At 38.4% G+C, this 115,031-nt stretch carries 123 protein-coding genes, 1 other RNA gene and 1 riboswitch (1 of these 125 cut by a window edge); of the genes, 36 read left to right on the forward strand and 88 right to left on the reverse strand.

From position 1 onward, the window contains the following. Together AC2YJL_RS16660 and AC2YJL_RS16665 are read right to left on the reverse strand one after the other, a co-directional pair. A protein-coding gene (locus AC2YJL_RS16660) for an ATP-dependent DNA helicase (RefSeq protein ID WP_013056155.1) crosses the window boundary here: on the reverse strand, positions 1-1,793 show its 5' portion. The gene continues 145 nt to the left of window position 1, outside the view; only the first 1,793 of its 1,938 coding nucleotides appear in the window; the start codon lies at positions 1,791-1,793; its stop codon lies beyond the left edge, outside the window. Between the two features lie 224 nt (positions 1,794-2,017). Further along, positions 2,018-2,197 (reverse strand): hypothetical protein, encoded by a 180-nt coding sequence (locus AC2YJL_RS16665; protein ID WP_013056154.1) that lies wholly within the window; start codon positions 2,195-2,197, stop codon positions 2,018-2,020. A gap of 332 nt (positions 2,198-2,529) precedes the next feature. Here AC2YJL_RS16665 and AC2YJL_RS16670 point away from each other — a divergent pair, with 332 nt between their 5' ends. Genes AC2YJL_RS16670 through AC2YJL_RS16685 form a run of 4 tightly spaced genes read left to right on the forward strand, consistent with a single transcriptional unit; the run spans position 2,530 to position 6,669 of the window. Further along, entirely contained in the window at positions 2,530-3,621 is a 1,092-nt protein-coding gene (locus tag AC2YJL_RS16670; protein WP_230932108.1) for an ABC transporter ATP-binding protein, read from the forward strand. Between the two features lie 36 nt (positions 3,622-3,657). Continuing rightward, positions 3,658-4,905, forward strand: coding sequence for an ABC transporter substrate-binding protein (locus AC2YJL_RS16675; protein WP_251567708.1), 1,248 nt, complete (start codon positions 3,658-3,660; stop codon positions 4,903-4,905). Continuing rightward, the gene (locus AC2YJL_RS16680; protein ID WP_230932106.1) at positions 4,889-5,842 is read left to right on the forward strand and encodes a carbohydrate ABC transporter permease; all 954 of its coding nucleotides are present in this window, start codon (positions 4,889-4,891) and stop codon (positions 5,840-5,842) included. Before AC2YJL_RS16675 ends, AC2YJL_RS16680 begins: the two co-directional genes overlap by 17 nt. Positions 5,843-5,856: 14 nt before the next feature. Next, positions 5,857-6,669 carry a carbohydrate ABC transporter permease gene (locus tag AC2YJL_RS16685; RefSeq protein WP_013056150.1) on the forward strand — a complete coding sequence of 271 codons (813 nt, stop codon included), beginning with the start codon at positions 5,857-5,859 and terminating at the stop codon, positions 6,667-6,669. 34 nt (positions 6,670-6,703) lie between these two features. Here AC2YJL_RS16685 and AC2YJL_RS16690 read toward each other — a convergent pair whose 3' ends face one another. Next, a complete protein-coding gene (locus tag AC2YJL_RS16690; protein WP_230932105.1) occupies positions 6,704-7,198 on the reverse strand; it encodes a hypothetical protein in 495 nt (164 codons plus the stop codon). 159 nt (positions 7,199-7,357) lie between these two features. Between AC2YJL_RS16690 and AC2YJL_RS16695 the strand changes: the two genes are divergently transcribed. Beyond that, entirely contained in the window at positions 7,358-7,486 is a 129-nt protein-coding gene (locus AC2YJL_RS16695; protein ID WP_013056148.1) for a hypothetical protein, read from the forward strand. Between the two features lie 41 nt (positions 7,487-7,527). Here the strand turns inward: AC2YJL_RS16695 and AC2YJL_RS16700 are convergent, their stop codons facing one another. The 13 genes from AC2YJL_RS16700 to AC2YJL_RS16760 all read right to left on the reverse strand — a co-directional run bounded on the left by AC2YJL_RS16700 (position 7,528) and on the right by AC2YJL_RS16760 (position 20,322). Continuing rightward, positions 7,528-8,673, reverse strand: coding sequence for a THUMP domain-containing class I SAM-dependent RNA methyltransferase (locus AC2YJL_RS16700; RefSeq protein ID WP_014460934.1), 1,146 nt, complete (start codon positions 8,671-8,673; stop codon positions 7,528-7,530). 209 nt (positions 8,674-8,882) lie between these two features. After that, positions 8,883-10,550, reverse strand: coding sequence for a glycoside hydrolase family 13 protein (locus tag AC2YJL_RS16705; protein ID WP_251567613.1), 1,668 nt, complete (start codon positions 10,548-10,550; stop codon positions 8,883-8,885). A 132-nt stretch (positions 10,551-10,682) separates the two neighbouring features. Next, on the reverse strand, positions 10,683-11,309 hold the full coding sequence (locus tag AC2YJL_RS16710; protein ID WP_013082360.1) for a response regulator: 627 nt from the start codon (positions 11,307-11,309) through the stop codon (positions 10,683-10,685). Beyond that, positions 11,302-12,348: a sensor histidine kinase gene (locus AC2YJL_RS16715; protein WP_230932103.1), complete on the reverse strand. Its 1,047-nt coding sequence runs from the start codon at positions 12,346-12,348 to the stop codon at positions 11,302-11,304. The genes AC2YJL_RS16710 and AC2YJL_RS16715 overlap by 8 nt, the downstream gene beginning before the upstream one ends. Next, the gene (gene liaF, locus AC2YJL_RS16720; protein WP_195694992.1) at positions 12,345-13,073 is read right to left on the reverse strand and encodes a cell wall-active antibiotics response protein LiaF; all 729 of its coding nucleotides are present in this window, start codon (positions 13,071-13,073) and stop codon (positions 12,345-12,347) included. Before liaF ends, AC2YJL_RS16715 begins: the two co-directional genes overlap by 4 nt. 135 nt (positions 13,074-13,208) lie before the next feature. Continuing rightward, the gene (locus AC2YJL_RS16725) at positions 13,209-13,835 is read right to left on the reverse strand and encodes a PspA/IM30 family protein (protein ID WP_013056142.1); all 627 of its coding nucleotides are present in this window, start codon (positions 13,833-13,835) and stop codon (positions 13,209-13,211) included. A gap of 36 nt (positions 13,836-13,871) precedes the next feature. Then, positions 13,872-14,216 carry a lmo0954 family membrane protein gene (locus AC2YJL_RS16730; protein ID WP_050691199.1) on the reverse strand — a complete coding sequence of 115 codons (345 nt, stop codon included), beginning with the start codon at positions 14,214-14,216 and terminating at the stop codon, positions 13,872-13,874. A gap of 247 nt (positions 14,217-14,463) precedes the next feature. Further along, positions 14,464-14,852: RNase P RNA component class B (rnpB, locus tag AC2YJL_RS16735), an RNA gene on the reverse strand. Positions 14,853-14,915: 63 nt separating this feature from the next. Continuing rightward, positions 14,916-15,248 carry a cell division regulator GpsB gene (gpsB, locus tag AC2YJL_RS16740; RefSeq protein ID WP_013056140.1) on the reverse strand — a complete coding sequence of 111 codons (333 nt, stop codon included), beginning with the start codon at positions 15,246-15,248 and terminating at the stop codon, positions 14,916-14,918. A 104-nt stretch (positions 15,249-15,352) separates the two neighbouring features. Continuing rightward, entirely contained in the window at positions 15,353-15,904 is a 552-nt protein-coding gene (locus AC2YJL_RS16745) for an SLOG family protein (protein WP_025749350.1), read from the reverse strand. A 63-nt stretch (positions 15,905-15,967) separates the two neighbouring features. Beyond that, the gene (locus tag AC2YJL_RS16750; RefSeq protein ID WP_369360897.1) at positions 15,968-16,450 is read right to left on the reverse strand and encodes a CotD family spore coat protein; all 483 of its coding nucleotides are present in this window, start codon (positions 16,448-16,450) and stop codon (positions 15,968-15,970) included. Between the two features lie 346 nt (positions 16,451-16,796). After that, positions 16,797-18,047, reverse strand: coding sequence for a ribonuclease H-like domain-containing protein (locus tag AC2YJL_RS16755; protein WP_369360899.1), 1,251 nt, complete (start codon positions 18,045-18,047; stop codon positions 16,797-16,799). Positions 18,048-18,051: 4 nt separating this feature from the next. Beyond that, complete coding sequence (locus tag AC2YJL_RS16760; protein WP_369360901.1) at positions 18,052-20,322, reverse strand: DEAD/DEAH box helicase; 2,271 nt, start codon at positions 20,320-20,322, stop codon at positions 18,052-18,054. A gap of 121 nt (positions 20,323-20,443) precedes the next feature. Here AC2YJL_RS16760 and AC2YJL_RS16765 point away from each other — a divergent pair, with 121 nt between their 5' ends. From AC2YJL_RS16765 to AC2YJL_RS16775, 3 genes are all read left to right on the forward strand, one after another. Continuing rightward, positions 20,444-20,695 (forward strand): hypothetical protein, encoded by a 252-nt coding sequence (locus AC2YJL_RS16765; RefSeq protein ID WP_013056134.1) that lies wholly within the window; start codon positions 20,444-20,446, stop codon positions 20,693-20,695. 149 nt (positions 20,696-20,844) lie between these two features. Then, positions 20,845-22,359 (forward strand): sensor domain-containing diguanylate cyclase, encoded by a 1,515-nt coding sequence (locus AC2YJL_RS16770; RefSeq protein WP_369360904.1) that lies wholly within the window; start codon positions 20,845-20,847, stop codon positions 22,357-22,359. Positions 22,360-22,519: 160 nt separating this feature from the next. Then, positions 22,520-22,831: a DUF6509 family protein gene (locus tag AC2YJL_RS16775; protein ID WP_050691214.1), complete on the forward strand. Its 312-nt coding sequence runs from the start codon at positions 22,520-22,522 to the stop codon at positions 22,829-22,831. Positions 22,832-23,046: 215 nt separating this feature from the next. On the opposite strand, the gene AC2YJL_RS16780 is transcribed toward AC2YJL_RS16775, so the two are convergent. The 3 genes from AC2YJL_RS16780 to AC2YJL_RS16790 form a co-directional block, all read right to left on the reverse strand. Beyond that, positions 23,047-23,223, reverse strand: a complete 177-nt coding sequence (locus AC2YJL_RS16780; RefSeq protein ID WP_165575379.1) for a hypothetical protein — start codon at positions 23,221-23,223, stop codon at positions 23,047-23,049. A 109-nt stretch (positions 23,224-23,332) separates the two neighbouring features. Next, positions 23,333-23,536, reverse strand: coding sequence for a cold-shock protein (locus AC2YJL_RS16785; RefSeq protein WP_013056130.1), 204 nt, complete (start codon positions 23,534-23,536; stop codon positions 23,333-23,335). Positions 23,537-23,823: 287 nt separating this feature from the next. Further along, a complete protein-coding gene (locus tag AC2YJL_RS16790; RefSeq protein WP_013056129.1) occupies positions 23,824-23,991 on the reverse strand; it encodes a hypothetical protein in 168 nt (55 codons plus the stop codon). A 111-nt stretch (positions 23,992-24,102) separates the two neighbouring features. On the opposite strand from AC2YJL_RS16790, the gene AC2YJL_RS16795 reads away from it, so the two are divergent. The 4 genes from AC2YJL_RS16795 to AC2YJL_RS16810 all read left to right on the forward strand — a co-directional run bounded on the left by AC2YJL_RS16795 (position 24,103) and on the right by AC2YJL_RS16810 (position 27,636). Continuing rightward, a complete protein-coding gene (locus AC2YJL_RS16795) occupies positions 24,103-24,648 on the forward strand; it encodes a YhcN/YlaJ family sporulation lipoprotein (protein ID WP_016763474.1) in 546 nt (181 codons plus the stop codon). Positions 24,649-24,940: 292 nt separating this feature from the next. Further along, positions 24,941-26,419 carry a sodium/proline symporter PutP gene (putP, locus tag AC2YJL_RS16800; protein ID WP_230932098.1) on the forward strand — a complete coding sequence of 493 codons (1,479 nt, stop codon included), beginning with the start codon at positions 24,941-24,943 and terminating at the stop codon, positions 26,417-26,419. Positions 26,420-26,647: 228 nt separating this feature from the next. After that, complete coding sequence (locus AC2YJL_RS16805; protein ID WP_230932097.1) at positions 26,648-27,307, forward strand: SIMPL domain-containing protein; 660 nt, start codon at positions 26,648-26,650, stop codon at positions 27,305-27,307. 62 nt (positions 27,308-27,369) lie between these two features. Continuing rightward, entirely contained in the window at positions 27,370-27,636 is a 267-nt protein-coding gene (locus tag AC2YJL_RS16810) for a hypothetical protein (RefSeq protein WP_230932096.1), read from the forward strand. Between the two features lie 37 nt (positions 27,637-27,673). On the opposite strand, the gene AC2YJL_RS16815 is transcribed toward AC2YJL_RS16810, so the two are convergent. From AC2YJL_RS16815 to AC2YJL_RS16835, 5 genes are all read right to left on the reverse strand, one after another. Continuing rightward, positions 27,674-28,855 (reverse strand): trans-sulfuration enzyme family protein, encoded by a 1,182-nt coding sequence (locus tag AC2YJL_RS16815; RefSeq protein WP_014460952.1) that lies wholly within the window; start codon positions 28,853-28,855, stop codon positions 27,674-27,676. Next, positions 28,839-29,984, reverse strand: coding sequence for a trans-sulfuration enzyme family protein (locus AC2YJL_RS16820; protein WP_034653411.1), 1,146 nt, complete (start codon positions 29,982-29,984; stop codon positions 28,839-28,841). Before AC2YJL_RS16820 ends, AC2YJL_RS16815 begins: the two co-directional genes overlap by 17 nt. Before the next feature lie 71 nt (positions 29,985-30,055). Beyond that, a riboswitch (SAM riboswitch) is annotated at positions 30,056-30,173 on the reverse strand. Between the two features lie 166 nt (positions 30,174-30,339). After that, positions 30,340-31,002: a hypothetical protein gene (locus AC2YJL_RS16825; RefSeq protein WP_028407978.1), complete on the reverse strand. Its 663-nt coding sequence runs from the start codon at positions 31,000-31,002 to the stop codon at positions 30,340-30,342. 69 nt (positions 31,003-31,071) lie between these two features. After that, positions 31,072-32,100 (reverse strand): spore coat protein, encoded by a 1,029-nt coding sequence (locus AC2YJL_RS16830; protein WP_407819228.1) that lies wholly within the window; start codon positions 32,098-32,100, stop codon positions 31,072-31,074. A gap of 229 nt (positions 32,101-32,329) precedes the next feature. Continuing rightward, a complete protein-coding gene (locus AC2YJL_RS16835; protein WP_195695003.1) occupies positions 32,330-33,415 on the reverse strand; it encodes a CotH kinase family protein in 1,086 nt (361 codons plus the stop codon). Between the two features lie 171 nt (positions 33,416-33,586). Here AC2YJL_RS16835 and AC2YJL_RS16840 point away from each other — a divergent pair, with 171 nt between their 5' ends. Beyond that, entirely contained in the window at positions 33,587-34,021 is a 435-nt protein-coding gene (locus tag AC2YJL_RS16840; RefSeq protein ID WP_487374815.1) for a CotG/ExsB N-terminal domain-containing protein, read from the forward strand. 145 nt (positions 34,022-34,166) lie between these two features. Beyond that, the gene (locus AC2YJL_RS16845) at positions 34,167-34,313 is read left to right on the forward strand and encodes a hypothetical protein (protein WP_195695005.1); all 147 of its coding nucleotides are present in this window, start codon (positions 34,167-34,169) and stop codon (positions 34,311-34,313) included. 31 nt (positions 34,314-34,344) lie between these two features. On the opposite strand, the gene AC2YJL_RS16850 is transcribed toward AC2YJL_RS16845, so the two are convergent. Then, the gene (locus AC2YJL_RS16850; protein WP_013056116.1) at positions 34,345-34,758 is read right to left on the reverse strand and encodes a YppG family protein; all 414 of its coding nucleotides are present in this window, start codon (positions 34,756-34,758) and stop codon (positions 34,345-34,347) included. Between the two features lie 229 nt (positions 34,759-34,987). On the opposite strand from AC2YJL_RS16850, the gene AC2YJL_RS16855 reads away from it, so the two are divergent. Together AC2YJL_RS16855 and AC2YJL_RS16860 are read left to right on the forward strand one after the other, a co-directional pair. After that, positions 34,988-35,182 carry a YppF family protein gene (locus tag AC2YJL_RS16855; protein WP_013056115.1) on the forward strand — a complete coding sequence of 65 codons (195 nt, stop codon included), beginning with the start codon at positions 34,988-34,990 and terminating at the stop codon, positions 35,180-35,182. Positions 35,183-35,307: 125 nt separating this feature from the next. Continuing rightward, positions 35,308-35,478 carry a hypothetical protein gene (locus AC2YJL_RS16860; protein ID WP_013056114.1) on the forward strand — a complete coding sequence of 57 codons (171 nt, stop codon included), beginning with the start codon at positions 35,308-35,310 and terminating at the stop codon, positions 35,476-35,478. A 390-nt stretch (positions 35,479-35,868) separates the two neighbouring features. On the opposite strand, the gene AC2YJL_RS16865 is transcribed toward AC2YJL_RS16860, so the two are convergent. Next, complete coding sequence (locus tag AC2YJL_RS16865; RefSeq protein WP_013056113.1) at positions 35,869-36,219, reverse strand: YppE family protein; 351 nt, start codon at positions 36,217-36,219, stop codon at positions 35,869-35,871. 45 nt (positions 36,220-36,264) lie between these two features. Then, positions 36,265-36,519 carry a hypothetical protein gene (locus AC2YJL_RS16870; protein ID WP_050690691.1) on the reverse strand — a complete coding sequence of 85 codons (255 nt, stop codon included), beginning with the start codon at positions 36,517-36,519 and terminating at the stop codon, positions 36,265-36,267. Positions 36,520-36,746: 227 nt separating this feature from the next. Here AC2YJL_RS16870 and AC2YJL_RS16875 point away from each other — a divergent pair, with 227 nt between their 5' ends. Beyond that, entirely contained in the window at positions 36,747-36,848 is a 102-nt protein-coding gene (locus tag AC2YJL_RS16875; protein ID WP_016763465.1) for a hypothetical protein, read from the forward strand. A gap of 11 nt (positions 36,849-36,859) precedes the next feature. Here the strand turns inward: AC2YJL_RS16875 and AC2YJL_RS16880 are convergent, their stop codons facing one another. After that, positions 36,860-37,855, reverse strand: a complete 996-nt coding sequence (locus tag AC2YJL_RS16880) for a DUF2515 family protein (protein ID WP_230932092.1) — start codon at positions 37,853-37,855, stop codon at positions 36,860-36,862. 73 nt (positions 37,856-37,928) lie between these two features. Here AC2YJL_RS16880 and recU point away from each other — a divergent pair, with 73 nt between their 5' ends. Together recU and AC2YJL_RS16890 are read left to right on the forward strand one after the other, a co-directional pair. Further along, positions 37,929-38,528, forward strand: coding sequence for a Holliday junction resolvase RecU (gene recU / locus AC2YJL_RS16885; protein ID WP_014460963.1), 600 nt, complete (start codon positions 37,929-37,931; stop codon positions 38,526-38,528). 63 nt (positions 38,529-38,591) lie between these two features. Continuing rightward, complete coding sequence (locus AC2YJL_RS16890) at positions 38,592-41,420, forward strand: PBP1A family penicillin-binding protein (protein WP_230932091.1); 2,829 nt, start codon at positions 38,592-38,594, stop codon at positions 41,418-41,420. Positions 41,421-41,455: 35 nt separating this feature from the next. On the opposite strand, the gene AC2YJL_RS16895 is transcribed toward AC2YJL_RS16890, so the two are convergent. The 19 genes from AC2YJL_RS16895 to AC2YJL_RS16985 all read right to left on the reverse strand — a co-directional run bounded on the left by AC2YJL_RS16895 (position 41,456) and on the right by AC2YJL_RS16985 (position 59,249). After that, a complete protein-coding gene (locus tag AC2YJL_RS16895) occupies positions 41,456-41,956 on the reverse strand; it encodes a YpoC family protein (RefSeq protein ID WP_230932090.1) in 501 nt (166 codons plus the stop codon). Beyond that, complete coding sequence (gene nth, locus AC2YJL_RS16900) at positions 41,943-42,614, reverse strand: endonuclease III (RefSeq protein ID WP_230932089.1); 672 nt, start codon at positions 42,612-42,614, stop codon at positions 41,943-41,945. Before nth ends, AC2YJL_RS16895 begins: the two co-directional genes overlap by 14 nt. A gap of 140 nt (positions 42,615-42,754) precedes the next feature. Continuing rightward, entirely contained in the window at positions 42,755-43,462 is a 708-nt protein-coding gene (locus AC2YJL_RS16905; protein ID WP_028407970.1) for a DnaD domain-containing protein, read from the reverse strand. 334 nt (positions 43,463-43,796) lie between these two features. Next, complete coding sequence (gene asnS / locus AC2YJL_RS16910) at positions 43,797-45,089, reverse strand: asparagine--tRNA ligase (protein ID WP_028407969.1); 1,293 nt, start codon at positions 45,087-45,089, stop codon at positions 43,797-43,799. Positions 45,090-45,246: 157 nt separating this feature from the next. Continuing rightward, a complete protein-coding gene (locus AC2YJL_RS16915; RefSeq protein WP_013082327.1) occupies positions 45,247-46,431 on the reverse strand; it encodes a pyridoxal phosphate-dependent aminotransferase in 1,185 nt (394 codons plus the stop codon). 133 nt (positions 46,432-46,564) lie between these two features. Then, positions 46,565-47,053 (reverse strand): cell wall elongation regulator TseB-like domain-containing protein, encoded by a 489-nt coding sequence (locus AC2YJL_RS16920; protein ID WP_050690686.1) that lies wholly within the window; start codon positions 47,051-47,053, stop codon positions 46,565-46,567. Positions 47,054-47,064: 11 nt separating this feature from the next. Further along, positions 47,065-47,235 (reverse strand): YpmA family protein, encoded by a 171-nt coding sequence (locus AC2YJL_RS16925; RefSeq protein WP_013056102.1) that lies wholly within the window; start codon positions 47,233-47,235, stop codon positions 47,065-47,067. A 188-nt stretch (positions 47,236-47,423) separates the two neighbouring features. Continuing rightward, positions 47,424-48,221, reverse strand: a complete 798-nt coding sequence (locus tag AC2YJL_RS16930) for a ComEC/Rec2 family competence protein (RefSeq protein ID WP_195695013.1) — start codon at positions 48,219-48,221, stop codon at positions 47,424-47,426. 89 nt (positions 48,222-48,310) lie between these two features. Beyond that, positions 48,311-51,112, reverse strand: coding sequence for an ATP-dependent DNA helicase DinG (gene dinG, locus AC2YJL_RS16935; RefSeq protein WP_230932088.1), 2,802 nt, complete (start codon positions 51,110-51,112; stop codon positions 48,311-48,313). Positions 51,113-51,314: 202 nt separating this feature from the next. Continuing rightward, positions 51,315-51,698, reverse strand: coding sequence for an aspartate 1-decarboxylase (gene panD / locus AC2YJL_RS16940; protein ID WP_050690683.1), 384 nt, complete (start codon positions 51,696-51,698; stop codon positions 51,315-51,317). Further along, on the reverse strand, positions 51,699-52,556 hold the full coding sequence (gene panC / locus AC2YJL_RS16945) for a pantoate--beta-alanine ligase (protein WP_195695014.1): 858 nt from the start codon (positions 52,554-52,556) through the stop codon (positions 51,699-51,701). 1 nt (position 52,557) lies between these two features. After that, entirely contained in the window at positions 52,558-53,391 is an 834-nt protein-coding gene (gene panB, locus AC2YJL_RS16950; RefSeq protein ID WP_028407963.1) for a 3-methyl-2-oxobutanoate hydroxymethyltransferase, read from the reverse strand. A 271-nt stretch (positions 53,392-53,662) separates the two neighbouring features. Further along, on the reverse strand, positions 53,663-54,652 hold the full coding sequence (locus tag AC2YJL_RS16955; RefSeq protein WP_082178525.1) for a biotin--[acetyl-CoA-carboxylase] ligase: 990 nt from the start codon (positions 54,650-54,652) through the stop codon (positions 53,663-53,665). Further along, entirely contained in the window at positions 54,637-55,830 is a 1,194-nt protein-coding gene (locus tag AC2YJL_RS16960; protein WP_028407961.1) for a CCA tRNA nucleotidyltransferase, read from the reverse strand. Before AC2YJL_RS16960 ends, AC2YJL_RS16955 begins: the two co-directional genes overlap by 16 nt. A gap of 15 nt (positions 55,831-55,845) precedes the next feature. Then, positions 55,846-56,973 (reverse strand): N-acetyl-alpha-D-glucosaminyl L-malate synthase BshA, encoded by a 1,128-nt coding sequence (gene bshA, locus AC2YJL_RS16965; protein ID WP_028407960.1) that lies wholly within the window; start codon positions 56,971-56,973, stop codon positions 55,846-55,848. Continuing rightward, complete coding sequence (bshB1, locus tag AC2YJL_RS16970; protein WP_230932086.1) at positions 56,974-57,684, reverse strand: bacillithiol biosynthesis deacetylase BshB1; 711 nt, start codon at positions 57,682-57,684, stop codon at positions 56,974-56,976. It lies immediately after the preceding gene. A gap of 10 nt (positions 57,685-57,694) precedes the next feature. Next, complete coding sequence (gene mgsA / locus AC2YJL_RS16975; protein ID WP_013056092.1) at positions 57,695-58,093, reverse strand: methylglyoxal synthase; 399 nt, start codon at positions 58,091-58,093, stop codon at positions 57,695-57,697. Between the two features lie 12 nt (positions 58,094-58,105). Beyond that, positions 58,106-58,906: a 4-hydroxy-tetrahydrodipicolinate reductase gene (gene dapB / locus AC2YJL_RS16980; RefSeq protein WP_050690680.1), complete on the reverse strand. Its 801-nt coding sequence runs from the start codon at positions 58,904-58,906 to the stop codon at positions 58,106-58,108. Between the two features lie 13 nt (positions 58,907-58,919). After that, positions 58,920-59,249 carry a nucleotide pyrophosphohydrolase gene (locus AC2YJL_RS16985; protein WP_013056090.1) on the reverse strand — a complete coding sequence of 110 codons (330 nt, stop codon included), beginning with the start codon at positions 59,247-59,249 and terminating at the stop codon, positions 58,920-58,922. A gap of 312 nt (positions 59,250-59,561) precedes the next feature. On the opposite strand from AC2YJL_RS16985, the gene AC2YJL_RS16990 reads away from it, so the two are divergent. Continuing rightward, complete coding sequence (locus AC2YJL_RS16990) at positions 59,562-60,428, forward strand: YitT family protein (RefSeq protein WP_013056089.1); 867 nt, start codon at positions 59,562-59,564, stop codon at positions 60,426-60,428. Between the two features lie 29 nt (positions 60,429-60,457). Here AC2YJL_RS16990 and AC2YJL_RS16995 read toward each other — a convergent pair whose 3' ends face one another. The 4 genes from AC2YJL_RS16995 to AC2YJL_RS17010 form a co-directional block, all read right to left on the reverse strand. Then, the gene (locus tag AC2YJL_RS16995; protein ID WP_013056088.1) at positions 60,458-61,135 is read right to left on the reverse strand and encodes a zinc metallopeptidase; all 678 of its coding nucleotides are present in this window, start codon (positions 61,133-61,135) and stop codon (positions 60,458-60,460) included. A gap of 64 nt (positions 61,136-61,199) precedes the next feature. Then, on the reverse strand, positions 61,200-61,976 hold the full coding sequence (locus AC2YJL_RS17000) for a sporulation protein YpjB (RefSeq protein ID WP_050690679.1): 777 nt from the start codon (positions 61,974-61,976) through the stop codon (positions 61,200-61,202). An 84-nt stretch (positions 61,977-62,060) separates the two neighbouring features. After that, positions 62,061-63,077 carry a CAP domain-containing protein gene (locus tag AC2YJL_RS17005; protein WP_230932085.1) on the reverse strand — a complete coding sequence of 339 codons (1,017 nt, stop codon included), beginning with the start codon at positions 63,075-63,077 and terminating at the stop codon, positions 62,061-62,063. 190 nt (positions 63,078-63,267) lie between these two features. After that, entirely contained in the window at positions 63,268-63,687 is a 420-nt protein-coding gene (locus tag AC2YJL_RS17010; protein ID WP_230932084.1) for a CBS domain-containing protein, read from the reverse strand. Between the two features lie 185 nt (positions 63,688-63,872). On the opposite strand from AC2YJL_RS17010, the gene AC2YJL_RS17015 reads away from it, so the two are divergent. Then, a complete protein-coding gene (locus tag AC2YJL_RS17015; RefSeq protein ID WP_230932083.1) occupies positions 63,873-64,232 on the forward strand; it encodes a YugN family protein in 360 nt (119 codons plus the stop codon). A gap of 36 nt (positions 64,233-64,268) precedes the next feature. Here the strand turns inward: AC2YJL_RS17015 and ctaG are convergent, their stop codons facing one another. The 6 genes from ctaG to cyoE form a co-directional block, all read right to left on the reverse strand. After that, positions 64,269-65,207 (reverse strand): cytochrome c oxidase assembly factor CtaG, encoded by a 939-nt coding sequence (ctaG, locus tag AC2YJL_RS17020; protein ID WP_230932082.1) that lies wholly within the window; start codon positions 65,205-65,207, stop codon positions 64,269-64,271. 57 nt (positions 65,208-65,264) lie between these two features. Beyond that, entirely contained in the window at positions 65,265-65,597 is a 333-nt protein-coding gene (gene ctaF, locus AC2YJL_RS17025) for a cytochrome c oxidase subunit IVB (protein ID WP_013082313.1), read from the reverse strand. A gap of 4 nt (positions 65,598-65,601) precedes the next feature. Next, positions 65,602-66,222 carry a cytochrome c oxidase subunit III gene (gene ctaE, locus AC2YJL_RS17030; protein ID WP_013056081.1) on the reverse strand — a complete coding sequence of 207 codons (621 nt, stop codon included), beginning with the start codon at positions 66,220-66,222 and terminating at the stop codon, positions 65,602-65,604. After that, positions 66,222-68,087 carry a cytochrome c oxidase subunit I gene (gene ctaD / locus AC2YJL_RS17035; RefSeq protein ID WP_045293824.1) on the reverse strand — a complete coding sequence of 622 codons (1,866 nt, stop codon included), beginning with the start codon at positions 68,085-68,087 and terminating at the stop codon, positions 66,222-66,224. The genes ctaE and ctaD overlap by 1 nt, the downstream gene beginning before the upstream one ends. Positions 68,088-68,121: 34 nt before the next feature. After that, complete coding sequence (coxB, locus tag AC2YJL_RS17040) at positions 68,122-69,177, reverse strand: cytochrome c oxidase subunit II (RefSeq protein ID WP_013056079.1); 1,056 nt, start codon at positions 69,175-69,177, stop codon at positions 68,122-68,124. A gap of 137 nt (positions 69,178-69,314) precedes the next feature. Next, a complete protein-coding gene (gene cyoE, locus AC2YJL_RS17045; protein WP_230932081.1) occupies positions 69,315-70,253 on the reverse strand; it encodes a heme o synthase in 939 nt (312 codons plus the stop codon). A gap of 504 nt (positions 70,254-70,757) precedes the next feature. Here cyoE and AC2YJL_RS17050 point away from each other — a divergent pair. Beyond that, positions 70,758-71,660, forward strand: coding sequence for a COX15/CtaA family protein (locus tag AC2YJL_RS17050; protein WP_487374816.1), 903 nt, complete (start codon positions 70,758-70,760; stop codon positions 71,658-71,660). A gap of 39 nt (positions 71,661-71,699) precedes the next feature. On the opposite strand, the gene pyc is transcribed toward AC2YJL_RS17050, so the two are convergent. The 3 genes from pyc to AC2YJL_RS17065 form a co-directional block, all read right to left on the reverse strand. Continuing rightward, the gene (pyc, locus tag AC2YJL_RS17055) at positions 71,700-75,149 is read right to left on the reverse strand and encodes a pyruvate carboxylase (RefSeq protein WP_230932079.1); all 3,450 of its coding nucleotides are present in this window, start codon (positions 75,147-75,149) and stop codon (positions 71,700-71,702) included. Between the two features lie 134 nt (positions 75,150-75,283). Next, a complete protein-coding gene (locus tag AC2YJL_RS17060; protein ID WP_014460986.1) occupies positions 75,284-76,474 on the reverse strand; it encodes an FtsW/RodA/SpoVE family cell cycle protein in 1,191 nt (396 codons plus the stop codon). A 143-nt stretch (positions 76,475-76,617) separates the two neighbouring features. Further along, a complete protein-coding gene (locus AC2YJL_RS17065; RefSeq protein WP_370506486.1) occupies positions 76,618-76,884 on the reverse strand; it encodes an Fpa/YlaN family protein in 267 nt (88 codons plus the stop codon). Positions 76,885-77,165: 281 nt separating this feature from the next. Here AC2YJL_RS17065 and AC2YJL_RS17070 point away from each other — a divergent pair, with 281 nt between their 5' ends. Then, complete coding sequence (locus AC2YJL_RS17070; protein WP_013056073.1) at positions 77,166-77,666, forward strand: hypothetical protein; 501 nt, start codon at positions 77,166-77,168, stop codon at positions 77,664-77,666. 37 nt (positions 77,667-77,703) lie between these two features. On the opposite strand, the gene AC2YJL_RS17075 is transcribed toward AC2YJL_RS17070, so the two are convergent. Further along, positions 77,704-79,032: a PhoH family protein gene (locus tag AC2YJL_RS17075; protein ID WP_013056072.1), complete on the reverse strand. Its 1,329-nt coding sequence runs from the start codon at positions 79,030-79,032 to the stop codon at positions 77,704-77,706. A gap of 216 nt (positions 79,033-79,248) precedes the next feature. Here AC2YJL_RS17075 and AC2YJL_RS17080 point away from each other — a divergent pair, with 216 nt between their 5' ends. Beyond that, positions 79,249-79,848: a YhcN/YlaJ family sporulation lipoprotein gene (locus AC2YJL_RS17080; protein ID WP_013056071.1), complete on the forward strand. Its 600-nt coding sequence runs from the start codon at positions 79,249-79,251 to the stop codon at positions 79,846-79,848. A 26-nt stretch (positions 79,849-79,874) separates the two neighbouring features. Here AC2YJL_RS17080 and AC2YJL_RS17085 read toward each other — a convergent pair whose 3' ends face one another. Then, a complete protein-coding gene (locus AC2YJL_RS17085) occupies positions 79,875-80,330 on the reverse strand; it encodes a pyridoxamine 5'-phosphate oxidase family protein (protein ID WP_028407949.1) in 456 nt (151 codons plus the stop codon). Positions 80,331-80,515: 185 nt separating this feature from the next. On the opposite strand from AC2YJL_RS17085, the gene AC2YJL_RS17090 reads away from it, so the two are divergent. Both AC2YJL_RS17090 and AC2YJL_RS17095 read left to right on the forward strand, forming a co-directional pair. Continuing rightward, positions 80,516-80,716 carry a YlaI family protein gene (locus AC2YJL_RS17090; protein ID WP_013056069.1) on the forward strand — a complete coding sequence of 67 codons (201 nt, stop codon included), beginning with the start codon at positions 80,516-80,518 and terminating at the stop codon, positions 80,714-80,716. Between the two features lies 1 nt (position 80,717). Further along, positions 80,718-81,152 (forward strand): hypothetical protein, encoded by a 435-nt coding sequence (locus AC2YJL_RS17095; RefSeq protein ID WP_487374817.1) that lies wholly within the window; start codon positions 80,718-80,720, stop codon positions 81,150-81,152. Positions 81,153-81,176: 24 nt separating this feature from the next. Here the strand turns inward: AC2YJL_RS17095 and AC2YJL_RS17100 are convergent, their stop codons facing one another. Together AC2YJL_RS17100 and typA are read right to left on the reverse strand one after the other, a co-directional pair. Further along, a complete protein-coding gene (locus AC2YJL_RS17100; protein WP_013056067.1) occupies positions 81,177-81,494 on the reverse strand; it encodes a YlaH-like family protein in 318 nt (105 codons plus the stop codon). Positions 81,495-81,654: 160 nt separating this feature from the next. Continuing rightward, positions 81,655-83,493, reverse strand: a complete 1,839-nt coding sequence (typA, locus tag AC2YJL_RS17105) for a translational GTPase TypA (RefSeq protein WP_013056066.1) — start codon at positions 83,491-83,493, stop codon at positions 81,655-81,657. A 113-nt stretch (positions 83,494-83,606) separates the two neighbouring features. Between typA and AC2YJL_RS17110 the strand changes: the two genes are divergently transcribed. After that, a complete protein-coding gene (locus tag AC2YJL_RS17110) occupies positions 83,607-83,792 on the forward strand; it encodes a YlaF family protein (protein ID WP_195695017.1) in 186 nt (61 codons plus the stop codon). Positions 83,793-83,900: 108 nt separating this feature from the next. Here the strand turns inward: AC2YJL_RS17110 and AC2YJL_RS17115 are convergent, their stop codons facing one another. Together AC2YJL_RS17115 and AC2YJL_RS17120 are read right to left on the reverse strand one after the other, a co-directional pair. After that, positions 83,901-84,707, reverse strand: a complete 807-nt coding sequence (locus AC2YJL_RS17115) for an inositol monophosphatase family protein (RefSeq protein ID WP_230932078.1) — start codon at positions 84,705-84,707, stop codon at positions 83,901-83,903. 195 nt (positions 84,708-84,902) lie between these two features. Further along, complete coding sequence (locus AC2YJL_RS17120; RefSeq protein WP_013056063.1) at positions 84,903-85,088, reverse strand: hypothetical protein; 186 nt, start codon at positions 85,086-85,088, stop codon at positions 84,903-84,905. Between the two features lie 267 nt (positions 85,089-85,355). On the opposite strand from AC2YJL_RS17120, the gene AC2YJL_RS17125 reads away from it, so the two are divergent. Continuing rightward, positions 85,356-85,991 (forward strand): YktB family protein, encoded by a 636-nt coding sequence (locus AC2YJL_RS17125; RefSeq protein WP_230932077.1) that lies wholly within the window; start codon positions 85,356-85,358, stop codon positions 85,989-85,991. Positions 85,992-86,040: 49 nt separating this feature from the next. Here AC2YJL_RS17125 and AC2YJL_RS17130 read toward each other — a convergent pair whose 3' ends face one another. Beyond that, positions 86,041-86,310 carry a UPF0223 family protein gene (locus AC2YJL_RS17130; protein WP_487374818.1) on the reverse strand — a complete coding sequence of 90 codons (270 nt, stop codon included), beginning with the start codon at positions 86,308-86,310 and terminating at the stop codon, positions 86,041-86,043. Positions 86,311-86,841: 531 nt separating this feature from the next. Here AC2YJL_RS17130 and AC2YJL_RS17135 point away from each other — a divergent pair. Next, the gene (locus AC2YJL_RS17135) at positions 86,842-88,317 is read left to right on the forward strand and encodes an aminotransferase class I/II-fold pyridoxal phosphate-dependent enzyme (protein ID WP_028414107.1); all 1,476 of its coding nucleotides are present in this window, start codon (positions 86,842-86,844) and stop codon (positions 88,315-88,317) included. Positions 88,318-88,355: 38 nt separating this feature from the next. Here the strand turns inward: AC2YJL_RS17135 and AC2YJL_RS17140 are convergent, their stop codons facing one another. Continuing rightward, a complete protein-coding gene (locus tag AC2YJL_RS17140; RefSeq protein WP_013056059.1) occupies positions 88,356-88,481 on the reverse strand; it encodes a GapA-binding peptide SR1P in 126 nt (41 codons plus the stop codon). Between the two features lie 393 nt (positions 88,482-88,874). Here AC2YJL_RS17140 and AC2YJL_RS17145 point away from each other — a divergent pair, with 393 nt between their 5' ends. Next, positions 88,875-90,395, forward strand: a complete 1,521-nt coding sequence (locus AC2YJL_RS17145) for a glycine betaine uptake BCCT transporter (protein ID WP_193423632.1) — start codon at positions 88,875-88,877, stop codon at positions 90,393-90,395. Between the two features lie 49 nt (positions 90,396-90,444). On the opposite strand, the gene AC2YJL_RS17150 is transcribed toward AC2YJL_RS17145, so the two are convergent. The 6 genes from AC2YJL_RS17150 to AC2YJL_RS17175 form a co-directional block, all read right to left on the reverse strand. Continuing rightward, positions 90,445-90,687 carry a hypothetical protein gene (locus AC2YJL_RS17150; RefSeq protein ID WP_016763437.1) on the reverse strand — a complete coding sequence of 81 codons (243 nt, stop codon included), beginning with the start codon at positions 90,685-90,687 and terminating at the stop codon, positions 90,445-90,447. 249 nt (positions 90,688-90,936) lie between these two features. Beyond that, a complete protein-coding gene (gene lpdA, locus AC2YJL_RS17155; RefSeq protein ID WP_013082295.1) occupies positions 90,937-92,349 on the reverse strand; it encodes a dihydrolipoyl dehydrogenase in 1,413 nt (470 codons plus the stop codon). Between the two features lie 3 nt (positions 92,350-92,352). Then, a complete protein-coding gene (locus tag AC2YJL_RS17160; RefSeq protein ID WP_013082294.1) occupies positions 92,353-93,654 on the reverse strand; it encodes a dihydrolipoamide acetyltransferase family protein in 1,302 nt (433 codons plus the stop codon). 102 nt (positions 93,655-93,756) lie between these two features. Beyond that, the gene (locus AC2YJL_RS17165) at positions 93,757-94,734 is read right to left on the reverse strand and encodes an alpha-ketoacid dehydrogenase subunit beta (protein WP_013056055.1); all 978 of its coding nucleotides are present in this window, start codon (positions 94,732-94,734) and stop codon (positions 93,757-93,759) included. 3 nt (positions 94,735-94,737) lie between these two features. Further along, on the reverse strand, positions 94,738-95,853 hold the full coding sequence (gene pdhA, locus AC2YJL_RS17170; protein WP_013056054.1) for a pyruvate dehydrogenase (acetyl-transferring) E1 component subunit alpha: 1,116 nt from the start codon (positions 95,851-95,853) through the stop codon (positions 94,738-94,740). 583 nt (positions 95,854-96,436) lie between these two features. Further along, positions 96,437-97,102: a YkyA family protein gene (locus tag AC2YJL_RS17175; protein WP_164797425.1), complete on the reverse strand. Its 666-nt coding sequence runs from the start codon at positions 97,100-97,102 to the stop codon at positions 96,437-96,439. A 169-nt stretch (positions 97,103-97,271) separates the two neighbouring features. On the opposite strand from AC2YJL_RS17175, the gene AC2YJL_RS17180 reads away from it, so the two are divergent. Both AC2YJL_RS17180 and def read left to right on the forward strand, forming a co-directional pair. Then, positions 97,272-97,382 carry a YjcZ family sporulation protein gene (locus AC2YJL_RS17180; protein WP_016763434.1) on the forward strand — a complete coding sequence of 37 codons (111 nt, stop codon included), beginning with the start codon at positions 97,272-97,274 and terminating at the stop codon, positions 97,380-97,382. Between the two features lie 174 nt (positions 97,383-97,556). Beyond that, complete coding sequence (def, locus tag AC2YJL_RS17185) at positions 97,557-98,111, forward strand: peptide deformylase (protein ID WP_013056051.1); 555 nt, start codon at positions 97,557-97,559, stop codon at positions 98,109-98,111. Positions 98,112-98,139: 28 nt separating this feature from the next. Here the strand turns inward: def and AC2YJL_RS17190 are convergent, their stop codons facing one another. Continuing rightward, positions 98,140-98,922, reverse strand: a complete 783-nt coding sequence (locus AC2YJL_RS17190) for a Cof-type HAD-IIB family hydrolase (protein ID WP_230932076.1) — start codon at positions 98,920-98,922, stop codon at positions 98,140-98,142. Between the two features lie 550 nt (positions 98,923-99,472). Between AC2YJL_RS17190 and AC2YJL_RS17195 the strand changes: the two genes are divergently transcribed. Together AC2YJL_RS17195 and rnjA are read left to right on the forward strand one after the other, a co-directional pair. Further along, complete coding sequence (locus AC2YJL_RS17195) at positions 99,473-99,682, forward strand: DNA-dependent RNA polymerase subunit epsilon (RefSeq protein WP_116515471.1); 210 nt, start codon at positions 99,473-99,475, stop codon at positions 99,680-99,682. A 5-nt stretch (positions 99,683-99,687) separates the two neighbouring features. Continuing rightward, complete coding sequence (gene rnjA, locus AC2YJL_RS17200) at positions 99,688-101,355, forward strand: ribonuclease J1 (RefSeq protein ID WP_013056048.1); 1,668 nt, start codon at positions 99,688-99,690, stop codon at positions 101,353-101,355. 42 nt (positions 101,356-101,397) lie between these two features. Here rnjA and AC2YJL_RS17205 read toward each other — a convergent pair whose 3' ends face one another. From AC2YJL_RS17205 to AC2YJL_RS17230, 6 genes are all read right to left on the reverse strand, one after another. Further along, a complete protein-coding gene (locus AC2YJL_RS17205) occupies positions 101,398-102,060 on the reverse strand; it encodes a potassium channel family protein (protein ID WP_013056047.1) in 663 nt (220 codons plus the stop codon). A gap of 152 nt (positions 102,061-102,212) precedes the next feature. Next, positions 102,213-104,018, reverse strand: coding sequence for an ABC transporter ATP-binding protein (locus AC2YJL_RS17210; protein WP_230932075.1), 1,806 nt, complete (start codon positions 104,016-104,018; stop codon positions 102,213-102,215). A 15-nt stretch (positions 104,019-104,033) separates the two neighbouring features. Beyond that, complete coding sequence (locus tag AC2YJL_RS17215; protein ID WP_230932074.1) at positions 104,034-105,770, reverse strand: ABC transporter ATP-binding protein; 1,737 nt, start codon at positions 105,768-105,770, stop codon at positions 104,034-104,036. A 306-nt stretch (positions 105,771-106,076) separates the two neighbouring features. Beyond that, positions 106,077-106,973 carry a phosphogluconate dehydrogenase (NAD(+)-dependent, decarboxylating) gene (gene gnd, locus AC2YJL_RS17220; RefSeq protein WP_230932073.1) on the reverse strand — a complete coding sequence of 299 codons (897 nt, stop codon included), beginning with the start codon at positions 106,971-106,973 and terminating at the stop codon, positions 106,077-106,079. Positions 106,974-107,160: 187 nt separating this feature from the next. Then, entirely contained in the window at positions 107,161-107,607 is a 447-nt protein-coding gene (locus AC2YJL_RS17225) for a TlpA family protein disulfide reductase (RefSeq protein WP_230932072.1), read from the reverse strand. A 102-nt stretch (positions 107,608-107,709) separates the two neighbouring features. Beyond that, on the reverse strand, positions 107,710-108,258 hold the full coding sequence (locus AC2YJL_RS17230) for a peroxiredoxin (protein WP_014461006.1): 549 nt from the start codon (positions 108,256-108,258) through the stop codon (positions 107,710-107,712). Positions 108,259-108,614: 356 nt separating this feature from the next. Between AC2YJL_RS17230 and AC2YJL_RS17235 the strand changes: the two genes are divergently transcribed. Then, positions 108,615-109,478 (forward strand): mechanosensitive ion channel family protein, encoded by an 864-nt coding sequence (locus tag AC2YJL_RS17235; RefSeq protein ID WP_050689393.1) that lies wholly within the window; start codon positions 108,615-108,617, stop codon positions 109,476-109,478. 35 nt (positions 109,479-109,513) lie between these two features. Here AC2YJL_RS17235 and AC2YJL_RS17240 read toward each other — a convergent pair whose 3' ends face one another. From AC2YJL_RS17240 to AC2YJL_RS17265, 6 genes are all read right to left on the reverse strand, one after another. Next, positions 109,514-109,759, reverse strand: a complete 246-nt coding sequence (locus AC2YJL_RS17240) for a YkuS family protein (protein WP_013056040.1) — start codon at positions 109,757-109,759, stop codon at positions 109,514-109,516. Positions 109,760-109,815: 56 nt separating this feature from the next. Next, positions 109,816-110,943, reverse strand: a complete 1,128-nt coding sequence (locus AC2YJL_RS17245) for an N-acetyldiaminopimelate deacetylase (RefSeq protein WP_230932071.1) — start codon at positions 110,941-110,943, stop codon at positions 109,816-109,818. A 144-nt stretch (positions 110,944-111,087) separates the two neighbouring features. Continuing rightward, positions 111,088-111,807: a 2,3,4,5-tetrahydropyridine-2,6-dicarboxylate N-acetyltransferase gene (gene dapD, locus AC2YJL_RS17250; protein ID WP_013082280.1), complete on the reverse strand. Its 720-nt coding sequence runs from the start codon at positions 111,805-111,807 to the stop codon at positions 111,088-111,090. Positions 111,808-111,936: 129 nt separating this feature from the next. Further along, a complete protein-coding gene (ccpC, locus tag AC2YJL_RS17255; RefSeq protein ID WP_230932070.1) occupies positions 111,937-112,815 on the reverse strand; it encodes a transcriptional regulator CcpC in 879 nt (292 codons plus the stop codon). Positions 112,816-112,914: 99 nt separating this feature from the next. Continuing rightward, positions 112,915-113,370 (reverse strand): cyclic-di-AMP-binding protein CbpB, encoded by a 456-nt coding sequence (cbpB, locus tag AC2YJL_RS17260; protein WP_013056036.1) that lies wholly within the window; start codon positions 113,368-113,370, stop codon positions 112,915-112,917. 383 nt (positions 113,371-113,753) lie between these two features. Beyond that, entirely contained in the window at positions 113,754-113,990 is a 237-nt protein-coding gene (locus AC2YJL_RS17265; protein ID WP_013056035.1) for a YkuJ family protein, read from the reverse strand. A gap of 280 nt (positions 113,991-114,270) precedes the next feature. On the opposite strand from AC2YJL_RS17265, the gene AC2YJL_RS17270 reads away from it, so the two are divergent. Then, positions 114,271-114,507, forward strand: coding sequence for a glutaredoxin domain-containing protein (locus AC2YJL_RS17270; RefSeq protein WP_013056034.1), 237 nt, complete (start codon positions 114,271-114,273; stop codon positions 114,505-114,507). Positions 114,508-114,536: 29 nt separating this feature from the next. Here AC2YJL_RS17270 and AC2YJL_RS17275 read toward each other — a convergent pair whose 3' ends face one another. Continuing rightward, positions 114,537-115,019 carry a DUF3993 domain-containing protein gene (locus tag AC2YJL_RS17275; RefSeq protein WP_230932069.1) on the reverse strand — a complete coding sequence of 161 codons (483 nt, stop codon included), beginning with the start codon at positions 115,017-115,019 and terminating at the stop codon, positions 114,537-114,539. Positions 115,020-115,031 lie beyond the last annotated feature (12 nt).

A 115,031-nucleotide genomic window follows, 5' to 3' on the forward strand; every position in this document is an offset into this window, starting at 1 on the left:
AGCATATACGGCATATCTGCATCCCAAAATGGATCGACTACTTGATTGCGCTTTGCTTCAAAGACCGGATCATTTGGTGGATACGGCAGAGACCAAATAATTACATTAGATAGCGAAGGTCCAGGAATATCCAATCCTTCCCACAAATGAACAGCGCATAAAATCGTTTCTTCTTCCCTTTGGAACTGAGATACTAATTTACTGATTTCTTGATCGCCTTCAAATAAGAATGTGTACTGATTTAACTCTTTGGAAACTTCTTTGAACATCTCTAGTTCTTCTTTGCTGTTAAACAGTAAAAGTGCTCGTCCGTTCGTTTTTTCGAGCTGCGCAACAGCAAAGGCGAATTTTTCAGCAAACGCTTCTTCTTGATCATCTGAAACATTTTTTACCGCAATTTTCATTTGCTCATCATAATCAAATGGCGATTCAACGGAAAAAGAAAGCGGCTTTGCAATTCCTAAGCTATATGCTAAATAATCGAACGATTGGTTATCTGAAAGAGTGGCAGACGTGAAAATGTATGGTATTTTCTTTGCAAATACTCGTTCTTTTAAGACGTCTTTTACTGCTTGCGGCATAATAACCAACGTCAGCTGCCAGTTGTTTTCTTCCACCCAGTAGATGGCATTTTCATTGTCCATAAATAAGCGCAGCGAATAGTCAATTTGATCTAGGTACTCATCTACAATTCGCAGCGTATATTCGTCTACTGTATAGGTCTCACTCTCAAACACAAGCTCGTTTCCGATATGCTCAAGCAGCGATAAAAGTTCTTTTCCTACACTTTGTAATCCGTTTGTACGGGCTACTTCTTTACGGCTAGAACCAACGATTTCTGTGCTTGCTTCACTTAAACGGTCAAAGAACATTGCGTACACATCGATAGCGTGCTCGATCTTCACAGCAAATTCTTCTCGCACGTCATTTTCTAATAGACGCGTTAACAAGTTTTCTAACGTATCTTCTTGAATGCGATATGTTAAAGCCTTTTGTGCAGCAAATTCCAGCAGGTGACCTTCATCAAATACAACACAGCTGCTTTCAGGAAGAAGGGGAAGCTGTCCTTCACGCTTGCGGGCTTCATATGTCCAAATGTGCTCCATGTAAAAATCGTGAGAGCAAATAATTAAGTCATGTGCTTTTCTATAGTGCTCACGTGAAAGCGTTAAGCCGCATCTATGACGCTGCTCACAGGAAGAGCAGTCTTGAAACGTATCCCAGTTAATTTGATTCCATTCCTCATCCGTTAAATGAGGATATTCTTTACGGTCTCCGTAGTGATAGAACGACTGCATACCGCTATGATCATGAACAAAATCAGGAAGCGTATCGTAAATTTCTTCAATGTTTTCATTATCTGTTCGTGCTGTCACAGCATCTAATTTCTTTAAACACAGATACTGATCTTGAGATTTTGCTAGGCGAACATCCATGTTAATATCTAAAATACCAGAGAGCTTGGCAATGTCTCCTTCGGCTTTTACTAACTGTTCAATTAATGTTTCATCCGCACAGGCAATAATAGCTGGCTTGCCAATATACCTTGCATAACAAATAGCATACAGTAAATACACAATGGTTTTTCCTGTTCCTACACCTGCTTCTGCAAAGATTACATTTTTTTCTTTAAAAGCTCGTTCGATTTGAAAAGCCATAAAAATTTGTTCGTCTCGAAGTTCTAACCCTGCGTCTGGAAGATGATCATAAAAAACATCACCTATCCATTCATTTAATTTGTCAAAAAAGTTTTCATCCCGCTCAATTGTAAAAGGCAACCGCTCTCTCATCATCGATACTGACTCCTTTATTTATGTAAATATCTATCAATAAAAATTAGCTTCACTTCTTTTTATCTAGTAAATTTCTCATGTAAGCAAAACTTAATTATTGACTACTTTATCTAAAATGTCAATAAAAAGAGCTGAACATAAAAAAGTTCTGCCTGTAAGGACAGAACCTTTTTGTATAAAAGCTGAGTGTATAGAACGCAAACGGAATAAGTGCTATTAAAAAATTAATTGCAGCGGAATTTTGAGTCCGTGGACTGAGACAATAAAAAGGCCGCTTCATACTCGGCTTTTGCTTGTTCCAGCTGAGTAAGCGTCTCTCCGCTCACTTCTATTCCCTGCTGCATTAAATGATAGCTGTTTTCCAACGCTTGACGAATCATAGTGAACTGCGTGTTTCTATCCATTTATAAACATCCTCTCTCTGTAGTGCTTACTATAAAAGTGAATACTATCATTCTATACACCAGCTGTTTATTTTATTCTCAAAACCAGCATCTCTGGCTTAATAAATGGCTTCTTTCATTTAAGAAAATAATCGAACTTATTAAAATATTTTAATTCTCACTTGACATATAGGAATAATATATTTTAAAATTACTTACAGATTCAATCACTCAAAACTACATAATACAGGCTTACCGGTCAACCGATAGCCTCTAATTGCCAGATACACGTACCATCCATCTGTGCAATTAGAGGCTTTTATTTTTTTAAAAGCCTGCTGAAAGGAGAAAAAATGGCAGAACTGCAGTTACAGCATGTGTATAAAAAATACGGAAAAGATAGTCTTGCAGTTGATAATTTCAATCTTCATATTCAAGACAAAGAATTTATTGTGTTTGTAGGACCTTCAGGGTGCGGCAAATCCACTACCCTTCGAATGATCGCCGGCCTTGAATCGATAACAGAAGGAGAATTGCTTATTAATGGAGATCGTGCAAACGATTTGCCTTCTAAGGACCGGGATATTGCAATGGTATTTCAAAACTACGCGCTTTACCCTCATTTAACAGTTTACGACAACATGGCATTTGGCTTGCAGCTCCGCAAAGTCCCAAAACAAGAAATTGATGATCGCGTTCGTGAAGCGGCTCGTATTTTGGACTTAGAACCCTATTTAAAACGCAAGCCAAAAGCGTTATCAGGAGGCCAGCGTCAGCGAGTGGCTTTAGGAAGAGCCATTGTACGGAATGCCCAAATTTTTTTAATGGATGAACCTTTATCTAATCTTGATGCGAAGCTTCGCGTACAAATGCGTGCTGAAATCAGTAAGCTTCATCAGAGGCTGCAGACGACCATTATTTATGTAACCCACGACCAAACAGAAGCGATGACGATGGCAAGCAGAATTGTAGTTATGAGAGACGGAAAAATTCAGCAAATAGGTTCACCTATGCAAGTGTATAATGCTCCAGAGAATACGTTTGTAGCCAGTTTTATAGGATCGCCGGGAATGAACTTTTTCACAGGAAAAGTAGTGAACAACATACTGTACATCAGTGAACATGAGTTTCAGCTGACAGAAAATCAAATGCATTCGTTACATGAAAAAGGCTACAACAATCAGTTCATTACTGTAGGAATTCGACCAGAGCATATTACGCGCGCCTATTCTGATGCTTCTCATATTTCATTACCGGTAGAGGTGTCTGAGTTATTAGGAGCAGAGTACATACTATACAGTAGTTTAGGAGACCAGCTCTTTGTAGCTAAAATCCCTGGAGATGAACATATTCAAGTTCATCAGCACTTTCCATTTCATTTTCAAATGAATCATGCTCATTTCTTTGACCAAGCATCTACCAACCGTATCAAAATTGACCAATAACTATCTAAAAAGAATTCTATAAATGGGGGAACTAAAATGAAAAAATTATTAATTCTGTTAGCAATGCTCACCGTGATCATCGCGGGCTGCGGCAAAAACAGTTCAACAAGCGGCGACAGCAGTGACTCTTCTAAAAAAGTAACCATTAACTTTACGCATTGGCGAGGAGAAGATTCGAAAGCTTTTGATTCTATCATTGAGCAATTCGAAAAGAAAAATCCAAATATTCATGTAGAAATGACCGTCTTTCCTTCTGATTCCTATCAATCACAAATTCAAGGATCTCTATTATCTGGAGAAGGTATCGATTTATTTGCTAGTTTTCCAGGAAGTCAATTTGAAACGATTCGCAAAGCAAACGGTTTTGCCAAGCTGGACGACCAAAGCTTACTCAGGAAATTTGACGAAAAGCTAATCCAAGCGGGCAAAGCGGATGATACGCAATATGCTCTTCCTTATCAGCTGGTCTATAACATCCCTGTCTATAACAAAGGCATTTTTGAAAAACTAAATTTAGATGTTCCTAAAGATTGGAATAGCTTTTTAAAAACATCTGAAGCATTAAAGAAAAATGGATACACTCCAATTTTATTTTCAGGAGACGTAAGTCCTTCTCAATTTATTAATCCAATGATTATGAATAACGAACCTACAAACAACGCCCTTCACGAAGTAGAAACGGGCAAGCGCAAGCTAACTGATGAATGGTTTATCAAAACCCTATCTCAAATTAAAGAATTAAATGACAAAGGTTACTTCCAAAAAGATGCTCTTGGTACGAAAAAAGAAAGTGCTGCAGCACTTTTTGCTCAGGAAAAAGGCGCAATGCTTGCTCAAGGTTCTTATATGATGGCTACAGTCAAACAGCAAAATCCGAAGATTGATCAAGGTTTGCTTGCCCCGATTACAGTGGATCAAGATAAAGCAAAATACGAAGGTGTTCATACCACGACATTCTTATTAGGTGTTGCTGAAAAATCAAAACACAAAGAAGCTGCTAAGAAATTTTTGACTTTCCTTGCAGATCCAAAGGTTTCTTCTGAGTACGCAAATGCTACTGGCCAGTTATTAACGGTCAAAGACGTGAAATATGATTCACCTGAACTCAAAGAAAGCGCAAAGTGGAAAGACAAAAAAACGGTCTTCCAACCTCGATTCACCATTTTAAATGAGCGCGTATCAAAAGCTGTTGAAACATCTGTACAGGACGTACTATCCGGTATGTCAGCGAAAAAAGCTGCTGAAAAAGCACAAGGAGAGGTAGAACGTGTCGCTAAAAACTAATACGTCTATTCAAGAAGAAGAAAAGAGAACCCCTTCGTTCTCTTTTCCTCTCTTTTCATTTAAAAGTATCTCTAAAAACAGACATCTATGGTTGTTTTTACTTCCCGGTTTTATCATATATACTGTTTTCTTTGCATTGCCAACGCTTTCTGCTTTATTTTTAAGCACAACTGATTGGAATGGATTGTCTTCTCAGTTCTCATTTGTAGGGTTTCAAAACTTCAAAGAAATTTTAACAAACGATGCTATTTTTACACAGTCTCTTACAAACAACTTAAAGTTTACAATTGGCGTGCTGATCTTTCAAACATTATTGAGCTTAGGCTTTGCACTTTTACTTTATAAAAATTCTGCATGGAATACATTTTATCGTTCACTCTTTTTTGTACCGACGATTATTTCGTCCGTGTCGATTGCCTTCACGTGGAACTTTATGTATGACCCCAACATTGGAGGAGTGAACCTATTTTTAAGTAAAATAGGCCTTGAGCATTGGACCCAGTCTTGGATTGGAAATGGACATATCGCCATTTACAGCTTGGCTTTTGTACAATTTTGGGCACATACTGGTCAAATGCTTATTATTTTTGTAGCTGGAATTCAAGCTATTCCCAGCGAGTTATATGAAGCTGCTAGTATTGATGGAGCAACAAGATGGCAAAAATTCAAGCGCATTACGTGGCCTCTTTTAGCTCCAGCTACGACAATGGTTGTAGCTTATACGACCATACAAAGTTTTAAAGCATTTGATTTAATCATTGCAATGACAAATGGAGGTCCCTCCAACTCAACTGAAATTCTTTCGACACTGCTTTATCACGAAGCTTTTATTAATTTTCGTTTCGGCTATGCCTCTGCCATTTCAGTTATATTTATGATTGTGATTGCTCTTTTAACGTTTCTTCAATTTCGCGTACTTCGCTTAACCAAAATGTAAAAGGAGATTCTTTTATGAAACAAAACCCATTCAGACAACTGATTTTAGGGATATACGGTTTAATCATTCTGTTGCCCTTAAGCTTGGTTTTATTAACAACCTTTAAAACAACGCCTGAACTTTACAGCAACCCAATCGGATTACCAGCAGGCTGGAATATTGAAAATTATAAACAGCTGCTCGTCAATGAACCCATCTTTGGCTATATTAAAAACAGCGTGATTGTTACCGTCTTTAGCACGTTTTTTATTCTATGGTTTTCAAGCATGATTGCTTATGCTATTATTCAGCTACCTCAAAAGCTTGGATGGATTGTATACGGCTTTTTTGTTTGCGGAATGATTGTCCCTACTCAAGTCAATATGATTCCTGTCTTTTTGCTGATGAATAAGCTTGGGCTCGTCAATACGCTAACAGGCGTCATTATTGTCTCCATAAGTTTTTTGCTTCCCATCGGTGTCTTTATTATCACGGGGTTTATGAAAACTTTGCCAAGGGAACTATTCGAAGCTGCTCGCATGGACGGAGCGTCAGAGTGGAAAATATATTCAAAAATCGCTCTTCGACTTTCAATACCATCAATGGCTACAGTAGGAATTTTTTCGTTTGTGATTGTGTGGAATGATCTGTTATTCCCTTTGCTCTTGTTAAAATCTAAAGAAGTAAAAACGCTGCCTATTGCACTATTGGACTTTCAAGGGGAATTTCTGACTAATTATCCTATGCTGTTTTCAGCAGTCGTTCTTTCTTCTATTCCATTATTGATTGCGTACGTGTTTTTGCAAAAGCATTTCATTTCAGGAATGACATCTGGAGCATTAAAATAGCAGGCAAGAAAATCACGCTTCCCTGCCTGCTCCTTTATTCTATAGGATTATTTTTTAAAGCACGCTGAGGTTTTGGTTTCTCTACTACTAGATGTTGGTAAACGTACATTAAAGCAGCTTTCAACAGAAAGATGCCCAGCAAATGGTACTCTTTAAATGTGCCTACCCTAAAAAGCTTTGCACGGCTCATAGCTCGTTGAAAAGGATAAACAAAAAATGTATCTACGATTGCATTTAATAACATATACCTTCCAAAATGGCCATATGTGAACTTTTTAATCCATAAAGAACCTGCTAAAAATGGACCTAAAAGTAAAGCAGCTTCACCTGTTAGATATGGATGAGGAGGATTAGGGAATATCCACCACTTCTTTTTTTCAGCAATATAGCTTTCAACCATAATTAAAAAGGAAATAAACATAGTAGATGATAAATAGCGTTTAATATGCTGTCGTCCTATAAAAGGGATGGTTAACCATGAAAGAAGTATCATCCCGCCAAAAACCCGTGCTGATTGATTTTTTCTCATTTTATCACCTCTTAGGTTTTAGTATGAGATTTCCCTTTCGTAAATATGTTAGAAATAAGCTAATCATTTCTCGTTTTAAGCCGGCTATTGAAAAGAAATGAATACATATATTGCCCTGCTACTCGCCCATACTATAAAAAAACACAATGGGGTGAGTACATGCATGATTATTATGACGGACTATATAAATACCTGCTTAATGCCACGTTTTGGTTTATTTTATTAATTGTCGTGCTCGGTATAGGCATGTTTGGAATGCTAGCTTATCGCGGTTTAAAAAAGAAATAACGTAAAAAAGCCAAGCGGTTTTTACACCGCTCGGCTTTTTATTATTGGTCGTTGCGTGGAGGACGAGGTCCCCAGTACTGATAGTAGTCTGTTTTAATAAATCCGTTAAATAATTTGCGTTTTTTCGTCGCTTTTTTACCGTAGTACTGTTCAAACTGTTCATGAGATGTAAGCATATAAATCGACCACGTATCAAGCTTAGAAAACGCTTCGCCCATTTCAGCATACATTTTTTCAACAGAAGGACGATCGCTTAAACGTTCGCCGTACGGAGGGTTACCAATAATGATTCCATATTCTTTCGGCGTCGTAAAATCGCGCACTTGCATTTGTTTAAATTGAATTAAATCTCCAAGTCCAGCTTCAAATGCATTTTGCTCCGCTACTTTTACCATACGATGGTCAATATCATGACCAGCAATATCTAGCACTTGGTCGTAGTTCGCTAAGTCTTCTGCTTCTTCGCGCGCTTTGTCCCAAATATTTGCTGACATCCATGGCCATTCTTCTGATAAGAAGTCACGATTAAATCCTGGTGCAATATTTTGACCTATAAGCGCTGCTTCGATAGCAATTGTACCAGAACCGCAAAAAACATCGACAAACGGACGATTCGCATTCCACGGCGTTAGCATAATTAGAGCCGCTGCCAGCGTTTCTTTTAAAGGAGCTTCCCCTTGTCCTACGCGGTAACCGCGCTTATGAAGTCCTGCACCGCTTGCGTCAATTGTTAATGTAGCAACATCTTTTAATAGCGCTACTTCAATTTTAAACGTTGAGCCCGTTTCTTCGAGCCAGCCTGTTGTTTTGTTATAATGTTTTTTCATGCTGTCAACAATAGCTTTTTTCACGATGCTTTGACAATCTGATACGCTGAACAATTTAGATTTAACCGATTTTCCCGACACAGGAAACTGTGCATCGACCGGTAAATAATCACCCCAGTTTAATGCTTTTGTTTGTTCAAAAAGCTCATCAAACGTACGAGCTTTGAACTGTCCAACCTGCACTTTAATTCGATCTGCTGTACGAAGCCATAAATTGCAGCGAGCAATTGCGAGCTCGTCTCCTTCAAAGATAACCTTGCCATTGTCTACTTCACATTCATATCCTAAAGCACGCACTTCTTTAGCGACCAGTGCTTCAATTCCCATTGCTGCTGTTGCAATAATTTTATATTTCGCCATTTTTCAACCTCATTTTGTTTCTAATTATCTACACTAAGTGTAAAAGTACCATATACATGCGCCGTAGTCAAAGCTTTCTCCGTCTTTTTATTAAAATGCAAAAACTGCTGGCTCTTGATAGAGCCAGCAGTTTCTTCACCTATGTCGCATATAAATGTGTTTTTAAAAGATTTTCATTTTACAATTGCGCAATCGGTTGCTCAACTTGTTTATGAAAGTAAGTATACACGTGTTTCATATGGATGCAGCGTACATTTTTCAAGCGTTTCGTTTGTATCCAACGGATAATTATGAATCAGCACTTCTCTGTTTGCAAATGCGCTCTCTGAAGGAAACTCGAACGTTTGATTTTTCGGTGACATATTACAAATAACAACAGCGGTTTTACCTTCTAATGTTCGCGTATACGCGTAAATAGCGGGATCTTCTTCTGCCAACAGCTTATAAGTTCCATACACCAGCACATCATGCTGTTTTCTAATTTTAATGAGCTGTTTGTAAAAATTCAGTATCGAATTCTTATCACTTTTCTGCTCTTCTACGTTAATATCTACGTAATTTGGATTCACCTTCATCCAAGGTGTACCAGTAGAAAATCCTGCATTTCTTTCTGTATTCCACTGCATTGGCGTTCTTGAATTATCGCGGCCTGTTTCCCAAATCACTTTCATAATCTCGTCATGTGAATCGCCTTTTTCACGCTGAATACGGTAGTAGTTAATCATACCAACATCATCATAATCGTCAATAGAATCGAACTTAACATTGGTCATTCCAAGTTCTTGTCCTTGATAAATAAACGGTGTTCCTTTCATTAAAAAGTATAGTGCAGCTAAGCACTTTGCACTTTCCACTCGGTAAGCTACGCTGCCGAATTTATTTACAGAACGAATTTGGTCATGATTTTCTAAATATAAAGCGTTCCAGCCGTTGATTTTTTCTAAACCATTTTGCCAATTAGTTAAAATCGTTTTTAACTCGATTAAATCAAGCGGTTTTTCTTCTCCTTTATCCCACAGTCCCATATGCTCGAACTGAAAAATCATATTGAAGTTTCCGCCATCTTCAGCTACCCATTCATCCGCGCTGTTCGATGTTACACCATTTGCCTCTCCAACCGTCATAATATCGTATTTGGCAAACGTATTTTCTTTTAGCTCTTTTAAATGTTCTTGAATTCCCGGTCGATTCATATGGCCTTCAAACGATGGCACATAATCTAGCTTTTCAGGGTTCGGTAGATCTGGGAAGCCGGCCACTTTCTTAATATGCGAAATAGCATCTACACGAAAGCCGTCAATTCCTTTATCTAACCACCAGTTAACCATTTCATAAAGCTCATGACGTACTTTTTCGTTTTCCCAGTTTAAATCGGGCTGTTTTTTAGAAAATACGTGCATGTAATATTCTTTTGTCTTTTCTTCGAACTCCCAAGCTGATCCGCTAAAAATAGATTCCCAGTTGTTTGGCTCTTTGCCATCTTTACCTTCGTGCCAAATATAATAATCACGATATGGATTCTCTTTAGAAGACCTGGATTCTAAAAACCAAGGGTGTTCATCTGAAGTATGATTAATAACTAAATCCATAATCAGCTTCATTCCGCGATGGTGAACTTCATCTAGCAGCTCATCAAAGTCTTCCATTGTTCCGAAATCTTTCATAATATCTTTATAATCACTGATATCGTAGCCATTATCGTCGTTAGGAGACTGATAAATCGGGCAAATCCAAATGACATCAATTCCAAGATCAGATAAATAGTCTAATTTTGAAATAACCCCTTGAATGTCACCAATTCCATCGCCGTTTGAATCCATGAAGCTTCGCGGATAGATTTGATACGCAACAGCTTCTTTCCACCATTTCTTTTCCATGTGCTCAACCCCTCAAAATAGTGCTTTTACGTAAGCGTTCGCCTTTACGCATATCGCTATTTTATAATGAATACATGCAAAAAAATAGGTTTTTCACAAAAAAAATCGTTATTCTGTTTTGAATAACGATTCTCACTGCGCTAATTTGTGTTTAAAGGCATAGATGACGGCTTGAGTCCGGTCCTGTACATCCAGCTTACTTAATAAATTGCTCACATGTGTTTTTACCGTCTTTAGCGCAATAAATAATTCGTCTGCAATTTCTTGATTTGTTTTGCCTTGTGTCATTAGCAGTAAAATTTCCATTTCACGAGCTGTCAGTTCTTCATGAGGTAACGACGGTTTTCTCATTTTAGACATCATTTTACCGGTTACTTCGGGCTCTAATACAGATTGCCCCTCATATGTACGGCGAATAGCAGCTGCAATTTCTCCTGCTTTAGACGTTTTTAATAAGTAGCTTGTTGCCCCTGCCTCTAGAGCGGGATATACTTTTTCGTCATCTAGAAAGCTAGTGACAATGATCACTTTCGCTTCTGGCCACTGCTTAATCAGTTGTTTTGTTGCTTCAATCCCGTCCATTTCTTCCATGACTAAATCCATTAAAATAATATCCGGACGCAGCTGAAGCCCTAATTCAACGGCCTGTTGGCCATTTGCTGCTTCAGCTATCACATGAATGTCTGCTTGAGCAGACAAATACGCTCCTACGCCAATACGAACCATTTCATGATCATCCACTAACAGTACATTAATCATTTTGCTTCTCCTCTCTTTCTACTAACGGTACTTTCACTTCTAGCTTTGTTCCTTTGTCGGGCAAACTAATAATTTTTAACAAGCCTCCAATTTCAACTGCACGTTCGTACATATTTTGCAGGCCGTACGATCCGACTTTTTCCTTTTCTACATCAAAACCGACTCCGTTATCAACGATACGTAAAATAATGGAAAAGTCACGTTTAATCAGCAGCACATCTAAAGCTGTTGCATTGGCATGACGCAGCGTATTTGATACGGATTCTTGCAAAATCCTAAACAAGTGGTCTTCAATGCCTTTATCAAGTTCAAAACCTTCTATTTTCCAATTTAATTCAAGCGGTACTTTTTGAGCAAGCTCATTCATCAGTTCTTTCATTCCAGCCTGCAGCGATTTTCCTTTTAATGCTGCAGGACGAAGATGAAGAAGCAAAGCCCTCATTTCAAGCTGTGATTGATTAATCATTTTTTCAACCATCTTTAATTGCTTAGCTTCAGAATCTTGTAGCGTAAGATTGGATTCCGTAATAGCAGACATAAGCATCGAAGCGGCAAATAGCTGCTGACTAACGGAGTCATGCAGTTCTCTAGCAAGCCGATTTCGTTCCTGAGAAACAATTTCTTGCACTTGCTTTTGCTGATTTTCCACTTTTTCCGTTGCCATCTTTTGGGATTTCTGTGCTTGAAGAATCATTTTATGATCTACTTTATTTAAACGGCTTATAATTCGAGACGTTTCTTGAATAAGCGGTTCATTTGCCGACATATGCCGGTGGCCATTTTCTATTTCATATAATCGGTTTTCAACATATGTCCACTGCTGTCTCCACATAAACCCCATGATTCCTCCAATCACGCTTCCGATCGTCAGGCTCAAACTGAAGGAAAACAGCACAAAAGGCATGCCAAATACGCTTGTTTTCCATAAGTCGCTAAGTTGAAAAACAGGATATGCAAAAAACACGGTAAGGAGCACGGATACAAATACAAAAAAACTTAGGAAAATCCCCCATAATAACTGCCGTTGAAGAATACTCATATCCTTTGCACCTCTATATCTCCAATCACAACAGTTGTAACAATCTTCACCCTATGAGCAGATTGATCAAATTCCTCTGTTTTGATAGACAAATTTTCATTGAACGAAAAGCCGCGCTGATGTCCAAAAACCGTTACGTTTCCTGCTAGTTTAGAATGATTCACAGATACTTCCGTTTCGTAAGGAATGAGCACTTTAATATTTCCAAACACTTGACGAATAAAAATAACCGCATCGCCTTTTGGCAGAACGGTATTGCTTAAATCAACCACAATGTCTCCCCATACGCTTTGAATATTAATATCATCCCATTCGTATACGGAGTCTTCGGTTCTTTGACTGCCAAGAAGTTTATTCGTCAAAACCGGTCGGACCTGCACCAAACTTTGGTTTGGCTGCTGGGTAAATTCGTCAGTTGGTCTGAATTCAATCGGATGCTTTCTTGATTGAATAAATCTAAGTAAAAAATACAGAAAAAGAGCAATAACTAAAAACTTAAAGGCAACCGTATTAAATATATTCAACACAAGCCCAATAACGCCAATCCAAAATAAAATACGCCCTAGTTTTCTTCTCATTTTTTTTCGCCCAATATACATGAACGCACCGGCAATTAATACAGAAAAGATCAAGCCGCTGTGAAAAAACATAATTTCAATAAACAGGACAAATAAACTGCAAATAAAAATGAACATAAGAGATTCTGTTTTGTTTACGCTTTGCACAGCTCTCTCTCCCTTCTCCTCGTAGATGACATAGCGTTCTTTGGATGCTGCAGGTATCTATTCTCTCACCTTAAAAAGACGCAGAAACCTACGCCTTTTTTAGAATACCATGTTTTATGCAGAAACACTGATTTTTTACGATGATTTTACTCTTTTTTCTAATTCAGCAATCTTGCTGTCTACCGTTTGTCTATAGTAATTTGTATTAATTTGATTTTCAAGCTGGTCAATATAGGTTTCCATTTCGTCAAACTGGCTGTAAGACGTATAAGATGCTTCTGTTTTCATTACTGAATTCATACGATGATGCGCACGAGCAATATTTTCGCGCCCCATTAGTTCCATACGGCGAATATGCATATCTTTTACCTTATGCTTCATTTCTTCATACTTTTGTTCAAGCTCTTCTAACTGCTTGGATGCATCTTCATAAGATTCTTTTACGCGCTTTGCTCGCTCTTCGTAGTGAGCATGTTCTTTTAAAATAAATTCATGTAATTCCGCTTCTTCAGCTGCTTGTGCTACTTGTGCTTGCTCATGGCGCTTTTTCATCATGTCAAGGGCCAGATGATATTCGCGATTAAACTGTTCTTTTAACGTGTGCTGTCGCTCAACAAGCTGCCTTACCTTTTCGGTTTCCTGCTCGCATTGACGCAAATAGTGGTTTAGTGCAGCAATTGGATTTTTTTGTTCTTTGTGATCAAGCAATTGATGAAGGTCTGCAGAAATCGTTTCTTTCATTCGAGTAAATAAGTTTCTCATTGTGTTCATCTCCTTAGATAATAAAGTAAACTTTTATTATTTTTGATTTAAGTCAGCCCACTGACGTTCAAAATGCTTAAACGGATCTTCTTTTTCCGTTTTTATAGGGCTGCTGCTGTTCCACTTTTTATATACAATGTAAAGTACGACTGCTGCGATGATACCAGCAAGGGCCGGAAGGTTTGAAACAGTTGTTAAGAGTACGACAACACCAATAAACCCCCAGAGCCATTTTTTAAAGGGGGTCTCTGCTTTAACAAACCCTTTAAATGCTACGTACAAAATAACCAAGCCAAGTGCAAGCCCTACCATCGGACCGACATTTGCAAAAAGAACGATAGCAGCTACCGCTCCAATCAAAAACAAACCAACTTTTTTCATTTTGTCTCCTCCTTTCGCTTATCTATATACTTAGTTTAAGGATTATGACGTTTTTTCAAAACGAGCTAGAGCTTTATTTTCTCCTAAGACCTAAGGCTGACAACAAGCTCAGTCTGATTGTACAAAAAAATGACAGCTTATGATAAGCTGTCATTTTGACATAAAAAAAGCTCTTCCGTTATACGAAGAGCTGGGTTGGATTAAAATATAGTGTGTAACAACAAGTGTCGATTGCTTTTCAATAACGTTCTGTAAGCCATGTTTTGTACCATTGTACTGCAAGCGGCTAGCTACCTCGTACTCCGGTGGCAATTATCTATCTACAAAATGTAACCATTTTGTCCTTCCTTCCGTTCAGTTCCTTCCAGAAAGTTCCCCTACCATTATTTGGGTTTCTCGCTCGAGGGGTTTACCTCGTTCCACTCTTACCATTTCTGATAAGACTTCGTCACTGTGGCACTTTCAGAGTAGTCAAGCCATATCTTAAAAAGACTTAGGCTTTTTCCCCGCCGTTAGCTTTTAACAGCTACCCTAGCTTATGACTTCGCTAGGCACGAACACTACAGACATCGCAGTCTGTGCGAGCATGGACTTTCCTCTACATCCTCATATGTGATGCAGCAATTACCCGAACGTTATTGATAACGACTTTCCTTAGTATAATAAAAATAGGAGTTGAATGCAACTCCTATTTTTAGGTTATTCGTATAATTTACTTCCAAACACATGTTTTTCTAAGTTCGACAAACGTTTTAAAATATCAAAGTTTGTCGTACCCGCTTGCTGCTGCTGTTGAGCCGGCGGCGGGGTAAACGAAGGTTGTTGCGGCTTTTTAGATAACTCTTCTACTTGCTTTTTTAAGCGTAAATTTTCAGTTTGTAATGCTTCAATTTCTTCATGAAATGCTTCATAATCTTTAATAACAGAATCTAGATACTTATCTACTTCTTCTTGATTATAGCCTCTCATGCCTGTTTTAAATTCTTTTTCTAAAATTTCTTTGGCCGTTAAACGAATCTTATCAGCTAACATCTCTATCACCTCGAATACGATAAACCTTATCTTTATTATAATTCATTTTTTCAAAAATAGCTTCAAATGTCAATTTATCTTTTAAAATGTTTCGCCAAGTTTCGTTAAAAAGACGAAAATTTTTCTTCATCCACGATATCCTGTAAGTCGTGAGACGTCACCATTATAATAGGGTATTCTTCTCGTTCAGCACGTTTTTTAGCCGTTTCTAACATATATTTAGGACTTCCTTCGTGCTCTTCGTCGTAAACTAAACAAATACCTTCACTTTTTTCTACTAAAAACTGATTTTTCAACCGAAACTGTGCTGGACTTTCATATTTCTTTTTTGTGATGCTATCTACATAATCTGCTTGACTTAAGACGAATTCATACAATTCTTTATTGGCTTCATTCCATTTTTCTTCTTGCTCCAAAAATGGTGTTAAAACAGCTAACTGAAGCTGGGGATAATCGAGCTGTAGATCAAATACCACTTCTGCTGCCCAAATCTCTACTCCTAGCTGGCCACTAATCAATACCCATTCTAATCCATCTTCTACTAATTCCTGTAATTTTTTATAGAGCGCTTTTTTTATGTATGTAATGCCTTGATGTTTTTCATTAAAAATCCCAAGTTCGAATGGCTTATAACCAGTAACCGTTAGCACCTTCATTATATAACTCCTTTGTAACAAAATAGAATAGGAACTGATGTAATCAGCTCCTATTAACGTACATTATCTAAAATACCCTGAATTAGGTCCTTGATGCGCGCCTTTTGTATGACAGCTTCCTTGGCCGCAACCTTTGTGTCCCGGATAACTAGCACCTGCTACTTGACCTGGGTAGCCTCCTTGACCTGGGTAACCTCCTTGAGCTGGATAACTAGCACCTGCTACTTGACCTGGGTAACCTCCTTGACCTGGGTAACCAGCACCTGCTACTTGACCTGGGTAGCCTCCCATTTGACCTGGATAGCCTGCTCCCCCTACTTGAGTTGGATATTGCTGCGCACCGCCAAAAAACTGTTGATTTGAAGTTTCATTTACAACAGATTGCGTTTGCGGGAAGTAATGTACGTGCTTCACATTTGTATGATTCACCAATGTATTATGACTTGGATGAATGTGAGGTACAACTACCTCCTGAGAAGTAAACTGCGTGCAGCATTTTGTTGGATGCACGATTGGTGGCATACATTTTGTTGGTCTTGGATACATATCCTTTTTCCCCTTTCACTGTTTAGTTATTACACTATTACAATATGTGAAGGGCAGTGTACATGTACTAAGACAAACACCTATTTTTGGCCTACATAAAGGAGTTATACGAATTTTTCAAACTGCTTAAGACAATTACTGTTAAACAAATTAATGCGAAAAATGATACTAAAATCACATTTTTCATGAGGCCTCTCTCCATCTCACCAAAGTTCTGTTTTTAAGCTGTAAGAATAAGTCTTACATTGACTAATTTTATCAATGACTGAAAAATAGAACAATATAAAACATCCACAAAAACAAAAGAATAATAATTCTGAATATTTTAAAATAAATCAGCTGAAGTCTATGCTTTAGCTGATTTATTTTTTAGTCTAAGAAGTCTTTTTTCAAGCGCTTCCTTCGACGTTTTTTTAGTCATTTCTCTGAGTTGATTCCACTTTTCCAAGGCCAGCTCAGTATATAGAAGTGCTTGATGCACATCTTTGAGACGATGCTCATAAATTTTAGCTAGCTCAACCAATGCTTCTATAGCGACGTCACCTTCACATGTTTGAACCAAGGGTTCAAACATGTCCACTGCCTCTTTCCAACTCTTCTCTTTTTTATAATGATAAGCCATCGCTAGCTGAGCTTTTTCATGCTCCTCTTTTTCTTTTTCCGCTACGCCCTGATAAAGAGAGAAAGCGTGCTTGTTCTCCCCTAACTGCTCGTACCATCTTGCTACTTCGTATGTTTCTTTTTCTGTAAACTCCTCACTAGTAAGGAGATGCTTTGATAAATGAATGTATAAGGTAATAAGCGATAAAATATCATATTCATTATGTTTCATAATATCGAATAAGCCTCTTGGATTTTTCGTTTCAATAAAATCAAAATAAATCATGGGAGCTAAAAAACCTGGAATATCATCAACTCGTTCAATTCCAAGTATTTCTTTTTCGACATTCGCAAGCTTCACCGAACTCATTTTGTGTTTCCACAGCCTTCTTGACGCATGCAGCAAATCAAAGTGACCGAACTTAGGCAGCTTGGGCAAATGATCTCTCAATAGCGTATGGCGAGTCTTCACGTGAGGCCAATCGAAAGATTTCCCATTATAAGTCACAAGCGTCGTATAGTCTACTTCTTTTAAAAAACTTTCGTAAAATGCTACTTCTCCACTTGGCTCCGTTAATATATGCTGACGAAAAACGACGGAATCTTTTAGCACCCTTGCATATCCTAGCAAAAAGATAGTTGTTCCCGCACCTGTACTAAGCCCCGTCGTTTCCGTATCAAAGAAAAATAAATCTGAATATGTGTGGCCTTTTGATGAGAGCGGATGAGCAACTGTAGACCGATTCCATACTTGCACTACTTTTTTCAGCTCATTAAATTCATAATGTCCATGTTTGTAGTCGAGCGGGTACACCACTTCTCTGATCATACAGTAGCTGTCTTCCGCAAAGTAAGGCACAGCATGATTTCCCTTCCATTCCTGCTCATAGGGAATAGATGCGCTCTTAGGTCGCTGCGGGTTACTTTCAACCGGCGGCTTTGCTTCTGTAACATGAAGATGCTTTTTCATACGGTTTAATTTATTTTTAAAAGACAAGAGTTCACCTACTTTGCAGTTGTTGTAGCAGCACGAGCGCATCGCTTTTTGCGTGTTCTCCCTGTGCTTCCATACCGATACAAGACGGACAGCCGCTTTCGCAAGAACAATTTACAATTAATTGATTGGTTTGATTTAGCACATCATTCATTTGTTCGTATACTTTATCACTTAGTCCAATGCCTCCCGGGTATCGATCATATAAGAAGATAGTCGGCTGTTCGTTGTGCACCGCTTTTATCTGAGGCACTACATGTAAATCAGCCGGATCGCACATCACCATAAGCGGTGCAATTGACTGAATGGCATTTGCCACGGAAATGAGCGCTTGTTCCAATCGTTCTTCAGATTCGTAAAACTGTTCTTTTTCAAAGCTTAGCCACACGGCATTTGTATGAAGCTCTTCTTCCGGAAGTGAAATGGGACCTGACCCTATGTTTTCATGCGTCTCAAACTTTATTTTTTTAAATATCGTAGCCATAGCGCTGACCATTACATCACCGTAACCGATTGAATATGTCCTTTCCAGTCGTTCTTTATCAGCTTCTAGAACCTTTAAGTTAACCGCTAAGTTTGCATCGGTGAAATAGTCTACATCGACTTCACGAACATACGCTTTTTTCTCATCCCAGTCCAAGTATTCTACTTGATACTGAATGCCTTGATGCAAGTAAATCGCCTCATCATGAAGAAGCGTCATGGCACTAAAGCGATCCATTTCTCCAATTACTTTCACATTTGCAACGTCCGATTGATCAATGATGACAACATTTTCTTGGGATGCAGAGCGCAGACTGATATTATGAGCTGGAAACGAATCATTCATCCAGTACCATTTGTCTCCGCTAAAATGAATCACTCGCTCTTCTTGCAAAAACTCCAGCACGTCTTCAATTTCTACCCCATCAAATGTTTCTCCCTGCTTAAACGGCAGCTCATAGGACGCGCATTTTAAATGATCGACTAAAATAACAAGATTATCAGGATTAATTCGAGCTGTTTCTGGATTTCTGCTAAAAAAGTAATCGGGATGCTGAATCATATACTGATCAAGCGGACTTGAACTTGCGACCATCACAATGACGGCTTCTCCGTGACGTCTCCCTGCTCGTCCTGCTTGCTGCCAAGCGCTTGCAACCGTGCCTGGATAACCTGTCATCACACACACCTGCAGCTGCCCGATATCCACTCCTAGCTCTAAAGCATTCGTACTGACTACCCCGTAAATACTTCCCTCTCGAAGTCCTCTTTCTATTTCGCGTCGCTGCTTCGGCAAATATCCTCCGCGGTACCCTTGAATAGACTTATTTTGAAGCTGGTTTTTTACGAGCTCCTGCAGATACGTTAAAATAATTTCCACTCGTACTCGGCTTCGTGCAAATACAATCGTTTGAATTTTATTTTCCAAAAACTCTCCTGCAATATTTCGCACTTCAAGCGTAGCACTTCTTCTAATGTTTAAAGGTTTATTAACAATAGGCGGGTTATAAAAAATAAAATGCTTGCGGCCGCTAGGCGCTCCGTTGTTATCTACTAACATAACATGAGCTCCCGTTAAATGCTCAGCAAGTTCTTTTGGGTTAGCGATGGTCGCTGATGTACAAATAAAGATAGGATTGCTTCCATAGTAGCGGCAAATTCGCTTTAACCGGCGTATAACGTTAGCTACGTGGCTTCCAAAAACACCGCGGTACGTATGAAGTTCATCAATCACAATGTACTTCAGGTTTTCAAACAGTGATACCCATTTAGTGTGATGAGGTAAAATAGCTGAATGAAGCATATCTGGATTCGTAATAACAATATGACCTGCTTTTCTTACCTTTTGACGGATATTTGCCGGAGTATCTCCATCATACGTGTAGCTATTGATTGGTACTTCCATTTCTTCAATGATTTCATTTAATTCACTTTTTTGATCTTGGGCAAGCGCTTTTGTTGGAAACAAATAAAGAGCTCTAGCCTGATCATTCTCCATAATACTCTGAAGTACCGGTAAGTTGTAACACAATGTTTTCCCCGATGCTGTCGGCGTCACAGCCACAACATTCTTCTTAGCTGTCGCCAAATCAAACGCTGTTTTTTGATGCGTATAAAGCGAACCAATTCCTCGGTTCTCAAGTGCTTGACGCAGTTTCGTATGCAAAGAAGCCGGAAATGGCGCAGTTTTAGCTTCTTTCTCTTCGATTGTATGCCAATGAACAATATTTTTCTGATACGATGGATTCGTTTGCAAGATATCCATTACTTCTTGTAAGTTTTTTCGTATTCTCATTTTCATCACCTGCTTCTATTTTAACGAATGAACGTTCGATAGAAAACCATAAGTTTTTGTATGTTTTTGGTGGATTCGGACATGGTATTAATACAGTAAATTTTTCAAGGAGATGTTAAAAATGGGAAGCCCTTATCTTTGCCCTAGCTGCAAAACAAATCGAACGCGTTTTAATATCATTGAACAAAATGCAAAACCTGTAAAAATGGATCCAAGAAGCGGAGACGTCGTAGAAGAATACACAAACGATACGCTCGATGCCTTTCACGCTGCTTATAACGGACCGCAAAAACGCATTCAGTGCGGAGCTTGCGGATTAGTAGAAGATGAAACCATGTTTGTACGGCATGCTGAATCGAATAAACTTCAATAAAAAAGGTGAGGCTCTTTAGCCTCACCTTTAATCATATAAATCTTTATGCTTTTTCTTAATCAAAAAGCAGACATTTTCATCTAAAAAATTCATGTCTTTTCTTATAGAAACATGCTAAAATACCTAAAAAAGATATGGAGATGATGGTCATGTCATTTCTTCTTTCGCTTTTACCTTTCTCCTTTTTGAAGAAATTTCGTTTTCCTTCAGGAAGAGAAGTTAATGAAGATAAAATGTTCGATAAAACGAATGTAGAGATGCTTCAACAGAGAGTCAAGCTAGTTTCACTTGCTCTTGTAGTTTCCTATCCTATTTATATTTATATAGGGTTTTCTTTACTTCAACATGCGGGGACATCTCAGTTTAGACATACACTAATTGGTATTCATTTCACTAGTTTTGCTCTCTCCTCTCTTTATTTATTTTTCTATTATGTTAGTAAGAGAAAAGAACGGTTTGCTAACTACTTAAGTACCATTGTATATGGCTATATATTTTATTACGTATTTGCTGCAGCACTTTCTACTATTAACAGTCAGCTTTTCACAGGTCGCGTAGACGTGTATATGATGCTTTTGATTTCCACAGCTGTTTTATGTCCTATGAAATTAAAACATCTGTGCATCATTTTTATTCCTAACCATCTTTTTTTACTATACGGCTTATCACGATATGTACCGGATTCTTTTTCACTTATTTCAAAGCAGATCAATACAACTGCAGCAGTTGCTATCGCTTTACTTATTTCATACATTCTTTATACATACCGTCACAGAGAATATATGAATCATTTACAGCTAAAAGAAAGCGAACGTAATTTTTTTACGCTGTTCAAAATTAATCCCTATCCTTTGCTATTAACGAGATTATCCGACCACAAAGTGCTGCTCATTAACAATAAAGCTATTCATTTTTACAATCTTGCTTCTCAAGATCTTGATCAAATAGACGGATTTATAATCTATCCTACTGATGAAGATCGAGAGGAGATTTTAAAACGTCTTCAACAAGAGAAATATGTAAAAAACTACATCCTAGAAGCACGTGAACATGGAGATTCTAAGTGGGTTATGATCAATTATGAATTACTAGAGTATCAAAGCGAAAGCTGCATACTCGCAGGTATTACCGACATAACCGATTTAAAAGCGGTTGAGCATGAATTGAGCTTGCACGCTTCAACTGATATGCTAACCGGAATTTTAAATCGAAGAAGCGGAATGGAAAAACTGCAGCTGGAACTGCTGAGAGCTAAAACCAATCATACATCTTTCCTATTATGCTTTATCGATATTAATTCTTTAAAACTAGTAAATGATCAATATGGTCATAGAGAAGGCGACTGGCTTATTAAAACAATAGCAGAATCAATTAGTGGTTATATTGGTAACGATGATACGCTCTTTCGCTACGGAGGAGATGAGTTTTTATTAATTGCTCCTGAACAAACGGAAGAATACGTACAAGAGCTGTGGCAAAATATTAATGAACAGCTAGAAGATAAAAAGAAAGAATTTAATAAGCCGTATGCACTGTCTGCGAGTTACGGATTTATTATATGTGCACCTCCTTCAGACGACACCAACCTAGATACATTAATTCAAAAAGCAGATGCTGCCATGTATAAGCAAAAACATACGCGCGTTTCTTCCACATTTAAGTAAATCATCGAAGTCCTTGCGCCATCGCATCAGGTAGATTCGCTAAATAGAACGTTCAAGGAATAAATCCGTGCATGAATTACGCATGCACTTTCTTTCTTTGCAAAGAAAAACTATAATAGATGATGCAAGTATTTTACTGATATATGGAAAGGACGTACATATGTTTACAATTAAAGAATATACAGCTGAACAATTGCAGGATCCATTTGGTCTCCTTCTAGGTGAACGCTATGAATTTCATTTATACATTGAGGTAGAAGAAGATGATGAATTATATACGGGCAACGACCTAGCACTACGCGTAGTATATATTAAAAGCGAAGATAACACTTCTATTGCCCAAACTCATTTCTACGAAGTTTCAACAAATAAAGTATTAGACTTCGACCTTGAAGAAGAGGAAGAAGAAGTTGTAAAAGAATTTTGCGGGAAGCATTTACCTTCAGAGGAAGGTACAAATAACGAGGAATAATTAAAAGAGACTGGGACAAACGTATTTTAGTTGAAGGAAAATCCGAACGATGAATCGAGGTTCTTAGTGGAGAATCAAACTCGTTCGGATTTTTTCATTGGTAGAGTGAACGTAGGTTTTATGTATGTAACTGCTTCTAGCTGTTGTGTAACAAACGAGCCCTACCAGCTCATTTGTTCGTCTGTAGATTGAATTGATTTCGTTATGTCCCAGCCTCATTTTTGATTTCGTTTTTCCATTAGCTTTTTAACTACTTCTTTTGGCTCCCAGCATGTAAACTGATACGAAGGACGGGTTTCATAGCCAAGTCTTTTGCATCGATACTTCATTCCCTTATCCAATTTAATACTTTGAAAATGTTGACATGTGGCACAGCAATGAAATGAACTCATACCTTCTCTTCTCCCCTCCCCTACTTTAATCTATTTTCTTAATCATATAAATAAAACAAATTTGTACAAAAAAAGCTGCCTATCGGCAGCTTTCATATGTAGCGTTGAATTATAATTTTACAACATTCTCCGCTTGAGGTCCACGTTGGCCTTCAACGATTTCAAATTCAACTTTTTGACCTTCTTCTAATGTTTTGAAGCCTTCAGATTGGATAGCTGAAAAATGAACAAATACGTCATTTTCGCCTGGTACTTCGATAAAACCGAAGCCTTTTTCACTGTTAAACCATTTTACTGTACCTGTAGTAGCCATGTAAAAAAACCTCCAAAAAATGTAAAAATTTTAATATGTTACTCTATATTTACATTTATACCGTAAATAAAAAATTCACATATTATAAAAGAGACCTACGCGAAGTAGATCTCCTTTATAACAAGTGAATTTTCACTAAATCTAATTCGAGTGTATGGTCAAAAGTAGTATTCATTACATTTATTAAATTTGGTTGCGTTTACATTATACTATACCTATATGTAGAATGCAAATATTGGGCCATTCTTAACATATGGCTCATCCGTTTTGCAAAATATTTATCTTCCTTACGTCAACATGTTATCAATGTGGGCGTCGATAATTTCTTTGCGTTTATTTTGCAGGGTCTCAAATAATAGCTTAGCTTCTTCTGAAGTTAGTGCAAATGTTGTTGTTTCTTCATGGTTTTCTTCTTTTGTATGAAGCACAAATATGCTTTGTTGAATTCCACTCATACATATTCCTCCTTTTTCGATAGTATAGGCTTTTTTATATTTTTCATGTATGCTTCACACGTTTTTAACAAATTATAAGAAAGGTTAAAACTTATAAGGAGTGATACTATCATGAAGAAATCGTTTTTGTTTGTTGTAGGCTGCATGACGACCCTTTCTTTATTCGGCTGCAGCACAGCAGATCAAGGTAAAGATGGCGTCATTGATGATGATACAGTCCGCAACGTCACATATGAAAATGGGAACAATAAAACGAAAATGAATGACGTAAACGATACGCAAGACGTACAGCGTAACGAAAAAGAACAGTATAATCAGTCCGGCGGAATGAGAGTAGCCGATGTGGCGGCTGATCGTATCGTAGCGTTAAAAAACGTAAAAGATGCTAATGTCATCGTAACCGATCATACAGCTTATGTGGCCGCTGTATTAGACGACAACAAAGAAGGTAATCTTACAAAAGATATGGAGCATAAAATCGCACACGAAGTAAGAAAAGCAGACGGTAGTGTTCATCGAGTATTTGTTTCAACAAACCCTGACTTTGTAAACCGTATGAACGGATATGTGGACAAGCTCCAAACAGGTAAACCAGTTTCTGGACTGTTTGACGAGTTTTCAGAAGTTGTTCGACGCGTGTTCCCGAATTCACGCTAATATACATGAATGTCAAAAGAGCATTTTATAAAATGCTCTTTTCATTTTACCTATTGCATAAAATATTGCATAAAAAGTGCGCTTATAAGTTTCTGAATATTTTTATTTTATTTTATTTTGAAAACGATTTCATTTCTTTATTATAGAGGGATAGGGGATTTTCGCCTCATGTATTTTACGGTTTTGTGGGTTGATAGTAAGGGAAAAGTTTGTTAGTTTTAGGAACCATAAGATGTTTGCATGGCGAGTAGTGCTCGTTTCATGCATAAAAAATGCATAAAGGGGAGATTTCGTGGATATTGGTGTTTATATTTCACTGGGCATTTATTTTGTAGGAATGCTTGGAATAGGATGGTATGCCTACACAAAAACAACTCAAGACGTATCGGGTTACATGCTAGGCGGACGCGGACTAGGTCCGGCTGTTACTGCGCTTTCAGCAGGTGCTTCAGATATGAGTGGATGGATGTTAATGGGTCTTCCGGGATCCATGTATGTGACAGGTCTTTCAAGTTTATGGCTTGCAGTAGGTTTATCTATTGGTGCGTATTTAAATTATTTAATCCTCGCTCCGCGTCTTCGCACTTATACGGAAGTAGCGAATGACTCCATTACAATTCCGGACTTTTTTGAAAATCGCTTTGGCGACCATGCCAAGGTTCTTCGAACAGTATCAGCGATTGTTATCTTTATTTTCTTCACTCTTTACACTTCAGCTGGTATGGTATCAGGCGGACGATTGTTCGAATCGGCATTTGGTGTGAATTATCAAATTGGCTTATTTGTAACAGCATCTGTTGTTATTGCCTACACCCTTTTCGGTGGATTTTTAGCCGTTAGTTTAACAGATTTTGTTCAAGGTGTTATTATGTTTCTTGCCTTAGTTTTAGTACCTATTGTAGCTTTCACCAATGTTGGAGGCGTTAACACAACAATAGATATTGTACAGGACATTAATCCAGCATATCTTGACATTTTTAAAGGTACGACCGTTTTAGGTATTATATCTTTCTTAGCCTGGGGACTTGGCTATTTCGGACAGCCTCATATTATCGTTCGCTTTATGGCTATCTCTTCTGTTAAGGAGTTAAAACCCGCCCGTCGTATTGGAATGAGCTGGATGATTATTTCTATTATTGGTGCTATGCTGACAGGACTTGTTGGGATTGCATATGTAGAAAAAACAGGTATGAAACTAGCAGATCCTGAAACTATTTTTATTAAATTTGCGGATATACTCTTCAATCCGTTAATTACTGGATTCTTATATGCAGCTTTACTAGCGGCAATTATGAGTACCATTTCTTCTCAGCTGCTTGTAACGGCAAGCTCTGTTACAGAAGACTTTTATAAAACATTTTTCCGACGCAAGGCCTCTGACAAAGAGCTTGTGACGGTTGGAAGAGCTGCGGTTTTAGGTGTTGCAATTATTGGCATTTTGCTTTCTTTAAAACCTAGTGATACGATTTTAGGGCTGGTTGGATATGCTTGGGCTGGATTTGGTTCAGCTTTTGGTCCTGCTATTTTACTAAGTCTTTACTGGAAGCGTATGACTCGATGGGGAGCACTTGCAGGGATGATTGTAGGTGCTGCTACAGTATTAATTTGGGTAAATACTCCATTGAAAGATGCCCTTTACGAAATGATTCCTGGGTTCTTTTTAAGCTTATTAGCTGTTGTTATTGTAAGTTTACTAACAAAGAAACCGTCAAACGATGTTCAAAATCAATTCATTGAAATGAAAGAAATATTAATTAAAGAATCGAAATAAACAAAAAGAAGCTGAAGAAAAGTACGTTAGTTGAAGGAAGATCCGAACGAATTTGATTCTTGATGAAGAATCAAATTCGTTCGGATTTTTTTATTGGTATGGTGAATGTAGATTTCATGTATGTAGGTGCTTCTAGCGTTTGATTTAGTTATGTCTCAATCTCTTTTTGTTTTTAATCTCCTTTTCTTATCATATATATACTAAAGATCAATAAAGGAGGTTTTTGGTATGCAACATTCTTATTTCCCTTATGAACCTACACAGCAACTGCGCGTAGATACACAAAATAGAGAAATTAAAGTAACTGGTGAAGGAAGTGCTTCAGCCATTCCAAATGAAATTTCCATGACGATTGGAACGCGCACGGAAAACCGAGATGTTCAAGAAGCCTTAAAAGAAAATTCAGCTGTTTCAAATACTCTGCTGCAAGAGATAAAAAAACTTGGAATCAATGACCAGCAAATTGAAACAGCTTCGTTCACTATAAATCCTAAATATGATTACAGCGATGGAAAATCGATTCTTATAGGATACGAAGTACAGCACTTATTTAGAGTAAGAGTACAAGATGTAAAACAAGCTGGCGATGTTTATAACGCTACGTTTTCAAGCGGAGCCAACGTAGCGCAAGATCTTCAATTCCACGTTACAAATGATGATAAATATGAACAAGAAGCGATAAGCAAAGCTTTGCTTAACGCTAAAGAAAAGGCCTTTACCATTGCCAACACGCTGCAGCTCCCTATTAACCAAATTCCTATTTTAATCGAAGAAGGACCTGTCTATCAGTCATCTGGCTCCTCGCCTAAGTTATTAGCAGCCTCTCCCCCTATTCAAGCTCAGTCCTTGATTGTATCTGCTTCTGTAAAAGTTACGTACACGTATTAATACTTGTGGTAAACTATAGATTATTATAATGAAGAAACTAATCTAAAGGAGCTCTTTGCACAATGACTTCTGAACATTTACTAGCAGCTTATCAAACCCTATGGTTGAACCGTTCGTTCGCTTCTAAACAAGCCATGACAAGTGAAGATCAGCTTCACGAAGCCATTATGAAAGATTTAAAAGATGAAATGACTCATCCACGCGTCCGGCAAACACCGTATGTAAAATATCACCTTGGCATAAAAAGAATTCTAAACAGCAGTCTTTCCTCTGATGAAAAAGTTGCGCTTGCGTCCCTATACACAAACCTTTTAGATAGCTGTGTATAACGATAAAAAAGGACTTCCTTGACGGAAGTCCTTTTCCTTATTTAATTAACGCTTTTTCTTCTAAGCTTTGAAAAACAGCGTTAAAGTCTTGCTTCAAATCCTCAAATTCCTCTAACCCTACTGAAAGGCGAAGGAGTGAATCAGTAATTCCTTTTTCTTCACGTACTTCTTTTGGGATACTTGCATGAGACATTGTTGCAGGATGCGTTAGAATGGATTCAACTGCACCTAGACTAACGCCAATTGAAGCTAATTTGACTCCTTGTAAAATATGTCGTGCTACTTTTTCATCCTGTACTTGGAAAGAAATCATAGCTCCGTATCCATTTGCTTGTTCTGAAATCAGTTTGTGATCTGGATGACTTTTTAAGCCCGGGTAGTATACACGGCTCACTAGAGATTGTTCTTCAAGCCATTTTGCAAACTGTAGCGCTGTTTTTAACTGCTGATCTAAACGAACTTTTAATGTCTTAATTCCTCGAAGCAGTAAAAAACAATCCTGCGGTCCCAAGATAGCACCAAAAGCATTTTGTACAAACTTTACTTCTTCTGCTAGCTTTTCATCGCTTACTACAACTAAACCGCCAATGACGTCACTGTGGCCGCTGATGTATTTTGTAGCACTATGAATCACAATGTTTACACCAAGGTCAATCGGCTGCTGTAGATAAGGTGTTAAAAACGTGTTATCCACAATTGTAAGGAGATTGCGCTCCTTCGCCAAACTTGCTACTGCTTTAATATCCGTTACCTGTAAAAATGGATTTGAAGGGCTTTCGATATAAATGGCCTTCGTATCTTTTGTGATAGCTTCTTCTACTTTCTCAACCTTCGTTGTATCAACAAAAGTTGTTTTGATACCAAACTTTGAAAATAATCGTGTTAATACACGATATGTCCCGCCGTACGTATCATGTGAAACTAAAATTTCATCCCCTGATTCAAAAATAGATAACACCGATGAGATAGCAGCCATACCTGATGAAAAAGCAAAACCAGCGTATCCATTTTCTAGCTGAGCAATGGTGTTTTCTAAAGCCTCACGAGTTGGATTTCCTGAACGAGAATAGTCATAGCGGCCGTTGTTCGTCTCATCTTCTTGGTTAAATGTAGATACCTGATAAATAGGTACGTTAACCGCTCCAAAATGACCGTCAATTCCTGTATTTGCATGAATTAAGTTCGTTCCAAATCTATGTTTATTATTGTTGGTATGCATCAAATGCCTCCTTCAAATCTTTAATTAAATCATCTGCGTGCTCAATTCCAACTGATAATCGCAGTAAACAGTTTGTTACTCCGACACGATTTCGAATTTCCTCCGGAATATCAGCATGTGTTTGACGAGCTGGGAATGTCATTAAACTTTCCACGCCTCCTAAGCTTTCTGCAAATGTAATAACTTTGACATTTTCTAAAAGTACTGACACGATGTCAGGGTGTGAGACAGCAAAAGAAATCATGCCTCCAAATCCAGTTGCTTGTTTCTTCATGATTTCATAGCCTGGATGTGTTTCAAGACCAGGGTAATACACTTTTTCCACGAGATCATGAGCAGTAAGCCAATTTGCAATTTTCAGTGCGTTTTCATTATGCTTTTCCATACGAAGCGCTAGCGTTTTAACACCGCGTAATAACAACCAGCTGTCCTGTGGACCTAAGATTGCCCCCGCTGCATTTTGATAAAAACGAATTTTCTCTCCTAAGCTACTACATCGAGCCACTACAAGACCAGCAACTACATCATTATGACCCCCAATGTATTTGCTTGCGCTATGTATCACAATATCTGCTCCAAGCTCTAAAGGACGCTGATAATAAGGCGACATGAAGGTATTGTCAACGATAGTAAGCAAATCATGCTGTTTAGCTAACGCAATTGCTTCTGGCAAATCAGTCACGTGCATCATTGGATTCGTAGGTGTTTCAATAAATAAAGCTTTTGTATTAGGACGAAGCGCATCTTTTACTTGTTCGAGATGGGCTGTGTTGACGTACGAAACAGTAATTCCTTGCTCTGAAAAGATTTCATTTAGTACTCGGTACGTTCCTCCGTATAAATCCTCTGATACAATTAAATGATCTCCGTTTTTAAATAGTGCTAAAACTGCCATTACACCCGCCATTCCTGAAGCGAATGCTACTCCTACTTCTCCTTTTTCCAAAGCAGCAATTGCTTCTTCCAATGCTGTACGAGTAGGGTTTGCCGTACGTGCATAGTCAAATCCTGTACTTTGCCCTAAAGCAGGATGAGCAAATGTTGATGCTTGGTAAATGGGTGTTGTAATAGAACCTGTTGAAGGGTCACGACCTACTCCTGAACGAACTAATAAAGTTTCAATTTTCATCTATTTCTCTCCTTAACTCAAAATAAAAAACACTCTTCACAGATGGAAGAGTGTTCGTTTATACACGATTTCTCTCATCTGTTAGAACAATACTGATGTTCCACAGGAATTAGCACCGTTCAAATGAATGTTTCATTTGATGGTTGCCGGGCATCGCAGGGCCAGTCCCTCCGCCACTCTTGATAAGAGTTCTATATAATTGTTGGTGGTTAACGTTTGTTGTTAATAACTTTAATAAAGATTTTCTTTATTGTCAACATAATTTTCTAAAAAATTTAAATCATCTCATTTGTTTATTCAATATACTTGTCCTGATAAGCACATAAAAAAAGAGACGAAAGCGAGGTCTCTTTTTCTAAGGCAAGTGCACAGATTTCACGTGAGCTAACTTCCAATACATACTTTCTCCATTTGCCGTAATTAGTTCAACAATATTATTAGAAACTTCTTTAAGTACGCCAATTTTTTCTGATTGATCCCCTAAATCTAATACGACCAGCTGATTTTCATATTTTTTAAGCTGCTCTTCAAAGTTTCTGACAAAAGGTGCAGAGGCAGGTCTTACTGGGAGCTCTTTGTCACTTAAAGAATAAGGGGTTAACTCATTGCTGTAAGGGGTAAGCCATTTCAAATGATGCAGAGAAACAAAGACATTTTTATACACTGGAGAATAAAACACGAGATAATCATTCAGCACGCTTGTAATATAGCCATGCAATGATTTCCCTCCCGTTACATAAATTTCAATAAATTTCCCTTTTGCCTGCTGTAAAATATTACGGTAAGAAATTCGCTGACTTTCTTCTATTAAGTTCTCTTCTATTTCACGTAAAACCGTATAGTCTTCTTCAGATACTTCCCGCAAACCATGCATGTGTAAAAGAGGAATATACAAATAATCATGTCCATTATACAAAACCATAATATCTAATCCAAGATCAATAAGTCTGCCAACAAATGTCGTTTTACCTGAAATATCTAACTCCACAATTTTATTGATATAATGATTCATACTCATTCTCATTCTCCTCCTTTTTCCCATATGATAGAAAAGGTGCTTTATAAGCACCTTTTATGTTCCATTTCATCATGCTTTCCAACGATAATTTTTCGTTTTAATAACTTTCTCAGCCGGTGTTGAAGAGCGTGAACCCGTACGGCGTCCTCGAGAACGATCGTCTGTGCGTCCACCCGTGCGGCGTCCTGTACGTCCACCTGTACGTTCTCCCGTACGGCTTCCTGTACGTTCTTCTGTAGACTTTGCAGCTTCAGTCTCTCCATTTTCTTCTGTTTCTTCATTATTTTGATTGTTATCGTTTTGTTTAAAAGCCCCTTTTGCTCCTACACAAATGGTTTTAACGTGTCTTGGCTGTAAGCGTAATACTTGATTATTCTGCACAAGTGTAAATGTACCATTTCGGCTTTGTACTAACACGCCCTCTACAGCTTCAGGTCCTCCATTATTGATTGATACCCATTTATGAGAAAGGTGGGCAAAAAGATCGTTAAAGCTTTTGGATTTCATATATTCTGGTTCTTGGCTCACTAAGAGTTCATTTGCAGATTGATTAGTTTGATCTCCATCGTTGTTTTGATATTCACTCACACTCTTAACGTGTTCAGTATTAATATAGATGACACCGTCGTCTTCTGTGAGTAGTACTATATAAGCAGATTCAAATGAACCTAAGACATCAAGAAGCTGACCTGCTTTTTTCTCCGGTCCACCTTGGTTAACCTGCACATATTTAGTTTTCATCAATGATAAAGTTGTAGCAAAAGTTTTCCCTCGATATAATTCTAATTCTGCGCTAATTCCAGTAAACGTTTGTGCCGAATTTGACATAGTATCTTCAGTGATACTTTTTACATGCGCTAAGTGATAATATACAAGTGTATATTCTTGTTGATTATTATTTTGGTTGTTTTGATTGTTTTGGTTGTCATTTTCACCATTATTGTTATTATTGTTATTGTTGCTTTCCACTGCTAAGATTAAATAATCTGATTGCACGTCAACCAAATAACCTGTTTTAGATTCAGGTCCTCCACGATAAACGGTCACCACTCTTCCTTTTAGGGGTTTGAAGTGAGAAGAATAGCCTTTATCAGGCATTTGTATATTTTGGCTGCGTTTTTCGCTTGATTTTTGGCGCGGATTTTGATTTTGCCCTTGTTCTTGGCCATAGTAATAGTTACTCATTGTTTTTCCTCCTTATTAGTTATCCTTATTGGTCATCCATACTGTATATATACGTATCATGTACAGCTATTGATTTCCTGCATTTGCCTATTATTAACAAAATCCACTGTTGCCTATAAATTTCCTATAAATCTATCTCTTTTTAAAGAGTCAAAAGGTTATTTTCAATATACGCTGTTCGTTCTTTTATAAAAGACAGCATAAATTCGGGTTCTTTATAAAATTGCTCCAAGTTATCTTTTACGTAAGGATCTTTTAATACATAAGGAGCAATATACTCATGCAGTTGATAAATGATTGGTTTCATGTATTCTATTGTGAATTGATTATTTAGAACATTGTTCATTTTTTGAATATATCGCTTTTTAATGCTGTTTACCGCCAGTAAGCGAGCTGTAAGCGTATTAAATCCTTGTGCGCGGACATAGTCTCCTTCCATTACTTTTCCATTTACATCTCTTCCCCAAGTTGCATCATAATCCCATGGAATTAGTTCAAAGCGCCCGCTTTCATGATTTAGATAGAGGGCATAGTTATGGACAAAACCGTCGTAATTCTGCATACAAATAATACCGACTAACCAAGATAAGTAGCGGTCGACGTTCAGATACTTCTCAATATTCTGTTCGAATTCCGTATTTGTCCACGTATTAAGATTAAATATAAACTTTTCTAATTTTTCCTCATCCCCTTCTTTCACTGCTTTATCTTCATATCCAGATAACAAAGTTGTTTTCGGCCTTTTATCCAAATCGCTCATCAAAGAAAAATTAGCATCTCCGTCCACTGCATAAAATATGGATCCATCCGCTAAATTTCTTTTTTTCAAAAATAGTTCATCTACCGATTCGAGCTGAAGATATATTCCTTCATTTTTCCCATTAATCTTAAGGGTGACAAACTGAGAATGAGGAGATAAAACGTCTAAAGAGGAGAAAAAATCGAGGGACAATTTGTTGCGCATAAGCGATGGATCTTTGTATTCAGCGTTTAGGTGTATTTCTTTGGCTCGCTGAAATATTTTTGGAGAATAAAATTCAATATAATATGACTTTTTTTTCATCTTCCGAATGTGGGAGCCTCTTAGCAGCAAATCAATATCGTAGCGTTTTTTGTTAAACTTCATCGTTGCCTGAACCGCTTCTTCTGACCAAATATCTCTTTGTATTTCCTTTAAATCTTTTACATTCACAAACAGAGCGTATTGAGGGATTTCTTTTTGCTTCATTATTCGACCACCTTTCTTCAATTATTAAAGTATATGAAGGGTAAATTCTCCATGATACCCCACCTCATCAACTATTTGCGCAAACTCCACTTTTGACTCATATCAAGGACAAGCATCAGCGCGTATTCTATTAATGCAAGACCTAGTCCAATTGACAAGGAGGTTTTTGTATTGCATATTACACCTGAAAAAATTAAAGAGGCTGCTGAAGCCCTAGAATGTACAGAACTGAAATCTTTTATGTTTCAAGAGCCAACTGCCGGTCCACTAACAAAGCCGCGTCGCTCTTCTCGTAGCACTGGCCGCAGCACTCGCGGCTCTCGTCGTTCTACTCGCCGCTCTCATCGTTCTACTCGCCGTTCTACTCACCGCTCTCGTCGTTCTACTCGCCGCTCTCGCCGTTCTACTCGCCGCTCTCGCCGTTCTACTCGCCGTTCACGTCGTTCTTCTCGCCGCTCTCGTCGTTCTACTCGCCGCTCTCGCCGTTCTACTCGCCGTTCACGTCGTTCTTCTCGCCGCTCTCGTCGTTCTTCTCGCCGCTCTCGTCGTTCTACTCGCCGCTCTCGTCGTTCTACTCGCCGCTCTCGTCGTTCTCGCCGTTCTTAATTTTTTAAATACTCATCTTTATTGCAAAAAAAAAGCCGAAGAACCATGAGTGTCTTCGGCGTTTTTTTCCACTTATAAAAGGGGGACATTGGGAAATATACTAAGATGGGATGTTCTTCATTTTACATAGAGAAGGAGATGTTTTATGAAAAAAAGCAAGCATCAAATTTCAACTTCATCAACAACAGATATCGAAGAAGTCAAACGTTTAAATGCTCAGTCTGGATTAACTTACAATGAAGTATTTACACTTCTTGGAGAAACCTATTTTAAAAATCAAAAGAAGAAATAATAAGCAGGGACTAGAAAATACCTTCTAGTCCTTATACTTTGAAAATCCCGGAAAACCCTTTTACTAGGGACGTTAATTGGTTCATGGCTCCCATCATCTGCCCCGCAGTATTCATCATCTTGTTCATATCGTAATTGCCATCACTCGATTTAAACTGAGACATTAATGACTGAAATTGAGAAGGCTGAGGCTTTTGTTGCTGAGCTTTAGGATATGGATTAAAAGGCGCACCTGCATTATTGTACATGGGCTGCTGGTACATTCCGTTCATATAGGGAATTTGCTGAGGACCAAAAGGCATTTGTTGCTGAGCGTACGGATGTTGCGGCATATAAGCTTCCGTCCATGGCTGCTGATGATACTGCGGAAATGGATGTACCTGACTTAAATCAAAACGTTCTGGTTGATGTTGCTCATAATACGGATAATGCTTACTTGTATACATGCAAAATCAATACCTCCTTTTTAATATTACATAATATATAGTATGTATGCAGAAATAAGAGGTGACGTTCGTCTACTTGTACTTTTGGAAAACACATTCAAAAATATGTAGGTTTCTGTCGAAAGTTTAAATTTTTCAAAAAAACGAGATTATTTAAATATATGGTACGATAAGAACAAGTGATACTACAATACGTAGTGGCACAAACGGGGATTAGGAGGGAATTTACATGTATGTGAACGAACTTCAAGAAGCTTTTATTGCGGTGAAACAGTATGAGCCGCAGTCAAGTAATGAATTACTCGATTTTGCTCAGCAGCAGTATTTAAAAGGTTTTTTAACTCCTATGAATTACAAAGCCGCTGTACGTGAACTCGAACAAATTGGAGCTACTAAGCCCGATTTTAGTGCACAAGACGATTAATTTTTTTACTACCACCGAGAAATCGGTGGTTTCTTTGTTTCCTGTAAAGTGGACACATACTTCTTTTTTGACTTGTTTATACTATAAAAGCTTTAACGTAGTATTCAATAAAGGAGGTCTATCTCATGAGTCGCGGAAAACATTTTGATCATAAAAAGCAAGGACAAAGTGCAGTAACTAAAACAAATAACGCCGTTGCTTCTAAACATACTGAAAAAGTTGATTATCATATCGATACAGTCGCTTCACAAGATCACCCAGCTGTTTCTATCCAATCTCAAAAAGATTTTGATTAACTTTTTGATTGATATGATAAAAAGAGGCTGGGACGTAACAAAATGATTTCAATCTAGAGACGAACAAATGGGATACATGAGCTGAACCGCTTATGACACCGCAGTTGATCTCCGTGCAAGGCTTCGTTTTCTGCGGCCGCTGAGCCTCCTCGCCGCTTTCGCTATGCGGGGTCTCATCTGTTCCGCTTTTCCCGCAGGAGTCTTCGCCTTGCCCTCCAATCAACTGCTAGAAAGAACAAAACAAATGAAACCTATGCCTCTTATCAAAAAAACGAACTACGAATCAAAATTTTTGATCGATAGTTCGTTTTTTAATTCGTGTAAAATACTTTTGTCACAATCTCACACATAGAAAATCCCCACCTTGTAGATCTTAACGGAAGGCCGGGATTAATTATTCAATATCGACTCGAGCACATACTTATTTGAGTGATACATCTTTTTAAATCGCTTTTCTCGCGTCTCGGGATAAAATGACTGTAGTACAACGTTTTGTAAATTTTCTTTTAACGTCTCTACTTGATTAACATGAATATATTTTGGTCGCTCTTTCTTCAGCCATTCCGTTACGAGACTAGCCCATTCATCAAGTTCTTTGAAGAAAATATCTCCATAAGGCTTTACTTCTTCAAAAAATTTCACTTCATAATTTTCTTCCTGTTGAATAGACGCTAATCGCTCTACAGCTACTTCATTATATTGAAACATGATCTCCGTACTTTTTTTCACATCTTCATTCATCGTTATTCGTCACCTCTACGATGACTATTGTAACATAAACAGTCTTTATACTGTATGAAGAACCATTTCTCTTCGGCTTCTATTCCATTCTGTTTCGGAAGGCATGCTTTCATACACAGCTACTTCAATTTCTTGCAGTGATTGGTCAATGCGATGAACTTGTTCCATATATGTTTCTTCACAATGTGTAAATGCTTCATTTATAGATGTAGACATCGTTTTATCGACTAAATCTACTTGCTCTAGTAAGCTATCTAATAAAGTTATCATTTCGCTTGTTTTAACCATACTTTGTTTCATCGCCATCCCTCCAAATTTTCCTTTGCATAACGTATTCTCTCTTTTCTTCATTGTCCCTTCACACATGACAAAACTAGTTTCTATTCGTCAAAGAAAGATGTTTTCGACATTTTCATTTATGGTGAATCGAAAGTGAGCATATTGAAAACACTAGTATAGACATTTCAGCTAAGCAGATACATTCCGCTGCTGAACGTTTATTACAACATGATAGGAGGTGCCTAGATATGGCCAACAAACAGCAAAAATCACAGCCTAAAAATAAGCCTGAAACAAAAACCTACGGTGATCCTAAAAAGTTAAACGGTCCTAACCAGCCTTCTACTTAAGAACAAAACGGTCACTTGTGACCGTTTTTATTTACATTAAATACTTGCGCTACTTTCATTAATATATACAGCTGCTTTTGCTTTTGAAGATACCACTTTGTAAAATGAACTTTCTTTGGAAAAGACGGCTTTTTCATGAGCTTTCGTTCCTCTTTTTTCGTTAAAAACCACTCTTCTCTCTTCTTTTCATGATGTCTAATAGGCGGATACACCATTCGAAGAGCAGGTGTACGGCAACTGGTTTCATTCACAAAATACTGCTCATAGTCGTATCTCGAACCCGTATGCATTGTTTTCAAAGAAAATTCATAAAACAAGGGATAATACTTTTCATGAAATAATAAAGCCGCTAATTTCTTCCCTAAATCAATCCGATTATTTATTTTTGTAAAATCATGAACAGAACAACCGTATAATTCCCCTTTTGTAGTAGGAAAAAGGACGGAACTAAAGTGGAATACATCTTGAAAAAGAAACAGCGTACTTTTAAACACTCTATCTTGATAAAAAGGCTGTTCAATAACGGGCTGTTGAATAACATGCTGCTCATTCACAATTAACGCATGAATAAGCTGCAGTTCACAAGGTCTCTGCATAAATTGTCTCCACTTCTCTTCGATAAAAGATGAAACATTTAAATAGGGAAGTAAATGAACGTAAGAGACATGTTTTTTACGCGAAACAGCATACAATAGTAATTGCGGGAAGGCATCTTTAAAAATAAGCCAATTGGCTCTTTCATACGTCAAAAATAATAAATCGCGCGTTTGCTTTGATAACGCTTTTTTCATGTTTTTCCCTTGCAAATCACACATATTCCATCCCGCGTTTCGTGATACCATACTTGCGAGAAATGCCCACTTTACTTCAGGATATCTATGATAAAAAGTTGCATAAGCCTGGGTTCTTGATATATTATCAATATTCAGCTTGTCTGTGGTTTTTTCAATCGCCGTCAACAGCGCTTGTTCCGAACTATTGAGTGACATCTCTTCATCTTCTTTCATCTATTTTTATTTGTAGGATTTGGTATAATAGAATTTGTTTGTTTAATAGATTTACATTAAAGGAGTGATGGTTATGATTCGCTATCCTAACGGAAAGGCCTATAAGCCATTGAATACCAGCAGTCCTTCCCCTAAAAAGCTAGAAGCTAGCTATAGCAATCGTGGTATGACGCTGGAGGACGATTTAAACGAAACAAACGAATACTATGTTTCAAAAGGAATAGCCATTGTTCACAAAAAACCAACCCCTGTTCAAATTGTAAAAGTAGACTACCCGAAGAGAAGTGCCGCTGTTATCAAAGAAGCTTATTTTAAACAGGCTTCTACTACAGACTATAATGGAGTCTATAAAGGAAAACACCTTGACTTTGAAGCAAAAGAAACGAGAAATAAAACCTCATTTCCGCTGCGTAATTTTCATGAACATCAAATTGAACATATGAAGCAAATTGTGAAACAAAACGGGATTTGTTTCGTTATATTAATGTTCTCTACTTTACAAGAAATATACTTGTTCGAAGCACAGTTCCTTTTTCCTTATTGGGATGCCATGAAAAAAGATGGACGAAAATCAATCCCTAAGGCAGATATTGAAAAAAAAGGACATTTCATCGAACTTGGTTACCATCCGAGAATCGATTACATAAAAACTATAGATAAATTATACTTTTAAGAGTATGATATATATGTTTACGGAAATCATTCTCTTACAATGCGTTGAAAGGTAGGAGTTTTTATGTCAGATAATTATCGCTCTCGTGAAGAACGACGAAGAGCTATGAATGACAACAAACCAGAAGGTAAATCTCAAGGAAAACCGAAAAAGAAGAAAAAAGGAGGCCTATTTCGTAAAATTGTTGCCGCAGTTTTACTGATAGGAATCATCGGGCTCATTGCCGGAGTGGGAACTTTTTTTGCTATGATAAGCGATGCTCCAAAAGTTGATGACTCGGTATTAAAAAACTCTTTTTCATCTAAAGTATATGCAAACGATGGAAAGACAGTTGTAAAAGAAATTGGAGCTCAAAAACGTACATATGTGCAATACGATGAAATCCCCCAAGTCGTCAAAAACGCATTTATCGCTACGGAAGACGTTCGTTTTTATAAACATCACGGCGTCGACTTTTACCGAATTGGCGGAGCATTAATGGCGAACTTTAAAAACGGTTTCGGTGCTGAGGGCGGTAGTACGATTACTCAGCAAGTGGTAAAGAATTCGTTCTTATCACCAAAGAAGACGGTTAAACGTAAAGTACAAGAAATGTGGTTAGCTTACCAGCTTGAGCGTAAATATTCGAAGCAACAAATTCTTGAAATGTATTTAAACAAAATATATTTCGCATCAGGTGAAGTATACGGTATTGAACGAGCAGCTGAGAAATTTTACGGAGTTAAAAGCGTAAAAGATTTAACTCTCGATGAAGCTGCTATGTTGGCAGGCTTACCAAAAGCGCCAACTACTTATAACCCAGTTACAAACCCAGAGAATGCTACTAAACGCCGTAACACAGTATTAAACTTAATGGCTAAAAACGGCTTCATTACACAAGCCGAGGCCGACAAAGCAAAACAAGTAGATGTACAGGCTCACTTAGCTAAACAAACTGAATCAACATCTAAGTACGATGTATTTATTGACCAAGTAATCGAAGAAGTAAAAAAGAAAACAGACGCGGATCCATTTTCTGCGGGTTTAGAAATTTATACAACGCTTGACACTAATGCTCAGGACTATGTGGATGATGTGATGAATAACAAAGTAGTCAACTTCCCGAACGATAAATTCCAAGCAGGTCTTGTCGTTGTAGATAATGAAACAGGCGGTATTCAAGCAATTGGGGGCGGACGTAATCGCGTATCAGGCGGCTTAAACTTTGCAACAAATATGAGACGTCAGCCAGGCTCAACAATTAAGCCGATCTTAGATTACGGTCCAGCGATTGAAAACTTAAAGTGGTCCACTGGACAACCGATAAAAGATGAAGAATATCATTATTCAGACGGCACGCCAATCCGAAACTTTGGACGCAATTATAAAGGATGGGTTTCAGCGCGTGAAGCTTTAGGACGCTCACTGAACATCCCTGCTTTAAAAGCGTTTCAAGCAACCGGTGCAGACAAAGCTAAAGAGTTTGCTACGGGCCTTGGGCTAAAATTAGATAAAGAAGACGGCGAAGCTTACTCTGAGGCTTATTCTATCGGAGGCTTCCGTACAGGTGTTACACCTCTACAAATGGCTGGAGCCTATAGTGCTTTTGCAAATGAAGGTATGTACAATGCACCGCATACAGTGACAAAGGTAAAATTCCCAGATGGAACAGAAATTGATTTAACGCCAAAATCAAAACGCGCAATGCAAGATTACACGGCATTTATGATGACGGACATGATGAAATCTGTTGTAAACGAATCCTATGGTACAGCTCGTGCTGTTCGTACACCAGGATTAGAAATTGCGGGTAAAACGGGAACTTCGAACTTTAGTGCTGCAGAAAAGCAACGATACAACATTCCAGACGCTGGTGAAAAAGACGTTTGGTTTAATGGGTTTACGCCAAACTATACGATTTCGGTATGGACAGGCTATGAAACTGCTAAAGACGGCTATATTTTAAGTCCTAATGAAACAGGCATGGCAAAAAATATCTTTAAGCATGTTATTACTCATATTTCTGAAGGCAAACCTAAAGGAAGTTTCAAGCAGCCGGACAGCGTAGTTGAACGTTCCGTGGAAAAGCCAACGGGCAAAGACTTAAAACGCCCAAGCGGCTCTACTCCTTCGAGCTTAATTACTAAAGAATACTTTGTGCGCGGTACTGCACCGACAAAAGTATCTCAAACGTTTGTGAAGAAAGAAAAAGAAGAAAAGAAAGAAGATAAAAAAGAGGACAAAAAAGAGAAAAAAGACAATAAAGATGTGAAGCCAAAAATTACTGCTTCGTATAGCGGAGGAGCAATTTCAGTTAACTGGTCAGCGTCAAACGCAGCCAGTGATACGACCTTTACAGTCACAATGTCATCTCCTAACGGTTCTGAACAACTCGCATCTGGCGCAGGAGCCGGTGGAAAAACAATTTCCAACCCAGCACCAGGCGCAACGTATAGTTTCACCGTAACAACAAATACGGGCGAAAGCGCTAGTTCTTCTGTAAAAGTCCCTGATTCATCAAATCAAGCTACCGAAGATGATTCTACTAAGCCTGAAGATGACGGAACAACGGACGATAATCAAAATGAAGACAATAGCAATACTGATCAAAACAACGGCTCTGATCAAGGTGACGATTCATCTACTCAGCCGGATGATAACCAAAACAGCAATAATGGCAGCAATAGCGGCGGTAACAATAGCGGGAATACCGATAATAACAATAATGATAGCGGCAATGCTAACGATGGTAATAGCGGCAACAACAACAACAATAATAACGGAGGCACAACTCCTCCTCCAGCAGACAACGGTGGAAGTGACTCAGGAAGTCAAACACCACAAACTCCTGCTACACCATCGACACCGTCAACACCTGCTACACCGCAGCAAGAGCCAACAACTGAAAATTAACGTAGCAGTAAAAAGCCCCTACACGTGTAGGGGCTTTATTGCTTGTGAAGAATAAGCATTTTTGCATACTGCTTACGCAGCTCATTAAATAATTCTGTCAGCTGAATATACGCTTGATAAGAAGAAACTCGCTGCAGCAAAAACATAAGTCTCTCAGCACAGTTAATAGGCTTATAGGTTAGGTCCGCTATGTCTTCTTGCAGCCGATTTAAACGCCGAACGGGCTGTCCATTAATCCAAAACAGTAAACTAATATACATAGCAGCAGCTTGTTTCATACAAGGGGCTGCTTCTTTTGCTTTTCGCTGAGAAAAAAGCGTATACAGTTCTTCCCTTTGAGTTTCCCACTTTTCAAAAAATGGCCGTATGTTCTTTTGAACATCCCTCCAAGGTGTTTTCGTTTCTTTATGTACATCGTATAAAATATCATAAGCAAAATAATTTCTTCCATTTTTTTTATCTACTTCAAGAACCCGATCTTCTTTTGAATAGAATGGTTCGCATATGAAATGTGACGGCACTTCAATCGGTAACATCTGTCTTCTTCTCTTTTCCTTTCATTCGTTTCTTTCCTTCTCGGCAGAGATCAAGAAGCGGGCAGACATGACATTGAGGAGACTGTGCTTTACAGTGATAGCGTCCAAAAAAGATAAGTCGATGATGCGTAACGGACCATTCATCTTTCGGAATTTTCCTCATCAGCGTTTTTTCTACTTCCAAAACGGAATCTTTCCACCTGCAAATCCCAAGGCGTTTACTTACACGTTCTACATGCGTATCCACTGCTATTGACGGTACTCCAAAAGCTACGGATACAACAACATTAGCCGTCTTACGCCCTACTCCTGGAAGATTGGTCAGCTCATCACGATCTGTTGGAACTTCTCCTCCGTATTCATCAATGAGCATGCGGCAGAGCTTTTGAATATTTTTAGCTTTATTTCTATATAAGCCGATTGATCTAATATCTTGCTGCAGCTCTTCTAACGAAACGGCTAAATAGTCTTCAGGCGTTTGATATTTCTTGAATAACTCCGCTGTTACGCGGTTGACTAAAGCATCTGTGCACTGAGCAGATAGCGCTACAGCAATGACTAAATCAAAGGGATTCCGATGATTTAACTCACAGTGAGCGTCAGGAAACATTTCCGCCATAGCATCTAGACACTGTCTGATTTGTTTTAACGTTAACATACTAGTTCTCCTTCTTCTTACAGGTAGTTCCCTCCTATTTTACAATAGGGTTCCTGTCAAATGCTACTCTTGTCCGTATTCTTTTAAAAAAGCTGCTTCAAGATTCAATTACTTGGATCTTGAAGCAGCTTTTTATCCTGTCATTGCTCTAGCCAATTAAAAAAAGGAATGGCTGATGTAGACTGAGAAGGGTTAACAGAAGATAGTTTTTTGGGCTGTTGATTTTGACGAAATTTTTGGCTATGCTTGCGGGCTTGATCAATGGTCCGAATACCATTTTTCTTCCATTCAAATAAAATACGATCAATATACCGGAAGTTTAATTTTCCAGACATCACCGACTCTCTTAGTGCCGCTTTAATAATAATGGGATCATGATGATCTTGATCAATCCACATCGCTAGCGTTTCGCATTCAAACGGAGACAATGCTCTGCCGAACTCTTTTTCAAACATTGTATATAAATTAAGCTCTTCTTGTTCTTCTTCGTTTTTTTCTACTTCTCTTGTTTCTTGCATCATATGATGAATAAGCTTTTCCCAAAGCGGTTTTAATGAATAACGTTCACAAATAAGGGCGTTTTGCTGTTGATCTTGCTCAATAGATAAAAAGCCGCGCTGAATTAATGCTCGCAGCGTATCCATGCAGACAGCACTTGAAATACTCATTTTTGCCGCCAATTCGTTAGGTGTCGGGAAACCTTCACCGCCTTCAATGGAAACATAAATATGCATTAACGTCATGAATTCCGTTTCGTTCATTCCCAAATCGCTATAGTGATTAAACAGCAGCTTCGGAATTGAAACTGTGCCTTGTTCAAACCATTCAATTAACGTTTCTTTTTTCATATCCGAACACCTCAGTAGTTAGTATATCATGAAGTTTATAGTCAAAGTAATAATTATTCGAAGCTAAAAAGCTTCTATGTAAAACTTTCCGCTGAAACCGTACCATTGCTCTGCACATATAAAATATATACGAACGATGACTTCCTTCCAAGAATATTACACTAACTTATTTTTTCGAGAATTGCAACTCCCTTTTAAGTTAGACTCTTTTCTATGTTTGCCTTTGTTTCCTTATGATATAAGTAAAAGCCTCGTTTATCTTTTCTTTTTATGATTCATAAAAAAGCTAAAAAAGTATCCTGACTACAAGAGTCAGAATACTTTTTTCACTTCCTTACGGGTATAAACGGTTTAATAAGCGTGGGAATGGAATCGTTTCACGAACGTGTTCTACGCCGCTAATCCATGCTACCGTACGCTCAAGGCCTAAACCAAATCCTGAATGTGGAACTGAGCCATACTTACGAAGCTCTAAATACCACTTATACGTTTCAGTATCTAATTTATGCTCTTCTACACGCTGAGCTAAAAGCTCTTGATCATGAATACGTTCAGAGCCTCCAATGATTTCTCCGTAGCCTTCTGGTGCGATTAAGTCTGCACATAATACTACGTCTTCATTTGTTGGATCTGGCTGCATATAAAATGGTTTTAATGACGTTGGATAGTGTGTAATGAATACCGGCTTGTCATAGCTTTCTGCGATAGCCGTTTCATGCGGTGCTCCAAAGTCATCTCCCCACTGAATGTCTGTAAATCCTTTTTCATGTAAGAATTTAAGAGCGTCATCGTACGAAATACGAGGGAATGGCGCTTTAATTTGTTCTAACTTAGATGTATCACGGCCTAGTACATTTAACTCTAACTTACAGTTTGTTAAAACAGATTGTACGACATGAGACACATACTCTTCCTGTACTTTCAAGTTATCTTCGAATTGGTAGAAAGCCATCTCTGGTTCAATCATCCAAAACTCAATTAAATGACGGCGTGTTTTAGATTTTTCAGCACGGAACGTTGGACCGAATGAAAATACTTTTCCAAGCGCCATTGCCGCTGCTTCCATATAGAGCTGTCCACTTTGAGAAAGATATGCATCCTCGTCAAAATATTTCGTGTGGAATAATTCTGTTGTTCCTTCAGGAGCACTTCCTGTTAGGATTGGCGGATCTACTTTTGTAAACCCGTTTTCGTTAAAGAATTCATACGTTGCACGAATAATTTCGTTACGAACCTTCATAACAGCATGCTGACGTTTAGAACGCAGCCATAAATGACGGTTATCCATTAAGAACTCTGTTCCATGTTCTTTTGGCGTAATTGGATAATCAACAGCTTCATGAATAACTTCAAGGCTTGTAACTGTTAACTCATAGCCAAACGGTGAGCGCTCATCTTCACGTACTACACCTGTTACATATAGTGATGATTCTTGCGTCATAGATTTAGCTAATTTAAAAGTTTCTTCTTCTACTTCAGCTTTTACAACTACCCCTTGCATGAATCCTGATCCATCGCGCAGCTGTAAAAAGGCAATTTTACCACTTGAACGTTTATTCGCTAACCAAGCACCAATTGTTACTTCTTTTCCTACATGCTTGCTTGCTTCTGAAATCGTAATTTTCACGATTAATATCCCTCCAAAAAACTTACATTTCGTAATTATGTATGCCATCCTATTATACATTTCGACAAACATAATAACAAGTAACAAACAAAAAGAGCCTTCTAACACGTGTGATTTGTGCTAAAAAGCTCTTTTGTTTCTATCTATTGTTACTTTTTTATTTCATGTGACGAGTCATGAATGATTGAATTCGTTCTAATGCCTTTTCTAGCAAATCTAGTGATGTAGCATAAGAAAGACGTACGTTTTCAGGTGAACCGAATCCTGATCCAGGAACTAGGGCTACCTTCTCTTCTTCTAAAATAGCTTCTACCCAAGCATCAACTGTATCAAAGCCCGTTAACTTTGCAGCTTCAATTGCGTTAGGGAATAAGTAGAAAGCACCCTGTGGCTTTAAGCATGAGAACCCTGGAATGTTAATCAGCTTTTCATGAATCACGTTTAGACGCTCTTCAAAAGCTTGTCGCATCATTTCCACCGGCTCTTGAGTGCCGTTATAAGCAGCAATTGTTGCATATTGAGCAATAGATGTTGGATTTGACGTGCTGTGACTCGCTAGGTTTGTCATCGCTTTAATAACTGTAGCATCACCAGCTGCATATCCAATGCGCCAGCCCGTCATGGAATGTGACTTAGAAACACCGTTAATGATAATTGTTTTTTCTTTTAACGCTGGTGAAAGCTGTGCAATCGATACATGTTCATTTTGACCGTATACAAGCTTTTCATAAATTTCATCTGATACGATAAAAATATCGTGCTTCAAGCAAACTTCTCCTAAAGCTTGAAGCTCTTCTCTTGTGTAAATCATACCTGTTGGGTTGCTTGGTGAATTGATAATAACAGCTTTGGTTTTAGCAGTAATAGCCGCTTCTAATTGTTCAGGTGTGATTTTAAATTCGTTATTTTCAGAACCTTCAACGAATACTGGTGTACCTTCTGCTAACTTTACTTGCTCAGGATAACTTACCCAGTAAGGAGTTGGGATAATCACTTCGTCACCTTCGTCTAACAGAACTTGAAATAACGTATACAGTGCGTGCTTAGCACCTGTACAAACAATAATTTCAGAAGGTGAATACGTCAGGCCTTGGTCGCGTTTGAATTTTTCAATTACCGCTTCTTTTAATGGTGCAAGGCCGCCTGCTGGCGTATATTTTGTCTGACCATCATTCATTGCTGTGACAGCCGCTTCTAAAATGTGCTGCGGCGTATTAAAATCAGGTTCCCCTGCTCCAAGTCCAATCACATCATGACCAGCCGCTTTCAATTCTTTCGCTTTTGCTGTAATCGCTAATGTTGATGATGGCGTTAATGCTGATACACGTTTTGCTAACTTCACTAAAATCTCCCCCTATGAACTAAAGCTATAATCAGCCCGCGGGCTGATTATAGATAAAAAATTGGCTTCATTTTCATAAAGCGCTGAAATCTTATATTATGACACATATGGCATTTCATATGGTATAAACGATTTATGATTGAGATAAGCTGTATCGTTTTATAAATTCACCGCTAGAGAAATCAAGATAATAGTATGTTAAATGTTTCTTATCTTTCTCCACATATGTTACTTCCCACAGCGGCTTTTTCTTTTCAATGCCTAGGCGCACCGACTTAATTTCCTGCGGGTTTTTATCATTTTTCACAATGGAAATGGCTTTTTCTTTTGTGATCCCGCTGCTTGCTTTCTTTAAAACTGCTGTTTGTTTTTTGCTTTTAGGCATCCAAGCAATTACCTTTTGATTGCTTCGGTTTGTACCTTCTACTACATAAAATGCATGATTGCCGAAATATGGCTGGGTGCTTGTGACAGATTTCAAATTAAATTCTTTTTTTGCTTGAGATGCTGCTTTTTCCTCAGCAGACTGCACATCCTTCACGGACGAGTGATAAATGCTAAAAGAAATGCCCCCGATAATTAAAAGCACAGCAGCTACCGCTACAATAATTAACTTTTTCATAAAATCCCTACTTATGTACGATAAATTGTAAATACAGCTTTGCTTTGATCTTCTTCATCTAGCGCTAATCCGAACATCAAATCTTGCTTTTTCAACGTGCGATTCAAACTATCAACAATTTTATATAAATCCGAGGAATTTTCCACGCGGACAGTTGATAATACTTCAATCCTACTTTCCATTGTAAACCTCCTAGCTCGTCTATCACGACGCAAAAATGACGATATCCGTATTATAACAGGTATCAAAAACCATCGTCATCTTTTTCACTCATCAATCCCGTCTGTACGTTTTGCGTAAAAACCGAATAAATAAGTAAACATATATAATATTATAAGGAATTTACCTCTTTTTGCAAAAGGAAATTTGTTTATTTTGCAGAAAATTTCATCACATCATAGGATTTTAGCGACATTTTAATAGAGTAAGCGCTCCCCTCTCTTACGTCATATAATTCAATCCATTCAGCTGTTAAATTTGAAAGCAGTCGAGGGGAATAGGAACGGCCTGGTTTCGTAAACATAACGGCAAGCTGTGTATCTAATTGCTTCAAAAATGCATTCGAAAAAAACGTTCCCTCTCCAAAATTAGGAATTTTTAATACATCTACATGGGTAAGAGGAATGCGTAAAAACTTTTCTTCTACTTCATCTGAGCTGCTCATTGCATATAGAATCCGATGTTCTCCGATCGTAAATAATAGATCCATAGCCGCTGTTTTTTGCTTCGATGCATGCAAGACATCAACGTGTATATTATCTGTTAACTGAAATAAATCATTTTCTTTCCACTTCTCTGTTTGAAATTCCGCCTGGTACTGAGCCGGGACAATAATACGCTCTATATGATAATCATTCACAGCTCGCTGAACATTTGAATCATAGTACTTTTGCTGTTTTGTAATCACTAATTGGTTAATTTTTTTCACTTTATATCGCTTCAACCACTTTTTTAGCTCGGGATAGGAAGATGTATCGCCGGTATTTATCAAAATGGTCTCACCGCTTCCATCTTGAATCAGACTCGCTTCTCCAGCTGAAAGAGGTAGAAAGGTAATCACTACTTCATCAGCTTGCAAACCAAAATCTACGTTTTTAATGACGGCTGCTGAAACCGAACAGTTCATCAAACTAAAAAACAGTACAGCACTTAGCAATATTTTAAACATACACTGTCCTCATTTGCTTATCATAGTATATTACTATCGTCTCTCAAGTGAAGAAACTATATGCATAAAAAAAAGACTTAAGCGTATGCTCAAGTCTTTTCATTCCACCATTCTTTGTAGTCCAGTAAGATATTCGAAAACGTTTTTTGCACAACCTGGACTTTTGGAAGTGAATGAAGAAAATGGTATCCATATGCTGTTCGCGTAATACGATTATCAAAAATAAATATAGCTCCTCGGTCACTTTTGGAACGAATCAACCGTCCAAATCCTTGTTTAAAACGGATAACGGCCTGAGGAAGTGAATAATTCATAAAAGGACTTTTTCCTTCTTTTTTCATCTGCTCAAATTTAGCTGTCAGCAGAGGTTGATTAGGCGATGAAAAAGGAAGTCTGACAATTACGAGACATGATAATAAATCTCCTGGCAGATCAATTCCTTCCCACAGGCTGTTTGTACCTAAAAGAATAGAATGCTCAAACTGGCTGAAGTCTTTTAGCAGTCTATTACGATTTCTAGTTGTGACTCCTTGACCGAGCAGTACAAACTCTTCAAGATCGTTTAACTCTTTTAAATAACCATACGTAGCTTTCAACATGTCATAGGAAGTAAAAAGCACCAGCATACGACCATTTGTTACTTTAGCTACGTCAAGAATACTTTCTGCCATCATAGCGCTATACTCATATAATGATACTTCGTTAACAGCAGGCATATCTTGAGGAATATAGACTTTAGCTTGCTTCTCATAATCAAACTCGGAAGGGAGAATGAGTTGAGCAGGCTGAAAGTCATATAACCCTAGCTCTTGAATTAAATAATCAAATGTTCCATTTACCGTCAATGTAGCCGATGTTAAAATAACGCTTTGTTTCTTAGCGAAAAATTCATCAGCCAGCGTATCGGCAATGGAAGTAGGCTGACTATAGATATACGTAGCATTCGCTGCTCCTTTTGGTTCAATCTCAAACCACGTTACGTGATGACTCTGCTGTTTGAACAGAAGCTTTTCTATTTGCTGAGATATGTGTTCAAATCCTTTAACAGCCGTTTGAAATTCATGAAGAGACGACTGTTCATTTTTTGTGACTTTGTCATATAGTTCGTCAAAGGAATGTCTTGCCCCATCATTCCATGTAAAAAGATCGTGAATTAAAAAACGAATGCGCGACGCTGCTTCTTGAATAGCCGTCCAGTAATGCCCATGCTCTTTTTCCACTTTATATCGATAGCTGCTTCTTCCAATCTCGCCCTGCTGATTGCCGATTCTTTTTTGGACAAAAGAATGAATCAAACGAAATAAGTCATCGCACTCAGAATGAAGCTGCACAAACAGGTTTTGAAGCAGTTCAGTGTTAAGCTCGATGCTATATTTTACAAAGGTATGATGAACTTTTTTTAACAGCCCTTTGTCTTGAATGGTTCCGATTCGGTTTAATAGCGCATGAACCGCAAAATAATCTAAGCGCTCCCCCAGCTCTTCTCCGGCAATGTCTTCTAAGTGATGTGCCTCGTCAATAATAATCTGTTCATACTCAGGCAGCAGCTCATGATTACTCATCACATCCATCAACAGCAAGCGATGATTTGTCACTACTATGTGGGCATTTTGCGCTCTGTTCTGCGCTCGTTCATAAAAAGAATAAAGTTTCCAAGGATGCTTAAAGTCACTTGGAGACGGATTGCTTTCATTTAGCTGTTCCCAAAAAAGTTTGCCGCCAGAAGGCAAGTTTATTTCATCGCTGTCGCCCGTTTCCGTTTCCGTCAGCCAGATAAGCAGCTTCGCTTTTGTTAGGATCGCATCGTAATTATTATTGCGCTCTTTTAAGAGCTGAATAAATTTTCTTATACTAATGTAGTGTTCTCTTCCTTTTAAAACAGCTGCTGTAACAGGAAACGGAACAATCTTTTCTAGAATAGGCACATCTTTTTCGATGATTTGCTGCTGAAGCGTTACCGTGTTAGTTGAGATAATAACTGGGCGATGATGAACAGAAGCATAAAACACGGCGGGGACTAAGTAAGCGTAGGTTTTCCCAATACCGGTCCCGGCTTCAATTAAAGCATGCTCATTACCTGCAAAGCACTCTTGTACAAAGTTCATCATCTCCCACTGCCCTTTTCGTTCTTCAAACAATGGCAGAGCCTGATGGAACAGCTTTTGCTTTTCAGTTTCAAATATTTCATAAGTATGAGAGTGCTGCTTTTCATTAGCTGAATGCGGCTGATATTTGTGTAGCGCAATGCCATGTATAAATTCATAAGAATCATCCTCGGCATAGCTTTTATCATCTATAACTTGTTGAATCAGTTCTCCAATTTCACTTTTAAAGTGCAAGCTTAGCGCATACAGCTGCTTCAAGGTTGTTAGAGGCAGCTTCTTTAATTTTTCAATTAGTAACAGTAAAATACGTGCCGTTACTTCTGCATCACTATCTGCTTGATGAGGGTTTTCATGTTCAATATGTAAATACTCAGCTAATTGGCTAAGTTTGTACCCATCAACTGTAGGCAGCAGAATCCGGGCCAGTTCGACGGTATCTACGGTTGAATTATAAAGCGTCTCCTCTCCGCACTGATAGAGTTCTTCTTGTAAAAAAGTTAAATCAAATGCCACATTATGTGCAACAAAATAAGCATCATCTAGTAATTCTATAATTTTAGGTGAAATTTCTTCAAATAAAGGCGCATCTTTCACCATATCATTTTGAATGTTAGTTAGTTGTGTAATAAAAGGCGGAATATCCATACCAGGATTTAAAAAACTAGAAAAACGTTCAACAATTTTGCCGTCTTCTACTATGACAGCAGCAAATTGAATCATTTTATCTCCTTGTTTTGGAGAATGTCCCGTCGTTTCAAGATCTACCACAACAAAGCGTTTATTCACGGTCAACACCTCGCAAGTCTGTCTTTTTATAGTATAAAGTGAAAGCCTGCTCTATATGCTTTAAAAGCGCAACTCCTTCTCGTGAAAAACAGAGAGGCTTTCATACATAGAAGTTTTACTTTAGTGTGTATAGAGGTTTATACCGTTCACTTACTAGCGTATGTATTCAAATAAAAATCCCCCTCATAAAGGGGGACTGTTCTTATAGAATTGTACCAGCTGGTTCTTGTTTAAGCAATTGTTGGATTTTATTCTGCTCATTCATAATCGCTACAGTTGGATGATGGTGAGCTACTTCTTCATTGGCTACGAACGCATAAGAGATAATGATGATAATATCTCCAGGCTGCACGAGTCTTGCAGCAGCTCCATTTAAACAAACTACGCCGCTCCCGCGTTCGCCGGGAATCACGTACGTTTCCAAGCGAGCTCCGTTATTATTGTTTACAATTTGGACTTTTTCGTTTGCTGCGATTCCTACTGCGTCGATGATATCTTCATCAATGGTGATACTGCCAACATAATTTAAGTTGGCTTCAGTTACATGAGCTCTGTGTATTTTAGCATTCATCATCGTGCGAAACATTTAGTTATCCCCCTGTACGTCTACAATTACATTATCAATTAAACGGGCTTTAGAGAATTGAACAGCTAAAGCAATAATGATTTTTCCAGCGGTTTGCTTAATCGTTTTTAGCTCTGGATACGTATAAATTTCGATATAATCCACTTTACCGCTCGTATATTGCTCAATTTCTTTTCGAATGGTCTCTTTAAGGATTTCTACTTGCTTCTCTCCGCTTTCAAGAAGCTGCAGAGCGCTTTGTAAACTCTTAAATAAAACAGGTGCCTCTTCTCTTTCTTTATCTGTTAAATATACGTTGCGAGAACTTTTAGCTAATCCATCTGCTTCTCTCACCGTATCTACTGCTCTAAGCTCCACAGGAAAATTAAAGTCTTCAATTAAGCCATCTACCACAGCAACTTGCTGTGCATCTTTTTTACCAAAGTATGCACGATCCGGTGTTACAATGTGAAAAAGCTTTGTTAGCACCGTGGCTACTCCGTCAAAATGACCGGGGCGCTTCTGTCCACACAATACGTCTACACGATCGGTCACGGTTATAGCAACTGAACGGCTTGACTTATACATTTCCTCTACTGAAGGATAAAATAAATAGTCGACGTTAGCTTCTTTTGCCACGCGCTCATCGCGGTCAAAATCTCTTGGATACGTATCAAAATCTTCATTCGGTCCAAATTGAGTCGGGTTCACAAAAATACTTAGCACCACTACTTCATTTTCTGTGCGAGCCGCTCCAAGCAAAGTAGCGTGGCCTTCATGCAAATAGCCCATCGTGGGGACAAATCCAATTGAACGTCCAAGCTGCTTTTCTTTTTTCATCTCCTGCTGCATGTCTTTAATTGCTGTAATGACTTTCATCTTATTTTCCTCCGTACAGCGCCGTTAACTGCTCTTCTTTCATTGAAAAAGTATGGGCTTCTTTCGGAAACTCTCTTTTTTTCACTTCACTTACATACTGAGAAAGCCCCTGTAAAATAGGCTCATTTATTTTCGCAAATGACTGAACGAATTTTGGCACACGCTCTACTCCGTACGTTAATACATCGTGGTATACAAGTACTTGACCATCCGTATCAGCTCCTGCTCCAATTCCGATTGTTGGAATGCTCAAGCGTTCAGCTACTTGTTTTGCTACTTGTTTAGGAACACATTCTAATACAACAGCAATAGCTCCCGCTTGCTCACACTTGATCGCGTCTTGGATTAGCTGTTTGGCTTCTTTTGCTTCTTTTCCCTGCACTTTATAACCGCCCAGGACACCGACAGACTGAGGTGTTAACCCGAGATGTGCAACAACCGGAATACCAGCTTGCGTCAATTCTGAAATTGTATAAAGAACATCCTTTGCACCTTCTACTTTTAAAGCATGAGCTCCGCTTTCCTGCATAATACGAGCAGCATTTTTCATCGTGTCTTCTTTCGACACGTGATAGGACATAAATGGCATGTCAGTGACGATAAATGTATCAGCAGCTCCTCTTTTAACCGCTTTTGTATGATGAATCATATCATCTACCGTTACAGGAATCGTAGAGTCATATCCTAAAACGACCATTCCTAGAGAATCGCCTACTAAAATCATGTCTACGCCTGCTTCCTCAGCGTACTTAGCTGACGGATAATCGTACGCAGTCAGCATTACAATTGGTTCATTGTTCTGTTTCATACGTAAAAAATCTAATTTTGTTTTCACTAACTTTCTCCTCCTTCTCAGAGGAGATGAGCGCACGTCTGCACACAAAAAGTCCTTCTACCTATAAAAGGAAGAAGGACTTTGACAGACTTCATCTATAAAAAGCACACTTTACCTAATGTGCTTACCTACGCGTCATCCCTCTGTCCTAGTCCTTAATGGATCAAGGCAGATTTATTGTCGTATTAAAAATAAAAAACGAGTATCAAGTGAAGTTCTTGCGATACTACCTTGATACTCGTATTATAATAAAAATTTCTTTATTTTTCTACTATTTTTTAGCAGAGAGCTCAATATCTGCAGAATGAATTCGGTGTATAACTCCTTCATCATCTTCAATCAATAGAACGCCTTCATCTGTTATACCTTTTGCAAAGCCTTCAATGTTGGCTGTCATCGTGCGTGCTATAATTCGCTTGCCAATACTGATCGCATACGTTTCCCAAAGAACTTTAATTAAGCCAAAGCCATTTTTTAGGTATTCTTCGTAAAGGGTTTCTAACTTTAAGAAAAACGCTTGCATCAAAGCTGCACGATTAATTTCTTCACCTTTTTCAATACGTAAAGATGTGGCAATGTGTTTGATTTGTTCATTAAAATCCGTTTCCTGCTGATTCACATTGATGCCAATTCCAATGATGACCGAATGAATCCGGTCAAAATCAGCCTGCATTTCTGTTAAAATCCCAACTAGCTTCTTCCCATTTAATAAAACATCATTAGGCCATTTAATGTCTGGAGAAAGGTTCGTCACTTCTTGAATGGCCTGTACAACAGCCACTGCTGATAGTAGAGTCAGCTGAGGAGCCTGCTGCGGAGGGATAGAAGGACGCAGTATAATACTCATCCAGGCACCAGTATATTTTGGGGAATACCACGCTCTATCAAGTCTTCCTCTCCCTGCCGTTTGCTCTTCAGCAACTACAACCGTTCCTTCTTTTGCTCCTTCTTGAGCAATTCGATGAGCAATTTTTTGAGTAGAATGTACGCTTTCCTCATAATGAATATACTGACCGATTTTTGTTGTTTGGAGCCCTAATAAAAGCTCGTTGCTGCTTACTTTGTTCGGCTTCTCAACAATGCGATAGCCTTTTTTACGAACAGCTTCAAGTTCATAGCCGTCTTTTCGCAGCTCTTCGATATGCTTCCATACAGCTGTTCTTGAACAGCCTAATAAATCGCTGATCTTTTGGCCGGACACATAGTCCCCATCTGCGTTCGTAAACATTTCGAGCAGCGTTCTTCTTATATCTGACTGCAAGACTGCACCCACTTTCTTATTGAAGATTTCGTGTTCATTAACTCATTGTATAGAACTTTCTCCTCAATTTCTTTTAACAGTTGAGACACCCATGGACCACCCTTTTTACCTGTCCACACTAAAAGATCTTGACCATTTATATCTAAATCTTTTAAAGAATGAATAGGCAGCTCGCTATAGATGTAAAGAAGCTCATGTTCATTCATATGCTCATTGCTTCGAAGAAGTTGTAAAATACGATTCACGCTTACGCTGGCCTGCTCTCCAATTGTATACATGATGCGTTTTGACCATCCATTTTCCAAAACGTCTCGAAGACCAATAGACTGAAGCTGAATATCTTTAATTTGCTTATTAGATAATTTCCAGCTTTTAAAAAATGCCTGCTTGTCTTGAATGTCGAGTAGATGTACCAGAAGTGTCCATGACTCCGATACTCGCTGAAGCATCATCCAATCATGTGCACAAACAGATCGGAATTTTTGCGGATCTACATTCAATTGGGGCAAGTAGCGATACAGCTCCGTATCTGCTACAAGTGCTAATGCTAAAGACGGACGCTTTCCGCTCAGCATTTTTTCGAATTCAACTGTAATGCGTTCAATAGAAACATGCCTCAGCAGTTCACCGTATTGCTGAATGGCTCTTTTAGTTTGATCAGACAGCGAAAAAGCCAGCTGACTGACAAAGCGAACGGCTCTCATCATACGAAGAGCATCTTCATGAAAGCGTTCTTTAGCATTTCCGACAGTGCGAATTAACTGGTTTCGTAAATCTTCTCTTCCATTAAATGGATCAATGATTTCTCCTTTTGCATTCATAGCCATTGCATTGATTGTAAAATCGCGACGCTGCAAATCTTCTATAAGAGACGAAATAAACGTAACGGACGAGGGACGACGAAAATCATCATATTCTCCCTCAGAGCGAAAAGTGGTTACCTCATAGGTCTCGTTCTCATGGACAACGACAACCGTACCATGCTCGATTCCTACATGAATCGTCTTAGGAAAGAGTTCCATCACTTGTTCAGGCCTAGCTGACGTAGCGATATCAATATCTCCAATCGTCCGATTTAAAATGAGATCCCGGACCGCTCCTCCAACAAAATACGCTTCGTAACCGGCTGTCTCCAGTTTTTCAATAATATAAAGCGGATGAATGAACGGTTCTTTCATAACGTCCTCCATTCTTCAACCCTGTACCAATTTATAATAAAGTTTTTCATATTGACTCACAATCTCTGTTGAATGAAATTTATGATTAACTGCGCTTAGAGACGCTTCCCTCATTTGGTGATGCAGCTGTTCATTTTCAAGTAGCTGAATTGCTTTGCTCGCTGCCTCTTCGACGTCTCCCACTTCGCAAATATATCCTGTTTTTTCGTGTTCAATTACTTCAGGAATTCCGCCTGTATTTGTTCCGATGCATGGAACACCACAAGCCATAGCTTCTAAAAGTACAAGCCCAAAGCTTTCTTTTTCAGATAATAACAATTTTAAATCGCTAATCGAATATAATTCTGCTACATTTTCTTGTTTCCCAAGAAATAACACAGAATCTTGAAGATTTAGCTCTCTTACTAATTGAGACACAACCGTCATTTCAGGGCCGTCTCCTACAAGCAGCAGCTTAGACTGAAGCTTTTTATTAATAATAGCAAATGTTTTGACTATATCTGTAACTCGTTTGACTTGACGAAAGTTTGAAATATGAATAACGACTTTTTCATTTTCTAATATGCCATACTCTGCTTTTAAATACTGAACTTCTTTTTTATGATAAACTCGTTCATCAATAAAATTATACATCGTTTCAATTTCTTTATCTGGACTAATTAAATGGTGAGTTTGATCAACAAGTGACTGAGATACAGCCGTCACTGCATCTGATTTCTCAATTCCAAATTTAATTAAATCTTTTAACGATGGATCCTCTCCTAGAACCGTAATATCTGTCCCATGAAGAGTCGTCACAATTTTCACTTCGTGCTCCACCATTTGTTTAGCTAAAATCCCGCAAACGGCATGGGGGATCGCATAGTGCGTATGAATAATGTCAAGCTTTTCTCTTTTAGCCACTTCAGCCATTTTACTGGATAAAGCAAGATCATACGGAGGGTATTTAAAGACGGAGTACTGATTTACATCTACTTCGTGAAAATAAATATTTGGATATACTTTCGTCAATCTAAAAGGCATGCTAGAGGAAATAAAATGAATTTCGTGCCCCTTTTCAGCCAGCAGCTTCCCTAGCTCCGTTGCTACCACTCCTGAACCTCCAACCGAAGCATAACATGTAATACCAATTTTTAACTTCATTTATTTTCCACCTACTAAATCGTCGTACATCAAAATCGGTTTTTTAGATAAAAAACCTTCACCGTATGCTACCCCGACTTCTTTGCCAAATAATCGCTCTCTGCTCTCTACCGTTTCAATATATCCGTTTACCAGCGGCGTATCAAACGTATCTGCTGTTTTTATAAATTGACTTTCATAAGCCTCTAGACTAGCTACTTTCTTTTGAAACGTGCTTGATACATCTACGATAAAATCTGGCTTATGAAATCCATTTATCATATAGAAATAAAGAGACTCCGTACGATGAGCTTTTTGCTTTTTATAATCGATATAATTTTTAACGCCAGCGGAAAACATGGCCTCTTCTACAAGCTTTGCACAATTTCCATGATCAGGATGACGATCTTCAAAGTAAGGAGCAAATATAATCCTTGGTTGATACGTGCGAATGACTGATGCAATTTCAGCTATATACTCTGCCTTTAAAACCAAACCTCTGTCTGGCAAATGCAGATGAATTCGCTCATGAACACCTAAGACACCAGCAGCTTTGGACGCTTCTTGTTTTCGAATTTCAACCGTTCCATTTGAAGAAAGTTCAGCTTGCGTCAAATCGCAAATAACTACCTTCAAACCTTGTTCACTCATTCTTGCAATGGTTCCACCCATGCCGATTTCTACATCATCGGCATGAGCACCAAAGGCAAGGATATCTATTGTTTCTTTCATTATCTTCACCCTATTTTTTTATAATTGAACGCCAATGCAAATCGCCTCGTTCAAGTCCATGAATTAAAATCTCTGCTGTTCCCATATTCGTTGCAAGAGGAACCGCATAGACGTCACAGAGACGCATCAGAGCTGAAATATCAGGTTCATGAGGCTGAGCTGTTAACGGATCGCGGAAAAAAATAACCATATCCATTTCATTTTGAGCAATTAAAGCTCCTATCTCCTGATCTCCCCCAAGGGGTCCTGATTGAAAGCGGTGAACCTTCAAACCTGTTGCTTCTGAAATACGCGTTCCTGTTGTTCCTGTTGCGAACAGCGAATGTTCCTGTAAAATCGCTTGATAGGCTGTTGTGAATTGTACCATATCATTTTTCTTTTTATCATGTGCAATTAAGGCGATTTTCATTTTTCTCGCTCCTTAGTCAATAATATTTTCTAACCCATATACAAGTGTGTCTACGTTCATAACTGTGTCAACAGCTAGCTTCACACCTGACATAAAAGAAGCACGGTTGTATGAATCATGACGGATTTTTAATGTTTGTCCAAATCCTCCGAACATCACTTCTTGGTGAGCAATCAGTCCCGGCAAACGTACGCTATGTAGGCGGATTCCTTCATAATCTGCACCGCGTGCGCCCTCTAGCAATTCTTTTTCCTCAGGATGACCTTGTTTTTTTGCTTCACGAACTTCACTGATAAGCTCCGCTGTTTTTAAGCCTGTTCCTGATGGTGCATCTAACTTTTGATCGTGATGCATTTCAATAATTTCAACATCATCAAAGTATTTAGCTGCCATTTGTGAAAACTTCATCATTAAAATAGCGCCAATCGCAAAATTAGGTGCAATGATACAGCCAAGTTCCTTCTCTTCAGCAAGCTGCTTTAATTCTTTTAAATCTTCTTCTGAAAAGCCAGTTGTTCCTACAACAGGTCTTACTCCATATGTTAGGGCTGTTTTAGTATGAGCGCGCCCAATTTCAGGTGTTGTCAAATCAACTAAAACATCTGCCTTAACGTCTTCAAAACATTTTTCAATATCCGTGTAGATTGGCGCTTGTACATTTGGCATTCCTTCAATATCACTTATGTATTTTCCTTCATTGATACGATCTACCGCTGCTACTAATTCAAAATGCTCTGTTTCTTCTATTAATAATACAGCTTCTTTTCCCATACGACCTCTTGGTCCTGCAAGTACAATTCGAATTTTGTCCATTCTTTTTCTCTCCTTAGTCTTCTTTTTTCGTCCAGCGATCTTTGTCACGCGTATTAAATTTATTCATAACGCGATCATGCGCTTCTTGTAAATCGATATTTAATGAATTTGCAAAGCAAATTAATACAAATAAAATGTCGCCCATTTCTTCTTCGACCGTACGTTCTGCTTCAGTCGTTTTCTTCGGCTTTTCACCATAATAGTGGTTAATTTCGCGCGATAATTCGCCCACTTCTTCCGACATTCGCGCAAGCATAGCAAGAGGACTAAAATATCCTTCTTTAAATTGGCTAATATATGCATCAACTTCTTGCTGCATTTGCTCCATCGTTTTTTTTGACATCTTTTTATTTCACCTCTTTTAGAAGTACACTCAGCTTACTATTATAACATCTTTACTTCAAATTATTTAGTGTAATTACTTCTTCTTACCAAGCCTTTGTCAGATGCTCTTTCACAATATTCCTCACGTTTCCCTTAATTCTCAAAAATCTGTCTATATTTTACGAATTGAGGATACTACTAATACATAGCACTAGAAGAAACATCATCACTTTTTACTATTTTCAAAAATCTTTTCGATAGTTATTTACGAAATGAAATATATTCCTTTATGATAAGGTAGTGCAAAAACGGTCATAGGAGGTTTGTAAGTATGAAAGGTCTCAGATTTAAAAATATTATTTTTATACTGCTTGGTGCTGCCATATTTGCGTTTGGACTTGTTAATTTTAACATGCAAAACAATTTAGCTGAAGGTGGATTCACAGGCATTACCCTGCTTTTATTTTTCTTATTTAACATTGATCCCTCTTATTCTAACTTAGTGTTAAATATTCCTTTGTTTTTTGTAGGGTGGAAACTATTAGGGAGAACAGCCTTTATTTATACCATGCTCGGAGTCGTCAGCTTATCGCTATTTTTATGGATATTCCAGCGCTTCCCGGTGAATATGCCCCTGCGTCATGATATGACTCTAGCAGCTCTTTTTGCCGGTGTTTTTATTGGAGTGGGCCTTGGCATTATTTTCAGGTTTGGAGGAACAACTGGAGGAGTCGATATCATCGCACGTGTTGTTCAAAAATATATCGGGTGGAATATGGGGAAAACGATGTTTCTTTTTGACTTTATTGTGATTAGTGCGTCTCTCATTTATTTATCCTACCGAGAAGCTATGTACACACTTGTTGCAGTCTTTGTCGCTGCACGGGTTATTGACTTTATGCAAGACGGCGCGTATGCCGCTAAAGGAGCAACGATCATTTCAAATCATAACGAAGCCATATCGGATAAAATTATGAAAGAAATGGATCGAGGCGTGACGATTTTAAAAGGCCAAGGTTCTTTTTCTAAGCAAGATACTAACGTGCTATACTGCGTGGTTAGTAAAAATGAAATTTTCCGTTTAAAGCAAGTTATTACTTCTGTAGATCCACACGCATTCGTTGCAGTTACGGATGTTCATGATGTCTTAGGCGAAGGCTTTACCCTTGATGAAAATAAAAAACCGCTTGAAAGATAAAAAAATACCGCTAATGCGGTATTTTTTTATTAGTCGTCGTTATTCATTCCTGTATAAATCATGATTAAACGAACCAATTCAAGAACTGCTACTGCGGCGGCTGCTACGTATGTTAAAGCCGCTGCGTTAAGCACTTTGCGCGTCTCGCGCTCTTCATCATTTCGAATTGCTCCGACTGAGACGATTTGCGTCATTGCTCGGCTTGAAGCGTTAAATTCAACAGGCAGTGTTACAACTTGGAATACGACCGCTGCTGCCATGAAGATAATACCTAACAATAGCAACGGCTTAATCGACGCGATAATTCCAATCATAATTAAAATCCAAGAAGCGTTTGATCCAAGGCTTGCCACCGGCACAAGCGAGTGGCGAAGACGTAAAAACGAATAGTTTTCTTTGTCTTGAATCGCGTGTCCCACTTCGTGAGCCGCAACGGCAGCGCCTGCGACAGAGGTTCCGTAATAGTTGTCTTCTGACAAACGAATGACTTTTGAACGAGGATCATAGTGATCTGATAAAAATCCGCCTACAGGCTCTACGTGAACGTTGTACAACCCGTTCTCATCCAAAATTTTTCTTGCTACTTCTGCGCCTGTCATTCCTGATGAGTTGCTTACTTGTGAATATTTTTTGTAAGCACTTCTCACCTTAAACTGTGCCCAAATTGGCACAAGGATAATAATGAGAAAATAAATCAAAAAGCTCATTTACCCACACCTTTCATTATGTGTTTGACTACTCTTTTATTTTAGACAATTCTGCGCTTTTACGTCAATCATTACGCCCTCTAGCTGACTTTCTTTTCTGGTCAGCGAAGTATTTTCGCGCTCCTACATAAAAAAGTGTAGCAATAATAATACTTCCGGTGGTAATTGTAACCCAAATAAAAGACGGGTCTGTGCGATTTTCCTTTACTTGTTCAAAAAAATCTTTCAAGTTTTGTTCCATTTGGTTAAACTGCTTATCGTTAATTTCACTTAGCGTTCCTTCAGTTTGTAAAAAGTGAACATCCGCGCTCACACGCTGTACGTAGGGAGACGACACGTCTACCTGCGCGCTCGGTAAGATCATATCATACTCCTTCAAAAATTGCTTAAGCTGCGCTTCGTAAGCCGCTTGTTCTCCTTTTACCGCTTCATTTCGCATCTCTTTAAATGTTGCTAGCATACTGCCTTCGAGCTCAGTCCACATAGGCTGATGCTTGCTGTGAAGCGCATCGACTAATAATCGAAATTGAGTAGCTTTTTGAAGACGTTCTTCATCACTGGAATCAGAAGATAAAAGAGACCTTTCTACCTGTTCATAACAAAGAGTTAAAATACGTATATCTTCGGCCGATACGCCCAAAGAAGCTGTATTGAGACTGGTAAATTCATTCGAAAAGTTTCTGAACAAATGTTGGGCTGCTTTATACTCCTTTTGCTCTACAAGCGATAGCGTTTGATCAGATAAGTTATCAAGCTTTTCCCACTGCCCTTCAGCTGCATGTACAGTAGTCGTATATGCAAAGAAAAGTACGAGCAATATTCCTACTATTCTTCCTTTCATTCTCGTCCCTCCTCTAACCTCTACTAAAACTTATGAGAAAGAGGACAAGAGTAGACCTATTTTCAAAAGGAAGTTTTAAACTTACTATTCATTCATCGGAGTGATAAAGTTTTGCGTATAATATTTTTCATATACACCTACACCAAGACGCGTAAACTCTTTATTGAGTAAAGCCTTACGATGTCCCTCACTATTAAGCCACCCTTCAACCGCAGCGATTCCATCCTGATAATTCGAGGCAATATTTTCGCCCGCGATACGGTATACTACATCACCTTTTTGCAGACGGTTGCCTAAATCACCTTGTGCTGGTGAAACGTGAGAGAAATAGTTTAAGTCGCTCATTTCTTTGCTGTGTAAATAAGCTACTCCGGCAGTGGCTTCGTCCCAAGCTAAAGGTGACAGCTGAAACCGGTCTCGAATTACATTTGTAATATCGATAATTTGCTGCTCTTCTCCTTCTTGGACACTTTTCCACTCCTCCGATGTCAATGACGGAGCTGTGGGAAGCTCGCCGCGATAAACAATTTCGTACGGACGCTGTTTTAATAGCGTGTCCATGTCCATAATTCGAATACTTGAGATTGTATTAAGGAACTGATCAAAATATAGTTGGACGTATACATCTCCATATTTAATAATGGGACGCATTTTCATATCCTCTTCACTCAGACGAAATCGGTATTCATTTCCGTCTTTTTGAAGCGTGAGTTCGGATGAAAGTGAAACTCTTTTTTCTACTTCCTCTCGCTTCTCACCAATCTCAAAAGGATCTGTATTTGTTTTTGAGCCAATGACGTATACAGATACGACTTGATTATTTTCTACTCCTACCTGCACATACGTTTGACGATTCTTTTTGTAAATCCACCAGTCATAGCCATATGCAGAAGAATCAATACGATCCGGCTCTCCAAGCATTCCAATTAACTGTTCTGAATGATCTCCAATGAGTCTCATCATATTTTCACTTTGTTTTTCATAAGAAGCCACTTCTTGTGTGGGCTGACTTTTGGAATCCGTTTGGTTTTGCTCAATATTTTGACCCGTTAGATATTTTTCTAGCTGAGGTAAATAATCCTCAGCGTATACAAATGCCACTATTAATACGAGAATAAAAATAACTTTTTTCAGCTTTTCTTCCTCTCCTTACACCTGTTTTCTTTACCTGTTTAACTTATTTTTATCTCTATTATACATGCATTCAAAAAAAAATAGCTATCGGTATGGAGGAAACAAAAGAAAAAGCCAACTATTTACGAATATACTGCAAACAGTTGGCTTTCACTTTTTAATGCGTTTGTTGTGAAATGTCTGAGAGCGCTTCTCCTGCACGTTCATTTGCATAGCGAAACGTTGATAAATCACCTAGCGATACAATCCCTACTAGCTTTTGATTGTCCACAACGGGAAGACGACGGATTTGATGTTGAGCCATAAGCTTAGAAGCTTCTTCTACAGAGGCTTCCGCTGTAATAGTTATAAGCTCTTCACTCATAACATCCGTTACTTTACTTGAATTCGGCTTCTTTTCTGCAATGCCTTTTATAACTAAGTCTCGATCTGTAATCATTCCTACTAGCTGATCTCTATCGACAATTGGAATTGCTCCTACATTCCATTCCTTCATTTTCACTGCTACTTCATATACGTTATCAAGCGTGGTGCATGTTTCCGTATCAGCTGTCATTACCTCTTGTACAGTTTTCATTGTTTTATCCTCCTTTACATCGTGTGCTCGTTTTATAGTGTGACCAACTTTTTAGTAAACTTTCGTATTTAAAACGTTTAAATAAAAATAGATAACGTTTACATTTTTCCTTATTAGATATTGCAAGTTTTATCCATTCGGCTTATGATTTAATTGGGGTATATCTGTTTTGGGAGGGAGTTCATATGAAATTTGAATATGCAAAATTTGATTCATTAAAGGTTGATTTAGATTTATTAGATGAGATTATGCATCAATTTGGTCTGGTCCGCGCCGGACAATGGGATTATGAACGCGTCACGTACGATCGAAAATTCGAGTTTCAGCGAGATACCTTCTATTTGCGAGTCCAAGGACATGCTATTTCAGGCGACGTAGGGGGCAGGCATGCTGTTATTCATCTTATGACACCTCTACTAGGCAAACATTATTATCCTCACGGTTTAGAATATGGAGACGGCGAATATTTTCCGCCATCCCTTGTAGAACAGTGTGAAAAGATATTAACACAAATCAAATCACAGCTTGAAACCGTTCAGCTATAGAATTAGAAAAAGCGCAGTAATTAGACTGCGCTTTTTTTAATTCAAAGGAGGAGTAGACGGAAATTCCTTTGGTTTTATATCTTGAGGCTCGGTAAAATCGGGCATGTACGTATCTTTCTCTCGTTCTTTTCGAGCCCACTGAAAAAAAATAAAGCCTAAAACCGTTCCATATACAATTTCTTGAATGATCTTCATAATAACGCCGCCTAGCTGCTGATCTTCCACGGGCGGCAGCGTATTAAACATCTCGGGAGCAAGCTGTCCTAAACTGGCAATCATAGAAGGCGGTACACAAAGGGAAAGAGCTTGTACCCAAGCGCTTGAGTCTGTATACGTCGCATATAAAGAATGATTTGCAAAAATAATTAACGCGCACGCTGGAGTAAGGAGTACGCCATCTGCAAAAATGTAGCCAAGCTTTTTTAGAGAACTTAGCGTTTGTTCTTCTTCTAGCTGATTAACGAGTGGCCACCACATGCAAAATGCAGCGATAAATAATACAACACTCACAATTCCGTGGAGCATCATATCCGTTTTAATAACATCAAAAAGCAGCGGAATATGATACAAAGAAAATAACCCATTGAATAACAGTAGCGCAATTAAGGGCTTTGTAAAGAATTTAAAAATAGGTTTAACCCCTCTTACATAAATAACAGAACGAGCTAACCACGGCGGAATTCCTAAAATAAAAAGCGGAGGAATCACCAAGTAAACGATTGCCATTTGCGTCATATGAGCACTAAACATAAAATGCCCCAGTAAATCTACAGGTCCTCCTTTACATATATATAAAAGAACCATGCTAATAACAAAATACGATTTTGTTTTTCTGTTTACGGCCACCGCTCCTGTAAAATTCCCTCTCCATCTACCAACAATAAAAAAATATAAGACGGTTACCAGACAAATGGTTAAAAAATAGTAAGGACTCCAAAGTGCTTCAAAACCAAACATCTGCAAATTGTTAATCAACGTCTATTCCTCCTTCTACAGATGATGAAAAGGACTGGCGCATGCCAGCCCTTTTCTTTACCACCAAATAATGGTTACAAAAGCTAAAATGGTTAAAAGAGCTACCAATACGCCTGAATACAAGAAAAATGCTGGTATGGTATGTCCTTTGTGGTTCATATGCATGAAATAATAAAGTTGAAAGATGACTTGAACAACGGCCAAGAGCACAATCACCGGCATAATGTACCATCCGCTAAACTCTTGATAAACCGCAAAAAAAGCAATTAGCGTTAGAAACAACATCATCCCAAAAGAGATAACTTGCATCTTCATATCTTCTGCGTTTCTTTTTTTACGATAATCTAAATTGAGCCTTGGGTTATCTGAGTTTGATTGATTTGTCGTCATCAGCTTATCCCACCATTCCCATTAAATATACAACCGTGAAAATAAAGACCCACACAACATCGATAAAGTGCCAGTATAAACTTGCGACATAATATTTAGGAGCGTTATATAAGTTTAACCCTCGCTTCGCATTTCGAATCATCAAAGAACCAATCCAAAGCAATCCGAACGTTACGTGAGCTCCGTGTGTCCCAACCAGCGCGTAGAAAGAAGAACCGAATGCGCTGCTTGTAAACGTATGTCCTTCATGAACATAATGCCTGAACTCATAAATTTCTAGCCCTAAAAACGCTAAACCTAAAAGCCACGTAACGCCTAACCATAGCTGCATCTTTTTAAATTCAAAATTTTTCATATGATACATAGCATATACGCTTGTTAGTGAACTTGTTAATAAAATCATGGTGGCTGCAAAAACAAGCTTAATATCAAACAATTCTTCTGGCTTAGGTCCTGACATCGTTGAATTACGCAAAGCTAAATAAGTAGCAAAAAGTGAAGCAAACAAAACCGTCTCTCCGCCTAAAAAGAGCCAAAAGCCAGTAAATTTATTTTTCCCTTCAAGCGTTGCTTTTTCAGGCGAAGCAGGGAAAGTTTCAGCAGTTAGCTTTTGTTCAGTCTCCATTACATCTTCGCCTCCTTGTCATCATCAACTAAGTCTTCTTTGTGAATATGGAAGCCGTGATCATCAATCCATGAACGGAAGAACATTGATAAAAACATGACGATCATTCCGATAATCCCTACAACATCTCCCCATGCATGATCATTTCGATACAAAAAGCCAATCCCTGCAATAAACATTCCAAGCGATATCATAAATGGAATAAACGACGAGTTTGGCATATGAATATCACCAAGGGGTTCGGCTGGCGTCATTTCTTTATTTCCTGCCATTTTTTCAATCCAATATGCATCTAACCCCCGTACAAGCGGCGTTTGTTTAAAGTTATACTCTGGAGGCGGAGATGAAATAGCCCATTCTAATGTACGTCCGTCTCCCCAAGGGTCTCCTCCTACCCTTTGTCCTTTGGCAGTTGTTTTTATAATATTAACCAGTAAAATGAGCGTAGCAACCGCCATGAAAGCAGCTCCTGATGAACTGATTGCATTCCCAAGGTCGAGACCTTGATTAGGTAAGAACGTCCATACGCGGCGAGGCATCCCCATTAGGCCTAAGAAATGCTGAATAAAGAACGTTAAATGGAAACCAATCAAAAAGAGCCAGAACGTTGCTTTGCTTAACTTTTCATCTAACATCTTCCCAAACATTTTTGGCCACCAGTATGTGACACCTGCTAATATAGCGTATACGACACCGCCTACGATAACGTAATGGAAGTGAGCAACGATAAAATAAGAATCTTGAAATTGATAATCTGCAGGTGCTACAGCTGCCATAACTCCTGTTACTCCCCCGATAACAAATGATGGAATAAAGGCGACAGCATACAGCATTGGAGAAGTAAACTCAATACTTCCTCCCCAAAGCGTAAACAGCCAGTTGAAAATTTTAATTCCAGTTGGAACGGCGATAGCCATCGTAGCGACAGCAAAAATGGCATTTGCAATTGGACCAAGTCCGGTTGTGAACATGTGGTGAGCCCACACCATGAACCCTAAAAATCCGATTAATACGGTAGCAAAAACCATCGACGAGTACCCGAATAATCTCTTTCTTGAAAAAGTAGGTAAAATTTCAGAGAAAACACCAAACGCTGGAAGAATCAAAATATATACTTCCGGATGACCGAATATCCAGAAAAGATGTTCCCAGATAATGGTGTTCCCACCCATTGTGGCGTCAAAAAAGTTTCCCCCGAATAAGCGGTCAAAAATCATTAAAAACAATCCAACCGTTAGTGCTGGAAACGCAAACAAAATAAGAGCTGATGCAACAAACGTCGTCCACGTAAACAGCGGCATACGCATATAAGTCATACCTGGCGCCCTCATGTTAATGATTGTTACGAGAAAGTTGATACCTGAAATCAATGTCCCGGCTCCGGAAATCTGCAAACCTATCGCATAAAAATCAATTCCGTGACCAGGTGATGCAATAGACAGCGAAGCATATGATGTCCAACCTGCATCAGGTGCTCCTCCTAAAAACCAGCTTAGATTTAAAAAGAGTCCCCCAAAGGCAAACAACCAAAAACCTAACAAATTTAAAAACGGAAATGCTACATCTCGAGCTCCAATTTGCAGCGGAACAACTGCATTCATCATGGCAAAAAGAAGCGGCATTGCGGCTAAGAAAATCATTGTTGTTCCATGCATTGTTAAAATTTCGTTATACGTTCCTGCACTGACAAAGTCATTGCTTGGTATAGCCAGCTGAATACGTATAAATAGCGCTTCCACTCCTCCGACTAGAAAAAAGATACCGCCGGCAATTAAATAAAGAATGGCGATTTTCTTATGGTCAACGGTTGTCATAAAGTCCCAAATTGTTCCACCTACACCCTTCTTTTGACTGAGTGTACTCATCGCTAAACCTCCCCTTTTAAAAACGACTGGACGTTTATTTTTCTTTTAAACTCATTAAATAGTCTGCTAGCTCATTCACTTGTTCATCTGTTAAGTCAGGATATGTACCACTCATCTTATTACCCGGCTTAACTTTTTCAGGGTCTTTTAACCATTTTTTGATATTTTCCTTGTTGTGAGGAAGCACCCCAGCTACACGCTCACGTTCAGAAAAACCGGCTAAGTTTGGTGCTTGACGGGCTTGCTCTGGACGATTATCTTTAACGTCAACAGCATGACATCCGATACAGCTTTCATTAAAGACCTCTTGACCAGCTTTTGCGGATGCTGTTTCTACATCAGGCTTTGCTTTTTTCAAATCTTTTGCCCACGTATCAAATTCACCGCTTGATACAGCCCGTACTTTAAAGTCCATAAGAGAATGAGATGGACCGCAAAGCTCAGCACATTTTCCGTAGAAAACCCCGTTAGCTTCCTTCGATTTTTTAGAATCGAACACTAGCCAGAATTTATTATCATTTTCTGTGTTAGCATCGAGCTTTCCTCCAACTGAAGGAATCCAGAATGAGTGCTTGACGTCAGAAGCTTTAATATTAAAGTAGACTTTTTTATCCGTTGGAACAACTAGATCTTGCGATGTAATAATTTTTTGATTAGGATACTCAAATTCCCACCAGTACAAGTTAGCGCGCACATTTACTACGACAGCATCTTTGTCCTTCATTCCTTTTACATCCGCTAGCTTAAATGTGGAGATGACCGTTGGAACAGTCAAAATAATCAGCAGCAAGATAGGAATCACTGTCCATATAATTTCTAACTTTCTGCTCCCCTCTACTTGCTTTGGAATCACATTTTCTTCGCCTTTGCGACGACGAAAGCGCAGAATAACAAATATAAAGATAATGGTGACAACAATAATAACTAAAACCATGATGGCTGTACTAAGCAGCATAAGCGAATATTGTTCTTCAGCTACCTCACCTGCAGGCTTAAGTGTTGACAAAAACGGTTTTCCACAGGCCGATAACACGAATGCAAGCAGCGTAAATAACGACAAAACACGAAAGTTCAATCGCCATTTTTTCATACCATTCCCCAACCTCTCTTTCATTGACGTGATTTCATCTATGCCCTCTTGAGCATAAAACTTATTCCTTCTATAATGAATTCTACATGTAGAAGAAATCCCCCTTGTGCAGTGTCGCATTCAGTGAAAGATTTTATCTAGGCAAAAAGCGTTGCGACAATCATTGAGACAAATAAAATAGTTAAATAGTTTAGTGAGTAGACAAACATCATGCTAGCCCACTTTGTGTCTTCTTGTTTATTGTATTGAGCAAATCCTAAAAATAGCCATCCTATGTTTAAAACAGTGGCCAAAATTAGAAATGGAGTGCCTAATTCGTATAAATAAAGAGGTAATGGCAACAAACAAGCAATCCAAATGAGAATCTGTCGTTTTGTCAGCTCAAACCCGTGTACAACAGGCAACATAGGGATTCCCGCTGCCCGGTATTCTTCACATCTTCGCATAGCAAGAGCTAGAAAATGAGGCGGCTGCCAAATAAACATGATTAGAAATAATACCCAAGCTACTACATGTAAATTGGGATCGATAGCGGCCCATCCAATTAAAGGCGGAACAGCGCCTGATATACTTCCGATTACTGTATTAATTGTGTATAGTCTTTTGGACCACATGGTGTAAAGAACTACATATGTAAGTATTCCTGCTAATCCGATGAGAGCGGCTACGGAAGAAACAACTAGTAGCATAAGCAAGCCGGTTAACGTAAAACCGATTCCAATCCCAAGGACCGTCAAAGGTGCAAAACTCCCTGTCACTGTAGGTCGTCCCTTTGTTCGTTCCATTAGAGGGTCAATGTCACGATCTATGTAATTGTTCAAACTGCATGAACCGGCGATGATAAGTGAAGAACCTATTAAAGTAAAAAATGCTTTATCCAGGTTTTCTAAGAAGTGTTGTTCGTTGAAGAAAAGAGCTAGCCAAAAACCAGTAAAGGTGGTGATGAAATTTGAGTTGACTATTCCAATTTTAATCGTAGCTAAAAAATCTGACCAAACGGAACTATTTTCGCTTACATAAGCTGTGTTAGGCGATGCAGAAAGCGTTGAATCTTCCACCATTTTTGAATCTTCCATGGCGCTTCCTCCTTTACTCATCCACAGACTTTTATCTAGTAAATAAAGAGTCTATAAATGAAGGCGTTTTCAACATATTTTTACAAAAATCTCCTCTTTGTTCACAAAGAAGTCATATTTCTCTCACCAAAGCTACTTAAAAGCTTCACATGTAAACGATAAAATAGTAGAGAAATATCTATTTCTCATGTTTATTAAACCATATTTTGCCGTCACTTTGTGAAGAATTCATGAAAAAAATATGGATTTTTTTTGTCATGAGCTAAATGCATGTCCCTGTGACTTGTTAAAAGATATTTGTGCAAGTAAAATAGTTTTCTATACGGTACCTTTTACATATCTGCAGAGTCAAACTTATGAACAAACCTTACACTTTCTACCATTATAACAAATTCAATCAAGTTTATGGAGAATAAATGAAATTTATGTTTAATATACAAAAAGATTAGGATAAATTGTTTAGCTCGTTATATTACTTACTTTGCTTTTAGGATGGTGATTATTGTGCGACTTGGATTAAAGTTTTTATCCGTTGTGACGAGCATGGCCATGTTACTTATTCTGCTTGGCGGTGCCCTTGTCACGAAAACTGGTTCAGCAGACGGGTGCGGAGATTCTTGGCCTCTGTGTAATGGACAGCTCATTCCTGACCCTTTAACATTTGAAACCGTTGTTGAATTAAGCCACCGCTTAGTTTCTGGCGTGTCGGGCTTTCTTGTGCTCGCTTTATGCATATGGGCATGGATTTCACTAGGACATATAAAAGAAGTTAGACCTTTAGCGTTTATCTCTTTTTTCTTCCTAGTACTGCAAGCATTAATTGGGGCTGCTGCTGTTATGTGGGGGCAATCAGACGCAGTGCTTGCTCTTCATTTTGGTATTTCCCTTATTTCGTTTGCTTCTGTGCTGCTGTTAACACTTATTATCTTTGAAGTGGATCAAAAGCTCGACTCAATTAATATACAGCTAGGCTCTAAAATGAAAAAACACATTTACGGGGTTATCTTATACACGTATGCTGTTGTGTACACGGGCGCGCTTGTTCGCCATAAAGAAGCTAGCTTGGCTTGTCCAGACGTTCCATTTTGTTCAAACGGAAACGGTTGGCTACCTGTTGATTTGAATCAGTGGATTCAAATGGGACATCGATTCGCTGCTGTTTTAACGTTTGTATGGATATTAGCTGCCTTTATCCATGCAGTTAAATATTATCGCCATCAAAAAAATATTTTTTACGGATGGTTAGCCGCTCTCATTCTAGTTATTTTTCAGGCGGTTTCCGGTATGCTTGTTGTTGTCACACGTCTGCAGCTAGAGCTCGCGCTTGCTCATTCTTTAATTATCTCTTTCCTATTCGGTGTATTAAGCTACTTAACCTTAATTGCAACGCGTCATACACATAATTGATCAAAAAAGGTACGAGCTCAGAGCTCGTACCTTTTTTAATTAGCTTTCTAATTCAATTAATAGATCTCCCGGCTGGATGCCATCTCCATTCGACACGTGTACTTGTTTAATCACGCCGTCAAATGGTGCTTGCACGGTTGTTTCCATTTTCATTGCTTCTGTGATCATTAAGTGATCACCTTTTGAGACTTTATCGCCCTTTTCTACTACTACTCGAATAACGGTTCCAGGCATTGAAGCGCCGATGTGGGCTGGATTTGCTTGGTCGGCTTTTTGTTTTGCCGTAACGGTTGTTTTGACACTTTCGTCTTTAATCACGACTTCACGAGGCTGACCGTTCAATTCAAAGTATACCGCTCGCGTACCGTCTGCCTGCGGTTCTCCAATGGATACAAGGCGGACAATTAAGGTTTTTCCTTTTTCAATCTCAATTTCAACCTCTTCTCCTAAACGCATGCCGTATAGGAAAGTCGGAGTATCAAGAACAGAAATGTCCCCGTATTGTTCGACTGCTTTGTGATAATCCATAAATACTTTTGGATACAGCGCATAAGCAATGGCATCAAAACTCGTTACTTGACGATTTAAGTCTTTAAACAGCTTTTCTTTCACTGCATCAAAATCCACATCTTCTAACAGTTCTCCAGGACGAACTGTAATAGGTTTTCTGCCTTTTAGAATGATGCGCTGAAGCTCTTTAGGGAATCCCCCGTGAGGCTGTCCTAAATACCCTTCAAACAATTCAATAACTGAATCCGGGAAGTCAAGCGTTTCACCGCGCTCAAACAGCGTTTCTTCTGTCAAGTTGTTTTGGACCATAAACAATGCCATATCTCCAACTACTTTTGATGATGGCGTAACTTTTACAATATCACCAAATAACAAATTCACGCGTGAATACATATCTTTTACTTCATCCCAGCGGTTTCCTAAACCAACTGCTTTTGCTTGTTGCTGTAAGTTGCTATATTGACCGCCTGGCATTTCATGCTCGTACACTTCCGTATGAGGAGCGTTCATGCCGCTTTCGAAGTCTTGGTAATATTTTCGCACGTCTTCCCAATAGTACGAAAGCTGTTCTAGATTTTTAATATCCAGATTTGGTCTGCGGTCCGCACCTTCTAATGCGTAATAAAGAGAGTTAGCACTTGGCTGAGACGTTAAGCCTGCCATTGAGCTTACGGCTACGTCTACAATGTCTACGCCTGCTTCAATTGCTTTTGCATACGTGTATACACCGTTTCCGCTTGTATCATGCGTATGAAGGTGGATTGGAATATCAACCGTTTCTTTTAGAGCCGATACTAAATCATAAGCTGCCTGTGGTTTTAAAAGACCCGCCATATCTTTAATGCCTAGGATATGTGCTCCAGACTGCTCAAGCTCTTTTGCTAAGTTCTTGTAGTAATCCAAATCATACTTACGGCGCGTCGGATCTAAAATATCACCTGTATAACACATCGCTGCTTCTGCAATCTTTCCTGTTTGACGAACAGAGTCAATTGCAAGAGTCATTCCTTGCACCCAGTTTAAGCTGTCAAAGATACGGAAAACATCAATACCTGCATAAGCTGATTTTTCAACAAATTCCTTAATTACATTATCAGGATAGTTTTTATATCCAACCGCATTTGACGCGCGAAGAAGCATTTGGAAAAGAACGTTTGGCGCTTGTTGACGTAAAGTAAGCAAGCGATCCCACGGATCTTCTTTTAAGAATCGATAAGCGACATCAAACGTTGCTCCCCCCCACATTTCCATAGAAAATAAATCTGGAAGCAAGCGTGCAGTTGGGTTAGCTACTTGTTTTAAGTCGTTTGTACGGATACGCGTTGCTAAAAGAGACTGATGGCCATCACGGAAGGTTGTATCCGTTAATAGCACTTCCTTGCGTTCTTTCACCCAATTTACTAGCCCTTCAGCGCCTTTTTCATCTAAAATCTGCTTTGTTCCGTTTTGAATTGGTTTGCTTATATCCACACTAGGAACGCGCGGTTTCGTAAAGATCGGCTTTTTCTTTTCCGATACACCTGGGAATCCGTTTACCGTAACATTCCCAATGTATGTAAGCATTTTAGTTCCGCGGTCTTTTCGCTTCGGAAAAACAAAAAGTTCAGGCGTTGTGTCAATAAATGATGTATCATAAGCACCTGTTAAGAACTTATCATGCTTCACTACATTTTCAAGAAACGGAATATTTGTTTTAATTCCTCGAATACGAAATTCTTTTAAGTTCCGTACCATTTTTGATGCGGCTTGATCGAATGTTAATGCCCATGTTGTTACTTTTACTAACAGTGAATCATAATAAGGCGTAATTACAGCACCTTGGAAGCTGTTTCCCGTATCTAAGCGTACGCCAAAACCGCCACCAGAACGATAAGCCATAATCTTACCCGTATCCGGCATAAAATTGTTTAACGGATCTTCTGTCGTTACACGAGATTGAATCGCATATCCATGTACGTGAATTTGATCTTGTGCAGGAATGGATACTTCCTTGCTGTGAAGTGCATAGCCGTCTGCAATTAAAATTTGCGATTGAACGATATCAATACCTGTAATCATTTCAGTAATTGTGTGCTCTACTTGAACACGTGGATTTACTTCAATAAAATAAAAATCATTTCCTGATACTAAAAATTCTACTGTACCAGCATTTATGTACTGCACTTTTTCCATCAGCTGCACAGCTGCTTCACAAATGCGGAGACGTAAGTCTTCATCTATAGAAACACTTGGTGCTACTTCTACTACTTTTTGGTGACGACGCTGCACAGAACAGTCGCGCTCATAAAGATGCACAACATTTCCTTGTTCATCACCTAAAATTTGCACTTCAATATGTTTTGGATTTTCAACTAATTTCTCGACATACACTTCATCATTACCAAAAGCCGCTTTTGCTTCTGATTTGGCACGGTCATAAGCTTCATTCAGGCTGTCTGCATCGCGAACGATACGCATGCCTCGACCGCCTCCGCCCAAAGCCGCTTTGATCATTAGAGGATATCCATGCTGATTAGCAAATTCTTTTGCTTCGTCAATTGAATCAATAGGACCATCCGTACCAGGAATAACGGGAATATCTGCATGAATAGCCTGGTGACGTGCTTTTACTTTATCGCCAAACATATCAAGATGCTTGGATTTTGGGCCAATAAAAATAATGCCTTCTTCTTCGCAACGTTTCGCAAATTGGATATTTTCTGACAAAAAACCATAGCCAGGGTGAATAGCATCTACATCATGAGACTTAGCAATGTCGATGATGCCTTCTATATCCAAATAAGCATCAATCGGTTTTTTCTCCGCTCCTACTAAATAGGCTTCATCCGCTTTGTAACGGTGATAAGAACCTGCGTCTTCCTTAGAATAAATTGCAACAGTCCGAATATTCAGTTCAGTACATGCTCGAAATACACGAATCGCAATTTCTCCTCGGTTTGCTACTAATACTTTTTTGATTTTTTTAGTTACAAAACTCATGTTGCTAATCTCCTCTCAATTTCGTATAAACTTCAATATATAGCAAAATTAGATAAAAGAAAAGCAAAAATCAATGGAAAATGATAAAACTCCAATAAATTTTTGCTTTTTTTACACAATTTTTTTCACGAAAATCAATCGCTTGTTGTTGATGTATTGTTCGGATGTAGCACAATATTTTCCGTATTTTTCTGTTTTTTATTTTGATAATTTACGAAAAACGAAATATTTACAATAATTCCCATAGATACCATCAGCGTTAGCAGCGAAGACCCTCCGTAACTGATAAACGGAAGCGTGACGCCGGTAATCGGAATGAGTCCCGTAAGCCCTCCAAGGTTAATGCCTGTTTGAATACCTATCATACTGGCTACTCCAATACAAATCATGCTAGCAAACGGATCCTGAGATTTTTTAGCCAGCATTAAAATCCTGAAAATTAAGAAGCCTAAAAGACCCAGCACGAGCATAACTCCAAAGAACCCTAATTCTTCTGCAATAATAGCCATAATGAAATCGGTATGGGGCTCCGGAAGATAACCATACTTTTGTACACTTTCTCCTAAACCAAGGCCTTTTAAGCCTCCTGTACCTATTGCTAAATATGAATTAACCAGCTGATAACCAGTTCCTTGAGCATTGGCAAACGGATCTGATGCACCGGTAAAACGGCCAATTCGATTGGCAGTAAACTGACCTGTAAAAAAACCAATTGTAATAATTACCGTAAGCAAAATGATACCTAGTGCTAGCATGCGGAAAAAGGTTTTTTTAGAGATTCCCGAACATAGCATAATTGTCACGGCAATAGCAAAAATAATTGATCCCGTTCCAAGGTCAGGCTGAATAGCTACAAAGCCTAATATTAAAAATACAAGACCCATAGGTCCAAAAAAAGCTTTTTTGATGTTGTCAATATACTCTTGCCTTTTAGACAAAACATACGATAAGTATAAAATGACAACAAGCTTGGCATACTCAGCCGGCTGCATGTTTGCCCCGCCAAGCTGCAGCCAACTTTGCGCATTGTTACTCGTATGACCCATTACAAACACAAGCAAAAGCAGTACAAAAATGCCTAGAATCGCATAAGGCAGTATTTTAGGATACAGCTTGTAAGGTGTTAGCATTGTTAAAATGAACAATACAAGCGTAAAAGCAAGCCACATTTTTTGTCTGTTGTAAAAGAAATCGCTTGACGTATGATATCTTGTAATACTTACAATCATACTTGAACTGTAAACCATAACTAGTCCAACCGCACAAAGAAGCAGCACTGGAATTACAATCGAATAGTCAAAATGCCTAAATATTTTTTTTACCATAACCCTCTTCCTTTAAAAATGACGTGTTTCTGTTTCGTTTCATCTTTTATGTACAAATTTGAGTAAATCAGGAAATTTCAACCACCTGTAATAAAAAACTCAAACTACGTTTGTATATAGTTTGAGTTTCGATCGCGTGATTTTTATTTTTTTGTAAACGCTTCATGCAGTGCAGAAAGTTCACGCTCGAGGCGGTCTAGCAATGTTTTTCCAACACGTTCATCAATTAAACCAAGACGAACTGCAAAATCAATTTCTCTTGATAAACCAAACATTTGTGTATCTAAAACCTCTTCATAAAGAGGACATTGTGGCATTGTTAAGTTATCCATTTGAACTTGAATTAATTGCAAAATCTTATCTGCATCAGCTTTTAACAACGCATACGCTTTTTCACGATGATCTATCATTGTCTCAGGCGTCAAACTCAATCCCTCCGTTCGCGAGCGATTACCTAATCTATCTCTCAATTTTAAAGGCTATGCTCCAAAAAAGCAAGGATAAACATGTCCGTGAGGCTGGCCGTCTTTTTTATACTGTTACTTTCTCAAAAGCATTACCATAGATGTAGGGAATTTCGCACTTTCGTTGACTCTTACATTATATCATACGAGAATCACTCTCAACTAAATTTTTTCATCAAAGTGACAAATAAGTAGAAAGCGCTTATACTTTTAGCAAGGGGGCATTTATGATGAATTCAATTATTATGTTAAAAGGAAAAGTAAAATATACGCTGACACTCGACCCAAGCGTGTGGATTTTCGATGACCGCAAGCTCGATATGGACGTTTTCTTTGAACATCCACCGGAGCAAAAAGACGAGACAGAAGCGTACACAAAGGCTGTTTCGAAGCATTGGGACCGTGAAATTCAAGAAGGAGCCGTCTTTCCTCCTACGTTAAAAACCGAAAAGAAATTCAAAAAACAGGAGCTAGTAAATGGAACATTTGGCATTTTATTTGCACCTTTTCTAGCTAACGCTTCACCTACTGAAGAAGCTACCAACGTTTCATTTAAAACAAAAGACGCGCTAATTTCTTTTTCATTAGAAGAAGCGCAAAAACTAATCTTTGGTTTCAGCCAAGATGGAAAGCCTCTTAGAGAAGATGGGCCTATCTATGTCTATTTACCTGACGGATCTAACCGAAATAACCCTATTAAATATGTGGAAGAAATCATCGTTACATAATAAAAGAAGCGGGGTTCCAAAAGGAACCCCGCTTTTTTTAAAGAATATCAGCTGCTAATTGTGCCAGTCCTGAGCGCTCTCCTTTGATTAACCGAACGTGGCCCGATACTTTTTGCTCTTTAAACTTTTCGACTACGTACGTTAATCCGTTGTTATACTCATCTAAATAAGGATGATCAATTTGAGCCGGATCTCCCATAAGGACAATTTTACTCTTTTCCCCTACCCTTGTTAAAATTGTTTTAATTTCATGCTTCGTTAAATTTTGCGCTTCATCAATAATAATGAACTGTTCCGGAATGCTTCGGCCTCTTATATACGTCAAGGCTTCCACTTCTATTGAACTGAGCCCCGCTAGAATCGCATCCAGTTCTCCAGGCTTCTTAGTGTTGAATAAGTACTCTAGGTTATCATAAATTGGCTGCATCCATGGACGAAGCTTCTCCTGCTTTTCTCCTGGCAAGAATCCAATATCTTTCCCTAAAGGAACAATTGGACGAGCTACAAGTAGCTTTTTAAAACATCCTAGATCTTCCGTCTGCATAAGTCCTGAAGCTAAAGCAAGCAGCGTTTTACCCGTACCTGCCTTTCCAATTAACGTGACCAGTTGAACGTCGTCTCTAAGAAGAAGTTCTAACGCCATAATTTGCTGAACATTTCGAGGTTTGATTCCCCAGATATGATCATATTCAAATAAAAGCTTTTTTACTTTTGTTGTTGTTTGATCAACAATGCCGATGGCTGATCCGGATCCCCCAAATGCATCTTTCATCACTAAGAATTGATTTGCAAAAAAGGAGTGGTTCGCAATTTGAGACGTTAGCAGTTCTCCTTTTTCGTAAAATTGACTCAGCAGTTCTTTTGCAATATAGACTTCCGAAAAGCCTGTATAAATACTATTAAATTCCACTACTCGATCACTTAAAAAATCTTCTGCTCTTAAGCCGATTGCGTCAGCCTTCACACGTACCAACACATCTTTACTCACTAGTATCACTTCACGTCCATCTTCTTTTGTTTCCTCTTCAAGAGATAGATTTTTAGCAACAGCTAAAATTCGATTATCATTTGTTTTTTCCACAAAGATTTCTTGAAGCTGTTGAAAAGAGCGATGATTGAGTTCAATTCGCAAATGGCCCCCATTTTCTAAAGGGATTTTCTCATATAACTTTCCATGTTGTCTCAAGTTATCAATGAGTTTGGATACCTGCCTTGCATTTCGTCCGACTTCATCCATATTTCTTTTTTTCGAATCAACTTCTTCTAGCACAACGGCCGGAATCACTACTTCGTTATCATCAAATGAAAAAATTGAATGCGGATCTTGTAATAAAACATTCGTATCTAATACATAAATTTTTCCCAATAATTCAGCCTCCTACTCCGATTGTTTTTCCTGTAAGGAGTGAAACAAGGCACCCATCCATTTATATACTATGTAACGCACATGTGTGAAGTGACCTTAAATGGACGGACCATTTTCTTTAAATATATGAACACGTGTATAAAGATAGAAGAACTATTAGAAACTAAATACAAATTACTACAAAAAATGAGTCATTCATAAGGAGGAGTCTCCCACATGAACAAATTTTTTCTATCCATTAGCTTATGTTTTATTACACTAACCGGCTGCAACAATAACCAAGCAGATGTTGAAGAAGGGCAAAAAACAGATCGAATTGTACAGGTTAAAAATTCATCTCCTGAACGCTCACACAAGCGTACTGCTAATGAAATATCAGCTCATTTAGTTGAACTGGCTTCAAGCGTTCCGAATGTAAATGATGCTACTGCCATTGTGCTCGGTAAGTATGCAATCGTAGGCATTGACGTCGGCAAAGATATTGATCGTTCAGAAGTAAGTTCTATCAAATATACAGTTGCCGAAGGTCTGAAAGCTGATCCGTACGGCGCTAATTCTGTTGTTATTGCAGATCCTGATACGGTCGCTCGGCTAAAACAAATTGGAAATGAAATTCGCAAAGGTCGTCCGGTTACAGGGTTTTTAGATGAATTAGCAGCCATTGTAAACCGAGTGATGCCTGAATTTGCAGAAGAAATCCGCCGAAATCCTAGCTCAACAGATACAAATAATCAAAAATTAAATAATAAACAAGAGCAAAATTTAAAGAATGAGCAGGAAAAACAATCTAATAATCATCTTCAAAAAAACGAATAAGAAAGTCGCTTAGCGGCAGGCTGCTGCTAAGCTTTTTTTATCGCTTCAATTACTTGCCTATCGAGTTTAGCAGCTGCTACTGGATCATAGGTCTTTTCATATGAAGGGTTTACTGAAATCTTAGAACCATAGAACATGACGTCTCTTACTTCATTAATATCTAGTTCAATTAGCGTCAGCTTTAAAGCTACTCCTTCTAACTTTTCTTGCACTACCTCAGCTATTCCGCTGATTGAGTAGCATGATTCATTAGCAAGAATATTTACCACTGCTTTATTCGTATGTTTAATGTTTTCTACAATCCTCGATTTGACATCTACGGCAAATCGAATTTTTTGTTTAGTCGGAGCTACTAACCACGAAATGGCACTAACATTTGGACCGTTTGTTTCAAAATCAATAGTTGAAATGGTTGCAAATCTCTCTGTCTGTAGCTCATCGTATAATGCATCTACTAGTTGAGTCTCGACTTCGTTGGCCATTTTCATCCCTCCTACTGTTTATGTACTTACTAGTTACTATCTTCGAGCTACCAAGCAAAATTACCTGCTTCTTTAGGAATGTTTTCCTATCGTTTCTTTTCTACTGAGAGATAGCACCGCAAAAAAACTTTATAAAACAAGAATTTTCGGCTAGAATGATGTATAGAGAAGTTGAGGTGATAGAAATGAGAGTACAATGTGTCATGTGCGATAAAATTGAAACAATTGAGGATGAAACGCTTGTGGCAAAACGACTGCGCAACCGTCCTATCCATACATATATGTGCAATGAATGTTCTGAACGGATTGAAAAACGAACAAAAGAACGCATAGCTACTGGTAACTTTAAACTATATGAGTCGAAAAAGACAGAGGAGGATTGGTAAGGTGCTCCGATTAGGAATAAGTATTGGCATGTTAAGCGGGATTATCCTTGGGTTATGTTTAAAATGGATAGAGTGGCTAACCGGCAAACAAGTTTATACCCTTTTATTAAATGTTGATTTTATTCCTATCATTGGCCCCATGCAATGGCCTGAATGGGTAGAGTTTGTTTTTCATTTACTCATTGCCGCTGCAATTGGGATCGTTTTTGTTTACATAGTAGGTAAATTAAATAATATGTCTATTCGAAAAATCGTATTGTATTCCTTTTTATTAACACTTCCAACCATTCCTTTGTATTTTCCGTTGACGCTGCTTGCGCTCAAGCCTACGCCTGCGGTGGATGATGCAGTAGCGATTTTTTATTGGACAGCTGGCCATTTAATTTTCGCAGCCGCTCTTGTCTTCGGCTATATCATACTAAAAAGACGCTTGTAGCTACAAGCGTCTTTTTATGTAGTTTTATGAACCCAACGTGGAGTTTTGCTTCTTAGCCTGATACAGCCGTATTTTATAAATAATCAACACAAGCGCTGCAACCACAAGCCCTTCAGCTACAGGTAAAAAAATGCCTAAAAACGTTAAGATCGTACATCCAAAAGCTAAAAACAGATAAATAACTACAGATTTTAAAAGCGGCAGCTTCTTTGCAAACCCGAGTTTGTACACGAGAACAGATAGCCCTAAAATGGTAAAGTATAACAGCCACATTCCTATTTTTGCATGTTCATCCACTTGATACAAAGCAGCAAAAAATGAAAGGTGTTCTTTTACATCCATATTTCTTCCCCCTATTCCTTACTTTACATTATTCGATATAAGCCACCTTTTTCCTTTCCAAATTCCTTATTTATAAAACGCTTTCAAAAAATAGAAAATTCTGATATAATAGATAAAAAACAAGCCGCTAGCAAATAGAGCTAACGACTTACTTTTTTTATTATTTCGTGTCAGCGTATTTTTTCTTTTTCGCTGCTTTTTCACGTTCATTTTTATCAAGAATTTTTTTACGTAGACGAATAGATTCTGGTGTGATTTCACAATATTCATCTTCGTTTAAATATTCAAGTGATTGCTCTAAAGACATAATACGAGGTTTTTTCATACCTGTTGTTTGATCTTTATTAGCAGAACGCATATTCGTCATTTGCTTCATTTTACAGATGTTAACAACGATATCATTTTCACGAGTGTGTTCTCCTACGATCATACCTTCGTATACTTCTGTACCTGGCTCAACGAAAATTGTACCGCGGTCTTCTACGCCTTGGATTCCATAAGTAGATGATTTACCGCTTTCCATAGAAACAAGCACACCTTGACGGCGACCTCCAACTTGACCTTGCTGCATTGGTTGGTAGCTATCAAATGAATGGTTAATGATACCGAATCCACGAGTTAACGATAAGAACTCAGTTGTATAACCGATTAAACCACGTGCAGGAACCATAAAGATCAGACGAACTTGACCGCTGCCGTTGTTAATCATATCAACCATTTCACCTTTACGAGCACCCATTGATTCCATAATAGAACCCGTATGTTCTTCAGGCACGTCGATTTGCACACGTTCAACTGGCTCGCAGCGAACGCCATCAATTTCACGAACGATTACTTCAGGTTTTGATACTTGAATCTCATATCCTTCACGACGCATGTTTTCAATTAAAATAGATAAATGAAGTTCTCCACGTCCTGAAACAACCCATACATCCGGTGAATCAGTATTTTCCACGCGTAAACTTACATCCGTCTCAAGTTCAGACATTAAGCGCTCTTCAATTTTACGAGATGTAACAAATTTACCTTCACGACCAGCAAACGGTGAATTGTTTACTAAGAACGTCATTTGTAAAGTAGGTTCATCAATACGTAAAATTGGCAGTGCATCTTGGTGGTCAAACGGACATACTGTTTCACCTACGTTGATGTCTTCCATTCCTGATACAGCGATCAGGTCTCCTGCTTTTGCTTCTTCGATTTCAACACGCTTTAAGCCTAGGAAACCGAATAATTTTGTTACACGGAATTGTTTTACCGTACCGTCAAGCTTCATTAATGCAACTTGCTGGCCTACTTTCATTGTTCCGCGGAATACGCGGCCTACACCGATACGACCAAGATAGTCATTGTAGTCAAGCATTGCCACTTGGAATTGAAGTGGTTCATCGCTGTTGTCTACTGGTGCTGGAATGTGCTCGATGATTGAGTCAAATAGAGATGACATGTTCTCATCTTGCTTTTCAGGATTCGTGCTAGCTGTTCCGTTGATTGCTGAAGCATAAACAACAGGGAACTCAATTTGTTCCTCGCTTGCACCTAGTTCAATAAATAAGTCAATTACTTCATCAACTACTTCAGTTGGACGAGCAAAGTCACGGTCAATTTTGTTAACAACAACAATCGGCGTTAAGTTTTGCTCTAATGCTTTTTTCAATACAAAGCGAGTTTGAGGCATACATCCTTCGTATGCATCTACTACAAGTAGAACACCGTCTACCATTTTCATAATACGCTCAACTTCTCCACCGAAGTCAGCATGTCCCGGCGTATCCATAATGTTGATACGCGTATCTTTATAATTAATAGCTGTGTTTTTCGCTAAAATTGTAATTCCACGCTCACGCTCAAGGTCATTTGAATCCATCGCACGTTCTTCAACATGCTCATTAGTACGGAATGTTCCGGACTGATGTAATAATTTATCTACTAACGTTGTTTTCCCATGGTCTACATGGGCAATAATGGCAATATTACGTAAATCTTTACGAATGTTCACGCATTTCACTCCTATGCTTGTAATAACTAAGCTATTATATCACACTAACTCTAGAATTGCAGAATGATTTTGTTGTACACTATAAATATCCGTTATAAATGGGAGGAATCAACATGAGAAACATTAAGTGGGTACTTGTTTTATATGCATTTATCGCAACTGCGGCAATTATGTCAATCGGCATATTTATCGGAGAAGGAAGCGCTCTCGGGGTCATTTTAGCTATCGCAGCTTTAATTGTTGTAATGGGCCTTGGCTTTACGACTAAGAAAAAAATGCGAGAAAAAGGGCAGCTGTAATTTTTTTGCGATGATTGAAAGCGTCATGGCCATTTGCAACATCAAAATGGTTCATGACGTTTTTTCATCACAAAATTCTTTGACTACACGTAAGTCTTCACTTCTATTTTATTTATTCCACTTTCCTTCAAGGTACGTACGAAAGATTTCGTCATGTAATGTTGGTTTGCTTACAAATACACTGCTTTTTTCAAGAATCTCTAACGGCTTTCCTTCTAAATCCGTCATAACTCCTCCAACTTCTTCAATCAATACTTTACCGGCAGCAAAGTCCCATGGAGCCAAACGTAAAGTAATGTATCCATCTAAGCGTCCAGCCGCTACGTAAGCAAGCTCAATAGCTGCGGATCCATATGAACGGGTCCCTCTTACTTTACGCACAAGCGGACTTAATACGGAAGGATCAATACGGCGGTTCTCCGTCACCCATGTTGCATTTAGGCTAATAATAGCTTGTTCAACTGGTACAGGTTCAAGTTTCGGCAATTGGATATCATTCATAAACGCGCCCTGTCCTTTTAAAGCATGATACAACTCATTATGAATAACATCATAAATATAACCTGCTTGTCCTACACCATTTTCAAATATACCGATGGAAATAGCAAAATTTCGCTGCTGATGAACAAAGTTCATCGTACCGTCGATTGGATCGATAATCCAAATCGTTCCTTCTTCTGATTCAAGCTCTTCTCCATATCCTTCTTCTCCGATAATATGATGTTCCGGAAAGGTTTCATTGATTTTTGAGATAAAAAACTGTTCAATTTCTTTATCCATATTTGTTACTAAATCATTTGGATTCGATTTCGTTTGAATGAGAAGTTCTTTACTAAACGACTGTTGAATTTTTTGTCCAGCTTCTTTTAGCCACTCTTTAACGTATGTATCGATTTCTTTCCAGCGTTGCGTCATCTCAATTCCCCCTCAAAAATACGTCTCTTATTTAAGCTTAAAAAAACCTCTGCAAGATGTCAATTAACAGAGCACGTGGGAGAAGACCTGCCGCTTCTTCTCCCACGTGCTCTGTTACCACTTATGAATCTGCTCATTCAGTTTAATCCTTTTTTACAGTTTACCCTTATTTGTTCTATTTTATTCCCGTATCTGCTACTGAAGAGATATCATTTCTTCACGAAGTTTCTCGAGCTTTCGCTTACATTTTTGTTTTTGTTCCTCATTATTCTCCATCATGGCTTCATATAATGTCGCTAACTCGTAATCTAACTCCAAACGAATTACACCTAATCTTTTTTGTCCATCATTCTTCTTATACATATTCACCACTTGTTTCATTCTTCAAACACCCCTCTCAAATTATTGAACCCGCTTATAGAAAACTAAATTTTCAGATATTTTGATTGATATAGTCTATGTCGAAACCTAATCTCATGTAACTAAATTGTGTGATTACCTATAAAAAAATGATAGACACGTTTTGACAAGCATATGCGAATTAATTGGTGTTTATGCTTTTCATGTGGTAGAATCTTCGCGTAAATCATACTTACTTGCATAGATGCACAGCAGCTATACATATTCACTAAAAAACGGAGGTTTCACATGGCATTCTCAGGATTTTCACAAGATGACTTTAACGTATTCCGTATCGAGGGACTTGATGCACGTATGGAAGCCATCAAGACAACGATACGCCCAAAATTCGAACAATTGAGCAATCATTTTGCTCCTACTCTTTCTTCACTTTGTGGAGATGAAATGTTCGTACACATTGCCAAACATGCACGAAGAACAGTTAACCCGCCAGCAGATACGTGGGTAGCCTTTGCTAACAGTAAACGCGGGTATAAAAAGCTCCCTCATTTTCAAATTGGCCTTTGGGAAACACACGTCTTTGTGTGGTTCGCCGTCATTTACGAATCACCTATTAAAGAACAATTTGGAAAGCTGCTAAAACAAAACATTGAGGAGATTCGTCAAAATATCCCAGCCTCGTTTGTTTGGTCGAAAGATCATACAAAACCTGATAGTGACAAAATGGGCGACTTATCTTCTGAAGACCTAGAGAGTTTGTTTGAACGTCTAGAGACGGTTAAAAAAGCTGAGATCCTATGCGGCATTACAATTCCAAAAGAAGAAGCGATTGCAATTAATGGCGAAGAATGGATAGCTCGTATTGAACAAACATTTCATACGGTAACTCCATTATATGAACTAACTAAAAAAGCATATGCATAATTTTAACGAATTGATATAAAAAAAATGGAGCCAAGCTTGGCTCCATTTTTTACATTTTTATGATGTCTCCAGAAGAAGCAGCCTTTGCTTTTTGAATCGTTCGATAAGAAGAGTATTTGCTTTGATCTTCAAAATCGTTACAGAGTGTTTTTTCTTCTGCTTTACTTGGCACAATTTCTTTAAATCGGCGATAGACTGCCATTAAGTGATCACGCTCAATACCTTTTTCATAAGCGCGTTCAATGCTTTCAAAAAACTTCACTACATCAATAATTTCTTCTGTACTCCAATCAAGGGAGATAGGGTATTGATATTCCACTTCTCATCACTCCATTTATTTCTTCAATCTATGTATATCTATATTCTTAACTCTATCACAATCTATAATGTACACAAAATTTATTCTCTTTTCACACAAGAAAATTTCTCCTTTTTTTTCTTTTTATTTTCTCTTTAAAATATCTTTGCAAATGGGTTAATAAGTGCTATAATTCTTTTGTTTTATGGGGATTTTCAAAACATAAAGAACTATAAAATAATGAGTAATAAGCAGTTTACAATTACTTGTATTTTTTTAACTAAAAATTGTATTTATATTATCAAACAGTAGTAAACATACACGTTTCATTCATTTATATAATGGTTAAAATCAAGAAAACTGCCGAGTAGAATTTCTGTTGAATTTCTTTTATAGAAAAAAGATCTGTTATTTTAATATGTAGAATTCAACAGCCACTAGTTTTGGTTATATAAAATTGAATGCTGTAATTTGATAAAAAAACAATCAAAGTCCCTCTAAGCTTTGCTTAGAGGGACTGACAATTTATGATAAAAGAGGTGTATAGCAAAGTTGTCTTCTCAATTTTCAACTCCATTATTTACTGGATTGGTTAATCACGCTAAGAAAAACCCAACACAATTCCATATCCCTGGACATAAAAAAGGAAATGGAATGGATCCTGAATTCCGCTCATTTATTGGCGATGATGCTTTATCCATTGATTTAATTAATATCGGTCCTCTTGATGACCTTCACCAGCCAAAAGGCATTATCAAACAAGCGCAGGATTTAGCTGCAGAAGCATTTGGTGCTGACCATACTTTTTTCTCTGTTCAAGGAACGAGCGGAGCAATTATGGCAATGGTTATGGCGACATGTGGACCTGGAGATAAAATTATCGTTCCTAGAAACGTGCATAAATCTGTTATGAGTGCGATTGTTTTTTCAGGAGCTACGCCTATTTTTATTCATCCTGAAATTGACGAAAACCTTGGCATTTCTCACGGTATTACATCGGACTCTGTAGAAAAAGCCTTAAAGCAGCACCCTGAAGCAAAAGCAGTGCTGGTTATCAACCCAACTTACTTTGGAATTTCCGGAGACCTTCGTAAAATCGTAGAAATCGCTCACTCGTATCAAGTGCCTGTACTTGTTGATGAAGCTCACGGCGTTCATATTCACTTCCATGATGATTTGCCTCTGTCTGCTATGCAGGCCGGTGCAGATATGGCAGCAACAAGCGTGCATAAATTAGGTGGCTCTATGACGCAAAGTTCAATTCTAAACATACGCGAAGGCTTAATTTCTCCAAAACGTGTACAGTCTATTTTAAGCATGCTGACAACAACATCAACATCTTATCTGCTGCTGGCTTCTTTAGATGTTGCACGAAAACGTTTAGCTACAGAAGGAAAAGAGCTGGCTGAACGTGCAATTTCTCTTGCTGAAAAAGCACGAAAAGAAATTAATACAATTGAGCATATCCGATGTATAGGCAGAGAAATTTTAGGGACAAAAGCTACGTATGATTTAGACCCTACTAAATTAATTATTTCTGTTTCAGATTTAGGAATTACGGGCTATGACGTAGAAAAATGGATGCGTGAAGCTCATAATATCGAAGTTGAAATGTCTGACCTTTATAATATCCTATGTATTATCACGCCTGGAGATACAGAAGAAGATCTGTCACGTCTGGTCACAGCTCTGCGTGAGTTATCTGCAAAATTCCATAATCTTTCTGAGACAACGGCAAAACCCGCTATTTTATTGCCTGATATTCCTGTATTGGCTTTAACACCTCGCGATGCTTTTTACGCTGAAACCGAAGTGGTACCTTTTCATGAATCGGCAGGCCGTATTATTGCAGAATTTGTGATGGTCTATCCTCCTGGTATCCCTATTTTTATTCCTGGGGAAATCATCACTGAGGAAAATTTAACCTACATTGAAACAAACTTAGAGGCAGGTTTACCAGTGCAGGGTCCGGAAGACTTTGAATTAAAAACCTTTCGTGTCATTAAAGAGCATAAAGCAATTCAATAAAAAAAAGGTGCGAAGTTCCGCACCTTTTTTTTATTGAATTAATCTAAATCTTCATCTGCTTTTTGACATTCTCCGCTTTTACATGTTGAGTATAATCGCGTCACTTTCTCATCTTCGAAATGATCAATTGTGCAGTTACATGTTTGACATACGATTGTTCCCATTTTGTAAACTCCCCTTTAACCGTCTTTTTTTGTAAGCGTTTTACAACTCTTGATATTATATTATTATGTCACATTAAATATGTCAACAACTAATTAGTATGTCACATTAAAAATATTTTTCTCATAAATGTTATATTTGTTTTCAAAAATCTGAACGCTTAGCATCATCTCTATTTATATGAAAAAACAATGTCTACTTTCATATCTATTTCCGCACTTTAAAATAATTACGAAAAATAAGAATTTGAGCTCTTGCCGTTTTTTCTTACTAATAGGGTAGACATTTCATGTAAACTTTACTAGAATGTATAACCATGTGGTTTCATGTATAGCTAAAAAGGTTATATGAGAAACTATGTTATGTAAAATAGAATAGGAAGGGAGCGATAATCGATGAAAAAACTGACTCCTGTTTTTATCATATCGGTTATTATTGCTGCAGTATTTATCGTATGGGGTGTTATTCCAGAATCTGTGCTAGGAAGCGCAGCGCTTACGCCTGTCACATCGGCAATACATAGTTTTATCATCGAGAAATTTGGCTGGTATTACTTACTAGCAGCTACATTATTCTTAGTTTTTACACTGTACTTAATTTTTTCGAAGTACGGAAACATCAAACTAGGGAAGCCTGACGAAAAACCTCAGTATGGTTATGTCTCATGGTTTGCCATGTTATTTAGTGCTGGTATGGGGATTGGTCTTGTATTCTGGGGTGTCTCAGAACCAATCAATCATTTTCATACTCCACCTTCTGGTGAAGGCGGTACAGCAGAATCGGCTCGCGCTGCTCTACGTTATTCGTTTTTCCACTGGGGTTTACATCCTTGGGCTATTTATTCCGTTCTTGCACTGGCCCTTGCATATTTTCAATTTAGAAAAGGTTACCCGTTCATCATCAGCAATATTTTACGTCCACTACTAGGAAAACGTGTTGATGGGCCTCTTGGAACGATCATAAACGTCATCGCCGTATTTGCAACTGTCTTTGGGGTAGCAACATCTCTAGGCCTTGGCGCTATTCAAATTACCGGTGGAGCCTCTTACTTGTCGCCAAGTATTGATAATAATTTCACGACTCAATTAATTGTTATTATTATCGTGACGTTCTTGTTCATGCTGTCAGCACAGACTGGTCTGAACAAAGGTATTAAGTATTTGAGTAACATTAATATTGTTTTAGCGATTCTGCTAATGCTATTCTTGTTATTTGCAGGTCCAACCAACTTTATTATGGACTTATTCGTTACAACAATTGGCAGCTACATTCAAAACTTGCCGTCGATGAGTTTTCGATTGAGCCCGTTTGATAACAGCACCTGGGTTCAAGATTGGACAATTTTCTACTGGGCATGGTGGATTGCTTGGGCACCGTTCGTTGGTACGTTCATTGCTCGTATTTCACGAGGTAGAACCATTCGAGAATTTTTAATTGGTGTACTAGCTGTTCCGACCGTATTTGGCGGATTATGGTTTGCTGTATTCGGAGGTTCTGGGGTCTACTTAGACTTTTTTAAGGATCTTCCTGTTATGGATGTTATCAACAATAAAGGAACAGAAGTTGCTTTATTCTATGTACTTGAACAGTTTCCATTTGGTACGTTCATGTCCATTGTCGCTATTTGCTTAATCGCTACATTCTTCATTACATCAGCTGACTCAGCTACATTTGTTTTAGGAATGCAGACAACAAATGGTGATCTAAATCCTTCAGGCTCTATTAAACTTACGTGGGGCTTAATTCAATCGTTAACAGCAATTATTCTGCTTTGGACGGGTGGTTTGGACGCGCTCCAAACAGCTGCGATTATAGCAGCACTTCCATTCTCAATTGTGCTGGTGCTAACGGTCTTCTCATTAATGAAAGCATTTAAAGAAGAAGGCGCATTAAAAAGAGAAAAGAAATCTGTGTAAGACAAAAAAAGCGTTAGCTTATATAAGCTAACGCTTTTTTTATACAATCTTACGCCGTACAAAATAAAATTAGTTGATAACATGTCAAGCAGACAGCTGAAGTTGTACCCGTCATCATAAGCGCCAGTCTTTTAGATTTGACGTTCATTTCGGCTATGCCGTAAGCTAAATAAGCAAATACTAAAAATAAAATAATTTTAGATGTCAACTGATCACGTTTTGATAGCAATTCAACCAGTGAATAACCCATCCAAATAACAATGTGTAAGCTCCAAACGAAATACGTCTTCATAGCTCCTTCGCCGCCTTTTCATTCGTTATCCAAAGAAGCAATTTTTTATCTATCTATAAGGAAAGCACGTCCCACTTCATATGTATGCATCTAGAGCTCATTTAAGACTGCCTCAGCGCTTTTTACACGTTTCTTTTAAATGGATTACTCACCAGCAACAAAAGTTTCCTGACAAGCATCTGATACTTTATGAAAACCGTTTTCTTCAAAAAAAAAAGCTGATGCATACGCATCAGCTTTTTAAAAACATTATTTTACAATGTGAATTGGGCTTCCAATAGCTACTTCAGCAGCTTCCATTGTGATTTCACCTAATGTTGGGTGAGCGTGAATTGTTAATGCGATATCTTCAGCTGTTACGCCAGCTTCGATAGCAAGACCAAGCTCAGCGATCATGTCAGATGCGCTAGGTCCAGCAATTTGAGCACCAACAACTACTCCGTCTTCTTTACGAGTGATAAGCTTCAAGAAGCCTTCTGCAGCGTTAAGTGCAAGTGCACGTCCGTTAGCAGCAAATGGGAATTTAGAAGCTTTAACAGCTAATCCTTCTTCTTTCGCTTGTGCTTCAGTATAACCTACAGATGCAAGCTCAGGCTCAGAGAATACAACTGCTGGAATTCCTAAGTAGTCAATTTCAGCAGGTTCGCCAGCGATTACTTCAGCTGCGATTTTACCTTCGTAAGAAGCTTTGTGTGCAAGTGGTGGTCCAGTTACGATATCACCAATTGCAAAGATGTTGCTTACAGATGTACGAGTTTGGTTATCGATTTCGATAAGACCACGGTCAGTCATTTTAACGCCAACTTGCTCAAGACCAAGCTCATCAGTGTTAGGACGACGGCCTACAGTAACTAATACGTAGTCAGCATCGATTACTTTTGACTCTCCGCCTACTTCAAACGTAACTTGTACGCCGTCAGCAGTTTCTTCAACACCTTTAGCCATTGCTTTTGTATAGATTTCAACGTTTCCTTTTTTCTTAAGGTTACGTTTAACAAGTGAACTCATTTGTTTTTCAAAACCTGCTAAGATTTCATCAGCAGCTTCTACAAATGTAACTTCTGTACCGAAGTTAGCAAAAGCAGTACCAAGCTCAGTACCGATGTAACCTCCACCGATTACAACTAATTTTTTAGGAACTTCTTTAAGCGCTAATGCACCTGTAGAGTTGATTACGCGCTCAGAGAATTTGAATCCAGGGATCTCGATTGGGCGAGAACCAGTTGCAAGGATAGCATTTTTGAATTTGTAAGTTTGTGCAGAATTTTCATCCATTACACGTACAGTTTCGCTGTCAACGAAGTAAGCTTCACCTTTTACGATGTCAACTTTGTTACCTTTAAGAAGGCCTTCAACACCGCCAGTAAGTTTGTTTACAACGCCGTTTTTGAATTCTTGAACTTTAGAGAAATCAACTGTTACGTTCTCAGCGATAATCCCCATGTCTTCAGAATGTTTAGCGTGTTCAAAACGGTGACCTGCAGCGATTAATGCTTTTGAAGGAATACAACCAACGTTTAAGCATACGCCTCCAAGGTTACCTTTTTCTACGATTGTAACTTTTTGACCTAATTGAGCTGCACGAATTGCTGCAACGTAGCCACCAGGGCCAGCACCAATGACAAGAGTATCAGTTTCGATTGGGAAATCTCCTACTACCATTTATTACGCCTCCATTAATAATAATTCTGGATCATTTAATAAACGCTTGATTTGGTTAAGAGCGTTTTGAGCTGTTGCGCCATCGATAATACGGTGGTCAAAGCTTAGTGATAATGCTAATACTGGAGCAATTACAATTTCACCATCGCGTACAACTGGTTTTTCAGCGATACGTCCGATACCTAAAATTGCAACTTCTGGGTGGTTGATAACAGGAGTAAACCATTGTCCACCAGCAGAACCGATATTTGTGATTGTACAAGAAGCGCCTTTCATTTCAGCAGGAGCTAATTTACCATCACGTGCTTTTCCAGCAAGGTCGTTAATTTGATCAGAAATTTCGAACACAGATTTACGATCAGCATTTTTCACAACTGGTACTAAAAGACCTTTTTCAGTGTCAGCAGCGATACCGATGTTGTAGTAATGTTTTTGAATTACTTCATCAGTAGAGTCATCGATTGAAGTGTTAAGAGCTGGGAACTTCTTAAGTGCTGAAGTTAACGCTTTTACCACGTAAGGTAAGAATGTTAATTTAATACCTTGATCTGCTGCAACTGTTTTGAATTTTTTACGATGAGCAACAAGAGCTGTTACATCGATTTCATCCATTAATGTTACGTGTGGAGCAGTGTGTTTAGAGTTAACCATAGCTTTTGCGATTGCACGGCGGATACCGCTCATTTTCTCGCGAGTTTCTGGTAGGTCGCCTTCAGGAATAGCTTGTGCTGCTGCTGCTTTTGGTTCAGCTGAAGCAGTTTCCTCTTTAGCTGGAGCTTCAGCAGTTGCTGTAGCTGTAGAACCACCAGATAGGAAGCCATCGATGTCATCTTTAACAATACGTCCGTTTTTACCTGAACCAGGAACAGCTTTAATGTCTACACCTTTTTCACGAGCATATTTGCGCACTGAAGGCATAGCAATTACTTTACGGTTAGGATCAACATCAGCTTGTGCTGCAGGAGCTGTTGCTTCTTCAGTCACTTCTTCAGTTGAAGCTTCTTCTTTAGCTTCTTCTGCTGGTGCATCATCATGATCGTCACCTTTGAATTTTAAGTCTTCGTATCCAGGAGCATCAAAAGTAACGATAACTTGTCCTACAGTAGCTACTGTACCTTCGTCAACTTTTACTTCTAATACTTTACCTTTTACAGGAGATGGGATTTCAACAACAGCTTTGTCATTTTGTACTTCTGCTAGTACATCATCCTCATCAATTTCATCTCCAGCTTTTACGAACCATTTTACAATTTCACCTTCGTGGATACCTTCACCGATATCCGGCAGTTTAAATTCAAATGCCACGTGTCTTCACCCTCCTAGTTAGTTGCGTTCAATTTGTTAGTGTTTATTTTATCTAAGACAGAAATCAGCACAAAGCTGATTTCTATCACAGTAAAATGCTAATTAAAATTCAAGTACTTTCTTAGCTGTTTCAACGATATCTTTGTGGTCTGGTAACCATACGCCCTCAGCTTGAGAGAATGGGAACACAGTATCCGGTGCTGTTACACGTAATACTGGTGCTTCTAAGCTTAAGATTGCACGATCGTTAATTTCAGCTACAACGTTAGCTGCGATACCAGCTTGTTTTTGAGCTTCTTGAACTACTACTACGCGACCAGTTTTTTCAACTGATGCAAGAATTGTATCGATATCTAAAGGTTGAACTGTACGTAAGTCCACTACTTCAGCAGAGATACCTTCTTTTTCTAGTTCTTCAGCTGCTTTTAATGATGAGTGTACCATTGCACCGTAAGCGATAAGCGTTACGTCTGTACCTTCACGTTTCACATCAGCTGTACCTAAATCAATTGTGTATGATTCTTCAGGCACTTCTTGACGGAATGAACGGTAAAGCTTCATGTGCTCTAAGTATACAACCGGATCGTTATCACGAATTGATGAAATTAAAAGACCTTTTGCATCGTATGGAGTTGAAGGAATTACAACTTTTAAACCAGGTTGAGATGCTACGATACCTTCTAAGCTATCAGCGTGAAGTTCTGGTGTATGAACGCCTCCACCAAATGGTGAACGGAATGTGATTGGTGCATTCCAGCGACCGCCAGAACGGTAGCGCATACGTGCTGCTTGACCTGATACAGAATCAAGTACTTCGTATACGAAACCAAAGAATTGAATTTCAGGAACCGGACGGAAACCTTGAGTCGATAGACCTACAGCAAGACCACCGATACCAGATTCAGCTAATGGCGTATCGAATACGCGATCTTCGCCGAATTCTTGTTGAAGACCTTCAGTCGCACGGAATACTCCACCGTTTACGCCAACGTCTTCACCAAAAACTAATACGTTTTCGTCGTTTTTCATTTCTGTGCGTAACGCATCAGTAATCGCTTGAATCATTGTCATTTGCGCCATGGCTTACTTCGACTCCTTCTCTTTGTAGATTTCATATTGCTCTTGTAAGTTTGAAGGCATAGTTTCGTACATGATTTCCATTAAATCTGTAACTTTTTGTTTTGGATAATCGTCAGCCTTCTTAATAGCTTGTTTGATATCTTCTTTAGCTTGCTCGATTACTTTGTTTTCTTCTTCTTCATTCCAGATGCCTTTAGCTTCTAAGAATTTACGGAAGCGAACAAGTGGATCTTTCTTTTCCCACTCAGTGTCAAGCTCAGCTGTACGATAACGAGTTGGATCGTCACCAGCCATTGTATGTGGACCATAACGGTAAGTTAATGTTTCAATTAAAGTTGGACCTTCACCGTTTACTGCACGCTCACGAGCTTCGCTTACTGCAACGTATACTGCTAGTGCATCCATACCGTCTACTTGAACGCCTGGGATACCAACAGCCGCTGCTTTTTGAGCGATTGTACGTGCTGCAGATTGCTTTTCAACTGGTGTTGAAATTGCAAAGCGGTTGTTTTGTACAACAAAGATTGCTGGAGCTTTGAATGCACCTGCGAAGTTCATACCTTCGTAGAAGTCACCTTGTGAAGCTCCGCCGTCACCTGTATAAGTGATCGCTACTGCTTTTTTACCGCGCTTTTTAAGACCTAGTGCCACACCAGCAGTTTGCACAATTTGTGCACCGATGATGATTTGTGGAGAAAGTACATCTACACCTTCTGGCGCTTGGTTACCGTGGAAATGACCACGAGAGAATAAGAACGCTTGATATAGTGGAAGACCATGCCAAATTAACTGAGGCACATCACGGTACCCAGGTAAAATGAAGTCTTCTTTTTCTAATGCGAAATGTGAAGCGATTTGAGAAGCTTCTTGCCCAGCAGTTGGTGCATAGAAACCTAAACGACCTTGACGGTTCAATGAAATTGAACGTTGATCAAGAATACGAGTGTATACCATGCGAGTCATTAACTCTTTTAATTTTTCGTCAGATAAATCTGGCAACGCTGATTTATTTACTACTTCGCCCTCTTCATTAAGAATTTGGAACGTTTGGTACTGCTCAGCGATTTTATCAAGTTGCTTTGATACATCAATAATAGCCTTTTTAGTTTTAGCAGCCATCTAAGTCACCTCTTCCTTTCATTTAAGCCGTATAAATTCATTTTACTAATCAAACAAACATACACGCTTTTAGAATGTCCCAAATGGACAAGTAAAAGTCATATTTTGTCGAGTAGCTTTTTGAATTCGCTAATCCTTAACATTTCTATGTATTCCCCAGCGAATTCTGTGCAAACATTTACGTAAAAGGAAAGTTTAAGCGAAACGAGCGTTTCGTTAAACTGTATTAATTATTTTGCAAAAATGATTAATACAACACTTACTACGCTACCTAGTTTACAATACACTAAAACAGTTCGTCAATGCATTTACATCAAGAAATTACGCTTTTTTAGTTTGTGAAATAAAACACATAAAAAAGACATGCTGTACTATTACACAGACACAAACTGTATTATATGTTTTATAATAACCTTCTCTTTTTTTATGTCTGCACATCTCCTATCTTGCCACAAATAAACGAATTTTTAAAACAATAACCTTTTGTAATTTTTACTTGAATCATGTCGAAACTCTTTCTTTATTTCAGAAAACCTTCCTTTTCAGCCAAAAAAAAAAAGACCTGTAAACTTCACAGGCCTTCTTATTTATCCTCGCTATTTTTCACCTTTAACTTCGTTTTATTATAAAAATCCTCTTTGGCTTTGTTATAGTCAGCTGTTAATGTGTTAAACGTTTCTTTTTTCTTTTCAACTTCTTTATAAGTAGCGTTGATCGAAGCGATTTGTGTTTCAAGATTCTCTAATTTCACATTGTCTTTCTCAAAGAGCGTATATAGCTGACGATCTAATTCAATGGAATGAAGATAGGCATCATGTAAGGACTGGTAGGCCTTATAACGCTTCTTCATTAACGAAGATAGTTCAAGCGCCTCTTCTTTTGCTTTGCCATCTTCTAGCTTTTGGATCTTTGGCTCTGTCGCTTCAAACTGTTTTTGCGAAGCGCTGATGCTTTTTTCTTCTTTTTGTAATTTACTTTCACGCTCATCTAATAACTGCTGCGCTTTTTGTGCTTTATTTTTTATTTTCTTTTTATCTTTAATCCCTAGCTCAATAATTTGGTCGTATATCGCATTTTCTTGCTGTTCTAAATCAGCTAACGGTTTTTGCTGATCAGCAAATTGCTTTTCTTGTGCTACCACTTTTTCTAATCCATTGTATACCTCAAGCTCAGGCGATGAGCCCTCTGCACAGCCTGCTAGTGACATAGCAGCAATGCCGATAACTATATATCTTCCGACGCATTTCATATCTGGTAAATCCTCCCTTATTCATGGGCCATTATACAATTTTTGTAGGAAATTAGCAATTTATCTACACCCTTTTTCCACCTTTTAATATATTATACTAACCCAATCGTGAAAAAAAGGGAGTTTATTACTTTTTACCTTGGGATTGATAACTACGGGAGGTTACATTATGTTGGGTTATGGTGGATATGGCTGTGGCGGTTCTAATAAAGGTTTTGTGTTATTAATCGTACTGTTCATTTTATTAGTTATTATCGGCTGCAGCTGTGGCGGCTGGTAATTATACAATAAAAGCGGCTAACGGTCGCTTTTATTTTTTCTTATGCATGTTTTTCCATATGTGTGATACATATAATTAGTGGAAACATTTATGTGGTCAAGGTCGAGGTAATGACTTTTTTATACGGATTTGGTACACTTTATACCTATAAAATAGCCTAGGGAGATGTGAAAGTTGATTACAATGAACGATATTATTCAAGACGGACACCCAACGCTGCGAGAAGTAGCAAAAGAAGTACCGTTACCTGCTTCTGAAGAAGATAAAAAGATTTTACATAGCTTATTAGAATATGTAAAAAACAGCCAAGATCCTGAAATTGCTGCTAAATATGGACTGCGATCTGGTATCGGGCTTGCCGCTCCTCAAATTAATGTATCAAAACGAATGATTGGGGTACACGTTACGGATGAAAAAGGCAAGCTATACAGCTATGCATTATTTAACCCTAAGATCATTAGCCACTCAGTAGAAAAGACATACCTTACAGGCGGTGAAGGCTGCTTGTCTGTCGATCAAGATATCCCAGGATTTGTTCCTCGATATGCACGTATCACAGTAAAAGGCACAACGCTTGAAGGCGAAGAAGTGAAAATTCGTTTGAAAGGCCTTCCTGCTGTCGTATTTCAGCACGAAATTGATCATTTAGACGGAATTATGTTTTATGATTACATTAACAAAGAAAATCCATTTCAAGAACCTGAAAATGCTTTTCCATATGAACGCTAAAAAACGCGAGCTAAAGCTCGCGTTTTTCTTATTTTAATAATCCTACTAGCTCTAATCCGTGAAGAATACCATCTTCTGCTACATCTTTTGTAACAAGGTTAGCAACTTCTTTCACGACTTCTTCCGCATTTCCCATCGCTACGCCATTTCCGGCAAATTCCAGCATTTCGATATCGTTTAAGCCGTCTCCGAATGCATATACATCTTTTCTGTCAAAGCCAAGCTTTTCAATCATGGTCTCAATTCCTCGCGCTTTTGATCCACCTTTTGGCAGAACATCAGTTGAAAATTCATGCCAGCGAATAAAGTCAAATTTCTTAAATTTTTCTTCATAAGGAGCTTCTTCTCCCGCTGTACAGAATAAGAGGGATTGATAAATTTCACGCCCTTTGAAATAAGTAGGATCGTGGTGAGGGTGGGTAAATCCAATTTTCAGCGTGCTGATGCTGGATTCGATATAATCATGAAATTCAATGTTTGATTTCATATCTTCATGATCCATGTATACGACAGGGTGATCATGCTCAACAGCAAAAGCTGTTAAATCTTGAAGCTCTTCTTTATTTAAAGGGTTTTTGTAAAGAACTTCTCCATTTAAAACAATGTACTGACCATTAAAGCTAATATATGTTTGAATATCCAACTCTTCACGCAGATCTTTAAACATAAAAGGAGCCCTTCCAGTTGCAATTGCCACTTCATGCCCCTGTTCTTTTAACAGCTGGACAGCTTTTTTTGTAGAAGCAGGCAGTTTTTTATCATGATCCAATAACGTTCCATCAATATCAAAAAAAATAATCTTTCGTTCCACGTTTATCACCTTATTTTTTATAATTTTTTATCTCTTTGTTAAGCCTTTCCAATTATATCAAACAAGCGCTCGTTTCTCTATAAATGGACGGTTCAATTTACATTTTTTCCATATTTAACCACGAGAAACCTCTCCCTTTTCATCATATAATAAAAGTACAGAGAGAGACAGGCAGGTATCGCAAAAAAAACAAAGGAGCTGAAAAATCATGTTAAAAGATTTTCGAAAAAGGCTGCTAAAACGCTGGAATGAATTATTGCGTAAAAAAACGATGGCATAATCGATTTTTTTAGGGCTTTCTGTTGTAAAATTTGCAGAGTGTGTGTCTGCATCGTACAATGGAATAGCCCTTATTTTTTATACGCCCGGAAAATATAGTCTTGTATCCGTTTCCTATTAATATTATTCTATAATTAATTGACTTGTTATATTTAGATGACTAAAATGTAGTGAAAGCAAGTTTCTTTAGAAAATACATGAAATACATACACATTTTATAATATAATAAAATAAGTTATTTGAATTTCGGAATTAAGGAGAGATTTTTGTTATGATTTTTAAAGTTTATTTTCAAGAAAAACTGAATGAAGTAGCTGTACGTGAAAATACAAAAACAGTGTATGTGAACGCAGATTCTGAGCGTGACGTTCGTAAAAAGCTAAAAGCGCGTTCAATTAATATTGAGTTTGTTCAAGCAGTGACTGGAGACTATCTAGAATATGAACAACAGCATGAAGATTTTAAAGTATTGGAGATATGATGAAAATGAAATTTGTAAAAAATAATCAAACGGCAGTTTTCGCCCTAGGTGGACTAGGCGAGATCGGTAAAAATACGTATGCCGTACAGTTTCAAGATGAAATTATTCTTATTGATGCAGGAATTAAATTCCCTGAAGATGAGCTTTTAGGAATTGACTACGTTATTCCTGACTACAGTTATCTGGTAAAAAATGCAGATAAAATCCGTGGCCTTTTCGTTACACATGGTCATGAAGATCACATCGGCGGAATTCCTTACTTATTAAGAGAATTAAACATTCCTATTTATGCAGGGAAATTAGCCCTTGGGCTTCTTCGCAACAAATTAGACGAGCATGGGTTGCTTCGCACAGCTCAGCTTCATGAAATTACTGAAGATGACGTAATTAAATTCCGTAAAACATCGGTAACGTTCTTCCGCACAACTCACAGTATTCCTGATTCTTACGGAATTGTGGTAAAAACACCAAACGGACAAATCGTACATACAGGAGATTTCAAGTTTGATTTTACACCCGTGGGCGAACCGGCTAACTTAACAAAAATGGCTGAAATCGGTAAAGAAGGCGTTCTATGCTTGCTTTCAGACAGTACAAACAGTGAAATTCCTAACTTTACGATGTCTGAGCGCCGCGTAGGTGACAGCATTCATGACATTTTCCGTAAAGTAGACGGCCGTATTATTTTTGCAACGTTTGCTTCAAATATTCACCGCTTACAGCAAGTAGTGGAAGCAGCCGTATTGCATAACCGTAAAGTTGCTGTATTCGGACGCAGTATGGAAGCAGCTATTGAGATTGGCCAACAGCTTGGATATATTTCATGTCCAAAAGATACGTTCATTGAGCCTTCTCAAATTAACCGAATTCCAGCTAACCGCGTGACTATTTTATGTACAGGCAGCCAAGGTGAACCGATGGCAGCGCTATCTAGAATTGCAAACGGCACTCACCGCCAAATTCAAATTATCCCTGGAGATACGGTTGTATTCTCATCTTCACCTATTCCAGGAAATACAGTAAGTGTTAGCAAAACAATTGATATGCTATTCCGTGCAGGAGCAGAGGTTATTCACGGTGCTCTAAACGATATCCATACTTCTGGACACGGCGGACAGGAAGAGCAAAAATTAATGCTTCGTTTGATGAAACCAAAATACTTTATGCCAATTCACGGTGAGTATCGCATGCAGAAGATGCACATCAAACTTGCAACAGACTGTGGAGTTCCTGAAGAAAACTGCTTCATTATGGATAATGGAGAGGTGCTAGCTTTAAGCGACAGCGAAGCTTCAGTAGCTGGAAAAATCCCTTCAGGCTCTGTATATATTGACGGAAGCGGAATTGGTGACATTGGAAATATCGTACTTCGTGACCGCCGCATCTTATCTGAAGAAGGTCTTGTTATTGTCGTTGTAAGCATCAATATGAAAGACTTCAAGATCGCTGCTGGTCCAGACATTATCTCTCGTGGTTTTGTTTATATGCGCGAATCTGGTGACTTAATTAATGATGCACAATCTCTTATTACAAAACACTTGAACAAAGTGATGGAACGTCGTACGTCACAATGGTCTGAGATTAAAAATGAAATTACAGACACATTGGCTCCATTCCTTTACGAAAAAACAAAGCGCCGTCCAATGATTTTACCAATCATTATGGAGGTTTAATACAAGAAAAAGAGCAGATGCAATTGCATCTGCTCTTTTTTATTAAGCACTGGCAAATTTATTTTCGAAGCGGTTGATATCTGCATCTGCTCCAATAACAATCAACACGTCCCCTTCTTGAATCGTTTCGGACGCCTGAGGAGAAACGATGATATCTCGATCACGCTTAATGGCTACAATGTTAATGCCATATTTCGCACGAATGTCTAACTCAATCAGCGTATTGCCAGCCATTCTTTTGCTCGCTACTAATTCGACAATGCTGTGTTCTTCAGATAGCTCTAAATAATCCAGCACGCTGTTTGAAATCATGTTATTGGCAATTCTTCGTCCCATATCTCGTTCGGGATGCACGATAAAATTGGCGCCAATTTTTGATAACACTTTGGCATGATAATCATTTTGCGCTTTTACCGTTATTTTTTCAACACCCAGCTCTTTTAAAATAAGGGTCGTCAAAATACTTGCCTGAATATTGTCACCAATAGCTACGATAACGTGATCAAAATTACGAATTCCTAAACTTTTTAGAACCCCTTCATCCATTGAATCGCCTACTACTGCATGCGAAGCAACATTAGCATACTCATTTACCTTTTCTTCATCAATATCAATCGCCAGAACTTCCATTCCTTGATCGCTTAATGTTTTACAAATACTTCCTCCAAATCTACCTAATCCGATGACTGCAAATTCTTTTTTCATTTGAATTCCTCCATTATGTACAGGAAAAAATCTGAACTACCGTTATTTTACCACAATTCTTTTGCATCAACCTCATTTTCCCGTTAACACTTATACCTCTTTACCATTTCTCACACTCATAGAAAAACAGAGAGTTTAGCTCCCTCTGTTTTTTAAGCTGTAGCATGGGTTTGAACAAGGTAATAATATACGCCTTTTTGCTGCATTAGTTCCCCGTGATTCCCTGTTTCAATAATGCTTCCATGATCTAATACAATGATGTTATCTGCCTCTCGTATAGTAGATAACCGATGAGCAATCATGATGGCAGTTCTGTTTTTTAACAGCGTTTTAAGCGCCTGTTGAATCTTCACTTCCGTTTCTGTATCAATGCTTGCTGTCGCTTCATCTAAAATGATAATACGAGGATCAGCCAACAGCGTTCGAGCAAATGAAATCAATTGACGCTCTCCCACGGATAAGACGTTCCCTCGTTCTTCTACTTCCGTATTATAGCCTTTTTTCAGACGCTTTATAAAACCTGCAGCCCCTACCGCTTCTGCGGCCTTAAACACTTCATCATCAGTAGCATCCGGTTTTCCAAACCGAATGTTTTCCATAATGGTTCCTGAAAAGATAAAGGTTTCTTGCAGCACAATACTAATTTGCGCTCGTAAACTCGCTAACGTAATATCTCGAATAGGCATATTATCAATTAAAATCTGCCCTTCGTTCACATCATAAAAACGGGTGATTAAATTAGCAATGGACGTTTTTCCAGATCCAGTATGCCCCACTAAAGCAACCGTCTGGCCTTCTTTTATGTCAATTGATACGTTGTTGAGAGCTTTCCGCTTCCCATCATAAGAAAATGAGACGTGTTTGAACTGGACTTTTCCCTTCATACCGTCTAAAGAGGTAGCGGTTTTCAAATCTGTGACGAGAGGTTTTTCATCTAGAAATTCAAAAATACGCTCGGATGAAGCCATTCCCATTAATAATTGATTATACACTTGCCCTAAACGAGAAATCGGTTCCCAAAACATTCCAAGATAAAAAGCAAATGATACAAAAATACCAATTGTTAGCCGTTCATCTTGAATAAGTGCGGCACCGAACCAAATTAAAATAGCCGTTCCGACAGCATTTGTGAGTTCTACAACCGGTCGAAACATGGCATTTTTTCGAGTAGCTTGCCTCCAGCTCTCGTAATTTTCACTGTTTATGCGATCAAAAAACAGCATATTTTCTTGTTCTTGAGCAAATGATTGAGTGACGCGAATGCCTTGAATACTCTCATTTAAATGTGAATTTAATACTGACTGCTTCATACGAACAACTTGCCATGACCGACGAATTTTTCTTCTCAGCTTTGTGGAAATCAAGAACATAATCGGTAAAATGACTAAAACAGCACATGTCAAAGCAGGACTGAGAGAAAATAAGATAACTACAATCCCAACTAACAATAAGAGGTCCATAAACAGGTTAACTACCCCGTTGGTAAATAAATCTTGAAGAGAGTTAATATCATTCATAATCCTTACAAGAATAGAGCCTCCTGAACGCGTATCAAAAAACCGGTGCGACAGACCTTGAACATGCGTAAATAAATGTTTTCTTAAATCATATATAACGTGCTGCCCGAGTTGGTTCATCCATTTAATTCGAAAAACATTCGAAATATAAGAGAGGACATACAAGCTAAAGATTATGAAAACTAACTGCATGAGCAGCGTGCTATTCTTATCTTTTACAGCGTGATCAAGCGTATAGACACCTATCAAAATAGGAATAGCAAGTCTAATGACCGTCGTGATAATGACCATAAGAAACGAGAAAGGAAGCAAATTTTTTCGATATGGATGAAGGTAACGAAACAAGCGGGCCATTTGCTTCCAGTTAAACATCTTGTCAATGATTTGATCTGTTTGATAATAAAAGCGCTCTCGCACAACTTTATTTTTTTCGGCTTCCATTCTATTCCTCCCTTGTTATACGTTCATCACCGACGTATTGCTTTCATATTGAATGTCATAAATATTTTTATAAATCCCTTGCTTTTGAATGAGCGTTTCATGGCTTCCTCTCTCTTTTATTTGACCCTCATGTAAAACCAAAATTTCATCGGCATGTCGCAAAGAAGAAAGGCGGTGTGCGATAATAAACGTCGTACGATTTTTCATCACTTCTTTTAAAGCCAATTGAATTTCTCTTTCTGTTTTCATATCAACGGCACTCGTCGCATCATCTAATACTAAGATGCTCGGGTTTAAGATAAGCGCTCGTGCAATCGCAATGCGCTGCTTTTGTCCTCCTGATAACCCCAGTCCTCTCTCTCCCAGCATCGTGTCATACCCATCTGGAAGCTCCATAATAAAATCATGCGCCTGCGCTCGTTTTGCAGCATCAATAATGTCTTCTCTAGAAATACCCGGCACGCCATAAGAGATGTTGGTTCCTATGCTGCTTGAGAACAAAAACGTTTCTTGAAGTACAAAGCCAATTTCTTTCCGAAGAACAGAGAGCGGATACTCTTTAATCGGACGATGGTTAACTAAGATTTGTCCTGAAGTCGGTTCGTAAAACCTCGTAAGCAGCTGTGTTAAGCTTGTTTTGCCGGCTCCAGTTGCTCCAATTAAACCTACGACTTTTCCTTTAGAAGCAGAAAATGATATGTTCTCAAGCGACTTTTTTTCTTCGTTTGGATAGGATAAGCTAACATGTTGAAACTCGACCGTTCCATTAATAGAGAAACTTCCGGCATGCTCATGGACTTTTTCTTCTTCTTCTAAAATTTCTAGCAGCCTTTCACCTGAAGCTTTAGACTGTGAAAACATATTGATAACAAACCCTAGATTCATAATAGGCCACATTAAATAAGAGGTTAAGCTAAAGAAAGCAACAAGCTCCCCCGGACGTACGCTTCCGTTCATAACAAGCGCTCCTCCATACGCAAGGAGACCAACAATAGATAAGTTTCCTATAAACTCCATTAAAGGGAAATAAGTTGCCCACACATTCGCGGTTTCAATGTTTCGATGTTTATAAACTCCGTTGGAGTCGTTAAATTTAGAGGTTTGAAATTTTTCTCTTGATAATGACTTGACCGTTTGTATGCCGCTTATATTTTCCTGAACATTTGTATTAAGTTCCCCAAACGATTGGCGAATTAAGCGAAACGCTGGATGAACACGTTTATCAAAACGATAAACAGCTACCCCCAAAAATGGCAGCAGGCAGATTGTGACCAGAGTGAGTGAAATAGAGTAGTAGAACATAACGGAAAAGCTGGCAGTAAGTAAAATAACGAAGCGAATTAATTCTGAGAAGCCAAAAGATAGAAAAAAACGAAATCCTTCTACATCAGCTGTCAACCTGGACATCAAGTCCCCTGTTTTAGCATTGTCATAGTAAGAAAACGGTAAATACTGAAGTTTGCGGTAAAGTTTATTGCGAAGAGTATACACGGACTTAATTCCAAATAAGTCGCCGTAATATTGCTGAATATATGTAAAGATTCCTTTGACAATCATCAGCCCAATAAAAATAAATGCTACATTATCGACTAGCTGATATTGTTTTCCTAACACAATATGATCAATCGTATATTGCAACACAATAGGGTAAATCACAGTGATGGAGGTGACAAATAACAAACAAATAGCAGAATAAAAAAAGTACATTCGGTACGGCAAATAAAAATCTTTTAGTTTTTTAAACGTTTCCATATACCCCGTCCTTCCTTTAGCTAAAATGTGCCACACATATTTAAATATATCGGTTCCCGAAATAAATTACCATAATTTTTAGATATTTTTTCAAAAAAAGGTAAATAGTCATAAAAAAGAGGCTGGGATATAACTAAATGAATTCAATCTAAAGACGAACAAATGGAATACATTAGTTGAACTGCTAGAAAGATCTAAACAGACGAAACTATGCACCATAACAAAAAAACGAACCACTAATCAAACATGTTGATCAATGGTTCGTTTTTCACTTCGTCTAAAATACGTTTATCCCAGCTTCTTTTTTTATTGTTTTTCTACTGCGTGTCCGCCGAACTCATTACGAAGAGCGGCAACTACTTTACCTGTAAACGTATCGTCTTCAAGTGAGCGATAGCGCATCATTAAAGATAAAGCAATAACTGGCGTTGGCACTTGTAAATCTAATGCTGATTCTACTGTCCACTTGCCTTCTCCAGAAGAGTTCATTACTCCTCGAATCCCCTCAAGTTTTGCATCTTTTGAAAATGCACGTTCCATTAATTCGATTAACCATGAGCGAATAACAGAGCCATTATTCCATACGCGAGCTACGGCTTCATAGTCATAGTCAAATTCACTTTTCTCTAACACATCAAAACCTTCAGCAATTGCTTGCATCATGCCGTACTCAATTCCGTTATGAACCATTTTCAAGAAGTGGCCGCTTCCTGCTGCACCTGAATAAAGATAGCCGTTTTCTACGTTGATGTCGCGGAAAATAGGTTCGATTGTAGCAAATGCTTCTTTATCTCCCCCAATCATCATACAAGCGCCGTTTCGGGCACCTTCCATTCCGCCGCTTGTTCCAACATCAAAGTAGTGAATTCCTTTTTCAGCAGAAGCTGCAGCACGTCGTACAGAATCTTTATACTTGGAATTACCGCCTTCAATAATCATATCTCCTTCTTCAAGCAGTTCTTGGAGCTCAGAAATTACTTTTTCCGTGAGCTCTCCAGCCGGAACCATGACCCAAGCAATGCGTGGTTTTTCTAATTTGCTCACTAATTCTTTAATGGAAGAAGCGCCTTCTGCTCCCTTTTCTGATACTTTCTGTACGGCTTCGTTGTTCACATCGAATGCTACTACAGAATGATTATGATCTAGTAAATTCAATACTAAGTTTGCTCCCATTTTCCCTAAGCCAATCATACCTAATTTCATATGTAAATTACCTCCAATAGTAAGTTTCGTATCATGTTGTTAGTGTTAGTATGGTGTAAACTCACAAGAAAAAATCCACATTTTTATATTTCCTTTATCAGTTACTTCCTACACACAAAAAAGAAAAACATTCGATGCAAGTTCTACTAAGCATCGAATGCTTTTCACCTGTTACAACTGCCTGTATTTATTCGTTCTCGCCTAATACACGATTCACGCGCTTTTCAAGCATTTTCATACCGCTTCCACCAGCTTGGAAGTGGCGTAGCTGACCTGTTTTGTCAAATACATAATATGCCGGTACATATTGATTTTCAAATGCATCCGTCAATTTATGCTCACTGTCTACAAAAATTGGCTGCGTAATATCATGTTCTGCTGCTACTTCTTTAATTTTTGATAAGTTTAAATCATCTTCAGAGCGCGGCATATGAACGGCTACTACGTTTAATTGATCTTTGTATTGGTCGCGAAATTCATTTACTTGAGGCATTGCTTCTTTACATAAATGACAGCTTACTGACCAAAAATGAATAAGCGTTGGCTTTTCGCCAATTAGCTGCTCTTTTGTAACCTCTCCGTTTAACCATTCTGTAGCGCCCGTTAACTCAGGCATTGGCTGACGTAATTTCATGAATAAAAGCCTCCCTTATTTTCACTATTATTGACTATATGTTCTTTATTATCCGATGAAAAAAAGGCCTAACGTGGACGTTAGACCTTTTAAACGTTGTGCTTACGCGTTTAAAGTAGCTTGACCTGGTTTCCAGTTAGCTGGGCAAAGTCCGCCAGTTTGTAACGCTTGAAGAACACGTAAAGTTTCATCAACGTCACGGCCAATATTGTTGTGGTTTACAACTGAATATTGTAATTCGCCTTCTGGGCTGATGATGAATAAACCGCGAAGTGCTACACCTTCTTCTTCAATTAAAACGCCGTACTCACGAGAAACAACGTGATTTGTATCAGCTGCTAATGGATATTTAAGATCACCTAAACCATTATCTTTACGATCAGTGTTGATCCAAGCTAAGTGTGTATGGATTGTGTCTGTAGAAACACCGATTACTTCTGCGTCAAGATCTTCAAACTCATCATAACGGTCAGAAAGTGCAGTGATTTCTGTTGGACATACAAATGTAAAGTCCATTGGATAGAAGAATAATACTGTCCATTTGTCATTTTTAATATTTTCTTCTAAGCTAACTTTACCGAATTCTTTGTTTGATAATACAGCTTCCATTTCAAAGCGTGGAGCTTGTTTACCTACCATACGTTCTGGCATACATGATCCCTCCAAATAATTATTAAATGAGAAAATGTATAAAACATTCTCACTTATGTACTGTTATAACGGTTTTCATTATAATGGATATTGTTTTTTTAGTCAATATTAATTAAGAATGAATTTAAACAACATCTTATAATGGTAACATAGTTGTTATGCCCGCCTTTAGGGCAAATTAAACCCTGACTTCAGCAAAAAAATGCTATAAAAGGGTTGCATTTATTTACCTTCTCAGTTTAGCATGTCTAATATCGGGAATAAACAAATGTGCTCATACTCTTACAAAATCTTTTCCACAGAATACATTCCCACTTAGTAATATTGAAACAGAACATAGGAAGGATGAACAACGAATGTTTAAGATGCAAGACATCAACTGGGAACAGCTTCTTACCAATGCCGGAGTGATTGTGTTAAAACTTATTGCCATTACTATCGTCTTTTTACTTGTACGAGCAATTGGTAAAAAAGTTATTGAGCGTTCCTTTGAAAAAATGAGTGAGCGCGAAAATACTACGCGCGGACGCATGCTCACACTCAAAAGTTTAACCGTTAATGTGTTTTCATATGTACTTATCTTCATTTTTGTCGTTATGCTGCTTGAAGCAGTAAATATCCATGCCACAGCTCTATTAGCTGGTGCCGGAGTTGTGGGTCTAGCAATCGGGTTCGGTGCTCAAGGACTGGTTAGCGACGTTGTAACAGGTTTCTTTTTACTTCTTGAAAAACAGCTGGATGTTGACGACTATGTAACAACCGGAAGTTTTTCAGGAATTGTCGAATCAGTAGGTCTTCGTACTACTCAAATTCGCGGATTTGATGGAACTTTGCACTATGTGCCTAACCGTGAAATTACAAGCTTAAGCAATCATTCCCGAGGCAATATGCGCGCGTTGATTGATATTGGCATTTCGTATGATGATGATATTGACAAAGCAATTTCCGTACTAGAAAAAGTATGCGAGCGCGTTGCTGCAACAAATGAAAACATTGTAGAAGGACCAAGCGTGATAGGAGTTCAAGGTTTAGGCGCATCGGACGTTGTGCTTCGTGTAGTGGGCAAAGCTAAAAACGGTGAACAGTGGGGGGTTGAACGTCAGCTTCGCAAAGAGTTTAAAGAAGCGTTTGACGCAACCGGTATTGATATTCCGTTCCCTCATCAAGTAAATATTGATAAAAAGCAGCCTGAAGATGCCAAGCAGCCTCAGCATGCATAAAAAATAGCCGAAGGATTTATTCCTTCGGCTTTCTTTTATCCTTGTACCTTGTTGCCTACTTGCTGACAAATTTCTTCTGCCGTTAATCCGCTAGCTGTAATAACTGAGCCTTGCGTTACTGCATCAGAAATCCCCATTACGTTTGAATCCTGTCCTGTTACAACACAGCAATCGCACCCTTGTGCATCACTTTCGTTGCGTAATTGTACCACTTCATGTCCGAGCTGCTGAAGTGCAGCCTGTACATCTGTTAAACCGTATTCTACACCAATTCGTGCCATCGTTGCCCACCTCCTCATGGTATTAATTTAGCCATAAGGAAAAATGATTATACGATTTATTGATTGCCTTTATGTTCAAAATATTTTGTAATAAGTGAAATCGCAGTATCTATTGCGCCTTCATGAGGCTGCAGCTTTGCATGATGAAGACCATATTCAGACTGAACACCAAGCCAAAACATAAATCCAGGAATATCTTTTAGCATATAGCCAAAATCTTCTCCTGTCATTGCTTCTTTGCACTCAATCACATCCAAGTCCGTTTGCGCTTTGGCAAATTCCATAAACTCTCGTGTGACTTCATGGTGATTATATACTTGATGATACATACAACCATAATCAATGGCTGTTTCACACTGATACCCTACTTCTACTCCTTTAACAATCGCTTCAATTCGTTCTTTAACACGCGTCATTGATTCAGGAGATAGCGTGCGAATGGTTCCTTCTATGCGAGCTCGCTCCGCAATAATATTTTGAACCGTCCCGCCTTGAATTTTCCCTACTGTAATTACAGCGCTGTCTAGCGGATCAACGTTGCGAGCAACAATAGTTTGAAGCTGTGAAACGAGCTGACATGCAGCAACTACCATATCATTTGTTGTATGTGGATAAGCAGCATGGCCGCCTTTTCCTTTTAAATCAATAAATAGCTCAGACGTGTTAGCAAATAGTAACCCTTCCTTCAGTGCAATCGACCCAACCGGATATTCAGGCGCTACGTGAAGGGCGAAGATGAAATCTGGAAGCCATTCTTTCATGATATCGCTTTGGAGCATCGGCTGTGCTCCTCCTGGACCTTCTTCTGCAGGTTGAAAGATGAACAATACATGATCTTTTATTTCATGCTGAGCAAAGTAAGTCAGTACGCCTAGCCCAATGGCCATATGCATATCATGTCCGCAGGCATGCATGAGTCCTTCATGCTGTGATTGAAAAGAATAATTCGTTTCTTCCGTGATAGGAAGACCGTCAATATCTGCTCGGTAACCTATTGTTTTAGTTGGGTTTGTACCATGTACTTTAACAAAGAGTCCTGTTTTCCACGTCTTTACTTCTAAGCGCTCTTGCGGAAGAGTGTTAATATAATCAAGCAAAAAACGCTGTGTTTTCACCTCTTGAAACCCTAATTCAGGAATTTTATGTAGCTCTCTTCTTATTTTCACAAATTCATTTTCAGCCATGTGTATGTCCTCCTCACGAAATAAAGAAGAAAGCGTGGTTGCCCACGCTTCCAACTTGTCCATATGATACGTTTAAGGATTCAGTATCCCAATCGCTAAAACCTATTAATTCAACAAAGAAAAAGCGTAAACTGATCGTTTTTCTTATTCTTCGTTTAATTGACGCAATTCTTGCTTGATTTCTGTTTTAGACTTTGTTTTTTCGTCAATTTCTTTAATAACGCGAGCCGGCGTACCTGCTACTACTGTGTAAGGAGCTACATCTTCTACCACAATTGCACCTGCAGCAACTACGGCACCTTTACCTACTGTTACACCTTCAAGAACAACAGCATTAGCACCGATTACTACATCATCTTCTACTACAACTGGTTTTGCAGAAGGTGGCTCAATAACACCAGCTAATACAGAACCTGCGCCGATGTGACAGTTTTTACCTACTGTCGCACGACCACCAAGTACTACGTTCATGTCGATCATTGTTCCTTCACCGATTACAGAGCCGATGTTAATAGATGCCCCCATCATAATAACAGCGTTGTCGCCGATTTCAACTTGATCGCGAATAATAGCGCCTGGCTCAATACGAGCTTTAATTCCTTTCATATCTAATAAAGGAATCGCAGAGTTGCGGCGATCGTTTTCAATTACGTAGTCTTCAATTTTTCCTTCGTTTGCTTCAATAGCAGCTTTGATTTCTTTCCATTCACCAAATACTACACCTGTGTTTCCCGTTACGAATGTTTTAGAAGATGAACCAAAGTCAATTCCTTCTACTTCACCTTTTACGTAAACTTTTACTGGTGTTGATTTTGTGCTGTTTTGAATAAATGAGATAATCTCATTAGCATCCATCATTTTCATTATGTATTCCTCCTAAGTAAGCAATGTCTCATTTAATGTAACAAAATGCTTTCACAATGACAAGCATCATTATCGTTTTAATAAAAAGATAACGATTGCAAATAAAAAAAGCGAGCATCTAGGCTCGCTTTATACCGTTTCTGTTACATATTCACGTACAATATCAACAAATGCTCGAACTTGCTTCAGTTTAAACGCTGATTCATATCCAACTAAAGAAGTGTCTCGCGTAATTGGCTCTCCATTTGCTTTCAGAAGCGGCGTCCGGTGAATATGGCTTCCAGCTTCTTTAATAGCAATCGATGGTAAAATAGCGAAGCCAAGACCATTTAAAGCCATTTGCTTACACGTCTCAATCTGATCCACTACAATCGTACGCTTCGGTGTAGTATGAAACTCTCGATGCCACCATTCTAAAATTTCTTGATAATACGTTGAGTCACTTTTAAATTGAATAAATGGTCGATGAGTATTTACTACTTCCGCTGCCCTTTCAATTTCTGAATCAACTAGGTAAAGAGGATCTGTAAACAAATGTTCTTTGACACCTTTCCAATCCGGATTTCCGCGTATGATTCCAATATGTACCTCATCTTCGTACAGATAGCGAAGCATTTCACTGCTCCAGCCGGTTACAAGAGAGATTTTAGCATGTGGGTAGCGATCCATATAGCGTTTTAGCACCGCCGGCAGCCAGTGCTGTCCAATAATCGAAGCCACCGCTAATTTGAGTGTACCATATACTTCATTATCTAAATGATGCAAGTCCTCACGAACCCGATCTTCTTTTTCTACTACTTCTTTTGCAAATTGAACAATCTTTTCTCCAGCAGGCGTTAATGACAGTCCTTTTTGCGAACGAATGAAGATTTGTGTATCCCATGCTTTTTCAATGGTTTGCAGCCTCTGTGATAAAGCTGGTTGCGATACAAATAATCTCTCTGCAGCTTTTCTCATATTTAATTCTTGAGCTAATACAACGAGCATTCGACATTCTATTAATTGCATTCAGTTATTCCTTTCAAGCCTCTTTTTACTTTCATTTTACCTTTATCATATAAGAAAAAAACGGAGAAAGATAGGCTGAAACACGATTTCTTAAAAAAATTATTGAAATGACTCTTTCGGGAGAATGATGGACTGCCTTCTTAATGATTTTAACAAATTTCTTCGTGTTAAAATCCCTTCAAAAATGCCATCTTCATTCTCTACGCACAAAAAAGGATGGTTAATCATGGCATTTATGACTTTTAATACGGATTTTTTCATGGAGACGCGAGGAACATTTTGATTCATAACTTCTTCTACTTTCATGGTTTCTAATCGTTCAAATTCAATGCGCTTTAATCCTAAAATCGAATCTAAAATAAGCGTCATGCTCACGAACCCCTGCAGCTGAAACCTTGGATTTAATACGGGAATGGACGTATATCCAGTCTTTGTTAACACAAGCAAAGCATGTTCTAAATTATTTCCCACTTGAACATGAGCAACTTTATCAGAAGTGACAAGCAGATCTCGAAGTTCAATTTGATTTAACTGATTGTGATCAATATCAATCATTTATACATTCTCCTTCCATTTCTCATAACTTCCACGTGTGTAAAGAGAAAAAGAACAAGCTACAAAATGAAAATAGCTTGCTTACGTAAATGCGAACCTTTAAGAGGGAATAGAAGCAGACACACTCAATGTTTTCCCTTATATGTTAAGTCTAGATTTTTTTAAAACAAGTGTCAACGAAAGTTCATAATTATCTGAATTTTTTTATTTTGATTTTTTTACGGCATTCGACCCATTCCTTCCATTTATCAGAAAATCCGCTATCACTTTGTCGATATTTCTCGGGAAAATAGGGCAGAAGCCACCGCAAAAACTCCATACGCAGTAACAAAAAAATGCCGCAAAGTATAAAATCCTTTGCGGCATTCGTTTTGCTTTATCCCTTAATGAATAAGTTCAAAAATTTCAATTGCAATCATATCAACGTTATCGAATTGATAAACGGCTGGCTTTTCACCATCTTGATATACTTCAAGTTCGTATGTTTCAGTTTTTGCATGATATTTCACGCTGCAAATTCTTTTTCCCTCTACTTCGAAGAAGCGTTGTGGCGCTTCACTTCCACTTGCTTGCTCACGGAGATTCACAAGACGAGTTAAAATACCTTGTAATTGTGACATATAATCTCTCCTTTCACCTATTACATCATTACGCATTCGACTTTTCTACAATATCAATTCAAATAAAACCTTTATCTAAACTAATACTTAAAAGACACCATTTCACTATATGCCACATACTAAAAAAACACAAGTACTTTACGTGATTTTTCATAAGAAAATGCCTTATTATAGCGATATATGTCGTTTTTTATTATAATAACATAGCGATATACTATGTATCATACAAAACTTCATTCTACTTTAACACTATTCATTTTAATATAGGGAGGTGCTTTCATTGAGATCTATAGAGTTGTACACACAACCAGCTTGCCCACCTTGCGAAATTGTTAAACAGTTTTTACAGCATCATCACGTTTCCTATAAAGAATTTGACGTATCTAAAGATGCTTCTGCTCGAAAACGAATGACTACTGAGTTGGAGTCTTATTCCACTCCGACCATTCGTGTTGACCAGGAAATCATCAGAGGATTTGACCTTCAAGCGCTTGAGAAGCTTCTTAACATCGGGTAACAGAAACACTCAAAATAAGCTTTCCTCAGCTATTTTGAGTGTTTCTTACTATATATAAACTTTTGCACTTTCCATTTCCCTTGTTTTTTTACTAACGTGATCATTTCGTAATGATCTTGGTATTTTACCCGTTCATTATGCACAGCGGGAAAAAATTGATAGACATAAGCTTTGTTTTGGTTGGAATGAAGAGCTACCTTTGTCTGTTCATCGAAAGAAAAGAAAGGGATATAGTGTGTTAAATATTCAGGTCCCTCTCCGACATACCCTTGAGCTTTTTGTAAGAGAGCCTCATTAAAAAACACAGATGCATACTCATCATCTAAAAACAATTTCAGCTCGCGAACAGCGTCTGGGTTAGCATGGGCAGACGCAGCTCTTAGCTGAGCCTGATAAGCGTCCTGCAAAATTATAAAGATTTCATGCCTAGTCTCTCCTGATACTTCTGCATGAACAGATTTTCCTGAGTGCAAGACAATCAGCAAAAAGACAAGTAAGCATATTTTCTTCAAATTAAATCAGCT

Source organism: Priestia sp. SRI_019 (assembly GCF_057586255.1).

What these genes read in the sequence shown, in the direction of transcription:
- AC2YJL_RS16665 (WP_013056154.1), bottom strand. Translation starts at nt 2,197, where the DNA reads ATGGATAGAAACACGCAGTTCACTATGATTCGTCAAGCGTTGGAAAAC.
- AC2YJL_RS16670 (WP_230932108.1), top strand. Translation starts at nt 2,530, where the DNA reads ATGGCAGAACTGCAGTTACAGCATGTGTATAAAAAATACGGAAAAGAT.
- AC2YJL_RS16675 (WP_251567708.1), top strand. Translation starts at nt 3,658, where the DNA reads ATGAAAAAATTATTAATTCTGTTAGCAATGCTCACCGTGATCATCGCG.
- AC2YJL_RS16685 (WP_013056150.1), top strand. Translation starts at nt 5,857, where the DNA reads ATGAAACAAAACCCATTCAGACAACTGATTTTAGGGATATACGGTTTA.
- AC2YJL_RS16690 (WP_230932105.1), bottom strand. Translation starts at nt 7,198, where the DNA reads ATGAGAAAAAATCAATCAGCACGGGTTTTTGGCGGGATGATACTTCTT.
- AC2YJL_RS16695 (WP_013056148.1), top strand. Translation starts at nt 7,358, where the DNA reads ATGCATGATTATTATGACGGACTATATAAATACCTGCTTAATGCCACG.
- AC2YJL_RS16700 (WP_014460934.1), bottom strand. Translation starts at nt 8,673, where the DNA reads ATGGCGAAATATAAAATTATTGCAACAGCAGCAATGGGAATTGAAGCA.
- AC2YJL_RS16705 (WP_251567613.1), bottom strand. Translation starts at nt 10,550, where the DNA reads ATGGAAAAGAAATGGTGGAAAGAAGCTGTTGCGTATCAAATCTATCCG.
- AC2YJL_RS16710 (WP_013082360.1), bottom strand. Translation starts at nt 11,309, where the DNA reads ATGATTAATGTACTGTTAGTGGATGATCATGAAATGGTTCGTATTGGC.
- AC2YJL_RS16715 (WP_230932103.1), bottom strand. Translation starts at nt 12,348, where the DNA reads ATGAGTATTCTTCAACGGCAGTTATTATGGGGGATTTTCCTAAGTTTT.
- AC2YJL_RS16725 (WP_013056142.1), bottom strand. Translation starts at nt 13,835, where the DNA reads ATGAGAAACTTATTTACTCGAATGAAAGAAACGATTTCTGCAGACCTT.
- AC2YJL_RS16730 (WP_050691199.1), bottom strand. Translation starts at nt 14,216, where the DNA reads ATGAAAAAAGTTGGTTTGTTTTTGATTGGAGCGGTAGCTGCTATCGTT.
- gpsB (WP_013056140.1), bottom strand. Translation starts at nt 15,248, where the DNA reads ATGTTAGCTGATAAGATTCGTTTAACGGCCAAAGAAATTTTAGAAAAA.
- AC2YJL_RS16745 (WP_025749350.1), bottom strand. Translation starts at nt 15,904, where the DNA reads ATGAAGGTGCTAACGGTTACTGGTTATAAGCCATTCGAACTTGGGATT.
- AC2YJL_RS16750 (WP_369360897.1), bottom strand. Translation starts at nt 16,450, where the DNA reads ATGTATCCAAGACCAACAAAATGTATGCCACCAATCGTGCATCCAACA.
- AC2YJL_RS16760 (WP_369360901.1), bottom strand. Translation starts at nt 20,322, where the DNA reads ATGAGAATACGAAAAAACTTACAAGAAGTAATGGATATCTTGCAAACG.
- AC2YJL_RS16765 (WP_013056134.1), top strand. Translation starts at nt 20,444, where the DNA reads ATGGGAAGCCCTTATCTTTGCCCTAGCTGCAAAACAAATCGAACGCGT.
- AC2YJL_RS16770 (WP_369360904.1), top strand. Translation starts at nt 20,845, where the DNA reads ATGTCATTTCTTCTTTCGCTTTTACCTTTCTCCTTTTTGAAGAAATTT.
- AC2YJL_RS16775 (WP_050691214.1), top strand. Translation starts at nt 22,520, where the DNA reads ATGTTTACAATTAAAGAATATACAGCTGAACAATTGCAGGATCCATTT.
- AC2YJL_RS16780 (WP_165575379.1), bottom strand. Translation starts at nt 23,223, where the DNA reads ATGAGTTCATTTCATTGCTGTGCCACATGTCAACATTTTCAAAGTATT.
- AC2YJL_RS16785 (WP_013056130.1), bottom strand. Translation starts at nt 23,536, where the DNA reads ATGGCTACTACAGGTACAGTAAAATGGTTTAACAGTGAAAAAGGCTTC.
- AC2YJL_RS16790 (WP_013056129.1), bottom strand. Translation starts at nt 23,991, where the DNA reads ATGAGTGGAATTCAACAAAGCATATTTGTGCTTCATACAAAAGAAGAA.
- AC2YJL_RS16795 (WP_016763474.1), top strand. Translation starts at nt 24,103, where the DNA reads ATGAAGAAATCGTTTTTGTTTGTTGTAGGCTGCATGACGACCCTTTCT.
- AC2YJL_RS16805 (WP_230932097.1), top strand. Translation starts at nt 26,648, where the DNA reads ATGCAACATTCTTATTTCCCTTATGAACCTACACAGCAACTGCGCGTA.
- AC2YJL_RS16810 (WP_230932096.1), top strand. Translation starts at nt 27,370, where the DNA reads ATGACTTCTGAACATTTACTAGCAGCTTATCAAACCCTATGGTTGAAC.
- AC2YJL_RS16815 (WP_014460952.1), bottom strand. Translation starts at nt 28,855, where the DNA reads ATGCATACCAACAATAATAAACATAGATTTGGAACGAACTTAATTCAT.
- AC2YJL_RS16820 (WP_034653411.1), bottom strand. Translation starts at nt 29,984, where the DNA reads ATGAAAATTGAAACTTTATTAGTTCGTTCAGGAGTAGGTCGTGACCCT.
- AC2YJL_RS16825 (WP_028407978.1), bottom strand. Translation starts at nt 31,002, where the DNA reads ATGAGTATGAATCATTATATCAATAAAATTGTGGAGTTAGATATTTCA.
- AC2YJL_RS16830 (WP_407819228.1), bottom strand. Translation starts at nt 32,100, where the DNA reads ATGCCTGATAAAGGCTATTCTTCTCACTTCAAACCCCTAAAAGGAAGA.
- AC2YJL_RS16835 (WP_195695003.1), bottom strand. Translation starts at nt 33,415, where the DNA reads ATGAAGCAAAAAGAAATCCCTCAATACGCTCTGTTTGTGAATGTAAAA.
- AC2YJL_RS16845 (WP_195695005.1), top strand. Translation starts at nt 34,167, where the DNA reads ATGAAAAAAAGCAAGCATCAAATTTCAACTTCATCAACAACAGATATC.
- AC2YJL_RS16850 (WP_013056116.1), bottom strand. Translation starts at nt 34,758, where the DNA reads ATGTATACAAGTAAGCATTATCCGTATTATGAGCAACATCAACCAGAA.
- AC2YJL_RS16855 (WP_013056115.1), top strand. Translation starts at nt 34,988, where the DNA reads ATGTATGTGAACGAACTTCAAGAAGCTTTTATTGCGGTGAAACAGTAT.
- AC2YJL_RS16860 (WP_013056114.1), top strand. Translation starts at nt 35,308, where the DNA reads ATGAGTCGCGGAAAACATTTTGATCATAAAAAGCAAGGACAAAGTGCA.
- AC2YJL_RS16865 (WP_013056113.1), bottom strand. Translation starts at nt 36,219, where the DNA reads ATGAATGAAGATGTGAAAAAAAGTACGGAGATCATGTTTCAATATAAT.
- AC2YJL_RS16870 (WP_050690691.1), bottom strand. Translation starts at nt 36,519, where the DNA reads ATGAAACAAAGTATGGTTAAAACAAGCGAAATGATAACTTTATTAGAT.
- AC2YJL_RS16875 (WP_016763465.1), top strand. Translation starts at nt 36,747, where the DNA reads ATGGCCAACAAACAGCAAAAATCACAGCCTAAAAATAAGCCTGAAACA.
- AC2YJL_RS16880 (WP_230932092.1), bottom strand. Translation starts at nt 37,855, where the DNA reads ATGAAAGAAGATGAAGAGATGTCACTCAATAGTTCGGAACAAGCGCTG.
- recU (WP_014460963.1), top strand. Translation starts at nt 37,929, where the DNA reads ATGATTCGCTATCCTAACGGAAAGGCCTATAAGCCATTGAATACCAGC.
- AC2YJL_RS16890 (WP_230932091.1), top strand. Translation starts at nt 38,592, where the DNA reads ATGTCAGATAATTATCGCTCTCGTGAAGAACGACGAAGAGCTATGAAT.
- AC2YJL_RS16895 (WP_230932090.1), bottom strand. Translation starts at nt 41,956, where the DNA reads ATGTTACCGATTGAAGTGCCGTCACATTTCATATGCGAACCATTCTAT.
- nth (WP_230932089.1), bottom strand. Translation starts at nt 42,614, where the DNA reads ATGTTAACGTTAAAACAAATCAGACAGTGTCTAGATGCTATGGCGGAA.
- AC2YJL_RS16905 (WP_028407970.1), bottom strand. Translation starts at nt 43,462, where the DNA reads ATGAAAAAAGAAACGTTAATTGAATGGTTTGAACAAGGCACAGTTTCA.
- AC2YJL_RS16920 (WP_050690686.1), bottom strand. Translation starts at nt 47,053, where the DNA reads ATGAAAAAGTTAATTATTGTAGCGGTAGCTGCTGTGCTTTTAATTATC.
- AC2YJL_RS16925 (WP_013056102.1), bottom strand. Translation starts at nt 47,235, where the DNA reads ATGGAAAGTAGGATTGAAGTATTATCAACTGTCCGCGTGGAAAATTCC.
- AC2YJL_RS16930 (WP_195695013.1), bottom strand. Translation starts at nt 48,221, where the DNA reads ATGTTTAAAATATTGCTAAGTGCTGTACTGTTTTTTAGTTTGATGAAC.
- panD (WP_050690683.1), bottom strand. Translation starts at nt 51,698, where the DNA reads ATGTTTCGCACGATGATGAATGCTAAAATACACAGAGCTCATGTAACT.
- panC (WP_195695014.1), bottom strand. Translation starts at nt 52,556, where the DNA reads ATGAAAGTCATTACAGCAATTAAAGACATGCAGCAGGAGATGAAAAAA.
- AC2YJL_RS16960 (WP_028407961.1), bottom strand. Translation starts at nt 55,830, where the DNA reads ATGAAAGAACCGTTCATTCATCCGCTTTATATTATTGAAAAACTGGAG.
- bshA (WP_028407960.1), bottom strand. Translation starts at nt 56,973, where the DNA reads ATGAAGTTAAAAATTGGTATTACATGTTATGCTTCGGTTGGAGGTTCA.
- bshB1 (WP_230932086.1), bottom strand. Translation starts at nt 57,684, where the DNA reads ATGAAAGAAACAATAGATATCCTTGCCTTTGGTGCTCATGCCGATGAT.
- mgsA (WP_013056092.1), bottom strand. Translation starts at nt 58,093, where the DNA reads ATGAAAATCGCCTTAATTGCACATGATAAAAAGAAAAATGATATGGTA.
- dapB (WP_050690680.1), bottom strand. Translation starts at nt 58,906, where the DNA reads ATGGACAAAATTCGAATTGTACTTGCAGGACCAAGAGGTCGTATGGGA.
- AC2YJL_RS16985 (WP_013056090.1), bottom strand. Translation starts at nt 59,249, where the DNA reads ATGTCAAAAAAAACGATGGAGCAAATGCAGCAAGAAGTTGATGCATAT.
- AC2YJL_RS16990 (WP_013056089.1), top strand. Translation starts at nt 59,562, where the DNA reads ATGAAAGGTCTCAGATTTAAAAATATTATTTTTATACTGCTTGGTGCT.
- AC2YJL_RS16995 (WP_013056088.1), bottom strand. Translation starts at nt 61,135, where the DNA reads ATGAGCTTTTTGATTTATTTTCTCATTATTATCCTTGTGCCAATTTGG.
- AC2YJL_RS17000 (WP_050690679.1), bottom strand. Translation starts at nt 61,976, where the DNA reads ATGAAAGGAAGAATAGTAGGAATATTGCTCGTACTTTTCTTTGCATAT.
- AC2YJL_RS17010 (WP_230932084.1), bottom strand. Translation starts at nt 63,687, where the DNA reads ATGAAAACTGTACAAGAGGTAATGACAGCTGATACGGAAACATGCACC.
- AC2YJL_RS17015 (WP_230932083.1), top strand. Translation starts at nt 63,873, where the DNA reads ATGAAATTTGAATATGCAAAATTTGATTCATTAAAGGTTGATTTAGAT.
- ctaF (WP_013082313.1), bottom strand. Translation starts at nt 65,597, where the DNA reads ATGACGACAAATCAATCAAACTCAGATAACCCAAGGCTCAATTTAGAT.
- ctaE (WP_013056081.1), bottom strand. Translation starts at nt 66,222, where the DNA reads ATGGAGACTGAACAAAAGCTAACTGCTGAAACTTTCCCTGCTTCGCCT.
- ctaD (WP_045293824.1), bottom strand. Translation starts at nt 68,087, where the DNA reads ATGAGTACACTCAGTCAAAAGAAGGGTGTAGGTGGAACAATTTGGGAC.
- coxB (WP_013056079.1), bottom strand. Translation starts at nt 69,177, where the DNA reads ATGAAAAAATGGCGATTGAACTTTCGTGTTTTGTCGTTATTTACGCTG.
- cyoE (WP_230932081.1), bottom strand. Translation starts at nt 70,253, where the DNA reads ATGGAAGATTCAAAAATGGTGGAAGATTCAACGCTTTCTGCATCGCCT.
- pyc (WP_230932079.1), bottom strand. Translation starts at nt 75,149, where the DNA reads ATGAGTTTTGTAACTAAAAAAATCAAAAAAGTATTAGTAGCAAACCGA.
- AC2YJL_RS17060 (WP_014460986.1), bottom strand. Translation starts at nt 76,474, where the DNA reads ATGGTAAAAAAAATATTTAGGCATTTTGACTATTCGATTGTAATTCCA.
- AC2YJL_RS17065 (WP_370506486.1), bottom strand. Translation starts at nt 76,884, where the DNA reads ATGATAGATCATCGTGAAAAAGCGTATGCGTTGTTAAAAGCTGATGCA.
- AC2YJL_RS17070 (WP_013056073.1), top strand. Translation starts at nt 77,166, where the DNA reads ATGATGAATTCAATTATTATGTTAAAAGGAAAAGTAAAATATACGCTG.
- AC2YJL_RS17080 (WP_013056071.1), top strand. Translation starts at nt 79,249, where the DNA reads ATGAACAAATTTTTTCTATCCATTAGCTTATGTTTTATTACACTAACC.
- AC2YJL_RS17085 (WP_028407949.1), bottom strand. Translation starts at nt 80,330, where the DNA reads ATGGCCAACGAAGTCGAGACTCAACTAGTAGATGCATTATACGATGAG.
- AC2YJL_RS17090 (WP_013056069.1), top strand. Translation starts at nt 80,516, where the DNA reads ATGAGAGTACAATGTGTCATGTGCGATAAAATTGAAACAATTGAGGAT.
- AC2YJL_RS17100 (WP_013056067.1), bottom strand. Translation starts at nt 81,494, where the DNA reads ATGGATGTAAAAGAACACCTTTCATTTTTTGCTGCTTTGTATCAAGTG.
- AC2YJL_RS17110 (WP_195695017.1), top strand. Translation starts at nt 83,607, where the DNA reads ATGAGAAACATTAAGTGGGTACTTGTTTTATATGCATTTATCGCAACT.
- AC2YJL_RS17115 (WP_230932078.1), bottom strand. Translation starts at nt 84,707, where the DNA reads ATGACGCAACGCTGGAAAGAAATCGATACATACGTTAAAGAGTGGCTA.
- AC2YJL_RS17120 (WP_013056063.1), bottom strand. Translation starts at nt 85,088, where the DNA reads ATGAAACAAGTGGTGAATATGTATAAGAAGAATGATGGACAAAAAAGA.
- AC2YJL_RS17125 (WP_230932077.1), top strand. Translation starts at nt 85,356, where the DNA reads ATGGCATTCTCAGGATTTTCACAAGATGACTTTAACGTATTCCGTATC.
- AC2YJL_RS17140 (WP_013056059.1), bottom strand. Translation starts at nt 88,481, where the DNA reads ATGGGAACAATCGTATGTCAAACATGTAACTGCACAATTGATCATTTC.
- AC2YJL_RS17145 (WP_193423632.1), top strand. Translation starts at nt 88,875, where the DNA reads ATGAAAAAACTGACTCCTGTTTTTATCATATCGGTTATTATTGCTGCA.
- AC2YJL_RS17150 (WP_016763437.1), bottom strand. Translation starts at nt 90,687, where the DNA reads ATGAAGACGTATTTCGTTTGGAGCTTACACATTGTTATTTGGATGGGT.
- lpdA (WP_013082295.1), bottom strand. Translation starts at nt 92,349, where the DNA reads ATGGTAGTAGGAGATTTCCCAATCGAAACTGATACTCTTGTCATTGGT.
- AC2YJL_RS17165 (WP_013056055.1), bottom strand. Translation starts at nt 94,734, where the DNA reads ATGGCGCAAATGACAATGATTCAAGCGATTACTGATGCGTTACGCACA.
- pdhA (WP_013056054.1), bottom strand. Translation starts at nt 95,853, where the DNA reads ATGGCTGCTAAAACTAAAAAGGCTATTATTGATGTATCAAAGCAACTT.
- AC2YJL_RS17175 (WP_164797425.1), bottom strand. Translation starts at nt 97,102, where the DNA reads ATGAAATGCGTCGGAAGATATATAGTTATCGGCATTGCTGCTATGTCA.
- AC2YJL_RS17180 (WP_016763434.1), top strand. Translation starts at nt 97,272, where the DNA reads ATGTTGGGTTATGGTGGATATGGCTGTGGCGGTTCTAATAAAGGTTTT.
- AC2YJL_RS17195 (WP_116515471.1), top strand. Translation starts at nt 99,473, where the DNA reads ATGATTTTTAAAGTTTATTTTCAAGAAAAACTGAATGAAGTAGCTGTA.
- rnjA (WP_013056048.1), top strand. Translation starts at nt 99,688, where the DNA reads ATGAAATTTGTAAAAAATAATCAAACGGCAGTTTTCGCCCTAGGTGGA.
- AC2YJL_RS17205 (WP_013056047.1), bottom strand. Translation starts at nt 102,060, where the DNA reads ATGAAAAAAGAATTTGCAGTCATCGGATTAGGTAGATTTGGAGGAAGT.
- AC2YJL_RS17210 (WP_230932075.1), bottom strand. Translation starts at nt 104,018, where the DNA reads ATGGAAGCCGAAAAAAATAAAGTTGTGCGAGAGCGCTTTTATTATCAA.
- AC2YJL_RS17215 (WP_230932074.1), bottom strand. Translation starts at nt 105,770, where the DNA reads ATGGAAACGTTTAAAAAACTAAAAGATTTTTATTTGCCGTACCGAATG.
- gnd (WP_230932073.1), bottom strand. Translation starts at nt 106,973, where the DNA reads ATGAAATTAGGTATGATTGGCTTAGGGAAAATGGGAGCAAACTTAGTA.
- AC2YJL_RS17225 (WP_230932072.1), bottom strand. Translation starts at nt 107,607, where the DNA reads ATGAAATTACGTCAGCCAATGCCTGAGTTAACGGGCGCTACAGAATGG.
- AC2YJL_RS17230 (WP_014461006.1), bottom strand. Translation starts at nt 108,258, where the DNA reads ATGCCAGAACGTATGGTAGGTAAACAAGCTCCACGCTTTGAAATGGAA.
- AC2YJL_RS17235 (WP_050689393.1), top strand. Translation starts at nt 108,615, where the DNA reads ATGTTTAAGATGCAAGACATCAACTGGGAACAGCTTCTTACCAATGCC.
- AC2YJL_RS17240 (WP_013056040.1), bottom strand. Translation starts at nt 109,759, where the DNA reads ATGGCACGAATTGGTGTAGAATACGGTTTAACAGATGTACAGGCTGCA.
- AC2YJL_RS17245 (WP_230932071.1), bottom strand. Translation starts at nt 110,943, where the DNA reads ATGGCTGAAAATGAATTTGTGAAAATAAGAAGAGAGCTACATAAAATT.
- dapD (WP_013082280.1), bottom strand. Translation starts at nt 111,807, where the DNA reads ATGAAAATGATGGATGCTAATGAGATTATCTCATTTATTCAAAACAGC.
- ccpC (WP_230932070.1), bottom strand. Translation starts at nt 112,815, where the DNA reads ATGCAATTAATAGAATGTCGAATGCTCGTTGTATTAGCTCAAGAATTA.
- cbpB (WP_013056036.1), bottom strand. Translation starts at nt 113,370, where the DNA reads ATGATTGATATTGATCACAATCAGTTAAATCAAATTGAACTTCGAGAT.
- AC2YJL_RS17265 (WP_013056035.1), bottom strand. Translation starts at nt 113,990, where the DNA reads ATGTCACAATTACAAGGTATTTTAACTCGTCTTGTGAATCTCCGTGAG.